The sequence below is a fragment of the Phyllobacterium calauticae genome (genome assembly GCF_019991125.1).
GTDB lineage: Bacteria > Pseudomonadota > Alphaproteobacteria > Rhizobiales > Rhizobiaceae > Phyllobacterium > Phyllobacterium calauticae.
Genome location: NZ_JAGENB010000003.1, coordinates 446,919 through 560,333, shown reverse-complemented (window position 1 = coordinate 560,333; position 113,415 = coordinate 446,919). Strand labels below are relative to the sequence as shown.

General features: G+C 58.1%; 115 protein-coding genes and 1 tRNA gene (2 of these 116 running past the window's edge). 58 read left to right on the top strand and 58 right to left on the bottom strand.

Annotated elements, in window-relative coordinates; all coding sequences use genetic code 11:
- The 10 genes from J1W56_RS14630 to J1W56_RS14585 all read left to right on the top strand — a co-directional run.
- Window positions 1–168 carry the 3' end of an alpha/beta hydrolase gene (locus tag J1W56_RS14630; protein ID WP_223613987.1) on the top strand. It extends 624 nt beyond the left edge of the window, so only the last 168 of its 792 coding nucleotides appear in the window; the start codon falls outside the window, past its left edge; the stop codon is at window positions 166–168.
- Window positions 169–191: 23 nt separating this feature from the next.
- Complete coding sequence (locus tag J1W56_RS14625; protein ID WP_223613986.1) at window positions 192–1,337, top strand: benzoate/H(+) symporter BenE family transporter; 1,146 nt, start codon at window positions 192–194, stop codon at window positions 1,335–1,337.
- Between the two features lie 216 nt (window positions 1,338–1,553).
- Window positions 1,554–1,994: a DUF2852 domain-containing protein gene (locus J1W56_RS14620; protein ID WP_223613985.1), complete on the top strand. Its 441-nt coding sequence runs from the start codon at window positions 1,554–1,556 to the stop codon at window positions 1,992–1,994.
- Window positions 1,995–2,119: 125 nt separating this feature from the next.
- Window positions 2,120–2,878 carry a M48 family metallopeptidase gene (locus tag J1W56_RS14615; RefSeq protein ID WP_223613984.1) on the top strand — a complete coding sequence of 253 codons (759 nt, stop codon included), beginning with the start codon at window positions 2,120–2,122 and terminating at the stop codon, window positions 2,876–2,878.
- The gene (locus tag J1W56_RS14610; RefSeq protein ID WP_223613983.1) at window positions 2,878–3,519 is read left to right on the top strand and encodes a YdcF family protein; all 642 of its coding nucleotides are present in this window, start codon (window positions 2,878–2,880) and stop codon (window positions 3,517–3,519) included. The genes J1W56_RS14615 and J1W56_RS14610 overlap by 1 nt, the downstream gene beginning before the upstream one ends.
- Window positions 3,520–3,583: 64 nt before the next feature.
- Window positions 3,584–4,243 (top strand): phosphoribosylanthranilate isomerase, encoded by a 660-nt coding sequence (locus J1W56_RS14605; protein WP_223613982.1) that lies wholly within the window; start codon window positions 3,584–3,586, stop codon window positions 4,241–4,243.
- A 71-nt stretch (window positions 4,244–4,314) separates the two neighbouring features.
- Complete coding sequence (trpB, locus tag J1W56_RS14600) at window positions 4,315–5,511, top strand: tryptophan synthase subunit beta (RefSeq protein ID WP_226904695.1); 1,197 nt, start codon at window positions 4,315–4,317, stop codon at window positions 5,509–5,511.
- 2 nt (window positions 5,512–5,513) lie between these two features.
- Complete coding sequence (trpA, locus tag J1W56_RS14595) at window positions 5,514–6,353, top strand: tryptophan synthase subunit alpha (RefSeq protein ID WP_223613980.1); 840 nt, start codon at window positions 5,514–5,516, stop codon at window positions 6,351–6,353.
- Between the two features lie 41 nt (window positions 6,354–6,394).
- Window positions 6,395–7,312 (top strand): acetyl-CoA carboxylase, carboxyltransferase subunit beta, encoded by a 918-nt coding sequence (gene accD / locus J1W56_RS14590; RefSeq protein ID WP_223613979.1) that lies wholly within the window; start codon window positions 6,395–6,397, stop codon window positions 7,310–7,312.
- 42 nt (window positions 7,313–7,354) lie between these two features.
- Window positions 7,355–8,683, top strand: coding sequence for a bifunctional folylpolyglutamate synthase/dihydrofolate synthase (locus J1W56_RS14585; RefSeq protein WP_223614144.1), 1,329 nt, complete (start codon window positions 7,355–7,357; stop codon window positions 8,681–8,683).
- A gap of 47 nt (window positions 8,684–8,730) precedes the next feature.
- Here the strand turns inward: J1W56_RS14585 and trxA (J1W56_RS14580) are convergent, their stop codons facing one another.
- The 13 genes from trxA (J1W56_RS14580) to J1W56_RS14520 all read right to left on the bottom strand — a co-directional run bounded on the left by trxA (J1W56_RS14580) (window position 8,731) and on the right by J1W56_RS14520 (window position 27,124).
- Window positions 8,731–9,054 carry a thioredoxin gene (gene trxA / locus J1W56_RS14580; protein ID WP_105734109.1) on the bottom strand — a complete coding sequence of 108 codons (324 nt, stop codon included), beginning with the start codon at window positions 9,052–9,054 and terminating at the stop codon, window positions 8,731–8,733.
- Window positions 9,055–9,129: 75 nt separating this feature from the next.
- The gene (gene addA, locus J1W56_RS14575) at window positions 9,130–12,633 is read right to left on the bottom strand and encodes a double-strand break repair helicase AddA (RefSeq protein ID WP_223613978.1); all 3,504 of its coding nucleotides are present in this window, start codon (window positions 12,631–12,633) and stop codon (window positions 9,130–9,132) included.
- Window positions 12,630–15,773 carry a double-strand break repair protein AddB gene (gene addB, locus J1W56_RS14570; protein WP_223613977.1) on the bottom strand — a complete coding sequence of 1,048 codons (3,144 nt, stop codon included), beginning with the start codon at window positions 15,771–15,773 and terminating at the stop codon, window positions 12,630–12,632. Before addB ends, addA begins: the two co-directional genes overlap by 4 nt.
- Entirely contained in the window at window positions 15,766–16,497 is a 732-nt protein-coding gene (locus J1W56_RS14565) for a nucleotidyltransferase family protein (RefSeq protein ID WP_223613976.1), read from the bottom strand. Before J1W56_RS14565 ends, addB begins: the two co-directional genes overlap by 8 nt.
- A complete protein-coding gene (gene tsaE, locus J1W56_RS14560) occupies window positions 16,498–18,009 on the bottom strand; it encodes a tRNA (adenosine(37)-N6)-threonylcarbamoyltransferase complex ATPase subunit type 1 TsaE (protein ID WP_223613975.1) in 1,512 nt (503 codons plus the stop codon).
- A gap of 7 nt (window positions 18,010–18,016) precedes the next feature.
- Complete coding sequence (locus J1W56_RS14555) at window positions 18,017–20,548, bottom strand: sensor histidine kinase (RefSeq protein WP_404928137.1); 2,532 nt, start codon at window positions 20,546–20,548, stop codon at window positions 18,017–18,019.
- A 207-nt stretch (window positions 20,549–20,755) separates the two neighbouring features.
- A complete protein-coding gene (gene ahcY, locus J1W56_RS14550; RefSeq protein ID WP_223613974.1) occupies window positions 20,756–22,156 on the bottom strand; it encodes an adenosylhomocysteinase in 1,401 nt (466 codons plus the stop codon).
- A 142-nt stretch (window positions 22,157–22,298) separates the two neighbouring features.
- Window positions 22,299–23,126: a glutamate racemase gene (locus J1W56_RS14545; RefSeq protein ID WP_223613973.1), complete on the bottom strand. Its 828-nt coding sequence runs from the start codon at window positions 23,124–23,126 to the stop codon at window positions 22,299–22,301.
- Complete coding sequence (locus J1W56_RS14540; RefSeq protein ID WP_223613972.1) at window positions 23,098–23,412, bottom strand: HPr family phosphocarrier protein; 315 nt, start codon at window positions 23,410–23,412, stop codon at window positions 23,098–23,100. Before J1W56_RS14540 ends, J1W56_RS14545 begins: the two co-directional genes overlap by 29 nt.
- A 13-nt stretch (window positions 23,413–23,425) precedes the next feature.
- Complete coding sequence (locus J1W56_RS14535) at window positions 23,426–23,827, bottom strand: PTS sugar transporter subunit IIA (RefSeq protein ID WP_091879322.1); 402 nt, start codon at window positions 23,825–23,827, stop codon at window positions 23,426–23,428.
- A 184-nt stretch (window positions 23,828–24,011) separates the two neighbouring features.
- Window positions 24,012–24,470: an HPr kinase/phosphorylase gene (locus tag J1W56_RS14530; RefSeq protein ID WP_223613971.1), complete on the bottom strand. Its 459-nt coding sequence runs from the start codon at window positions 24,468–24,470 to the stop codon at window positions 24,012–24,014.
- The gene (locus tag J1W56_RS14525; RefSeq protein WP_319025546.1) at window positions 24,470–26,257 is read right to left on the bottom strand and encodes a sensor histidine kinase; all 1,788 of its coding nucleotides are present in this window, start codon (window positions 26,255–26,257) and stop codon (window positions 24,470–24,472) included. The genes J1W56_RS14530 and J1W56_RS14525 overlap by 1 nt, the downstream gene beginning before the upstream one ends.
- Window positions 26,258–26,404: 147 nt before the next feature.
- The gene (locus tag J1W56_RS14520) at window positions 26,405–27,124 is read right to left on the bottom strand and encodes a response regulator transcription factor (RefSeq protein ID WP_223613970.1); all 720 of its coding nucleotides are present in this window, start codon (window positions 27,122–27,124) and stop codon (window positions 26,405–26,407) included.
- A gap of 330 nt (window positions 27,125–27,454) precedes the next feature.
- Between J1W56_RS14520 and J1W56_RS14515 the strand changes: the two genes are divergently transcribed.
- From J1W56_RS14515 to J1W56_RS14495, 5 genes are all read left to right on the top strand, one after another.
- Window positions 27,455–27,847: a GFA family protein gene (locus J1W56_RS14515; RefSeq protein ID WP_223613969.1), complete on the top strand. Its 393-nt coding sequence runs from the start codon at window positions 27,455–27,457 to the stop codon at window positions 27,845–27,847.
- A gap of 222 nt (window positions 27,848–28,069) precedes the next feature.
- Window positions 28,070–29,683: a phosphoenolpyruvate carboxykinase gene (locus J1W56_RS14510; RefSeq protein ID WP_223613968.1), complete on the top strand. Its 1,614-nt coding sequence runs from the start codon at window positions 28,070–28,072 to the stop codon at window positions 29,681–29,683.
- 111 nt (window positions 29,684–29,794) lie between these two features.
- Window positions 29,795–30,232 carry an alternative ribosome rescue aminoacyl-tRNA hydrolase ArfB gene (gene arfB / locus J1W56_RS14505; RefSeq protein ID WP_223613967.1) on the top strand — a complete coding sequence of 146 codons (438 nt, stop codon included), beginning with the start codon at window positions 29,795–29,797 and terminating at the stop codon, window positions 30,230–30,232.
- A 109-nt stretch (window positions 30,233–30,341) separates the two neighbouring features.
- Window positions 30,342–30,800, top strand: coding sequence for a peptidoglycan-binding protein LysM (gene lysM, locus J1W56_RS14500; protein WP_223613966.1), 459 nt, complete (start codon window positions 30,342–30,344; stop codon window positions 30,798–30,800).
- Window positions 30,801–30,874: 74 nt separating this feature from the next.
- The gene (locus J1W56_RS14495) at window positions 30,875–31,489 is read left to right on the top strand and encodes an alpha-ketoglutarate-dependent dioxygenase AlkB family protein (RefSeq protein WP_223613965.1); all 615 of its coding nucleotides are present in this window, start codon (window positions 30,875–30,877) and stop codon (window positions 31,487–31,489) included.
- Here J1W56_RS14495 and coaA read toward each other — a convergent pair.
- The 7 genes from coaA to hisB are packed head-to-tail and all read right to left on the bottom strand — an operon-like array spanning window position 31,476 to window position 36,121.
- Entirely contained in the window at window positions 31,476–32,432 is a 957-nt protein-coding gene (gene coaA / locus J1W56_RS14490) for a type I pantothenate kinase (RefSeq protein ID WP_105734125.1), read from the bottom strand. The genes J1W56_RS14495 and coaA overlap by 14 nt on opposite strands.
- A gap of 53 nt (window positions 32,433–32,485) precedes the next feature.
- Window positions 32,486–32,809, bottom strand: coding sequence for a phosphoribosyl-ATP diphosphatase (locus J1W56_RS14485; protein WP_223613964.1), 324 nt, complete (start codon window positions 32,807–32,809; stop codon window positions 32,486–32,488).
- A complete protein-coding gene (hisF, locus tag J1W56_RS14480; RefSeq protein ID WP_223613963.1) occupies window positions 32,809–33,612 on the bottom strand; it encodes an imidazole glycerol phosphate synthase subunit HisF in 804 nt (267 codons plus the stop codon). The genes J1W56_RS14485 and hisF overlap by 1 nt, the downstream gene beginning before the upstream one ends.
- On the bottom strand, window positions 33,609–34,352 hold the full coding sequence (gene hisA / locus J1W56_RS14475; RefSeq protein ID WP_223613962.1) for a 1-(5-phosphoribosyl)-5-[(5-phosphoribosylamino)methylideneamino]imidazole-4-carboxamide isomerase: 744 nt from the start codon (window positions 34,350–34,352) through the stop codon (window positions 33,609–33,611). Before hisA ends, hisF begins: the two co-directional genes overlap by 4 nt.
- Window positions 34,349–34,999 (bottom strand): imidazole glycerol phosphate synthase subunit HisH, encoded by a 651-nt coding sequence (gene hisH / locus J1W56_RS14470; protein ID WP_223613961.1) that lies wholly within the window; start codon window positions 34,997–34,999, stop codon window positions 34,349–34,351. Before hisH ends, hisA begins: the two co-directional genes overlap by 4 nt.
- Window positions 35,000–35,001: 2 nt before the next feature.
- A complete protein-coding gene (locus tag J1W56_RS14465; protein ID WP_223613960.1) occupies window positions 35,002–35,496 on the bottom strand; it encodes a DUF2628 domain-containing protein in 495 nt (164 codons plus the stop codon).
- A 16-nt stretch (window positions 35,497–35,512) separates the two neighbouring features.
- A complete protein-coding gene (hisB, locus tag J1W56_RS14460) occupies window positions 35,513–36,121 on the bottom strand; it encodes an imidazoleglycerol-phosphate dehydratase HisB (RefSeq protein WP_223613959.1) in 609 nt (202 codons plus the stop codon).
- 204 nt (window positions 36,122–36,325) lie between these two features.
- Here hisB and hslV point away from each other — a divergent pair, with 204 nt between their 5' ends.
- From hslV to J1W56_RS14440, 4 genes are all read left to right on the top strand, one after another.
- Complete coding sequence (gene hslV, locus J1W56_RS14455) at window positions 36,326–36,880, top strand: ATP-dependent protease subunit HslV (RefSeq protein ID WP_105734132.1); 555 nt, start codon at window positions 36,326–36,328, stop codon at window positions 36,878–36,880.
- Complete coding sequence (locus tag J1W56_RS14450; RefSeq protein WP_223613958.1) at window positions 36,870–37,385, top strand: GNAT family N-acetyltransferase; 516 nt, start codon at window positions 36,870–36,872, stop codon at window positions 37,383–37,385. The genes hslV and J1W56_RS14450 overlap by 11 nt, the downstream gene beginning before the upstream one ends.
- The gene (gene hslU, locus J1W56_RS14445) at window positions 37,385–38,692 is read left to right on the top strand and encodes an ATP-dependent protease ATPase subunit HslU (RefSeq protein WP_223613957.1); all 1,308 of its coding nucleotides are present in this window, start codon (window positions 37,385–37,387) and stop codon (window positions 38,690–38,692) included. The genes J1W56_RS14450 and hslU overlap by 1 nt, the downstream gene beginning before the upstream one ends.
- 175 nt (window positions 38,693–38,867) lie before the next feature.
- The gene (locus tag J1W56_RS14440; RefSeq protein ID WP_223613956.1) at window positions 38,868–39,836 is read left to right on the top strand and encodes a DUF1402 family protein; all 969 of its coding nucleotides are present in this window, start codon (window positions 38,868–38,870) and stop codon (window positions 39,834–39,836) included.
- A gap of 3 nt (window positions 39,837–39,839) precedes the next feature.
- On the opposite strand, the gene J1W56_RS14435 is transcribed toward J1W56_RS14440, so the two are convergent.
- The 4 genes from J1W56_RS14435 to J1W56_RS14420 are packed head-to-tail and all read right to left on the bottom strand — an operon-like array spanning window position 39,840 to window position 42,588.
- Window positions 39,840–40,211, bottom strand: a complete 372-nt coding sequence (locus J1W56_RS14435; RefSeq protein ID WP_223613955.1) for a helix-turn-helix domain-containing protein — start codon at window positions 40,209–40,211, stop codon at window positions 39,840–39,842.
- Window positions 40,208–40,765, bottom strand: coding sequence for a Smr/MutS family protein (locus tag J1W56_RS14430; RefSeq protein ID WP_223613954.1), 558 nt, complete (start codon window positions 40,763–40,765; stop codon window positions 40,208–40,210). Before J1W56_RS14430 ends, J1W56_RS14435 begins: the two co-directional genes overlap by 4 nt.
- Window positions 40,762–41,862, bottom strand: a complete 1,101-nt coding sequence (mltA, locus tag J1W56_RS14425) for a murein transglycosylase A (RefSeq protein WP_223613953.1) — start codon at window positions 41,860–41,862, stop codon at window positions 40,762–40,764. The genes J1W56_RS14430 and mltA overlap by 4 nt, the downstream gene beginning before the upstream one ends.
- A 24-nt stretch (window positions 41,863–41,886) precedes the next feature.
- The gene (locus tag J1W56_RS14420; protein ID WP_223614141.1) at window positions 41,887–42,588 is read right to left on the bottom strand and encodes a Tim44/TimA family putative adaptor protein; all 702 of its coding nucleotides are present in this window, start codon (window positions 42,586–42,588) and stop codon (window positions 41,887–41,889) included.
- Between the two features lie 188 nt (window positions 42,589–42,776).
- On the opposite strand from J1W56_RS14420, the gene J1W56_RS14415 reads away from it, so the two are divergent.
- Window positions 42,777–43,256, top strand: coding sequence for an FxsA family protein (locus J1W56_RS14415; RefSeq protein ID WP_223613952.1), 480 nt, complete (start codon window positions 42,777–42,779; stop codon window positions 43,254–43,256).
- 116 nt (window positions 43,257–43,372) lie between these two features.
- A complete protein-coding gene (gene secB, locus J1W56_RS14410; RefSeq protein ID WP_223613951.1) occupies window positions 43,373–43,879 on the top strand; it encodes a protein-export chaperone SecB in 507 nt (168 codons plus the stop codon).
- A gap of 63 nt (window positions 43,880–43,942) precedes the next feature.
- Here secB and dnaQ read toward each other — a convergent pair whose 3' ends face one another.
- The 5 genes from dnaQ to J1W56_RS14385 form a co-directional block, all read right to left on the bottom strand.
- Complete coding sequence (gene dnaQ, locus J1W56_RS14405) at window positions 43,943–44,650, bottom strand: DNA polymerase III subunit epsilon (protein WP_223613950.1); 708 nt, start codon at window positions 44,648–44,650, stop codon at window positions 43,943–43,945.
- An 80-nt stretch (window positions 44,651–44,730) separates the two neighbouring features.
- Window positions 44,731–45,315: a dephospho-CoA kinase gene (gene coaE, locus J1W56_RS14400; protein WP_223613949.1), complete on the bottom strand. Its 585-nt coding sequence runs from the start codon at window positions 45,313–45,315 to the stop codon at window positions 44,731–44,733.
- Complete coding sequence (locus J1W56_RS14395) at window positions 45,312–46,157, bottom strand: shikimate dehydrogenase (RefSeq protein WP_223613948.1); 846 nt, start codon at window positions 46,155–46,157, stop codon at window positions 45,312–45,314. Before J1W56_RS14395 ends, coaE begins: the two co-directional genes overlap by 4 nt.
- Window positions 46,150–46,743 carry a Maf-like protein gene (locus J1W56_RS14390; RefSeq protein WP_223613947.1) on the bottom strand — a complete coding sequence of 198 codons (594 nt, stop codon included), beginning with the start codon at window positions 46,741–46,743 and terminating at the stop codon, window positions 46,150–46,152. The genes J1W56_RS14395 and J1W56_RS14390 overlap by 8 nt, the downstream gene beginning before the upstream one ends.
- 28 nt (window positions 46,744–46,771) lie before the next feature.
- On the bottom strand, window positions 46,772–47,593 hold the full coding sequence (locus J1W56_RS14385; RefSeq protein WP_223613946.1) for a pyruvate, water dikinase regulatory protein: 822 nt from the start codon (window positions 47,591–47,593) through the stop codon (window positions 46,772–46,774).
- A gap of 413 nt (window positions 47,594–48,006) precedes the next feature.
- On the opposite strand from J1W56_RS14385, the gene hemE reads away from it, so the two are divergent.
- The 3 genes from hemE to rho all read left to right on the top strand — a co-directional run bounded on the left by hemE (window position 48,007) and on the right by rho (window position 51,065).
- Window positions 48,007–49,038, top strand: coding sequence for a uroporphyrinogen decarboxylase (hemE, locus tag J1W56_RS14380; protein ID WP_223613945.1), 1,032 nt, complete (start codon window positions 48,007–48,009; stop codon window positions 49,036–49,038).
- Between the two features lie 24 nt (window positions 49,039–49,062).
- Entirely contained in the window at window positions 49,063–49,602 is a 540-nt protein-coding gene (gene hemJ, locus J1W56_RS14375) for a protoporphyrinogen oxidase HemJ (RefSeq protein ID WP_223613944.1), read from the top strand.
- Window positions 49,603–49,799: 197 nt separating this feature from the next.
- On the top strand, window positions 49,800–51,065 hold the full coding sequence (gene rho, locus J1W56_RS14370) for a transcription termination factor Rho (RefSeq protein WP_091879370.1): 1,266 nt from the start codon (window positions 49,800–49,802) through the stop codon (window positions 51,063–51,065).
- Between the two features lie 5 nt (window positions 51,066–51,070).
- Here the strand turns inward: rho and J1W56_RS14365 are convergent, their stop codons facing one another.
- Window positions 51,071–53,080: a thioredoxin domain-containing protein gene (locus J1W56_RS14365; RefSeq protein WP_223613943.1), complete on the bottom strand. Its 2,010-nt coding sequence runs from the start codon at window positions 53,078–53,080 to the stop codon at window positions 51,071–51,073.
- Window positions 53,081–53,154: 74 nt separating this feature from the next.
- Here J1W56_RS14365 and mnmE point away from each other — a divergent pair, with 74 nt between their 5' ends.
- From mnmE to J1W56_RS14340, 5 genes are all read left to right on the top strand, one after another.
- Window positions 53,155–54,489, top strand: a complete 1,335-nt coding sequence (mnmE, locus tag J1W56_RS14360) for a tRNA uridine-5-carboxymethylaminomethyl(34) synthesis GTPase MnmE (RefSeq protein WP_223613942.1) — start codon at window positions 53,155–53,157, stop codon at window positions 54,487–54,489.
- Between the two features lie 142 nt (window positions 54,490–54,631).
- A complete protein-coding gene (mnmG, locus tag J1W56_RS14355) occupies window positions 54,632–56,500 on the top strand; it encodes a tRNA uridine-5-carboxymethylaminomethyl(34) synthesis enzyme MnmG (protein WP_223613941.1) in 1,869 nt (622 codons plus the stop codon).
- Window positions 56,497–57,141 (top strand): 16S rRNA (guanine(527)-N(7))-methyltransferase RsmG, encoded by a 645-nt coding sequence (rsmG, locus tag J1W56_RS14350; RefSeq protein WP_223613940.1) that lies wholly within the window; start codon window positions 56,497–56,499, stop codon window positions 57,139–57,141. The genes mnmG and rsmG overlap by 4 nt, the downstream gene beginning before the upstream one ends.
- A gap of 51 nt (window positions 57,142–57,192) precedes the next feature.
- On the top strand, window positions 57,193–57,987 hold the full coding sequence (locus tag J1W56_RS14345; RefSeq protein WP_223614140.1) for a ParA family protein: 795 nt from the start codon (window positions 57,193–57,195) through the stop codon (window positions 57,985–57,987).
- Window positions 57,988–58,025: 38 nt separating this feature from the next.
- A complete protein-coding gene (locus tag J1W56_RS14340) occupies window positions 58,026–58,910 on the top strand; it encodes a ParB/RepB/Spo0J family partition protein (protein WP_223614139.1) in 885 nt (294 codons plus the stop codon).
- Between the two features lie 78 nt (window positions 58,911–58,988).
- On the opposite strand, the gene holA is transcribed toward J1W56_RS14340, so the two are convergent.
- Complete coding sequence (holA, locus tag J1W56_RS14335; RefSeq protein WP_223613939.1) at window positions 58,989–60,038, bottom strand: DNA polymerase III subunit delta; 1,050 nt, start codon at window positions 60,036–60,038, stop codon at window positions 58,989–58,991.
- Window positions 60,039–60,236: 198 nt separating this feature from the next.
- A tRNA-Gly gene (locus J1W56_RS14330) sits at window positions 60,237–60,311 on the bottom strand.
- A 235-nt stretch (window positions 60,312–60,546) separates the two neighbouring features.
- On the opposite strand from J1W56_RS14330, the gene J1W56_RS14325 reads away from it, so the two are divergent.
- The 6 genes from J1W56_RS14325 to J1W56_RS14300 all read left to right on the top strand — a co-directional run bounded on the left by J1W56_RS14325 (window position 60,547) and on the right by J1W56_RS14300 (window position 64,181).
- Window positions 60,547–61,056, top strand: a complete 510-nt coding sequence (locus J1W56_RS14325; RefSeq protein ID WP_223613938.1) for a prolyl-tRNA synthetase associated domain-containing protein — start codon at window positions 60,547–60,549, stop codon at window positions 61,054–61,056.
- Between the two features lie 67 nt (window positions 61,057–61,123).
- Window positions 61,124–62,104: a thioredoxin gene (gene trxA / locus J1W56_RS14320; RefSeq protein ID WP_223613937.1), complete on the top strand. Its 981-nt coding sequence runs from the start codon at window positions 61,124–61,126 to the stop codon at window positions 62,102–62,104.
- A gap of 61 nt (window positions 62,105–62,165) precedes the next feature.
- Window positions 62,166–62,828, top strand: a complete 663-nt coding sequence (locus J1W56_RS14315; RefSeq protein WP_223613936.1) for an LON peptidase substrate-binding domain-containing protein — start codon at window positions 62,166–62,168, stop codon at window positions 62,826–62,828.
- Window positions 62,829–62,846: 18 nt separating this feature from the next.
- Window positions 62,847–63,041, top strand: a complete 195-nt coding sequence (locus J1W56_RS14310; protein WP_223613935.1) for a Trm112 family protein — start codon at window positions 62,847–62,849, stop codon at window positions 63,039–63,041.
- Window positions 63,042–63,117: 76 nt separating this feature from the next.
- Complete coding sequence (locus J1W56_RS14305; protein ID WP_223613934.1) at window positions 63,118–63,690, top strand: TetR/AcrR family transcriptional regulator; 573 nt, start codon at window positions 63,118–63,120, stop codon at window positions 63,688–63,690.
- A 68-nt stretch (window positions 63,691–63,758) separates the two neighbouring features.
- Window positions 63,759–64,181 (top strand): metallopeptidase family protein, encoded by a 423-nt coding sequence (locus tag J1W56_RS14300; protein WP_223614138.1) that lies wholly within the window; start codon window positions 63,759–63,761, stop codon window positions 64,179–64,181.
- A 149-nt stretch (window positions 64,182–64,330) separates the two neighbouring features.
- On the opposite strand, the gene J1W56_RS14295 is transcribed toward J1W56_RS14300, so the two are convergent.
- Together J1W56_RS14295 and J1W56_RS14290 are read right to left on the bottom strand one after the other, a co-directional pair.
- On the bottom strand, window positions 64,331–64,537 hold the full coding sequence (locus tag J1W56_RS14295; RefSeq protein WP_105734156.1) for a DUF1737 domain-containing protein: 207 nt from the start codon (window positions 64,535–64,537) through the stop codon (window positions 64,331–64,333).
- Window positions 64,534–65,418 carry an HpcH/HpaI aldolase/citrate lyase family protein gene (locus J1W56_RS14290; protein ID WP_223613933.1) on the bottom strand — a complete coding sequence of 295 codons (885 nt, stop codon included), beginning with the start codon at window positions 65,416–65,418 and terminating at the stop codon, window positions 64,534–64,536. Before J1W56_RS14290 ends, J1W56_RS14295 begins: the two co-directional genes overlap by 4 nt.
- 151 nt (window positions 65,419–65,569) lie before the next feature.
- Here J1W56_RS14290 and leuD point away from each other — a divergent pair, with 151 nt between their 5' ends.
- Window positions 65,570–66,175, top strand: a complete 606-nt coding sequence (leuD, locus tag J1W56_RS14285; protein WP_105734158.1) for a 3-isopropylmalate dehydratase small subunit — start codon at window positions 65,570–65,572, stop codon at window positions 66,173–66,175.
- A gap of 75 nt (window positions 66,176–66,250) precedes the next feature.
- On the opposite strand, the gene J1W56_RS14280 is transcribed toward leuD, so the two are convergent.
- Window positions 66,251–67,285, bottom strand: coding sequence for an aspartate-semialdehyde dehydrogenase (locus J1W56_RS14280; RefSeq protein WP_223613932.1), 1,035 nt, complete (start codon window positions 67,283–67,285; stop codon window positions 66,251–66,253).
- A 562-nt stretch (window positions 67,286–67,847) separates the two neighbouring features.
- On the opposite strand from J1W56_RS14280, the gene J1W56_RS14275 reads away from it, so the two are divergent.
- A complete protein-coding gene (locus J1W56_RS14275; protein WP_223613931.1) occupies window positions 67,848–69,731 on the top strand; it encodes an MFS transporter in 1,884 nt (627 codons plus the stop codon).
- 68 nt (window positions 69,732–69,799) lie between these two features.
- Here J1W56_RS14275 and leuB read toward each other — a convergent pair whose 3' ends face one another.
- A complete protein-coding gene (gene leuB, locus J1W56_RS14270; protein WP_223613930.1) occupies window positions 69,800–70,912 on the bottom strand; it encodes a 3-isopropylmalate dehydrogenase in 1,113 nt (370 codons plus the stop codon).
- 215 nt (window positions 70,913–71,127) lie between these two features.
- Here leuB and J1W56_RS14265 point away from each other — a divergent pair, with 215 nt between their 5' ends.
- From J1W56_RS14265 to J1W56_RS14255, 3 genes are all read left to right on the top strand, one after another.
- A complete protein-coding gene (locus tag J1W56_RS14265; RefSeq protein WP_223613929.1) occupies window positions 71,128–71,520 on the top strand; it encodes a hypothetical protein in 393 nt (130 codons plus the stop codon).
- Window positions 71,521–71,637: 117 nt separating this feature from the next.
- The gene (locus J1W56_RS14260) at window positions 71,638–72,312 is read left to right on the top strand and encodes a response regulator (protein WP_223613928.1); all 675 of its coding nucleotides are present in this window, start codon (window positions 71,638–71,640) and stop codon (window positions 72,310–72,312) included.
- Entirely contained in the window at window positions 72,309–73,745 is a 1,437-nt protein-coding gene (locus J1W56_RS14255; RefSeq protein WP_223613927.1) for a sensor histidine kinase, read from the top strand. The genes J1W56_RS14260 and J1W56_RS14255 overlap by 4 nt, the downstream gene beginning before the upstream one ends.
- Window positions 73,746–73,761: 16 nt before the next feature.
- On the opposite strand, the gene J1W56_RS14250 is transcribed toward J1W56_RS14255, so the two are convergent.
- Window positions 73,762–74,232 (bottom strand): MarR family winged helix-turn-helix transcriptional regulator, encoded by a 471-nt coding sequence (locus J1W56_RS14250; protein ID WP_374042660.1) that lies wholly within the window; start codon window positions 74,230–74,232, stop codon window positions 73,762–73,764.
- A 161-nt stretch (window positions 74,233–74,393) separates the two neighbouring features.
- Here J1W56_RS14250 and J1W56_RS14245 point away from each other — a divergent pair, with 161 nt between their 5' ends.
- A complete protein-coding gene (locus tag J1W56_RS14245) occupies window positions 74,394–74,816 on the top strand; it encodes an organic hydroperoxide resistance protein (protein ID WP_223613926.1) in 423 nt (140 codons plus the stop codon).
- Window positions 74,817–74,840: 24 nt separating this feature from the next.
- Entirely contained in the window at window positions 74,841–75,821 is a 981-nt protein-coding gene (locus J1W56_RS14240) for an alpha/beta fold hydrolase (RefSeq protein WP_404928136.1), read from the top strand.
- A 54-nt stretch (window positions 75,822–75,875) separates the two neighbouring features.
- Here the strand turns inward: J1W56_RS14240 and J1W56_RS14235 are convergent, their stop codons facing one another.
- From J1W56_RS14235 to tam, 5 genes are all read right to left on the bottom strand, one after another.
- Window positions 75,876–77,927, bottom strand: coding sequence for a M3 family metallopeptidase (locus tag J1W56_RS14235; RefSeq protein ID WP_223613925.1), 2,052 nt, complete (start codon window positions 77,925–77,927; stop codon window positions 75,876–75,878).
- Between the two features lie 163 nt (window positions 77,928–78,090).
- The gene (locus tag J1W56_RS14230; RefSeq protein WP_223613924.1) at window positions 78,091–79,314 is read right to left on the bottom strand and encodes an argininosuccinate synthase; all 1,224 of its coding nucleotides are present in this window, start codon (window positions 79,312–79,314) and stop codon (window positions 78,091–78,093) included.
- Between the two features lie 118 nt (window positions 79,315–79,432).
- Complete coding sequence (locus tag J1W56_RS14225; RefSeq protein ID WP_223613923.1) at window positions 79,433–81,133, bottom strand: ArnT family glycosyltransferase; 1,701 nt, start codon at window positions 81,131–81,133, stop codon at window positions 79,433–79,435.
- Between the two features lie 112 nt (window positions 81,134–81,245).
- Window positions 81,246–82,037, bottom strand: a complete 792-nt coding sequence (locus tag J1W56_RS14220; protein ID WP_223613922.1) for a phosphatase PAP2 family protein — start codon at window positions 82,035–82,037, stop codon at window positions 81,246–81,248.
- A gap of 206 nt (window positions 82,038–82,243) precedes the next feature.
- Window positions 82,244–83,077, bottom strand: a complete 834-nt coding sequence (tam, locus tag J1W56_RS14215; protein WP_223613921.1) for a trans-aconitate 2-methyltransferase — start codon at window positions 83,075–83,077, stop codon at window positions 82,244–82,246.
- Between the two features lie 97 nt (window positions 83,078–83,174).
- Here tam and J1W56_RS14210 point away from each other — a divergent pair, with 97 nt between their 5' ends.
- Entirely contained in the window at window positions 83,175–84,125 is a 951-nt protein-coding gene (locus tag J1W56_RS14210) for a LysR family transcriptional regulator (protein ID WP_223613920.1), read from the top strand.
- A gap of 71 nt (window positions 84,126–84,196) precedes the next feature.
- On the top strand, window positions 84,197–84,838 hold the full coding sequence (locus tag J1W56_RS14205; RefSeq protein ID WP_223613919.1) for a LysE family translocator: 642 nt from the start codon (window positions 84,197–84,199) through the stop codon (window positions 84,836–84,838).
- 6 nt (window positions 84,839–84,844) lie between these two features.
- On the opposite strand, the gene J1W56_RS14200 is transcribed toward J1W56_RS14205, so the two are convergent.
- The 5 genes from J1W56_RS14200 to J1W56_RS14180 form a co-directional block, all read right to left on the bottom strand.
- A complete protein-coding gene (locus J1W56_RS14200; protein ID WP_223613918.1) occupies window positions 84,845–85,282 on the bottom strand; it encodes a hypothetical protein in 438 nt (145 codons plus the stop codon).
- A complete protein-coding gene (rlmN, locus tag J1W56_RS14195) occupies window positions 85,279–86,460 on the bottom strand; it encodes a 23S rRNA (adenine(2503)-C(2))-methyltransferase RlmN (protein WP_223614135.1) in 1,182 nt (393 codons plus the stop codon). The genes J1W56_RS14200 and rlmN overlap by 4 nt, the downstream gene beginning before the upstream one ends.
- Before the next feature lie 179 nt (window positions 86,461–86,639).
- A complete protein-coding gene (locus J1W56_RS14190; protein ID WP_223613917.1) occupies window positions 86,640–87,143 on the bottom strand; it encodes an invasion associated locus B family protein in 504 nt (167 codons plus the stop codon).
- Between the two features lie 296 nt (window positions 87,144–87,439).
- Window positions 87,440–87,820, bottom strand: a complete 381-nt coding sequence (locus J1W56_RS14185) for a YkvA family protein (protein WP_223613916.1) — start codon at window positions 87,818–87,820, stop codon at window positions 87,440–87,442.
- 78 nt (window positions 87,821–87,898) lie between these two features.
- Window positions 87,899–88,195: a 4a-hydroxytetrahydrobiopterin dehydratase gene (locus J1W56_RS14180; protein WP_223613915.1), complete on the bottom strand. Its 297-nt coding sequence runs from the start codon at window positions 88,193–88,195 to the stop codon at window positions 87,899–87,901.
- A 56-nt stretch (window positions 88,196–88,251) separates the two neighbouring features.
- On the opposite strand from J1W56_RS14180, the gene J1W56_RS14175 reads away from it, so the two are divergent.
- Window positions 88,252–88,722, top strand: coding sequence for a low molecular weight protein-tyrosine-phosphatase (locus tag J1W56_RS14175; protein WP_223613914.1), 471 nt, complete (start codon window positions 88,252–88,254; stop codon window positions 88,720–88,722).
- Here the strand turns inward: J1W56_RS14175 and thpR are convergent.
- Window positions 88,674–89,267 (bottom strand): RNA 2',3'-cyclic phosphodiesterase, encoded by a 594-nt coding sequence (gene thpR / locus J1W56_RS14170; protein WP_105734179.1) that lies wholly within the window; start codon window positions 89,265–89,267, stop codon window positions 88,674–88,676. The genes J1W56_RS14175 and thpR overlap by 49 nt on opposite strands.
- A 220-nt stretch (window positions 89,268–89,487) precedes the next feature.
- Window positions 89,488–90,168, bottom strand: a complete 681-nt coding sequence (locus tag J1W56_RS14165) for an arylesterase (RefSeq protein WP_223613913.1) — start codon at window positions 90,166–90,168, stop codon at window positions 89,488–89,490.
- A gap of 70 nt (window positions 90,169–90,238) precedes the next feature.
- Between J1W56_RS14165 and J1W56_RS14160 the strand changes: the two genes are divergently transcribed.
- The 4 genes from J1W56_RS14160 to J1W56_RS14145 all read left to right on the top strand — a co-directional run bounded on the left by J1W56_RS14160 (window position 90,239) and on the right by J1W56_RS14145 (window position 95,120).
- A complete protein-coding gene (locus J1W56_RS14160; protein ID WP_223613912.1) occupies window positions 90,239–90,943 on the top strand; it encodes an ABC transporter ATP-binding protein in 705 nt (234 codons plus the stop codon).
- Window positions 90,940–93,504, top strand: a complete 2,565-nt coding sequence (locus J1W56_RS14155; RefSeq protein ID WP_223613911.1) for an ABC transporter permease — start codon at window positions 90,940–90,942, stop codon at window positions 93,502–93,504. The genes J1W56_RS14160 and J1W56_RS14155 overlap by 4 nt, the downstream gene beginning before the upstream one ends.
- Before the next feature lie 191 nt (window positions 93,505–93,695).
- Window positions 93,696–94,472 (top strand): Bax inhibitor-1/YccA family protein, encoded by a 777-nt coding sequence (locus J1W56_RS14150; protein WP_223613910.1) that lies wholly within the window; start codon window positions 93,696–93,698, stop codon window positions 94,470–94,472.
- A gap of 99 nt (window positions 94,473–94,571) precedes the next feature.
- Window positions 94,572–95,120: a GNAT family N-acetyltransferase gene (locus tag J1W56_RS14145; RefSeq protein WP_223613909.1), complete on the top strand. Its 549-nt coding sequence runs from the start codon at window positions 94,572–94,574 to the stop codon at window positions 95,118–95,120.
- Window positions 95,121–95,126: 6 nt separating this feature from the next.
- On the opposite strand, the gene J1W56_RS14140 is transcribed toward J1W56_RS14145, so the two are convergent.
- The 3 genes from J1W56_RS14140 to acnA all read right to left on the bottom strand — a co-directional run bounded on the left by J1W56_RS14140 (window position 95,127) and on the right by acnA (window position 99,559).
- Entirely contained in the window at window positions 95,127–95,498 is a 372-nt protein-coding gene (locus tag J1W56_RS14140) for a DUF2794 domain-containing protein (RefSeq protein ID WP_223613908.1), read from the bottom strand.
- Window positions 95,499–95,893: 395 nt separating this feature from the next.
- Window positions 95,894–96,664: a DUF1223 domain-containing protein gene (locus tag J1W56_RS14135; protein WP_223613907.1), complete on the bottom strand. Its 771-nt coding sequence runs from the start codon at window positions 96,662–96,664 to the stop codon at window positions 95,894–95,896.
- Window positions 96,665–96,871: 207 nt separating this feature from the next.
- A complete protein-coding gene (acnA, locus tag J1W56_RS14130) occupies window positions 96,872–99,559 on the bottom strand; it encodes an aconitate hydratase AcnA (protein ID WP_223613906.1) in 2,688 nt (895 codons plus the stop codon).
- A gap of 300 nt (window positions 99,560–99,859) precedes the next feature.
- Here acnA and ccmA point away from each other — a divergent pair, with 300 nt between their 5' ends.
- The 5 genes from ccmA to J1W56_RS14105 all read left to right on the top strand — a co-directional run bounded on the left by ccmA (window position 99,860) and on the right by J1W56_RS14105 (window position 102,758).
- Window positions 99,860–100,471 (top strand): heme ABC exporter ATP-binding protein CcmA, encoded by a 612-nt coding sequence (ccmA, locus tag J1W56_RS14125; protein WP_223613905.1) that lies wholly within the window; start codon window positions 99,860–99,862, stop codon window positions 100,469–100,471.
- Window positions 100,471–101,136 carry a heme exporter protein CcmB gene (gene ccmB / locus J1W56_RS14120; protein ID WP_223613904.1) on the top strand — a complete coding sequence of 222 codons (666 nt, stop codon included), beginning with the start codon at window positions 100,471–100,473 and terminating at the stop codon, window positions 101,134–101,136. Before ccmA ends, ccmB begins: the two co-directional genes overlap by 1 nt.
- 91 nt (window positions 101,137–101,227) lie before the next feature.
- On the top strand, window positions 101,228–101,992 hold the full coding sequence (locus tag J1W56_RS14115; protein WP_223613903.1) for a heme ABC transporter permease: 765 nt from the start codon (window positions 101,228–101,230) through the stop codon (window positions 101,990–101,992).
- A gap of 2 nt (window positions 101,993–101,994) precedes the next feature.
- Window positions 101,995–102,165: a heme exporter protein CcmD gene (ccmD, locus tag J1W56_RS14110; RefSeq protein ID WP_130271284.1), complete on the top strand. Its 171-nt coding sequence runs from the start codon at window positions 101,995–101,997 to the stop codon at window positions 102,163–102,165.
- Complete coding sequence (locus J1W56_RS14105) at window positions 102,162–102,758, top strand: DsbE family thiol:disulfide interchange protein (protein WP_223613902.1); 597 nt, start codon at window positions 102,162–102,164, stop codon at window positions 102,756–102,758. The genes ccmD and J1W56_RS14105 overlap by 4 nt, the downstream gene beginning before the upstream one ends.
- A 5-nt stretch (window positions 102,759–102,763) precedes the next feature.
- Here the strand turns inward: J1W56_RS14105 and J1W56_RS14100 are convergent, their stop codons facing one another.
- From J1W56_RS14100 to J1W56_RS14075, 6 genes are all read right to left on the bottom strand, one after another.
- Window positions 102,764–103,432, bottom strand: coding sequence for a septation protein A (locus tag J1W56_RS14100; protein ID WP_223613901.1), 669 nt, complete (start codon window positions 103,430–103,432; stop codon window positions 102,764–102,766).
- Complete coding sequence (gene ftsY / locus J1W56_RS14095) at window positions 103,432–104,880, bottom strand: signal recognition particle-docking protein FtsY (protein ID WP_223613900.1); 1,449 nt, start codon at window positions 104,878–104,880, stop codon at window positions 103,432–103,434. The genes J1W56_RS14100 and ftsY overlap by 1 nt, the downstream gene beginning before the upstream one ends.
- Before the next feature lie 23 nt (window positions 104,881–104,903).
- Window positions 104,904–106,187 carry a tRNA (N(6)-L-threonylcarbamoyladenosine(37)-C(2))-methylthiotransferase MtaB gene (mtaB, locus tag J1W56_RS14090; RefSeq protein WP_223613899.1) on the bottom strand — a complete coding sequence of 428 codons (1,284 nt, stop codon included), beginning with the start codon at window positions 106,185–106,187 and terminating at the stop codon, window positions 104,904–104,906.
- The gene (gene dapF / locus J1W56_RS14085; protein ID WP_223614134.1) at window positions 106,187–107,080 is read right to left on the bottom strand and encodes a diaminopimelate epimerase; all 894 of its coding nucleotides are present in this window, start codon (window positions 107,078–107,080) and stop codon (window positions 106,187–106,189) included. Before dapF ends, mtaB begins: the two co-directional genes overlap by 1 nt.
- A gap of 122 nt (window positions 107,081–107,202) precedes the next feature.
- Window positions 107,203–108,219, bottom strand: a complete 1,017-nt coding sequence (locus tag J1W56_RS14080) for an NADP-dependent oxidoreductase (RefSeq protein WP_223613898.1) — start codon at window positions 108,217–108,219, stop codon at window positions 107,203–107,205.
- Between the two features lie 70 nt (window positions 108,220–108,289).
- Complete coding sequence (locus tag J1W56_RS14075) at window positions 108,290–109,096, bottom strand: siderophore-interacting protein (RefSeq protein WP_223613897.1); 807 nt, start codon at window positions 109,094–109,096, stop codon at window positions 108,290–108,292.
- A gap of 336 nt (window positions 109,097–109,432) precedes the next feature.
- Between J1W56_RS14075 and J1W56_RS14070 the strand changes: the two genes are divergently transcribed.
- From J1W56_RS14070 to sucC, 4 genes are all read left to right on the top strand, one after another.
- Window positions 109,433–109,984, top strand: a complete 552-nt coding sequence (locus J1W56_RS14070) for a protease inhibitor Inh/omp19 family protein (protein ID WP_223614133.1) — start codon at window positions 109,433–109,435, stop codon at window positions 109,982–109,984.
- A 63-nt stretch (window positions 109,985–110,047) separates the two neighbouring features.
- Entirely contained in the window at window positions 110,048–111,229 is a 1,182-nt protein-coding gene (gene zapE / locus J1W56_RS14065; protein WP_223613896.1) for a cell division protein ZapE, read from the top strand.
- 292 nt (window positions 111,230–111,521) lie between these two features.
- Window positions 111,522–112,484 carry a malate dehydrogenase gene (gene mdh, locus J1W56_RS14060; RefSeq protein ID WP_130271272.1) on the top strand — a complete coding sequence of 321 codons (963 nt, stop codon included), beginning with the start codon at window positions 111,522–111,524 and terminating at the stop codon, window positions 112,482–112,484.
- Window positions 112,485–112,549: 65 nt separating this feature from the next.
- On the top strand, window positions 112,550–113,415 hold the 5' portion of the coding sequence (gene sucC, locus J1W56_RS14055) for an ADP-forming succinate--CoA ligase subunit beta (RefSeq protein WP_223613895.1). Its footprint extends 328 nt past the window's final position; the window shows 866 of its 1,194 coding nt (coding positions 1–866); its start codon is at window positions 112,550–112,552; its stop codon lies beyond the right edge, outside the window.

The window sequence follows — 113,415 nt, the reverse complement described above, 5'->3', positions numbered from 1 at the left end:
TACACCCATGCCCTGCGGCTGGTTGATCACTTGCCGGTTGACGACGTGACGATTACGCTGGTGCGCGATGGCGATCATCGCCTGTCACGCCCGCAGGATCTGGAGCTTCTCACCCGCACCGTGGCTTCGATGGTTGACCGCTCGAAAATCCGCCCGCCCATTCTGTAAATCCTCCCAACAGGTTTCGTCCCATGCGCTCCTCCGTGATTGCTTCTGCCGTCGTTGCCGCCATTGTCGGGTTTGGCGGCACGCTCGCGCTGATCATCGCGGCGGCACAGGCGCTTGGCGCGACACAGGCGCAGACGGCAAGCTGGGTGACGGCGCTTTGCCTTGCCATGTTCATTGCCACGGGTTTTCTCAGCTGGCGTTACAAAATGCCAATCATCACGGCATGGTCGACGCCGGGACTGGCCCTGATCGGGGCCAGCACGGGCTTTACCATGCAGCAGGGCGTCGGCGCCTTCATCGTCACGGCCATCGCCATCATCATCACAGGCCTGGTCAAGCCGGTTTCCGGCCTGGTTTCCAAAATCCCGGCATCGATAGCCTCCGGCATGCTGGCGGGCGTCCTGTTCGCCTTCCTCATCGGCGCGGCGCGAACAATCCCCGTCGATCCGCTCTTCGTCCTGCCATTGGTGCTTCTCTTCTTCGTCATCCGCCTGTTCAATCCGGCCATGGCAGTCCTCGCCGTGCTGTTCGGCGGCATTCTCTTCGCCTTCCTCAGCGGCCGTGTTGCCAGTGTACCGGATATCAGCCTCTCCACACTCACCCTCATCATGCCGGTCTTCGACACACGGGCGATCATCGGTATTGCGCTGCCGCTTTACCTCGTCACCATGGCGTCGCAGAATCTGCCCGGTTTTGCCGTGCTTCGTGCCGCCGGTTACGAGCCGCCGACGGCGGCGGCATTGCAGGTAACAGGGCTCCTTTCGCTGCTGACAGCCCCCTTCGGCGCACATACGAGCAACATGGCCGCCATCTCAGCGGCGATCTGCACCGGGCCGGATGCCCATCCGGATCCGGCGCAGCGCTGGCTGACCGGGCCGTTCTATGCGCTGTCCTACCTGATACTGGCCATCTTCGGGGCTTCGCTGGTCGCGCTGTTTGCCGTTCTGCCGGCACCCCTGATCGCTCTGGTCGCCGGTCTCGCCCTGATCGGCGCCTTTGCCAATGCGTTGACGATTGCGTTGAAGAATGAGACCGAGCGGCTTGCCGCCGTCGTCACCTTTGCCGTGACCGCATCGGGCATTTCCATTGCCGGAATCGGCGCTGCCTTCTGGGCGCTGGTGGCGGGCCTGCTTGTCGTTGCCTTCGATCACGCAAAGAAACATATCTGATTCCAAACCCTTACCGCATTCGAGCCCGGCATTTCTTGAAAAGCCGCAATCCGTCTCCCATGTCGTAATCAATCGACCAATACTGCGCCGTGCACCCTTCAGGGCGCACAAAGGACGCAGTATAACTTTTGGATTGGCAGATGATCCTTGTCCAAAAACCATTCCGGTTTTTGGGGTCATGTGCGGGTCGGGCTTTCGTGAGAAGGAAGAGCTTTTATGAACAATGCTGCTTTGATCCGGCCGGGCTGGACCCCAGCAACCATCGCCCTGATGGTTATTGGTTTCATGCTGTTCTGGCCGCTTGGTTTCGCCATGCTCGCTTACATCCTTTGGGGTAACCGGCTGGATGGTTTCAAGCGCGACGTCAGCCGCGCTACCGATGGCTTCTGCGGCGCATTCCGTCGCGGCAAGGGTCCGTCCTTCGGACGCGGTTCGTTCGGCACAGGCAATGTCGCCTTCGACGAATGGCGCGAAAAGGAACTGGAGCGCCTGGCCGAGGAACGCCGCAAGCTCGAAGAGATGCGCGCCGCGTTCGAGGACTACGCGCATGAACTGCGCCGTGCCAAGGACCGGGAAGAGTTTGACCGCTTCATGGCTGAACGCAATGCCGCGGCAAAGAAGCCGTCTTCAGGCGTCAACGACGCCGAAGAGGAATAACACCATCCTGCGGACGGTTCCCTCCAGTCCTGTCCGCATTTCCACAGCGAAGCGGCGCCGGAGCGATCCGGCGCCGCCTCTGTTTTGTCTCACGGCTTTCACCCGAATCAATTAAAGTCCCGCTCATGATCCTTTCGCTGTTCCGAAGCCCGCCGAAAAAATCCGCGACGCTGAAAGCCGAGCGGAGCTACGAGGTCGCAGGCCGTGTCCTGCCGTTGCGCGTAATGGAAAATCCGCGTGCGACGCGTCTCACCCTGCGCATCGATGCGGGCGGCAAGGGCTTGCGGATCACCGTGCCGCCGGGGATGCCAGCGCGCGAAGTCGACAAATTCCTGGCGCGTCACGAGGGCTGGATCGAGACCCGCATTGCCAAGATGCCGGACCAGCCCAAAGTGCGGCCCGGGGTCAAGATTCCGATCCGCGGCGTCCCGCATCTCATCGTGCATGAACCCGACAAGCGCGGAACCGTGCGGCAGGAAAACGGCGCGGAGGGTCCGCGACTGATCGTCCATGGCGACCTGCCGCATCTGGCGCGCCGGGTCGGTGACTTCCTCAAGCGGGAGGCACGGCACGATCTGGACATGCTGGTGGCGCGGCACACCGCAACGGTCGGACGGCGGGCCAAGATTGTCCGCCTCAAGGATACCAAAAGCCGCTGGGGCTCCTGCACCTCGGACGGCACCCTCGCCTTTTCCTGGCGCATCATGATGGCGCCGCCACCGATCATCGACTATCTCGTGGCGCATGAAGTTGCCCATCTGAAAGAGATGAACCACGGACCAAAATTCTGGAAACTTTGCGGCGAGCTCTGCCCCGACACGGAACGCTGCAAAGCCTGGTTGAAACGCAACGGCAGCGCCCTTCAGGCGATTGATTTCAGCTGATGCCGGAACCAGTCACGCCTGCCATAGAAGCGGCAGCTCGAATCCTCTGGAATTTCCATCTCGTCTATGACCCGCTGAGCCCGGCCGATCTGATCATCGGCCTCGGCAGCTACGACCTGCGCGTGGCCGACCGTTGCGCCGACCTGTGGCATCAGGGGCTGGCCGCCAAAATGCTGTTTACCGGCAAGGCCGGCAACTGGACCAACCATCTCTACACAACAAGCGAGGCGGAAGCATTTGCCGCGCGCGCCATCCGCGCTGGCGTCCCGGCCGACGCGATTCTGATTGAACCGAACGCGACTAATATCGGCGAGAATATCCGGTTTGCGCGGGAAATGGCTGGTGATACGGTCAAGCGCGTCATCATCGTCACCAAACCGCAGACGCAGCGCCGGGCCTTCGCGACGGTGCGCGCGCAATGGCCGGAGATAAACGCCGCGGTGACGGCACCATTGCACGGCTTTCAGGATCAACCGCTCACAACCTATCCGCTCGACCGGCTGATCCATGAGATGGTTGGCGACGTCAAGCGCATCGTCGACTATCCGGCCAAAGGCTTTCAGATTGCGCAATCGGTCCCTCCGGCTGTCGCAGATGCGTTCGATTTCCTTGTCAAAGCGGGCTATGACCACCACCTTTAGTATCGAAGGATAAACCGCGCAAAATCCTCGACTCTTGCGCGTTTTCGTGGCACTGGCACCGGTTATGAGCCTTGATATCAAAATATGCGGATTAAAGACCGACGAAGCCGTTGCGGCAGCGCTGGATGAAGGCGCGTCGCATATCGGTTTTATCTTTTTCCCCAAAAGCCCGCGCAATGTCGATGCGCAGACCGCCGGCCGCCTGCGCCGCGCCGCAGTCGGTCGGGCGAAGGCCGTTGCTGTCACTGTAAATGCAGACGACGCAACGCTTGATGCGATTGTTGCCGAGATGCAGCCCGACACGCTGCAGCTGCATGGCGACGAAAGTCCGGCCCGTGTCAGCGCCGTGAAGCAGCGCTACGGATTGCCTGTCATCAAAGCCCTGGCGCTGCGCGAACGCCGCGATCTTGACGCGATTGCCCCCTATATCGGCATTGCCGACGGCTTTCTCTTCGATGCCAAACCACCCAAGGGATCGGACCTTCCGGGAGGAAATGGCGTGTCTTTCGACTGGCAAATCCTCGGCGGCCTTGACGCCTCGGTCAATTACATGCTTTCCGGGGGCCTCAACGCCGGTAATATTGCCGAGGCGCTGGAAGCGACGAATGCGCGCGGTATCGATATTTCGTCCGGCGTCGAGTCCGCGCCGGGTGTAAAAGATGTTAGCCTGATCAGAGAATTTTTCCGGGTTGCGCGCGCCGCCAAAAGCGCTGACGTGGCCTGAACAAACGGAGCGGAACGGTGGACAAGGCGGTTGAACCCAATTCATTCAAGACAGGTCCTGACGAAGAGGGCATGTTCGGTATTTTCGGCGGGCGTTTCGTTGCTGAAACCCTGATGCCGCTGATCCTTGAATTGCAGCAGGCCTATGACGACGCCAAGAATGATCCGGCCTTCAAGGCCGAGCTGCGTGAATTGTCCACCAACTACGCCGGGCGCCCGTCAAAACTCTACTATGCCGAAGGTTTGACCAGGCATGTCCGCCAGCTGGCCAAGGACAAGGGTCTTGATGGCGGCGCGAAAATCTACTTCAAGCGCGAAGACCTCAACCATACCGGCAGTCACAAGATCAACAATTGCCTTGGCCAGATCCTGCTTGCCAAGCGCATGGGCAAGACCCGCATCATCGCGGAAACCGGTGCCGGCCAGCACGGCGTTGCCTCAGCGACGGTGTCTGCCCGGTTTGGCTTTCCCTGCGTCGTCTATATGGGCGCCACCGACGTCGAACGGCAGGCACCCAATGTTTTCCGCATGAAGTTGCTGGGCGCTGAAGTGAAACCCGTCGCCTCCGGCCACGGCACGTTGAAGGATGCGATGAACGAGGCGCTGCGCGACTGGGTCTCGAATGTCGATGACACCTACTACCTCATCGGCACCGCTGCAGGCCCGCATCCCTATCCGGAACTGGTGCGCGATTTCCAGTCGGTGATCGGCGAGGAAGCACGCGCGCAGATCCTCGAGCGTGAAGGCCGCCTGCCCGACACGATCATTGCGGCCGTCGGCGGCGGTTCCAACGCCATCGGCCTGTTCCACCCCTTCCTTGACGACAAGAGCGTCGAAATCATCGGCGTTGAAGCCGGCGGCCGCGGCCTCGACGGCGAGGAGCATTGCGCCTCCATGAGTGCCGGCAGCCCGGGCGTGCTGCACGGCAACCGCACCTATCTGCTGCAGAACAAGGACGGCCAGATTCTCGATGGCCACTCGGTTTCCGCCGGTCTCGATTATCCGGGCGTTGGACCGGAGCATTCCTGGCTGCGCGATACCGGCCGGGTTTCCTATGTGCCGATCCTCGATGACGAGGCTCTCGATGCATTCCAGCTGACAACACGCGTCGAAGGCATCATTCCCGCGCTTGAATCGGCCCACGCCATTGCCCAGGCGGTGAAAATCGCACCTGAAATGGCACAGGACAAGATCATGATCGTCAACCTGTCGGGTCGCGGCGACAAGGATGTGCATACGGTCGGCAAACTCATGGGTATGGAGATTTAAGCATGGCGACCCGTATCGACAGAAAATTTGCCGCGTTGAAGGCGGAGGGGCGTCCGGCACTCGTGACCTATTTCATGGGCGGCGATCCGGATTATGAGACCTCGCTGAAGATCATGAAGGCACTGCCCGGTTCCGGTTCGGATATCATCGAGCTCGGCGTTCCCTTTTCCGATCCGATGGCCGACGGCCCGGCAATTCAGGCAGCTGGCCTGCGTGCCCTGAAAAAGGGCATGTCGCTGACAAAGACGCTCGCACTTGCCGCGAGCTTCCGCGAGAGCGACAACACCACCCCGATCGTGCTGATGGGGTACTACAATCCGATCTATATCTATGGTGTCGACCGCTTCCTCAGGGATGCCGTGGCCTCCGGTATTGACGGCCTGATCATCGTCGACCTGCCGCCGGAGATGGATGCGGAACTGTGCATTCCCGCCATCAAGGCCGGCATCAACTTCATCCGGCTGGCCACACCGACGACGGATGAGAAGCGTCTTCCCAAGGTGCTGCAGAACACATCCGGCTTTGTCTACTACGTCTCGATGAACGGCATCACCGGTTCTGCCCTGCCCGATACGAGCAGGGTGGCGGATGCGGTCAAGCGCATCAAGCAGCATACGGACCTGCCGGTTGTGGTCGGTTTCGGCGTCAAGACCGCCGAGCAGGCCAAGGTGATCGGCACCGCGGCGGATGGCGTTGTCGTCGGCACCGCAATCGTCAATGCCGTTGCCAATACAATCCGTCCGGATGGCTCACTCGTGGCCGATCCGGCCGAAGCCGTCGCCACGATGGTGCAGGGACTTTCCAGCGGCGTGCGCGCCGTGCGCCTTGCAGCGGCGGAATAGAAGCCCTAAATCACAATACCGACGAGAGAACAGGACCGATCATGAACTGGATCACAAATTACGTCCGGCCGAAGATCAATTCGATGCTTGGTCGCCGCGAAATGCCCGAAAACCTTTGGATCAAGGATCCGGTTTCGGGCGAGATGGTCTTCCATACGGATCTGGAAAAGAACCAGTGGGTCGTGCCGTCGTCCGGCCACCACATGCGCATTCGTGCCAAGGACCGCCTGCGCTACTTTTTTGATGATGGCGCCTACGAATTGCTGGAACAGCCGAAAGTGGTCACCGATCCGCTGAAGTTCCGTGACGAAAAGCGCTATATCGACCGCCTGAAGGAACATCGCGCCAAGTCCGGCGTCGAAGACACGATCATCAACGCGCTGGGTACCATCGAAGGCCTGCCGATTGTGGCAACGGTTCAGGATTTCAGCTTCATCGGCGGATCGCTGGGCATGGCGGCAGGCGAAGCCATCATCAAGGCGTTTGAAACGGCAATCGCCCAGAAGCGGCCGCTCGTTCTGTTCGCTGCCTCCGGCGGCGCCCGCATGCAGGAAGGCATTCTTTCGCTGATGCAGCTGCCGCGCACCACCGTTGCGGTGGAAATGCTGAAGGAAGCAGGCCTGCCCTATATCGTGGTCCTCACCAACCCGACCACGGGCGGCGTCACCGCCTCCTACGCCATGCTCGGCGACATCCATATTGCCGAGCCGGGCGCGCTGATCGGCTTTGCCGGACAACGCGTCATCGAGCAGACCATCCGGGAAAAGTTGCCGGAAGGCTTTCAGACCGCCGAATACCTGAAAGCCCATGGCATGGTCGACATGGTCGTGCCGCGCACCGAACTCAAAGCCACCATTGCGCGTCTTTTGAAGATGCTCATGGGCGAAAAGGCAACCGAGGTTCCCGTTGCCAAACCGAATGGCGCGGCGCTGCCGGCAACGATTGAAGCCGAAGCTTGATTCACGTGATGGTTCTGGAGGCCTTTGCCGTTGGCTTTGTCTGTGTCGTCGAAGGCTGAGGCGATTATCGAGCGCTTGCTCGGGCTTCATCCGAAGGGTTTTGATCTGTCGCTGGGGCGTGTCACGCGTCTTCTCGATGCCTTGGGCAATCCGCACCTGAAGATGCCTCCCGTCATCCATGTGGCGGGCACCAACGGCAAGGGGTCATGCGTTGCTTTCTCCAGGGCGCTTTTGGAAGCTGCCGGTTATACGGTGCACGTGCACACCTCGCCGCATCTCGTTCACTGGTATGAACGCTACAGACTGGGTGCACCGGGCGGCGGCAAGCTGGTCGACGATGAAACCTTTGCCGACGTCCTCACCCGGGTCGAGGAAGCCAATGCCGGTCAGGCCATCACCGTTTTCGAGATACTGACCGCCGTCACCTTCGTCCTGTTTTCCGAACATCCGGCCGATGCCGTGATCCTTGAAGTCGGGCTTGGCGGCCGTTTCGATGCCACGAACGTCATTCCGGAGCCTGCGGTCAGCGTCATCATGCCGATCTCACTCGATCACCAGCCCTATCTCGGCGACCGGGTCGAGCTGATCGCGGCGGAGAAAGCCGGGATCATCAAGCCGGGCTGTCCGGTTGTCATCGGTGCGCAGGAAGAAGAAGCGGCACGCATGGTGCTGATCGAAACGGCCGAGCGGCGGGATTGCCCCTTTGCCGTCTACGGCCAGGATTTTCTTGCCTTCGAAGAACGCGGCCGGATGATCTACCAGGACAATACGGGCCTCCTCGACCTGCCCTTGCCGGCCTTGCTCGGCCGGCATCAATTGTCCAATGCCGCAGCCGCCATCCAGGCGGTGAAGACGGCGGGTTTCACGCTGCCGGATTATGCCATCGAAACGGCCATGACAACCGTCGAATGGCCCGCCCGCATGCAGCGCCTGATCAAGGGCAAGCTGGTCGAACTGGCAGTACCCGGTTCGGAAATATGGCTCGATGGCGGCCACAACCCCGGTGCAGGCCTGGTGATCGCCGAGGCGATCGCATCGCTGGAAGACCGCAGCCCGCGGCCGCTTTTCCTGATCACCGGAATGATCAACACGAAAGACCCCATCGGCTATTTCGAAGCCTTCACCGGCATGGCGCGGCATGTCTATACGGTGCCGATCCGCTCCAGCGATTCCGGTATTCCGCATGAACAGCTGGCGATTGCCGCCGGCGATGCCGGCCTTTCCGCAGAGCCGGTGCATTCCGTCGAGAATGCGCTGAAAATATTGCGGGACAGCTGGGACAAGTCCGAACCGGCTCCACGCATTCTCATCGGCGGCTCGCTGTATCTCGCCGGCGACGTTCTGGCCGAAAACGGCACCCCGCCGCAATAAAAAACCCGGCACGAATGCCGGGTTTGATGAATGTCTATGACTTCGGCTTATGCGGCTGAATTACGGATCCAGTCGCTGAGCTTGCTCTTGGGAGCAGCGCCAACCAGATTGGCAGCCAGTTCGCCATCCTTGAACATCAGCAATGTCGGAATGGAACGCACGCCGAACTGGGCTGCAAGTTCCGGATTCTCGTCGATGTTGACTTTGGCAATCGTGACCTTACCAGCCATTTCCGAAGCGATTTCTTCAAGGGCAGGGGCGATCATCTTGCAGGGGCCGCACCACTCGGCCCAGAAATCAACAACAACAGGCTGACCTGCCTGAAGTACATCGGACTGGAAATTGCTGGTGTCGATCTTGACGGTAGCCATCGGCTTTTCCTTATCGGTTATTGAATGTTGCCCATCATGTGGTGAGTCTACCCACCCGCGTCAAGCTCGGTCATCTCACGATGCGGTGAGACGGGCAAGGGCGGCCTGCATCTCATTCACCGGAATATCGATGAGATGCGGGCCTTCGGTGAACAGCAGGGCAGCCTCCACGCTCTTTCCAGGATAAAGCGGCTCCAGCAATTGCCGGTAGAGTGCCAGCTGCGCCACATAGGCGTCGGGCACCTCTTTCAGGCTGCGCGGCGCCGGACGGTTGGTCTTGTAATCGACGATCAGCACGCGGCTTTCGCTCACCGCAAGCCGGTCAATGACACCGGATACGGCATGATCCTTGCCGCGCAGATGCAACGTGCCCATGACTGCGATTTCCGCGAGGGAACCGGGCGCGAAGACCGGCGCGAAACGCTGATCGTCCATGACGGCGAATGCCGATTGCAGGGCGCTTTCGATTTCGTCCGGCTTCCAGTCAAAGGCAGCGCGGGAGAGATACCGCTCGGCGGCAGCGCGGCGGTGAGCGGCGGGCAGATTGGGTAATGTCTGTAGCAGCGCATGGATGACCGTACCGCGCCGAATCGCAAAGGCGGGATCGGTGCTCTCCGCGCCGAGAACCGGCGAGCCGGTGACCAGCGGCTCTTCCTCTTCGGGCTCGATCAGAAGAGACACGCCGGACGGCGCCAGCGGGCGCGGCAGCCCGGCCTCCCTTGCCATGGGCACACGATACCGGGACGGGAAAGGCATAACCGATGCCGCCGGCACCAATTCCGGCTCCTGCACCGGACCACCGGTCCGCGCAGTCTCGCGGTAACGTTTCGCCACGATGCCCTCAACCGGATGATCGAACGGTTCGCTCACATCCGCGAGCGCCGCATCGACAAGACCGTGCCAGGTATCCGGCGACTGGCGGGCGCCGCGATAGCCGCAAACGATCAAACGGTCTTCCGCGCGGGTCATGCCGACATAGAGCAGACGGCGATACTCCTCTTCCGACCGTACTTTCAGGCTGTCGACGATGGAGCCGGTAAAGGCGGTTGCATAGGATTTGGACGGCACGAAAAGGAAGCCCTTGCCCTGCCATCCCTCTTCTTCCTTCATCGGGAACGACAGAAGATTGGGCGTGCGCCCGCCCGACGAAGCGGAACTGCCGGAATCAACCAGGAATACCACCGCAGCTTCAAGCCCCTTGGCCGCATGCACGGTCATGATGCGCACTTCATCCCGGCTCTGGTCGAGTTCGCGCTTGATCTCGGGCGTGGCGGCCTCGAGCGTTTCCAGAAAGGCCTGCAGTCCGGGAAGACCGGTCTTCTCCGTGGCGATGGCATAGTTCTGGAATTCGTCGATCACGTCGCCAGCCTCGTGCCCAAGCCGCGCCAGAAGCTCGCGCCGTGCACCGCCACTGCCGAGAATATCCGCGTAGAATTCGAACACCGGCACCGTATCGGCACGGTTGCGCCACTCCTGCAGTCGCTTGGCGACGGTCGCCAGCGCAGGATCGCTCTTGGCCCGGATCGTCAGGCGCTGATGCAGGGTTTCGTTTTCCGCCCGCCCGTGCGCCAGATGGAAAAGCTGGTCATCGTCCCATTTGAAGATCGGGCTCTTGAGCAGTGCCGCCAGCGACAGATCATCGGAGGGCAAGAGCATGAAACGACCAAGCGCCATCAAATCCTTGACGGCGATATGGTCCGTCAGTTTGAGCCGGTCGGCACCGGCCACCGGCACATGGCGCTTCTTCAACTCACGCGACAGGGCGGGCATGAACTGATCGCGCTTGCGCACCAGGACCATGATATCGCGCGCCTGCAGACGCCGGTTCTTGCCTTCGATGACCTCGCCGTTTTTCAACCAGAGATCGATGGTCCTGGCGATCTGTTCGGCAAGGCGAACCGGCGGCGCGGGAAGGCTGTCGACCGGTGTGCGCCAATCCTCCTCCTGTTCCGTGGTTTCGGGCGTCAGCATATCCCAGATCTGCACTTCGCCGGGATCGCCGGACCGGATCGCCGTGTGGACAGTCGCCCCGTGATCGGCACCAAAGCCGCGATTGGCTTCAGGCCGCTTGAACACGGCATCCACTGCGGACAGCACGTCGGGTACGGAGCGGAAGGAGAAGTTCAGATTGACCCTGGAGAAACTCAGCTCGGCATTTTCGGCGTTTTTCTGGGTTGCCTTGCCATGGCGGGCGAAATCTTCCGGGATGGCGCCCTGGAAGGAATAGATGGACTGCTTTTCATCGCCCACGGCGAACAGGGTACGCCGAACGGTGCGCGCGGTACTGCCGGAAAAAAACTCCTCGCTGAGCAGGCGGATGACCCGCCACTGGTTGGGGCTGGTATCCTGCGCCTCATCGACCAGAATGTGATCAATGCCCTTGTCGAGCTTGTACTGCACCCACGGCCCGGCGTCCTGCCGCGCCAGCAGTGCCACCGTGCGCACGATCAGATCATCGAAGTCGAGAAGGCCCCGCGCCCTTTTCATCTGCTGGTAACGGCCGATCAGATCGTCGATCAGCACCAGTGCCGACAGGGTCAGCCGGATCTGCCGCAGCTGCTTCAGGCGGTCCAGGCCGTTGAAAACCCTGTCCGCTGCCCGGTCATAGCGTTCGATGAAATCGGGAATGCGGTCGGTCACGCCCTTCGAGGCGACATAGCTGCCGCTCTTGGGATCGCCTGTCGCTTTGAGAAAGGCGGTACGCAGCACCTCTTCGCGCTGATCGATTTGATCATTCACCTTGGCAAACCGCAGCAGGAGCGCAAATTCCTGGGCCCGCGAAGCGCCTTTCGGCACCGCCATGATATCGTCCAGCACGCCCTGCGGGAATTCCGGAACCGGCCAGAGGGTGGACAGGATATCGTCTTCCGTCTCCTCGCCGGTAAAGCCGAACTGGGCAAAGAAGAGGGGACGCCGCAGCGCATCATGACCCACGTCGCGAATGAACTGGGTCAGGTCATGGCGCTTGTTGACGGCTTCATCGAGCAGTTCCTGCAACCCGAATTCTCCGGCCGCGTCCAGGACATCGTTGAAGGCAGCCGCAAGCTCGACATTGCCGTCAAGCCGCGCTGTCTGGAGCAGCTGGCGGCGTGCTTCCCCCACCAGCGCCACCTGCATCATGTCATCCATCAGTTCAAAATGACCGGCGATGTTCGCTTCCAATGGAAACTGATGCAGAATGGCCTCGCAGAAGGCATGGATCGTCTGGATCTTCAGCCCCCCCGGCGTTTCCAATGCCCGGGCAAACAGGCGGCGCGCCTGCGCCAGCCGCGCGGGTCCGGGGCGCTTGCCGTCGATTTTCTCAATCGTTTGCGCCAGTGCCTCCTCATCCATGGTTGCCCAATCGGAAAGCCGGGCAAAGACGCGGTTCTGCATGACGGCTGCTGCGGCCTTGGTATAGGTCAGACACAGTATTTTCGACGGATCGGTGCCGTCGAGCAGAAGGCGGATGACACGCTCGGTCAGAACGTGTGTCTTGCCTGACCCTGCGTTGGCGGACACCCAGACGGAATCCACCGGATTGGCGGCACTGTTCTGGTCGGCAATGGTTTCCCTGGGGATGTTGAGCGGCTTTTTCATTCCCCGCCCTCCCCGCCATCGTCAGCGCCGCCCGCCGACCATTCCAGCACCCGCGCGAGATGATCATAATCCCCCGTCAGATCGCTTTCCTTGAACGGCAGGGCGCGCGACAGATACCCTTTTTGCGGATCATGATAGGCAACAAGCAGTTCATTCAAGCGGAGCCACGCAAGCACACCGAGCTCAGGCGCAGTCTTTTCGCTCTTGCTGGCCGCTGTTCCCACCTTGAGGATCGATTCAGGATCAACCCGGCCGTTTGGCCGCAAGCGCACATAGAGCAGATCCGAGGCCTGACGCGCGCCGACTTCGTGAAAGGCACCGCGGGCGAGAAGCGCCGCTTCCAGTGCCAGCTGCGGCGAGAGCAGCACATGGGCCTGCTTGCGCGAGGGGGTGGAACCGGTCTTGTAATCGATGATTTCAACCGTGCCGTCCCGCATCAGATCGACACGGTCGGCGCGGCCGGAAAGCGTGACGCCCGACGCTTCGACCAGGATTTTCTTCGAAGCGATTTCCGGATGGCGCTCGGCCAGCAGCGGCGCCCGTTCGCGCTCCCATTGCAGGAACTCGGGCACGAGGTTCAGGAAACGTGGCCACCACACCGCGTCGATTTCCTCCGGCAAGGCGATGTCATCGAAATAGCGCCGGCCAATCTCCGAAAGCCGGGCAGCCGCATCGGCACGAACCGGATCGATACCCTGTTCGGTAAAATGCGCCAGAATGTCGTGAAACAGCGAGCCGCGCTCCGCCGCATCGGGATCGCGGATCAGCGGCTCGATGGGACGCAGGCGCAGGATGCGCCGGGCGAAGATCGCGTAGGGATCGCGCCGCAGGGTTTCGATTTCCGTGACGGAAAAATGCTTTGGCCGCGCCTCGAGCGGCGGCTTTGGCTCCGGCCGTTTGACAAAGTCCTCATCCGGCGCATCGTCGATATCCCGGGCCCAATGCAGATATTGCGCACCGCGTGCGCGCAATTCATCACCGGCCTTCTTGCCAAGCACCGTTTCCAGCCGCTGCAACCAGCGCGATGCAACGGTTGGCGCATTGGCCGAGCGCTGCGCCCGGCTGAGAATGACCCGCTCCATGCCGAGCGCCATCTGGAAATCATGCGCCGCAAGGCCGGTGCGCCGTTCCGGCGGTTCCAGGTTGATGACGGCTTTCATCGGCCGGGACATGAAGGGGTCGTTGCGGGTCTTGCCAGGCCAGGACCCCTCATTCAGGCCGCCGATGATGACGGTATCGACGGTCTGCAGGCGCGCTTCCAGCGCACCCCAGATGAACAGGCGCGGATGGGCACCGGCCTTGGGTTTCACCACCTCACCTGCCATCAGGGCTTCGATCATTGCCGGCCATTCAACCGGCATGAAATCGAGACCGGAATCGGCGGACACGAGATTGCGCAGAAAGGCGGCGAACTGTTCTCCGGCAGCGCCGGTATAAAGCCCCGATATATCGCCCCTGTCATCGCGGACCAGATTTTCGAGGCTGGCAATCGTTGCCCGGACGATATCCGATATTTCCACGGATTCGCCGACCTGCGTGAAGGCACTGAGCTCAAGCATGCATTGCCCGAGCGCCGCGCAGACGATCCGCGCGGCCTCAATCCGCTGCGCGGAAATCTGGCGCAGCCAGGCAGGCTCGAACGGTGACGCACTGCCTTCGGCGAGACGCCGCTCAAAGAATTCAGCCAGTCCTGCCAGGGTCGCGCGTCCGGTGCCGCCGCGCAGGGCAATGAGTTCAATGGTTTCCGCCGCCTGCCGCACGGCGTTGCGGTCCATGCCGAGCCGCGTCAGCGGATGCTTGAGCAGGGCCAGCAGCACGACAGGGTCACCGGGATTGAACACCGTTTCCAGTGTGAGGCGCAACAGCGTTGCCGGCTGGGTTTCGCGCAGGGCATGACCGCCGGAATCATCGGCGGCAATGTTGAAACGCGCAAGTTCACTGGCCACACGCCGGGCGAGATCACGATCCGCCGTAATGAGCGCCGCCGTCTTATCGGGTGTCTCAATGGCATCGCGCAGGGCGATCGCCACTGCCAGTGCTTCCTCGCGCTCATTGGCCGCCTCGATCAGGGCGACGGGCGCGACCGCCGCGGAAAACGCGTTGCTTTCCCGGTTGATCGCACTCCACGCCTCGCTTGTTTCGGCAGGGCGCATGGCTTCCGCCAGCAGATGCTCGCGCGCGCGCTTCTGCGGGCTGACCGCGCCAAGACGGACAACGTCCTGGTGCAGGACGCCAAGCTCGGCCAGAAGCTTCCTCAGGCCGAATTGCGGATGACCAAAGATGGACGGATTGTCCTGCGTGTTGGCCAGCACCTGCCAGCTCGACTCATCCATGTCGCGATCAAGCCCGGGCAGGACCACCGCACCTTGCGGCAGGGCGGCGATTGCACTGAGAAGATGTGCCGTGGCCGGGATCGAGCCGGTGGAACCCGCGGCGATAACAGGGCCATCGGGAGGGTTGCGCAGAAGCCGCTCTGCTTCCAGTTCAATCAGCTGATTGCGGTGGGCGGCGGGATTGGACCGGTGCCGCTCATTGAGAATATCCGGCCAGAGACTGGTGACGATGTTGAGGAAATCCAATGTCACCTGCCACCACTCCGGCAGTTCCTCCGAAACGATGTTCGACAGCGTGCTCCAGCCGCTTGCCTCAGTCTCTACCTGATCCATGAGCCCGGCCAGATCGCGCGCCAGCCAGATGGCATCCGCCGTGGTTGCTGGAATGGCAATATCCTCATTGCCGAACAGGGCACGGACATGCTCCGGCAGGCGCTCCCGCCACGGCCGCACCAGCCGTGCCAGCAGAAGCAGCCGTTCCGTCGAACTGACCGGCGGCAGCAGATCGAAAAACGCGTCCGACCCCATATCGAACATCGCTGCATCTTCATCCACGTCACCGAGCGGCCGGATGACGGGAAGGATCGCGGATTTCACCGGACTCTTTTCAACAAGCAGCGAGCGCAGGGTCCGCGCCGCGCGGCGGGTCGGCACATAAATCGTCGCCCCGGCAAGCGCCAGCGGATCGGTGGGATTGGCCGGAAAACCGGGAATGAGATTGCCGGACAGAATCGCGTCGACCAGAGCGGGAAGAAAGGGGTCGCCGGGAGCTATCGAGAAAATGCGTGGGCTGTGGCGCTCAACCATGGGTCTCCTGCCCGAGACCGGCAATCACAGCTTCCGCCTCTCCGATCGCCTCGGGCGTGCCGACGGTCAGCCAATGGCCCTGCATCGGCATCCCGAAGAGACGCCCGGCACTGATGGCTTCATCAAAATAGCGATTGAGCGACGCACGCGCCACCGGCTTTCCTTCAAAGAGACGCGGATGCGTGATCGCAGCCCCGGCATAGATATAGGGCGATGCGTCACCTTCGCGGAAGCGCTGCAGCCTTCCCTCGGCATCCACCGTGAAATCGCCGCGGCCTTCATAGCCGGTCGCCTGATCCCTGCGTGCCACCATCACAAGAATGTCCATCTTCGAAGCATCCCATGCTTCAGCGAGGCGGACAAGATTGGGACGGGGCCCGTCGATCCAGAATGTATCGGCGTTGAGAATGTAAAAGGCATCCTGACCGATCAGGGGCAGGGCCTTGACGATGCCGCCAGCCGAATCGAGCAGTTCAGTCCGCTCGTCCGATATGGCGATTGCCGGCGAACGCCGCGATCCGAGATGCTGTTCCATCTGGTCGGCGAGATAGTGAACATTGACCACCGCGCGGGCAATCCCTGCCGCATTGAGAGCATCAAGCCCCCAATCGATCAATGATTTGCCGGCTACCTTTACCAGTGGTTTTGGCATCGTATCGGTAATGGGACGCAAGCGCTTTCCGAGGCCCGCAGCCAGAAGCATCGCCGTATCGGGTGTCGTCATTCACTGCTGCTCCAGGGAAAGAAGGTCCATCTTTTCGCACCATTCACGGACTGGCGCCAATGACGGATGGTCGAGAGCGCCGGCCAGATAAGCCTGGATGCGCGGAAGGTGCTTGAGATAATAGGGTTTGCCGTCGCGTTCATCCAGCCGCACGAAGATTCCCAGAATCTTGGCATTGCGCTGCGCCGCCATGATGGAAAATGCCTCCAGAAAGGCGCTTTCGTTGAAAGAACCGTCGCGGGACTGCCGTTCCTCGATATAAGCGGCCAGCAGGTATTGCTGAAGTTCAGGCTCGACCGTTACGCGCGCATCGAGCACCAGAGATGCCACGTCATAGGCGGATGGGCCAATCATCGCATCCTGAAAATCGAGAAGCCCGACGCGGTCGATGCCGCTGGCCTCGCCGCGCCAGAGAATGTTGGGGGAATGGAAATCGCGCTGAACCAGGCTTTTCTCCGAAGAATGAAGCCGACTAAATACACGATCCCAAGCGGCAACGTAGGCCGCCTTCTGTTCCGGCGCCAGCCGGAAACCCGCCATCCGCGGAACATACCAATCCGACAGAAGTTCCACTTCGATCATCATGGCGTCGCGGTCGAAATCATGGATATGATGGGTATAGCCCTTGGCAATCTCGACGTCGCGCGCCCAGGTGCACTCATGCATGCGCGCCAGCAGCCGCACGGACGCCTCGTACCGTTCGACGATGGGGGCGCCATCCGCATCGAGTATGCCTTCATTTCCAAGATTCTCGAGCAACAGGAAGCCGTTGTCGAGATCGTCGGACATGATCTGCGGAACATAGAAGCCATTGGACCGTAAGAGATGGTTGACCGCTACGAACGCCGTCACCGACTGGGAAAGATGGGCGATCTGCATATAGGTCTTGCCATCGCGCAGGATCGGTCCGCCGGGATTATAGGGCGAGTTCATGAGGATCAGCGGGCGTTCACAGCCGGTATCGATCGTCTCGTAGCCGCGTGCAGAGGCATCGCCAAGCAGATAGCGGCGGTCTGCATCGGCATATCCTGCCCGGCCGAGGAATGTGCGTATGGCGAGCGAGCGCTGCAGCCTTGCAAGGGCGGCGTCTTTCCCGTCAATCTCGACCGTGCGGCCGTTGCCATCATGGAGCAGATTGACGCGGATTGCCGGCTTGGCCAGCGCCTCATCGGCCCGCTCCGGCCATTCCACCAGAACTGCACCATCCTCCAGTGCTTCGTCCAGCCCAAGCTCGTCGATTTCTTCGCTGGAAGACAGCCGGTATAAATCCACGTGACTGATCGGCAAACGCAGTTCCGGATAGGATTGCACGATCGTGAAGGTGGGGCTTGGAACCTCATAGGCACTGTCGTTGGCTATGGTGCGGATCAGCCCGCGGGCCAGCGTCGATTTTCCGGCCCCCAGATCGCCGGACAGCGTGACAAGATCGCCCTTGACCAGCGCCAGCCCGATGTCCTGACCAAGCCGTTCCGTGTCTTCTGCCGTTGCAAGCTGGAGTGTCAGGGACGTCATGGGCGCCTTATTCAGCAGCGATGCTGAAGGTACGTGCTTCCAGCGGGAACCGGCAGGTCACCAGCGTGCCCCTGCCCGCGGCACTGCTGATATCGACCTTGCCGCCATGCAGCTCCACAAAGCCTTTGACGATGGAAAGGCCAAGACCGGCACCGCGCTTGCGGCCGCCGTTCGGATAGGGCTGGAACCGCTTGAAAATACTGTCGAGCACATAGTCCGGCATGCCGGGTCCGTTGTCCTGAACGCTGAAAACCATCTCATTCTGTTCCCGCCCGCAGGTCAGTGTGATCGTGCTGCCTTCGGGTGCATAATTGGCGGCATTGCTGAGCAGATTGGCAAGCACCTGCTTGACGCGGCTGGCATCGGCACGGAAAGAACCCGCGCCGGATGCAATGCGGGTGTCGAGCAGGATGTTATGCTCCTTGAGGCGTTCGGCTACTTTTTCAGAGGCAGTGGCGACGGCATCGGCAACCGAGACGTCACTGATATCCAGCTCCATGATACCGGCATCGACCGTGGCGAGATCGAGAATATCGTTGACGATGGTCAGCAGCACCGAAGACGACGTGCCAATATGGTCGAGATAATCGCGCTGACGCTCGTTGAGCGGGCCGGTCATCGGCGTCTGCAGCAGTTCGGTAAAGCCCATGATGTTGGTCAGCGGCGAGCGCAACTCGTAGGAGACATGCTGGACGAAATCGTTCTTCAGTTCATCCGTGCGCTCCAGCGCCTCGTTCTTTTCCTTCAGCGCCCGTTCGACCCGCACGGAATCCGTTACATCGACGAAGGTCAGCATGGTCTGGCCGCTCGGCAGGGGCGCAGAGGCAAAATAGAGGATTTTTCCGGTCGTCAGCTCGACATGACCTGACAGCGACTCCCGTTTGTCGTCAAAGCCTGTGACGGTCGTCACAAAGCTTTCCCATTGGGTCGCATCGGAAACCGGCTCGCACAGGCGGCGGATCGCCGAGATATGCATGCCTTCGGCGACCTGTTCGGCTTTCAGTGACCAGAGCGATGCAAAGGCGGGATTGGACAGGCGAATCTTGCCATCGGAACCGAACACCGCCACACCTTCGGCCAGATGGTCCAGCGTCTGCCCCTGCACCTTGATCAGCGTGTTGTAGCGGCTTTCAAGCTGCAGCTTTTCCGTCAGGTTCTCGAAAACCCAGGTGACGCCGCCCTTGGGCTGCGGATTGACGATGACGCGCAAGGTGCGGCCGTCGGTCAGATGCCACAAATGCTCCTGCGATTCGACCGAATGATAGGCCGAAAGCATGGAATCCTTCCAGCGGCGCCAATCCGGCTGTTCCGGCAATGTGCCGTCGCTGCGGAAGCGGTCGAGCAGCATGGCATTGTCGGGTCGGCTTTCCAGCAGCGAGGTTTCCAGCCCCCACAGCTTGGCAAATGCCTGATTGAAGAATTGCAGCTTCCTGTTCGCATCGAACATGGCGACTGCCGAATTCAACTGGTCCAGCGTGTCCGAGTGATTGAGGACGGTGCGCTTGAATTCCTCGCGCACCAGTTCAATGTCGCTGACATCATTGGCCAGACCGGCGGAACCGGCGCTGCTCGCGACATCCGTGACCCGGAACACGTGACGATCGCCGCCGACCACAGTCGACAGTTCATCGTGGAAAGGCCGGCTTGCCGCCTTCTCGCGCTCGATACGCTCGCGTGCCTGCACCCCGAACAATTCGCGTGTCTCCGCCACGGCAACATGCACGTCACTGACATCAACCGCCTTGGCATAGGCCATGTTGACCCAATTGAGCTTGCCGCTCCTGTCGCGGCTCCAGGCCGGCATTTCCAGTTGTTCCAACAGTCCCCGCAATGTGGTCAGGGCTTCGTTGAGCTGATAGTTTTCCGTCTTCAGCAGCGCCTGGGTGGCGCGCGCCTCGCCCAAGCTGATGAAACGAACAATGGCATAGCCGCCGGACGTGCGGCCCTGGACCTCCAGTGGCGTTCCCTTCGACGTCTCGACGACGATATCGAAGGCACGCGCCTTGCCGCGCAGGGCCTCGACCGAGCGATCCAGCAACGTTGCGGAATCAATGCGCAACCAGCGGCCAAAAGCCAGAAACAGCGAGCGGTCTTCGGGAACACCGATTTCCTGCGGCAGGCTGCCGACGAGATTGGGCGCCGTGGAGTTGCCTTCCCACACAACCACCCGTTGATCCTTCAGATTGAGCAGCGCTTCGCCGCGCTGAACCGCGACATTGAGATCGGCGACCTTGTCGCGCAACTGGCGATTCTCGCTGGCAATGCGGCTGCGCTCGCGGATCAGCCAGCCCGCCGACAACAGGGCCGCGCCCATCGCGCCGAGGAACATGGCAAACTGGATGACTTCGAACGTGCCGAATGCAACCCCGAATGGGGTGTTGATCTTGCCAAGCGGATCATCGGCATGGGCGGCAGAAGACATGGCGCCAAGGATAGAAACAGTCGAGCCGGCTCCCGCCAGCACAGTCCGCAGTTTCTTCAGCACCCGCTTTCCGCGTGTTGCCTCTTTCCCGCGAACATCCCCATCACCAATCTTCATATCAACCGTCGTCGCCCCATCCTGACAGATATCTCATGTTCCAACCCATCTGATTGATCCAACCATTTGGCCCATCTGGAAGAAAGCTATCCCGAATCACTACAATAAACCCTTGACGAATCGACGGGAAGAACTCCGCGCAAAAAAGAAAGCCGAAGAATTTGTCAATCCTTCGGCTTCCATATATTGTGTGTACTGGTTAACAGATTAATATCTGTAGTGGTCCGACTTGAAAGGACCATTCGGTGTGACACCGATATAGGCAGCCTGTTCGTCCGAAAGGGTCGTCAATTTCGCACCAAGCTTATCGAGATGCAGGCGCGCGACCTTTTCATCGAGATGCTTCGGCAGGACGTAGACCTCATTCTTGTACTGCTCACCGCGGCTGTAGAGCTCGATCTGAGCCAGAACCTGGTTGGTGAACGATGCGGACATGACGAAGCTCGGATGTCCCGTTGCGTTGCCCAGATTGAGCAGACGGCCTTCGGAGAGAAGCAGCATGCGCTTGCCGTCCGGGAACGAGATCATGTCGACCTGCGGCTTGATGTTGTTCCACTTGAGGTTGCGCAGTGCCGAGACCTGGATCTCGTTGTCGAAGTGACCGATGTTACCGACGATCACCATGTCCTTCATCTTGCGCATGTCATCGAGCTTGATGACATCCTTGTTGCCGGTCGTGGTGATGATGATGTCGGCGGTCGGTGCGGCATCTTCAAGCGTGACCACTTCGAAACCGTCCATCGCAGCCTGCAGCGCGCAGATCGGATCAACTTCCGTGACCTTGACGCGTGCCCCGGCACCGAGGAGCGACTGGGCCGAACCCTTGCCCACGTCACCGTAACCGCAAACCACGGCAACCTTGCCGGCCATCATGACGTCGGTGGCGCGGCGGATGCCGTCCACCAGCGATTCCTTGCAGCCATACTTGTTGTCGAACTTCGACTTGGTAACGCTGTCGTTGACGTTGATTGCCGGGAAAGGCAGGAGGCCCTTCTTCTGCAACTGGTACAGACGGTTCACACCGGTTGTCGTTTCTTCCGTGACGCCCTTGATCGCATCGCGCTGCTTGGTGAAGAAGCCCGGCGTTTCCTTCATGCGCTTCTTGATCTGCGCAAAGAGGATTTCTTCCTCTTCGCTGCCCGGATTGGACAGAACGTCCTCACCGGCTTCAGCGCGCGCGCCGATCAGAATGTACATGGTGGCATCGCCGCCATCATCGAGGATCATGTTGGAAGGCTGGCCATCCGGCCACTGGAAAATCTTGTCGGTATAGGTCCAGTATTCTTCCAGTGTTTCGCCCTTGACGGCGAAAACCGGCGTTCCGGTGGCTGCGATTGCCGCTGCCGCATGATCCTGGGTCGAGAAGATATTGCACGATGCCCAGCGCACGGTTGCGCCCAGGGCCTGCAGCGTTTCGATCAGGACCGCAGTCTGGATCGTCATATGAAGCGAACCGGTGATGCGCGCGCCCTTGAGCGGCTTGGACGTGCCAAACTCTTCGCGGCTGGCCATCAGGCCCGGCATTTCGGTTTCGGCGATTTCAATTTCCTTGCGGCCCCATGCGGCCAGCTCAAGGTCCTTGACTATAAAATCCTGCTTATCGGCCATCTGTTGTCAGCTCCGTCTTTGTTTTTCGGTCCAGCCGCCATTCCGAGGCGACCGGAGGTTGCTGTTGACTATCAGATTAGGGCGGGGCGCACAATGGGATATAAAGAAATCCTTATGCGTGCATATCCGGAGGACGGTTATTTTATTGCAATGGCAGCGAAACAGGACTGACAGGCAGGGCGATCCCCAGTTTTGCCAGCATCGCCCGGAATGCATCCAGCGTATATTCGGCGCTTTCGGTGGCAATGGCGATGGTGGTGCCGCTGCCCTGCGTCCCCGCGCCGATGGTCTGCACGATCGCCTCGGCCGGATCCAGGAACCGGCAGGACGGACGGCTGGCCTCAAAATAGGAACGGAGCCACGGCAGGTGCGTGCTCGACAGGGTAAGCACGTCGATATCCGGATGGCTGCGAAAAACCGTGCCGAGGAAATCATCGACCTTTTGCCGGGTCGCGGCGGCATTGAACAGAAAGTCGCCATTCTCGACAAGGTCGACCATGGGCGAGGCATCGATCAGGGCGACGGCATCGGGATCACCGGTATGCCTGCCGACGAACTGCCGCAACTGCGGGCTTCCGGTCATCGACTGCACGCCCATGATGCCGACCTTGCCGGTTTGCGTCGTCGCCAGGGCTTCCGCCAGCGGCGGCACAACCCCAAAGAGCGGCACGTTCACCATGGATTTCAGGTCATCCATCACGGTTATCGACGGCACGTTCGAAGCGACGATGATGGCCGAGGGGTCATGCGCCATCAAGAACCGCATCGTCCGGTCCATGACGGACAGCAACTCGCTGCGCGGTTTTCTCCCATAGGGAAAGCTGGCGCGATCGGCGAAATAGAGGATATCCTGCCTGGGAAGCCGCCGCCGGAGCAGATCGACAATGGCATAGCTGCCGATCCCCGCATCAAAGACAGCAATCGGGCTGACGAGCGTCACATCAGGCTTCTTCGCCGAACTTATCTGCAATGAGTGCCCCGAGCGCCATCATCACATCGGTGGCCTGCCGACCTGAAGCGCTGACCTTGATGCAGCAGCCCGGCGAGGCGGCAAGCATCATCAACCCCATGATGGAGGTTCCACCCACGGTCATGCCGTCTTTCTCGACGCGCACATGGGCGTCGTAACCATCGACGAGCTGGACGAATTTGGCGGAAGCGCGCGCATGCAGCCCGCGCCGGTTGATGATCTCGAAAGATGCAACCAGCGCATTGTCCGGATCAAACGTGCCGGTCGTTTCTCCTGTCAGGCGCATGCGTGTTCAACCTCTATTTGGCTGTCAGCACCTGACTGGCCACATTGATGTATTTGCGTCCGGCATCCTGCCCCTCGCGCAGCGACGCCGCCATGTCATTGGTGACGCGTACACTCGACAGCTTGATCAGCATGGGCAGATTGACGCCGGCGATAACCTCGATCCGTCCTGATTCCATCACTGAAATGGCCAGATTGGAAGGAGTACCGCCAAACATATCTGTCAAAATGATGACGCCATTGCCGCTATCGGCACGCGCCACCGCATCGACAATGTCGCGCCTGCGTTGCTCCATATCATCATCGGCACCGATTGAGACGGTTTCCAAATATTCCTGCTGACCGACCACATGCTCAACAGCATGATGAAATTCCTCGGCCAGTCTTCCGTGCGTCACAAGCACGAGTCCGATCATTCTGAAACTGCTCCTGTTGCGCCAGCCCATTGGGTTTAGGCTTTTTTCTGCGCATTGAATGCCCCACTTGGCAGGTGTCGCATTTTGGCAGGACGAATCGCGAAGGCAAGCGGAAAAATGACTTGTGCGTGACTGTCAGTCATTTTATCGCAGGTCGTCGGTGCAACTTATTGAGTTACAACAATTATTTTTTCCATACCTGCCGAAACAGCCTGGCTTCGATAGCCCGGCAGGCGGCATCTATCTCGCATTTTGGCAGAATTAGATGCCCGATTGCGACGCCTTGCAGATGCGTTGCTGCATCTTCGCCGAACCGAACCGATTGGTTCGGTTCGACAAGATCAACCAGGAGATGGAGAATGGCACTTTCCTCGAAATCCGCCAGATGCAATCCGGAGCCGCGCACTTCCAATCCACCCCGCAAAATGCCGGGAGCCGTGCAGAGCAGACGCCCCGACGTTTCCCGCACGGCGCATTGATCATCGCTGACCAGGGCGGCAAACATACCTCCATAAGACGCGCGGTCCATCAGCGCCCGCACGACGGAGGATTTCCCCGAACCGGAGGCGCCACGGATGAGGACGCCGTGTTCGCCCACAAGCACGGCACTGCCATGGATCAATTCGCCTTCGTCGTCCCGCATCAGATCTCGACCGGGAGAATCGCGGTGAAGCGGGCACCGAGATAGTTGTCGGGATCATTGGGATCGATAATGTTCTCCGCATTCAACGTGCCGCCATGCGCCTCGATGATCTGGCGGCTGATGGAGAGTCCAAGGCCGGAGTTCTGACCGAAAGCTTCGCCTGACGGGCGATCCGTGTAGAAACGCTCGAAAATGCGGTCGATCTGTTCGACGCGAATGCCCGGACCATTGTCTTCAACCAGAATGCGCACCCGGTCGCCCATATGCTGCAGCGAGACCGTGATAATGCCATGCTCTTCCGGCACGAACGAACGTGCATTCTCGATGAGATTGGAAACGACCTGGCCGAGACGCAGATCATGGCCAACCACGAAGAAGCCCTTCTTGTTGGTCGGCAGCTTGCCGACGACAAATTCGATCTGCGTATCCTTCTTGTTGCGCCGCACTTCGCGCGCAGCGGTCACGAGATTGCCCAGCAGGAACTTGAGATCGACATGTTCGGAATCTTCGCGTGCCAGCTCCGCATCGAGACGTGACGCATCGGAAATATCCGTGATCAAGCGATCCAGCCGGCGCACATCGTGCTGGATCACATCCATCAGGCGCTTGCGCGAATCATCATTCCTGGCCAGCGGCAGCGTCTCCACGGCGCTTCGCAATGATGTCAGCGGGTTTTTCAATTCGTGGCTGACATCGGCGGCAAAGCTCTCGATCGATTCGATGCGGGCATAGAGCGCATTGGTCATGTCGCGGATGGAGGTGGAGAGATGGCCGATTTCGTCCTGGCGCTCGGAAAAATCCGGAATTTCCTCACGATTCTTCACGCCGTGACGCACGCGGTCCGCCGCCGCCGCAAGACGGCGCAGCGGATTGGCAATGGTCGATGCCAGAAACAATGAGAGAATGGCCATAACCAGCGCCGCGACAGTAAACACCCGGATAATGGCATAACGTTCGCCCTGCACGATCTTGTCGATATCGCCGCCTTCCGTGGAAAGCAGCAGCACCCCAAGAACAGCGCGGAAGCGCTGGATCGGGACCGCAACCGAAACAATCTGCTCGCCCTTTTCCGTCATGCGCACGAAGGTGGCGGGCTGTCCCGTCAAGGCTTTCACAATTTCAGGAAAGGAAGCGCCATTGCCGCCGGGTTGTTCCTGATAGATCGGCAAATCGCTCCGGCGCAGCAGCCGGGTCATCCGGTTGGTCAACCGCTCGAGAAAACTGGGCTCATCGCCATCGATCGGCGGCAACTCGTACCGTAACACCTGCCCGCGGGAGTAGAGATGGCGTGAATCCAGCAAAAGATTCGAATCGCGGTCATAAATGCGTGCACGGGTGCGGGTCGGCTGGATCAGTTGGCGCAGGACAGGGGCCACGCGCTCCGGATTGATGGGAAAATCGAGATTATCCAGCACATCGGGCGACGGCGTTATGCTCTGTCCAGCCTGCAATTCCAGCAATTTTTCAGGGTCGACGGTGATGGAATTCGTATCGACCGTCGCTTCCGACGCGATGGCGGCCGCGATGATCTCGCCCTGCGTCATTAGGCTTTCAACACGGGCATCGATCAGCCCGTCACGGAACTGATTGAGATACATGATGCCCGACAAAAGCACCGCAAGACCGGCGAGGTTGAGAAAGAGAATGCGGCGGGTGAGGCTGGAAAACAGGTAGTTGCCGAAGAGCCGATTGAGCGGCTGCAGCAACCGCCTCAAGGCGAGCGAACGCTTCCGGCGCATGACGGCGCTCTTGCGCGTAACATTGCTGCCTTGGAGTCCGGCTACCATTTCTGCCTCAGAGTATCGTAAATTGGGCTGCCTCATCGCACTCAAAATGCGCTGAGACAATCTTATTGTACTGCGGATCACGCATGGTTGACATTCCTACGCGTGATCGCCCGCCCATTTACACGCAAACAACAGGAACAATCAGAATCAAGTTTCGCGGAAGCGATACCCGACACCATAGAGTGTTTCGATCATATCGAAGTCGTCGTCGACAACCTTGAACTTCTTGCGCAGGCGCTTGATGTGGCTGTCAATGGTCCGATCATCCACATAGACCTGTTCGTCATAGGCTGCATCCATCAGCGCATCACGGCTTTTGACGACGCCCGGACGCTGCGCCAGGGAATGCAGGATGAGGAACTCGGTGACCGTCAGGGTCACCGGCTCACCCATCCAGGTGCAGGTATGCCGTTCCTGGTCCATGACAAGCTGACCGCGCTCCAGCGACTTGGCCTGAGGGCTGCCAGGCTTTGCCACACCTTCGCGCGCAGCGACCCGGCGCAGCACCGCCTTGACGCGCTCGACCAGAAGCCGCTGCGAGAACGGCTTTGTAATGAAGTCATCGGCGCCCATCTTGAGGCCGAAGAGCTCATCGATCTCGTCATCCTTGGACGTCAGGAAGATCACCGGCAAATCGGATTTCTGGCGCAGGCGACGCAGGAGTTCCATACCGTCCATCCGTGGCATCTTGATATCGAAAATGGCCAGATTGGGCGGACGTGCCATCAACCCATCGAGTGCAGACGCGCCATCGGTGTAGGTCTCGACGCGGTAACCTTCCGATTCAAGCGCAATCGATACGGACGTCAGAATGTTGCGATCGTCATCAACGAGCGCAATGGTCTGCATTGCGGGTATTTCCCTCATGCCCTGCTTTTCCTTGTTTAAAAGGTTAAATCCGACCGTGCTTGTGCCGGACAAATTGGGTACAAAATGTGGCACAGATCAAAACTCGTGTCACCCTTTGTGATTTCCGCATGACGGCCGCAGGCAATTGCCCGCGTCATCTGCAGTGATTTCTTCCCGGTGTATGACGACAAAAGCGCACGGCATTGCCGGGTAACAAGCCGATTGTATAAACCTATTCGGGGATACGCGCTTTGGATGTATTTGGTTTCTGGCCCTTGGCGGTCAATTGCCATGACAGCGCTGTTCGTCGTAAACATTCCACCCGCTCGACTTCAGAGGAGGTGCAGCATGGACCGATTCACCGGTGGTTGCCTGTGCGGCAACGTTCGGTTTGTAGCGTCAGGGCTCCCGTACCGGGTCGGCCTGTGTCACTGTCTCGACTGCCGCAAGCATCATGGAGCCCTTTTCCATGCGTCGGCGATATTCCCCCGGGATGCGGTGACGATCGACGGTGAAACGCGCGACTACGCCGGGCGGTTTTTCTGTCCCCGCTGCGGCTCGTCCATTTTTGCGTGCACCGCGGACGAAATCGAAGTGAACCTCGGCTCGCTGGATGCCCCCGACCAACTGAAGCCCACCTATGAACTCTGGACCGTCCGTCGCGAGTCCTGGTTGCCGCCGTTTCCGCTCGCGAAACGATACGACCGCGATCGTGACACAGCGAGCCGTTTCGAAGAATAGGTCGCACGTCCTGTGCGCGGATGAAACCAGTGGCAGCGCTGCCCTGTGGATTTTGCCGATTTAAAACGATTTAAAAGAAATTTAAATTCTTTAAATCGATTAAACATTTGATACTGCTCATTTTTTCTGCTTTTGACCAGATGTAACCGCATTCATGCTGGAAGATGCATGAGGCGGCACATCCGAATTCGACCCTGAACCTTCTTAAACAACGGCGGACACATGACTAGAGAGACCGGTATCCATAACGCGGCGATCGCGCTCGGCACCTCAGGCTTGAAGGAGCTTTCGGCGGTCTATTATAATTTCGGGGCCGCTGAGCTCTATGAGGAGACATTGCGGCGCGGCGAAGCGCAGCTGACAGCACAGGGAGCGCTGGTCGCAAGAACAGGCCAGCACACTGGTCGCTCGCCGAAAGACAAGTTTGTCGTGCGCGATGCATCGACGGAAAATCACGTCTGGTGGGACAACAATGCCCCGATGACCCCGGAAGCTTTCGCCCTGCTTTATGCGGATTTTGCCGAGCATGCCAAAGGCAAGGAAGTGTTCGTCCAGGACCTCATCGGCGGTGCGGACACTGATTACAGCCTGAACACCCGCGTTATCACCGAATTCGCCTGGCATTCGCTGTTCATCCGCAATCTTCTGATCCGGCCGGATCGCGATGCGCTGGCAAGTTTCGTGCCCAAGATGACGATTATCGACCTGCCGTCGTTCCGCGCCGACCCCAAGCGGCATGGAACACGCACGGAAACGGTCATTGCCGTCGACTTGACGCGGATGATCGTTCTCATCGGCGGTTCGGCCTATGCCGGCGAAATGAAGAAATCGGTTTTCACCGCGCTGAACTATCTCCTGCCTGCAAAGGGCGTCATGCCCATGCACTGCTCGGCCAATGAAGGTCCGGCTGGCGATACAGCCGTCTTTTTCGGCCTTTCCGGCACCGGCAAAACAACACTTTCGGCTGATCCGTCGCGGACATTGATCGGCGATGACGAACACGGCTGGGGCGAGCACGGCGTTTTCAACTTCGAGGGCGGCTGCTATGCCAAGACAATCCGTCTCTCGGCCGAAGCCGAACCGGAAATCTACGCAACGACGCAGCGTTTCGGTACGATGCTCGAAAATGTCGTGCTTGATGAAAACCGCGTTCCGGATTTCAACGATGGCTCCCTGACTGAAAACACCCGCTGCGCCTATCCCCTGGATTTCATTCCGAATGCATCCAAGACCGGCAAGGCAAGCCATCCGAAGAACATCATCATGCTGACGGCGGATGCTTTCGGCGTCATGCCGCCCATTGCCAAGCTGACACCGGCGCAGGCCATGTACCACTTCCTGTCCGGATACACCGCAAAGGTCGCCGGTACTGAACGCGGTGTGACGGAACCGGAAGCCACCTTCTCGACCTGTTTCGGCGCACCGTTCATGCCGCGCCACCCCTCCGAATATGGCAATCTGCTGCGTCAGCTCATCGCCGAACACGGCGTTGACTGCTGGCTGGTAAACACCGGATGGACCGGCGGCGCCTATGGAACAGGCAAGCGCATGCCCATCAAGGCAACCCGCGCGCTTCTGACCGCAGCGCTCGACGGTTCGCTCAAAGGCGCCGAGTTCCGCACCGATCCGAACTTCGGTTTTGCCGTGCCTGTGGCTGTTCCAGGCGTGGACGAAGCCATTCTCGATCCGCGCTCGACCTGGGCAGACAAGCAGGCCTATGACTTGCAGGCCAAGAAACTGGTTGACATGTTCGTCGTCAATTTCGGCAAATTTGAAAGCCACGTCGATAGCGATATCCGCGCTGCCGCGCCGCACACGCCGGTTGCTGCCGAATAATCCAATGCCCATTGCGCAATCGAGGCCCCGCTGTTTACCAGCGGGGCCTTTTGCTTTTCCATGCCTGGAAAGAACCTTTCCGCCCGGAAAAGATTAGGGTACCAATCCCCTATGGACGAGAACCGCAACCAAATCAAAATCACCAACCGGATCTTCATTCATGAGGATGATCTGGAGGAGAGTTTTATTCGTTCGGCAGGTCCCGGCGGCCAGAACGTCAACAAGGTCTCAACCGCCGTGCAGCTGCGTTTTTTTGCGGCACGGGCTGGTTTGCCCGAGGATGTACTGGCGCGGCTCCTGAAACTGGCCGGGCAGAGAGGCACCAAGGACGGCGATGTGCTTATCGAGGCCAGCCGCTTTCGCACGCAGGAGCGCAACCGGGAAGATGCGCGCGAGCGCATGGTTGCATTGATCGCCGAAGCGGCAGAACCGCCACCGCCGCCGCGCAAGAAAACCAGGCCGACAAAGGGATCCGTCGAGCGCCGTCTCAAAGTAAAAGCAGGACGATCCGATGTGAAAAAGATGCGTGGACGGGTCAAAGGAGATTAGGGTCAGGAACAGAACGTGAGCGACTGTCGTTATTCTTTGCTTTTCAAGATCGATGGGGAATGTAACAACGCTATTCGTCGGTTTGAACAATCAACAAGGAGAGCCAGACATGGGACTATTCGATTTTGTTAAATCAGTCGGCAAGAAAGTCGGCATCGGCAATGACGAGCCACAGGCGGGCGATTTGAAGAAAGAGCTCGATTCGCACAATCTCGGAACGGACAAAGTTGACGTCGTCATCGAAGGTGACAAGGCTATCCTCAAGGGCAGCGTTACCGACCAGGAAATTCTGGAGAAGGCCATCATTGCCGTTGGCAATTCGCTGGGCATTTCCAAAGTCGACACGGGTGCATTGACCGTTGACAACACAACCACCGGTTCTGTGGCCAAGGATCCCGTCTTCTACACGGTCAAGAGCGGCGACAATTTGTGGAAGATCGCGGAAGCGGTCTATGGCAAAGGCAAGGGCGTGAAGAACACTGCGATCTTCGAAGCCAACAAACCCATGCTGACCAGCCCGGACAAGATTTATCCCGGCCAGGTTCTGCGTATTCCGTCCATCGACTGATAGCGCCGGTTTCATGCAAAGACCCGGCTTGTCCACAAGTCCGGGTCTTTGCCTCCCTCCCGTCAGGTTATGTCATGCTCCAGCTTGCGCCCGGCATTCGCTACTTCCCGGACTATCTCGACCTGACCGAACAGGCGGCCCTTGTGGACGAAATCAGGTCCATCGTTGCCGAGGCCCCGCTTTATATTCCCGCCATGCCGAAAACTGGCAAGGAAATGAGCGTGCGGATGACCAATTGCGGCGCGCTCGGCTGGGTAACGGACAAGGAACGGGGTTACCGCTATCAGGCCGTTCACCCTGTCACGCAAAAACCCTGGCCCGCCATTCCGTCACGCCTGCTGACCCTCTGGGAGAGGGTCGGAAACTACCCGCTGGCTCCGGAAGCCTGCCTCGTGAATTTTTACGCCGAAACGGCGAAGATGGGATTGCATCAGGACCGCGATGAGCAGAATTTCTCCGCCCCCGTTGTCTCCATATCCCTTGGAGACAGCTGCCTCTTCCGCTTCGGCGGCGTGCAACGCAGCGAGAAGACCCAATCCATCCGCTTGAAAAGCGGCGATGTCATCGTGCTGGGAGACGAAGGCCGGCTGGCTTTCCACGGTGTTGACCGGATCTATCCCGGCACGTCGACGCTGCTGAAAGCCCCGGGCCGGATCAACCTGACGTTGAGGCGGGTCACAGCTTCCTGAGCGCCACTTCCTCGATGAGGTGATTGCCGCCCTTGCGCAAGATCAGGTCAGCGCGCGGCCGGGTCGGCAGGATGTTTTCCTTCAGGTTCTTCAGATTGATGCTGGTCCAAAGGTTTTCGGCAATGGCGAGAGCCGAATCATCCGAGATCGTGGAATAGCGATGGAAGAAGGAGCTGGGATCCTTGAACGCGGTTTCGCGCAACCGCATGAAACGGTTGATGTACCATTTATGGATCTGGTTTTCGTCCGCGTCGATATAGATCGAGAAGTCGAAGAAATCCGAAACGAACGGCACCATCTTGCCGTCTTCCGGCAGGTCGCGGACCTGCAGCACATTGATACCCTCGAAAATCAGGATGTCGGGTGCATCAACGGTCTGGTATTTGCCCTGCAGCACATCATAGGTCAGATGCGAGTAGAGCGGCGCATTGACATTGCGCTGCCCGGCCTTGATCTGCGACAGGAAGCGCAAAAGCATGCCGACATCATAGCTCTCGGGAAAACCCTTGCGCTCCATCAGGCCCTTTGAGCGCAAAACCTCGTTCGGGTAGAGAAACCCGTCCGTTGTCACCAGATCGACCTTGGGGCTCGATGGCCAGCGGGCAAGCAGTTCCTTCAGAATGCGGGCCGTCGTCGATTTTCCCACGGCCACCGAGCCGGCAATGCCGATGATGAACGGCGTCTTGAAAGCATCGCCGGTGTTGAGGAACTGCCGCCGCTGATAGAACAGCAGCTGGCTTGCCTCCACATGGGCCGACAAAAGCCGCGACAGCGAGAGGTAAATCCGGTTCACCTCATCAAGATCGATGGGGTCGCCGAGCGACCGCAAGCGCTTGACCTCGTCATAGGTCAGCGTCATCGGTGTGTCGGCACGAAACTCCGCCCAGCGCTCCGCGCTGAAAAACCGGTAGGGTGAAAATTCGCTGGGTGCCAACTGATCCATGACGTCCCCATCCCTTTGCCGTTCAAACGCCTGTGATTTAAACATGGATGCGCTCAACCATGTCCACGGGCGGCTTTTTCTTCAAGTCCGGTCTGTGCCGTACGCCGTTCGAGCTCCGCCAGGACGTCATCAAGCCTGACGCCGGAAAGTCCAAGAACAACAAGAAGATGATAGAGCAAATCGGCGCTTTCCGAAACAACACCTTGCGTGTCGCCGGATACGGCAGCGATAACGGTTTCAACCGCCTCTTCGCCCAGCTTCTGACTCGCCTTCCCGATGCCCTTGGCATAGAGGCTGGCGGTATAGGATTTGGTATCCGATGACGCCGCGCGTTGCGCGACGATCCGTTCCAGATCCGCAAGAGTGAAGCTTGTCATCACGCAACTCCAGTGAATGGGCGAATGGGGTCGAGCCGCATCGGGATGCCGGCCGCGGCCATATGGGCTTTCGCCTCGCCAATCGTATAGGTGCCAAAATGGAAGATGGATGCGGCGAGCACGGCGGTGGCATGACCTTCAAGAATGCCTTGGACCATGTGGTCGAGATTGCCGACACCCCCAGACGCGATCACGGGCACACGCACCGCATCGGCGACGGCCCGGGTCACCGGAATGTCATAGCCGATCCTGGATCCGTCGCGATCCATCGATGTCAGAAGGATTTCGCCGGCACCGAGATCGACCACCTTGCGGGCAAATTCAATCGCGTCGATGCCGGTTGCCTGCCGGCCGCCATGGGTAAAAATCTCCCAGCGATCGGTCTCACCGGGCTTCGATACTTTTTTGGCGTCAATTGCCACGACAATGCACTGGTTGCCGAACTTGTCCGCAGCCTCGGCGATGAATTCAGGATTCTTCACCGCTGCGGTATTGATCGAGACCTTGTCCGCGCCGGCAAGCAGCAGCTTGCGGATGTCGGCAACGGTGCGCACACCGCCGCCGACGGTCAGCGGCATGAAGCACTGTTCGGCCGTGCGCGCGACAACGTCAAAGATGGTTTCGCGGTTGTCGGACGAGGCCGTGATGTCGAGGAAGCAAAGTTCGTCGGCACCGGCGGCGTCATAGGCTCTGGCCGCTTCGACGGGATCGCCGGCATCGATGAGATCGACAAAGTTCACGCCTTTGACGACACGTCCGTCCTTCACGTCGAGACAGGGAATAACACGGGCTTTGAGGGTCATGCAGCGCGCTCCCTGGCTTCCCGCAACACCGCCAGGGCCTCATGCGGATCGATGCGCCCATCATAAAGCGCCCGGCCGGAAATGGCCCCCTCCAGCTTGCGGGCATCCGGCATGGTCATCCGGACGATATCGGCAATGGAAGCAAGACCGCCTGACGCAATCACCGGTATCGACACCGCTTCGGCCAGTTGCAGCGTCGATTCCCAGTTTATTCCAGCCAGGACACCATCCCGGTCAATATCGGTGTAGATGATTGCCGCGACCCCTGCCCCTTCGAATTTCCGTGCCAACTCGACAACACCCAGGGTGGAGGCTTCGGCCCAGCCCTCAACAGCCACTTTGCCGCCCTTGGCATCGATACCAACGGCCACCTTTCCGGGAAACCTCTTGCACGCTTCGATCACGAGCGCCGGGTCGCGCACCGCGACCGTCCCGAGAATGACGCGGGAAAGCCCCTTGGCCAGCCAGTTTTCGATGTGGTCCAGGGTGCGGATGCCGCCGCCGAGCTGAACGGGATTTTTCGTTGCCTTGAGAATGGATTCAACTGCCGCACCATTGACGGACTGGCCGGCAAAAGCGCCATCCAGATCGACCACATGCAGCCATTCAAACCCTTGATCTTCAAAGGATTTTGCCTGTGCGGCCGGATCTTCGTTGTAAACGGTCGCCTGCTCCATATCACCGAGCTTCAGCCGCACGCACTGGCCATCTTTCAGATCAATCGCGGGAAACAAAATCATGGCTGCCACCTCAGAAAATTGGCGATGAGAGCAAGCCCAAGAGCCTGGCTCTTTTCCGGATGAAACTGCGTGCCGGCCATATTGTCATTGGCAACGGCGGCCGTTACCGGCCCGCCGTAATCGGTCACTGCCAGTACATCATTCTCGATTTCAGCGTCGAGAAAATAGGAATGCACGAAATAGGCATGCAACCCATCCGGGCCGGTCCTGATTCCGTCAAACAGCGGGTGCGGCCTGGTGAGCCGAAGAGTGTTCCAGCCGATCTGCGGAATTTTCAGCGTGGGATCGGACGGGACCATTTCGCGGACATCGCCCTTGATCCAGTCGAAACCGGCAGAGACGGTCTTTTCCAGCCCGCGCGATGACATGAGCTGCATGCCGACGCAGATGCCGAGAAACGGTCGTGCCTTCTCCACCGCAACCTCATGGATCGCTTCAGGCATGCCCGGCACCGCATGCAGCCCACGGCGGCAATCCGCATAGGCGCCAACCCCCGGTAAAACAATGCGATCGGCGGTACGGACCCGTTCGGCGTCGGCGGTCAAATCGATGGTGGCGGCGATGCCGCTCTCCCGCGCCGCCCGTTCGAACGCTTTCGTGGCAGAGCGGAGATTGCCTGACCCGTAATCTATGATGGCAACACGCATGGTCAACGCTCTCCCCGGTAACCGACAAGCCCAAGCATGCCGCCGGCGACCGGCTTTCCCGGCGCGGGGACGGGTGAAGGCACAGCCAGATCGATTGCCGGCAGAACCGGCTCAGGGTCTGCCGCGAACGCCTCACTATGGAAATAGGCCGTCTCGGCATCGGCAGCAGAGCGCGCATCGATGATCGCAGCCTGATCAAAACCGCGCCGTTCAAGGGCCCTTATCCGCCAATTGTTGGCTTCGAATGCCACCAGCAGGGCAAGCAGCGCTGCGACGATTTCCGCCAGGCTGCCGTGCCCCGTATAGGAACCGACAATGGAGATGGCTGCAACAGCCGCAAACACCAGAGCCGCTTCGAACCACAGGCGATTGAACAACAGCCAGGGGACCGGCAGGAAAAACGCGATGAGTGCAAAACCGTCGCGGATGAAGACGGTCTTGTCATCTTGCCGCTGGTTGTCCTGCAACGGCGGTACCAAAACAATATAACTGGTCATATCCCAGCCCTTCTTCTCAGCCGTTCAACGAACCCTTGGTTGAAGGGATGACGCCCTTCTGGCGCGGGTCCGCCTCGATAGCCGTGCGCAGGGTGCGCGCGACCGCCTTGAAACAGGTTTCAGCGATATGGTGGTTGTTGGCACCATAGAGATTGGACACATGCAATGTGATACCCGCATTCTGCGCCAGCGCCTGGAAAAATTCGCGCACCAGCTCCGTATCGAATGTGCCGATCTTCGGAGCGGAAAACTGCACCTGCCAGACCAGGAAAGGGCGGCCGGAGACGTCCAATGCCGCGCGCGTCAGTGTTTCGTCCATGGCAAGGTCGAGCGAAGCATAGCGGTTGATACCGCGCCGCTCGCCAAGCGCCCTGGCAATTGCCTGGCCGATGGCAATGCCGGTATCTTCGACCGTGTGGTGATCATCGATATGCAGATCGCCTTTGGCCTTGATGTCCATATCGATCAGCGAATGGCGGGACAGCTGTTCCAGCATATGATCAAAAAAACCCACTCCGGTGGAAATGTCAAACGAGCCCGTTCCATCCAGATCGACCGAAACGGCAATGCTGGTTTCCTTGGTGGTCCGCTCTACTTTCGCAGTCCGCATGCTGGCACTGGTCATCCCTGTTTCCCGTCGTCTGGGTTTCGCAAAAACGGCATTAATGCTGGCCTTCTAGATCAGGATTGACGAATCTCCAAATGCTTTGATGGCGCAGGTTCAACTCCAGATTTGCAATTCCAGAGCGGCATCATACATAAGTTGCACAGAAGGGGTTCGATCTGCTGCCATTTGGGGCATAGTCGGACCTGCTTGAAGGAGAATCGAATGCAAGAACACAACCCCTCCACCATGTATGGCACCACGATCGTCACGGTCCGCAAGGGCGGCAAAGTGGTTATCGCAGGCGACGGCCAGGTCAGCCTTGGCAATACGGTCATGAAAGGCAATGCGCGCAAAGTGCGCCGTATCGGCAAAGGCAATGTCATTGCCGGATTTGCCGGTGCGACCGCCGATGCCTTCACCCTGCTCGAACGGCTTGAAAGCAAGCTGGAACAGTATCCCGACCAGCTGATGCGCGCCTGTGTCGAGCTTGCCAAGGACTGGCGTACCGATCGTTATCTGCGCCGCCTCGAAGCGATGATGCTCGTGGCCGACAAATCCATCACGCTTGCGCTGACCGGCAATGGCGACGTGCTTGAACCGGAACACGGTATCATGGCCATCGGCTCGGGCGGCAACTATGCCCTGGCAGCCGCGCGTGCGCTTGTCGACACCGACAAGACCGCCGAAGAGATTGCCCGCAAAGCCATGGAGATAGCTGCCGATATCTGCATCTTCACCAATACGAGTGTAACGCTCGAGACGATCGATGCCGAGTGAGCCATCCTACCGCTTCAGGCCGCTGGAGCCGGCCGATCTGGATCTGATTTCAGGTTGGCTGGCTGAGCCGCACGTGGCGCAATGGTGGGGCAATGATCCCAAGGAAGAGTTCAACGCCATTGCGGCGCATATGGACAGCATATCCGTCGAGCCATTCATCATCATGCTGGATGAACGGCCCATCGGCTACCTGCAAACCTATGATCCGCATTTGGAAGATGATCATCCCTATCAGGATCAGCCAACAGGCACGCTGGGCCTTGATCAGTTCATTGGCGAACCGGATCTGCTCAATGCAGGACATGGGTCACGCCTGATCGACGAGTTTGTTTCCCTGCTCTTCGACGAAGGTGTGCCGCGCGTGATCCTCGATCCGGACCCGGCCAATGCGCGCGCGATCAAAGCCTATACCAAGGCGGGTTTTATCCCTTTCGATACCCGCACATCCATTTACGGCCCTGCCATGATGATGGCACGGGACAATCCAGATGAAATGAGACCATGATGACAACCTTTTCTCCCCGCGAAATCGTCTCTGAACTCGACCGGTTCATTATCGGCCAGAAGGACGCAAAACGTGCCGTCGCCATTGCCCTGCGCAACCGCTGGCGCCGCCAGCAGCTCGAAGGCCAGATGCGCGAAGAAGTCATGCCCAAGAACATCCTGATGATCGGACCCACCGGCGTCGGCAAGACGGAAATCTCCCGCCGCCTGGCCCGTCTGGCCGGCGCGCCGTTCATCAAGGTGGAAGCCACCAAATTCACCGAGGTCGGTTATGTCGGCCGCGACGTTGAACAGATCATCCGCGATCTGGTTGAGGTTGCCATTGGCCTCGTTCGCGAAAAGAAGCGCGAAGATGTCAAGGCGAAAGCCCACCTCAATGCGGAAGAACGCGTTCTCGATGCCCTTGTCGGCAAGACCGCCAGCCCGGCAACCCGGGATTCGTTCCGCAAGAAACTGCGCGATGGTCTGATCGATGACAAGGAAATCGAAGTCGAAGTGGCTGACACCGGTTCGGGCATGCCCAATTTCGAACTGCCGGGCATGCCGGGCGCCAATATCGGAGTGCTCAATTTGAGCGACATGCTGGGCAAGGCCATGGGCGGACGCACCAAGACCATCAAGACGACGGTCAAGGAATCCTACGGCGTTCTGATCAATGACGAGTCCGACAAGCTGCTCGATCAGGACCAGATCACGCAGGAAGCACTGCGCTCTGCGGAAAATGACGGCATCGTCTTCCTCGACGAGATCGACAAGATCGCCGCCCGTGACGGCGGCATGGGTGCCGGCGTGTCGCGCGAAGGCGTGCAGCGCGATCTGCTGCCGCTTGTCGAAGGCACAACCGTTGCAACGAAATACGGTCCGATCAAAACCGACCATATCCTGTTCATCGCATCCGGTGCCTTCCACGTGTCCAAGCCATCCGACCTTCTGCCGGAATTGCAGGGCCGTCTGCCGATCCGCGTGGAACTGAGCGCCCTGACACGCGATGACATGCGCCGGATCCTCACCGAGCCGGAAGCCAGTCTGCTCAAGCAGTACATCGCTCTTCTGGCAACGGAAGAGGTGAAGCTTGAAATCACCGACGATGCGATCGATGCTCTGGCCGATATTGCCGTTGATCTCAATTCAACGGTCGAGAATATCGGCGCACGCCGCCTGCAGACGGTCATGGAGCGTGTGCTCGACGACATCTCGTTCAACGCCCCTGATAAGGCCGGCGCCGAATATACCATCGACGCCAAGTATGTGCGTGAAACGGTCGGCGATCTCGCCAAGAACAGCGACCTGTCGCGGTTCATCCTCTAACCGTGTGACAGATAAGCATCGCTCCGGGCTTATTTACTGATGCCCCCTCGACTTCCGAGGGGGCATTTTTTATTTTCGCGCACCTCCGGCTGGAACCTGTTAAGGGAGGTTGTGCTTAAGCATCTCCCCGGGCGGGCCACCGTTCATCTGACTTGATCGAAATTCTGGGCTGACAATGAAACGACATCTGATCCTTTTCGCGACCACCTGCCTTCTTTCACTGTCCGCCGCCCTTCACCCAGCCTCGGCCGTGACCGTTGTGCCGGAAGGCAATCGCAATGCGACCCAGCCCAATATTCCCGTCGCTTCGATCAAGCGGACGGGCGAACTGAACACAACGCATGAAGCGAAGTATCAGAAAATCTACAACCTGCTGAAATCGGACCCGAAACTGCGTTCGAAGATATCGAGCGTTGCCAGGACCTATGGCATCGATCCGGTTCATATCGTTGGCGCGCTCGTTGGCGAACACACCTATAATGTCGATGCTTATGACCGTCTCCAGACCTACTACGTCAAGGCTATATCCTATGTGAAGCAAGGGCTTAGCTTTGATTATCAGGGTGAAAGCATTGGCGACTTCATCAAGCGCCCGCAATTTTCCTCCTGCGCGCAGTACAAGGACAGCCTGCGTCTGTGGACCTGCCGCGAAGGTGTGTGGGAATCGGACTTTCGCGGCAAGACAGCCGGCGGCAAGCGCTTTCCCGACAACCGGTTCGCTGCGGTGTTCTTCCAACCCTTCTATGCCGGCCAGACCTTTGGGCTTGGCCAGCTTAGCCCACTGACGGCACTGCAGATGACGGACATGGTCAATCGCTATTCGGGTTTGCCGAAACTGGATGCAGACCACGCCACGGATGTCTACAAGACAATCATGGACCCGGACTTCACCCTTCCATACATGGCGGCAACCATCAGGGAATCCATCGATGTCTACCGGCGGGTGGCGGATTTCGATATTTCAAAAAATCCGGGAATCACAGCGACGCTCTACAATACGGGCGGCGCTGATGCACGCGCGCGAGCTCTCGCCAAGACCAACGCTGGCCGTGCCGCGACCGGACAGCCGCCGCAACTTCCCGAAGAAAACTACTATGGCTGGCTCGTCAACAACAAGCTCGATCAGTTGAAAGCCCTGTTTTAAGGCTCAACGCCGCCGCTTGCCGGCGGATCGCTTTATCTCGCCAATCAGGGATTGAACGACATCCGCCTCGAGGTCGCGAATATGCGCCGCAACCAGGTTGGCCAATTCCGTCGATGCTGGCGGCAGGCCGGCGGTGTCAATCGTGATGCGCGGATGCGAGATCATGGCCAGCCGCTGCAATTCCTCGGCCTCGTCCCAGATGATGTTGAAATACTGGATGATGCGCTGCAGCTTGTCCCATGTCGGCTGTCCGCGCCTTCCGTGCTCCAGCGCCGAGAGATAGGCGGCCGAAACCCCGATGGCCTTTGCCATTTCTTTCTGGGAGATGCCGCGCTCGTCCCTGAGCTGGCGCAGCTTTTCACCAAACGGCGTCATGGCGCCTCCGGCAGCCGGCGCATGCGGACATAGATGGCGCCCGTCCCGCCATGATTGCGGGCCGCATCTTCATAGCCATTGACCAGCACGCGGAACGGCGGCGTGGTGAACCAGAGCGGAACCGCCTGACGCAGGACCCCATCGCTTCCCATGGACGATCCCTTGCCGGTGATGACAAGCACGTGGCGCAGCTCGCGCTGGTGCGCGCGGCGAAGGAAGCCGAGAAGCAGGCCATAGGCCTCGCTTTGCGTCAGTCCGTGCAAATCGATTCGGCCCTCGATGACCACCCGTCCGCGCGATATCTTCTTATGGGTCGGACGGTCGATCGGATGCAGCCGATGCGCAGGTATCGCCGGTTTTGCCGGAGCCGGCACCGGCATTGCCTTCGACTTGATCTTTTCGGGTGCCGATGGCGTGACTGCCGGCTGATCCTGCACCGCGTCGAGCAGAAATTCCATCTTGTCCTTCCCCTTCAGGGGCCGGGTGGATTTTGCGACTTTCTCCCAGAGAATCCGGTCTTCAATGTTGGTGAACTCGTCCCTGGACCGCTTCATGCCCGATCCGCCAACAATGACCGGGGTACAAGCGCATAAAAAACGGCGTCATGACGAATGCCGCCGGCGATGTCACCTGCCGCGTCGCCGGAGCCGGCAAAAAGGTCGCCGCGTGCCGGCCCTACGATGGCGGACCCGGTATCCTGCGCAATCATCAACCGCGCAAACCCCTCTCCGCCGAAAGCCTGCAAGGCAGGTGCCGAGATATAGAAGGGCGTACCGAAGGTATGCAGCAGCCGGTCGACAGCAAGGGAGCGTCCGCCCGTCAGCGGCACCTTGGCAGCCGCAATCGGCCCCAGCGCGGCATCATCGACCGCGGCTTCACGAAAGAAAATATAGGATTGGTTGTTCCACAACAGGCTTTGAACCTGATCAGGATTGTCAGCAAGCCATGCGCGGATAGCCTGCATCGACATTTTATCCAGCGGGATTTCACCGCGATCCAAGAGGATTTTTCCGATGCCGGTAAATCGGTGGCCGGTCTTCGCCGCGTAGGTGATGCGGCGCAGGCGACCGTCGGTCATCTTCAACCTGGCGGCGCCCTGAACGTGAATGAAGAAGGCATCGACCGGACTTTCGACAAAGGCTATTTCCAGATTTTGCCCGTCGAGTGCACCGCTCTCAATGGCAGCGCGGTCAAAATACTCGGCAATCCCTGTCGGGGTTTGCCGGGCAAAAGCGAAATAGGGATCAAAACCCACAGGCCGATTGCTGTCATCCACATCCACCAGATCATTCGGGCGGCTGAGAAAGGGAACCGTATAGCGTTCCGTTCGAACCGGAGAAGCAACCACCTCGGGTTCATAGAAACCCGTGACAAAACCGTGTCCCGTCTCGGGATTTTCCAGGCGTGCCGGACGGAACCATTTTTCAAAAAACCGCCGTGCCTGTTCGTTACTTTCGACCAATGTTTCACGTGAATCAGCGAAAATGGGTGCTAAAGCCGCAAAGGAGATGCCCAGTGATCCGCTTTTATAGGGCTTTTCCAGAACCCTGCTGGCAGAACGCACAAAAGCTTGAAACGCTTCAAGCTGGTTGTCATTCTCCCAACCGGGGCAATCGGTGAAAGCCACCGGTTTGAAGAGAGGGGAAAGCATGGTCTGGCGCTCGCGACAGGAGAATCAATCTTCGGCTTCGGTCGCGACGAGTTTCCAGTTCGGATCCTTCGAGCGGGTATCCCGCGCATAGGTCCAGACATCCTTGACTTCAGCCACCGCTTCCTTGTCGCCGTCGATCACGTTGCCGTCCTTGTCCAGCGTTGCCGAAATCAGCTCGCTGACGACGCGCACTGTCACGTGCGCTTCCGTGCCCTTCATTTCAGCGCCGGTAATGTCGGCCTTGTTGATGCCGACGAACGAGGATTGCACCTTTTCGCCGCGCGATTCACGATCGGCGATGGCTGAAACGAAACCATCAAATACTTCGCGGGACAGGAGCGATTTGAGCGTCTTGCGATCACCATCGGCAAAGGACATGACGATCATCTCATAGGCCATCTTTGAGCCTTCAAGAAACTTCGCCGGATCGAATGCCGGATCGGCGTTCTGGATGGCGCGAAGGCCTTCGTTCAGCGGCGTACCGGGTTTTGCCAGCGCATCCACCTTTTCAAACTGGTTTTCCTTCGGCTCGCCGCGCCGCGGCAGCGACACGACATTATCGCCAGGTTTGGCCTTGTCTTCGACCTCGGCTGTACGCGATGATGCATACGGATTGAATGGCGGACGCTCGTTGCCGGTGCGGCGACCAAGGACCTTGCGCAGCTGCAAAAAGATCACCACTGCTGCCACGAAGAAGAAAATCGTTCCGAAGTCCAGATATTCCATGTCGCCTGCCATTCATCCCTAAATTCAGTCGGCCGTTCTTTGTACGACCATTGCGCTTTTGTCGAATTACCAAAACATATAGATTGCTGAAGGCAATCATACAAATGCTCATGTTCATACCTATATAGGCATGAAATTGACGCCGGGTATGGATTATAACCGGATATGTCCTTCGAAAGGTAAATTAGTTGCGATCCTCTCTTGTGCCCCTGTTCCTGCTTGCACTGCCATTTCTTGAAATTGCCGGCTTCATTGTGGTTGGCAGCAAGATCGGTGTTCTGGCAACGCTCGGCTTGATCATCCTGTCGATGTTCCTCGGTGTTTTTCTGTTGCGCCTGCAGGGATTTGGCATCCTGCAGAAAATCCGCTCGGAAACCGCCGCCGGCCGGACGCCGAGCCGCGAACTCGTGCACGGCGTTATGCTGTTCTTTGCGGCGTTCCTGTTGATCGTTCCTGGCTTCATCACGGACATTATCGGCCTGCTTTTGTTCATACCCGCCATTCGCGATATTGGCTGGCGTTTTGTCCGGAGCCGCGTGGTCGTGGTCAATCCTGCAGCAACGGGTCATTCCCGACCGGATCGCTCCGCTGATCGTGTCATTGAACTTGACCCGGAGGATTATTCCAGAAAATCCGACCCCAACTCGCCATGGAGCCCGAAAGAATAGCGTGCGTGCATCAGGATGGTTCCTCCCGGCTTGCCTCGCTGGGGCTCTCATGCTAGCCAGCCATCATTCATTCGATAACCGCCGAAGCGGACGCAACGAGAGAAGGTTTCCAGACAATGGCTCAAAAGCCTGATGAAAATGCCGAAAACGGCAATGAAGCGACCAATGGCAATGGGAGCGTCCAGCAGCAGACACTGAACATTCTTGCTCAGTACGTGAAGGATCTTTCCTTCGAAAGCCCAGGCGCGCCTCTGTCGCTGCGCCCGCGGGACAAGGCTCCCGGCATCAGCATCAACGTGAATGTCAACGCCAATCCGATTGCCGAGAACGATTTCGATGTCGTTCTGACCCTCACAGCCCGTGCCGGTGAAGGCAAGGAAGTCCTGTTCAACGCGGAACTCGTCTATGGCGGCGTTTTCCGTCTGGAAGGCTTCCCGCAGGAACATCTCCTGCCGCTGCTTTTCATCGAATGCCCGCGCCTGCTCTTCCCGTTCGCACGTCAGATCATTGCGGAAGCAACCCGCAATGGCGGCTTCCCGCCGCTGATGATAGACCCGATCGACTTTGCGCAGATGTTCCAGCAGCGCATGGCTGAAGAACAAGCCAAGTCGATGGTCAGCTAAGCCAACGGTTCTACTGGATAGCAAAAACCCGGGTTCGACCCGGGTTTTTTGTTGCCGCGATTTTTACCGTGCTGCTATCCGTTCGTTCCAGATCGCTTTCTCGCCAATCTTTTCGACCAGCTTGTCGTGCGCCTGCTTTTCCGAATCGGTGAGGCGGGATGGCAGCGGTACCGCGCGGCGCGCAATGACAACAACCGTTTCCGTATTGGCGGATTGCTTGTTGTCAGACTGTTCGGCAACGGTCAGGCCGAGGGCCGCCTGTTTTCCACCGATCAGCTCGATATAAACTTCCGCCAGCAACTGCGAATCGAGCAACGCGCCGTGCATCGTGCGGTGACTGTTGTCGATGCCGTAACGACGGCACAGGGCATCCAGGGAATTTGGGCCCATGGGATGTTTGCGGCGCGCGAGTGCCAGCGTATCGATAACCCGGTCATTGCTGATGGGGGGGTGCCCCAGGCGGTTCAGCTCGGCATTGATGAAGCCCATATCGAATGTGGCGTTGTGGGCGATCAACTTTGCCCCGTCGATGAATTCGAGAAAGCGGTCGACGACGCCGGCAAAGACCGGCTCATCCTTCAGGCGGTCATTGCTGATGCCGTGAACGGCCAGAGCATCCGGGTGGACCTGTTTGCCATCCGGATTGATGAAAACATGAAATGTGTTGCCGGTCGGGAAACGATTGACCAGTTCCACACCGCCAATTTCGATGATGCGATCATCCAGCCGGTCGAGCCCTGTTGTTTCCGTATCGAATATGATCTCGCGCATGGAATCTTCCTTTGACCCAAATTTCATGAATTGACCGGCCAGCGCAAGGCCGGAGCAGCGGTTTCCCCGCTTTCCGCCTGTCAGGAATCCGTGAGTATCCGGATTATCTCGTTGATCTCGGCCCGCGTCGCATCAAATGTCTGGTCCGTATTGACAACAAAATCGGCACGGGCGCGTTTCTCGACGTCGGGAGTCTGGCGCTCGAGAATTGCTTCGAGTTTTTGGGGGGTCATGTCGACCCTGGCCAATACCCGCCTTTTCTGCACCTCTGCCGGTGCGCTGACAACAAGGATCTTGTCCACCCGCTTATCCCCACCAGTCTCGAACAGCAGCGGAATATCGATCACGGCAAGCTTCGCACCTTGGGATTGAGCGCTATCGCGGAAAGCGTTCTCTTCGGAACGAACCATGGGGTGGACAATCGATTCAAGCTTCCGAAGCGCCTTGGGATTGCCAATGACCGCTGCCGAGAGCCTGGCGCGATCCACCACGCCGTTTTCCGTCGTTCCGGGAAAAGCTGCTTCAATCAAAGGAGCCGCCGCGCCGGAATATAGCCGGTGAACCGTTTCATCGGCGGAATAGACCGGAACGCCCGCATCCATGAACATTTGTGCGGCTGTCGATTTACCCATGCCGATCGATCCGGTGAGACCCAGCACGATCATTTTGCTTTCCCCGCCGCCATATCGGCCAGAATGAGGTTTCGCAGCTCTGCCGTTACATCCGGCCGTTTGCCGAACCAGTGTTCAAAGCCCGGTACGGCCTGGTGCAGCAACATGCCCAGTCCGTCGGCGGTTTCGAGACCGCGGAAGCGCGCTGCGCGCAAAAGCGGCGTTTCCAACGGCACATAGACAATGTCGGTCACCAGCGCGTCCGAATCAGCCTCGGTCAGGTCAATCACCAGCTCGTCTTTACCCGACATGCCGAGCGACGTGGTGTTTACAATCAGCGACGCGCCCTTCAGCAATTCCGGCACCGCGTCCCACCCGTGGGCACCCCCGGAAATTCCAAACCGGTCTGCCAGTTCCTGGGCCCGCTCCACGGTCCGATTGACGATCCTGATGTCGGTGAAACCGCGCTGCTTCAACGCAAAGATCACCGCCCGGCTTGCCCCGCCCGCACCCAGCACCAAAGCGCTCTTGCGCTCACTCCAGCCGGGGCTTAGCGAGTCCAGATTTGCCAAGAACCCGTAAGCATCCGTATTGCCGCCATGCAGAATGTCATTCTCGAACCAGAGCGTGTTCACCGCGCCGATTTCTTCCGCGGCAGAATCGCGCTTCCCGCACAGGGAAAAAGCCACTTCCTTATGTGGGATGGTGACGTTGCCGCCGACAAACCCATTGTCATTCAACGTGTGGATAAAGGCCGCAAATGCGTCCGGTGCAACCTCGACCGCCCGATAGGAGCCGTCCAATCCGAATTGCCTGAGCCAGTAACCGTGGATGAGCGGCGAGCGTGAATGACGGATTGGAAAACCCGTTACGAAAGCGCTGGGATGATCAGCCATCGATCGCACCCTCCCGGCGCAGTTCATTCAGCAACGGCAATAGTGGGAGGCCGACAATGGTGAAATAATCTCCATCCACCTTCTCGAACAGCTGCACGCCTTCGCCTTCATATTGGTAGGCGCCTACACTTTGGAGCGCGACGGCACCAACCCGTGCCAGGTGCCGTCCAATGAAAGCCGGATCGAGATCACGCAATGTCATGCGCGCCACCGAAACGTGCCGCCACACCGTCTGCCCGCTCTTGACCAGAACAATCGCGCTGTTCAGGTGATGAGTCCTGCCGGAAAGCCTGAGCAGTTGCCGGCGCGCGGCCTCCATATCGGCAGGCTTGTGCAAAACCTCGTCGCCCAAGGACAGGGTTTGATCCGAACCGATCACCAATGCGTCCGGGTTACGCTCACTGACATCGAGCGCCTTTGCTTCGGCCAGAACAAGCGCGACGTCCTCCGGCGTTGCTCCGCTCTTATAGAGAGGCGCTTCCACCGCCCGCTCATCGATATTGGCCGACTGTGCGGTAAAAGCGACGCCGGCGTTTTTCAGGAGCGTCGCGCGGAACGGACTTTTGGAAGCAAGAATAATCTGCATTTGCCTTCTTCTCTGATTAACAATGCGGCTATCGCCCTTGGGAACGCAGGGCGAGAACCGCCGCCGCGGTTTCTTCAATTGAACGGCGTGAAACGTCTATCATAGGCCAATTATAGCGATGGCAAATCTGCCGCGCATAGGAAAGCTCTTCAATAATGTTGGCCCGGTCAAGATAGTGATCCGTATCGAAGCCCGGGGTCGCCCCGAGAATGCGATGCTGGCGCACCTGTGAGATCCGCTCTGCCGAGGCAATCAGGCCAACAATCAGCGGCCGCTCCGCATTGATAATCACATCGGCAATGGGCACACCGGGAACGATGGGTACGTTGGCGGTCTTGATGCCGCGATTGGCGAGATAAATGCTTGTCGGGGTTTTCGACGTCCGTGAAATGCCGATCAGAATGACATCGGCTTCTTCGATATCGAGCGGCAGCTGGCCGTCATCATGCTCCATGGTAAAATTCAGCGCATCGATGCGGCGAAAATATTCCGCATTGAGCACGTGTTGCGCCCCAACCCGCCGTCCCGCCGGCGCACCGAGATAGGACTGGAATATGCTGAGGACCGGTTCAAGAACCGACACGCAGGGAACGCCAATCGTCGCGCAGCTTTCATCGATCATTGCCGCCAGCCGTTTGTCCACGATGGTATAAAGGACAATGCCAGGTTCCGCATCGATACCTTCAAGCACCTTTTTGATCTGCTTTTCCGTGCGAATGAGCGGATAGACATGTTCAATGGCGCGCGCATGCACATATTGCGCCGCGGCTGCGCGACCCGCCGCCAGGAGAGTCTCTCCGGTCGCATCAGAGATCATGTGAAGATGGAAGTAGTTGACTGGCTTTGTCACAGAAAACTCGACTCCCTGTTGATGACTGGGGAGAATTCTCCCGGTTTTGAACAAGCAATGGCAGCCATGTGAATCATTGGCAAGTCATCCACAGCGAGCCCACTTGTGGATGACTCTTCCGGGCATAGCTGCGATCTGGGGATTGTTGCGACTCTTCGTCCGTTGTTCCCTGTATTCCCACATGGATATCCACAGATTGATGTTATTCAACAGACTGATAATGAACGGTATTTTACTTTATTACCGCTTTTCCTGAATTTTGCTTTATGGTTTTCCCTGTTTCGCATTACTCCAGTTGCCTGTGGGAAAAAGTTGGCAATCTGGTAATTCCCGATACAAACAGACTCTAAGAATCAGAAAATCAGAAAATATCCAATTTTCTTTTTTGTAAGACAAAGCTGGAGAGAGACGGAATGGTCCGCAAAGTGATGAAAGTCCTTAGAGGCGAGACAGTTTTTCCGCCTCCCATCTGGATGATGCGCCAAGCTGGACGCTACCTCCCCGAATACCGGGAAGTCAGGAAGAACGCCGGAAGTTTTCTGGATCTCTGCTATTCGCCGGATCTGGCCGTCGAAGTGACGCTGCAGCCGATCCGCCGTTTCGGATTTGATGCGGCAATCCTGTTTTCCGATATTCTTGTCGTGCCGCATGCGCTTGGCCGTGATCTGCGCTTTGAAGAGGGCAGAGGCCCTTTGATGACGCCGATTGATGCGGATGGCATTTTCTGGCTTGAACCCAATGGGGCTGTGGAACGCCTGGAGCCTGTCTACGAGACTGTTCGGCTGCTTCGACATCAACTGCCACAGGAAACCACTCTGCTTGGCTTCTGTGGCGCTCCATGGACCGTGGCGACCTATATGATAGCCGGTCATGGAACACCGGACCAGGCTCCGGCCCGCCTCTTCGCCTATCGCTATCCGGATGCCTTCCAGAAACTGCTGGACGAGCTCGCCGATGTTTCAGCGGAGTATCTGATCCGCCAGATCGATGCCGGTGCTGACGCGGTGCAGATTTTTGATTCCTGGTCTGGTGTTCTCGACGAAGCCTGCTTCGAGCGGTTCTGTATCGCTCCCGTGGCCAGGATCGTCAAAAAGGTGCGTGCGTCCCACCCGGATGTCCCGATCATCGGCTTTCCCAAAGGTGCTGGCGCGCTTTATGTGAATTATCGCGAACGCACCGGGGTGACAGCCTTGGGCCTCGACTGGACGGTGCCGCTGTCGCTGGCGTCTTCACTTCAAGGTGGAGGGGCAATTCAGGGCAATCTTGATCCCTTGCGTGTTGTTGCTGGCGGCCGAGCGCTGGATGAAGGCGTCGATGCCATTCTTGACGGGCTGGGTCACGGCCCGCTGGTCTTCAATCTTGGCCATGGCATCACCCCCGATGCTCCGGTCTCCCATGTGGAACAGATGGTTGCGCGCGTGCGGCAGGCGACAGCCAGGAACTGATACGTTGAATACCGGGAAATGATTATGAGCAACAACGAGATGCCGGTTCAAAATTCAAGCAAGACAGCATCGATGGCAAAGGCGACCGGTATCGTTCTTGCATTGGTTGTTGTGACGCTGGTTTATCTCTATCCCGACAACGCCTATCTCTGGGTGAAGGCATTGCATGTGATTGCCGTCATCTCCTGGATGGCAGGGATGCTCTATCTGCCGCGCCTGTTCATCTATCATTGTGCCGCCGAAAAAGGCTCCGTCCAATCGGAAACGTTCAAGGTGATGGAGCGCCGGTTGCTCAAGGCCATCATCAATCCGGCCATGATGGTGACATGGGCCGCCGGACTTTGGCTTGCGTGGCGAACGGTTGCCTATATGGACGGCTGGTTTCATGTGAAATTCCTGGCCGTCCTGATCCTTTCCGGCATTCACGGCTACTTTTCCAAGGCTGTCCGCATGTTCGCCGAGGATAGAAACGCAAAGCCTGCCCGTTTCTGGCGGATGATGAATGAAGTGCCGACGGTTCTGATGATCATTATCGTGATCATGGTCATCATAAAGCCATTTTGACTCATCATTATATTTTCTGCCTGATATCAATACCACTCATGAAACCCCTTGCCCTTGCAGTCATGATTGGCTAGATAGGGGCTCTTCTCTGGAAATACCGCCATAGCGATCTTCAGCCATTCATACATGGCACTGCATTCCGGCATCGTCATTTCCCTTCCCCATTTCAAACCTATAAGATTAAGAGTTCCGCACACATGCAGGAAATGAAACTACAAGAACTCAAGAACAAGACGCCGGTTGATCTTCTGGCGTTTGCTGAAACACTGGAAGTCGAAAACGCCAGTGTCATGCGCAAACAGGAACTGATGTTTGCGATCTTGAAGAAACTGGCCTCCCAGGATGTCGAAATTATCGGCGAAGGCGTGGTCGAGATATTGCAGGATGGCTTCGGCTTCATGCGTTCTGCCAATGCAAACTATCTCCCAGGCCCCGACGACATCTATATCTCCCCATCGCAGATCCGGCGGTTTTCGCTGAAAACCGGTGATACCGTCGAAGGTCCGATCCGTGGGCCCAAGGAAGGTGAGCGCTATTTCGCCCTTCTCAAGGTCAACACCATCAACTTCGAAGACCCGGAAAAAATCCGCCACAAGATCCACTTCGACAATCTGACACCGCTCTACCCGAATGAGCGTTTCAAGATGGAGCTGGAAAATCCGACCACCAAGGATTTGTCAGCCCGCGTCATCGATCTGGTGGCACCCCTCGGTAAAGGCCAGCGCGGTCTCATCGTCGCTCCGCCCCGTACCGGTAAAACCGTTCTCCTCCAGAACATTGCCCATTCCATCACCGCCAATCATCCCGAATGCTATCTGATCGTTCTTCTGATCGATGAACGTCCGGAAGAAGTCACGGATATGCAGCGTTCCGTGAAGGGCGAAGTGGTCTCCTCCACATTCGACGAGCCGGCGTCCCGCCACGTTCAGGTGGCTGAAATGGTCATCGAGAAGGCGAAGCGCCTGGTTGAACATGGCCGCGATGTGGTCATCCTGCTCGATTCCATTACGCGCCTTGGCCGCGCCTACAACACCGTGGTGCCATCATCCGGCAAGGTTCTGACCGGTGGTGTCGACGCCAACGCGCTTCAGCGCCCCAAGCGTTTCTTCGGTGCGGCACGTAACATCGAGGAAGGCGGATCGCTGACGATCATTGCGACGGCCCTTATCGATACGGGCAGCCGCATGGACGAAGTGATCTTTGAAGAATTCAAGGGTACGGGCAATTCGGAAATCGTGCTCGACCGCAAGGTTGCCGACAAGCGCATTTTCCCGTCCATGGATATTCTGAAATCCGGCACGCGCAAGGAAGACCTGCTCGTACCGCGTCAGGATCTGCAGAAGATCTTTGTCCTGCGCCGTATTCTGGCCCCGATGGGCACGACGGATGCGATCGAGTTCCTCATCGACAAGTTGAAGCAGACCAAGACGAACGGCGAATTCTTCGATTCGATGAATACGTAACAGTCCTAGGATTGCGGTTTGAGCAGCGCTGCCAGCGCCTCGGCCGTTTCCACAGGCGCCAGACACACGAACCCGCGGCAGAGATAGGCCGCGGGTTTTTTTATGGTGATTGCTCCGCTGCCGGGCACCAGCTCGATTGTGGTGTTTTCTCTAAACTCCATCCAGATATCGGTACGGCGCGGATCCGGATAATCGTTTGCAAGCTGCAGGAGCGGATGGCCTTTGTCCGGAGTGACCAGGACAAGCTTCATCGGTTCCAACAGCAGGCTTGCGCTGTTGAAAACACCGGCCTGGCCATAGCGCTGTTCAAGCACACGGCCGAGCGCGTTTTCAGCGAGTTCGTCGGCTCGCTGTTGCAATGCGTAGTCCGATGTTGCTGTCGCCAGACGCGAGATGGCTTCGATGATCTGCCCGGTGGCACTCGGTATGGCCTCATCCTGATCACCGCGCACGCGGATGATGACATCGGTGCTGTCAATGGCGCTGAGGGCATGATTGCCATCTTCCGTAAGATGCCAGCGGTTAAGAGACTGGAGCCAAAGAGCCGCGTCGTCGAGAAACGTTTTGTCCTGCGTCGCTTCATTGAGGGAGATGGCGGCATTGATCATCGATGCATAATCCGATGACAAGCCGGGAAAGAGGCGGGACTGTTCCAGAACGGAATGCGGCAGACGCCCATCAACCATCGATTCGGATATGGAACGATAAGCGCCCAATGCCAGATCCAGCCAATCCTTGCGCTGGAATAACCGCGCCGCTTCCGCGAGCGCACGGATCATCAGCCCGTTCCAGTCAGTGAGCGACTTGTCGTCCCGATGGGGGTGCACCCGGCTCTCGCGGCGGTTGAAAAGTATCTGCCTGGCCTTTGCCAAATGTGCCTCGGTGTCCGCATCTGATGAGCCGGGCGAGGTCAGGCGATTGAGAATGGTTTTGCCTTCCCAGTTTCCCTCTGGGCGGACATCGTAAACGGTGCGAAAGATATCGAAATCCGGCGTCGCCGGAATTTCATCCGCAGACCAAACGTAGAACCGGCCCTCTTCACCCTCGCTGTCGGCATCCAAGCTCGAGGCAAAGCGCTGGCCGTTCGCCAGCATTTCGCGCTCTAGCCAACCGACAGTTTCTTCGATTCGCAGGCGGAACAATTCATCTTTGGTTTCGGCATAGGCATACGTTGCGTGACGGATGAACTGGGCATTGTCGTAAAGCATCTTTTCAAAGTGCGGAACAAGCCAGCGATCATCGACGGAATACCGGGACAGTCCGCCACCAAGATGATCGTAGATGCCGCCTTGCAGCATCATTTGCAGGCTCCTGAGAAAGGCATCCCGATGCTGGGCATTGCCGGTGCGCAGCCATGAAAGCCAGAGTGTATCCATGAAAGGCGCATTCGGGAATTTGGGAGCGCCGGTCAAGCCGCCTTTCTGCATGTCGATCATGCCGGATATATTGGCGGAAAACTGATCAAAGATATGTTTGTCCAGCGCTGCCGGACCCGCCTGGGCGTCAAGACGGGCGCTGACGTGGCTGGTCAAGGCATCGACGTTCTGGACGACGCGCGCGCGGTCTTCGCGCCATACCCTGTCGATAGACTGCAACACGTCGACAAAACCAGGCCGGCCATAGCGTGAGTTCTTGGGAAAATAGGTTCCTCCCCAAAACGGCTTTGCCTCCGGTGTGAGAAACATCGTCAGCGGCCAGCCCCCCTGCTCTCCCATCGCGCCAAGAGCTGCCATGTAGATCTGATCGATATCCGGCCGTTCTTCCCTGTCCACCTTGATATTGACGTAGTGGGCATTCATCAGGTCAGCAACGTCGCCATCTTCAAAGCATTCGTGCGCCATGACATGGCACCAGTGACAGGCAGCGTAACCAACGGACAACAGAATGGGCTTGCCCGTCTCCTGTGCCTCAGCCAGCGCAAGCTTTCCCCATGGCCGCCAATGCACCGGGTTGCCGGCATGCTGACGAAGATACGGGCTGGACTCGTTCCCGAGCAGATTGGCTTGCTGATACATTGCATTACTCCGCTCTTCCCGAATGCCGGCTTGAGGGTTATCAAGACATCCAGTGTAGCCGTGGATAAATGCAAATGAAACAGAACCAGAATTTCAGCGAGACTATTTTTGCCCTGTCCAGTGGGCGGCTTCCGTCTGGTGTCGCCGTGATCCGCATGTCTGGATCGAAGACTCGATTCGTTATCGAAACAATTTGTGGCAACCTTCCGTCGCCGCGGCGGGCTGAGCTACGTACGTTCCGCGATGCACTTGGTAGTCCCGTTGATCGGGGACTCGTGTTGTTTTTCTCCAATCCCCATAGCTTTACCGGTGAAGATTGCGGCGAGTTTCACCTGCACGGCGGTCGTGCGGTTGTTGATGCAATGATTTCGCTTCTCTATACCTTTGACAATTGCCGCTTGGCCGAACCCGGTGAGTTCACAAGGCGCGCCTTTGCCAATGGAAAATTCGATCTGACGGTGGCTGAAGGTCTCGCGGATCTGATCGCCGCTGAGACCGATGGTCAGCGCCGCCTGGCACTGCAGATCGCATCGGGTTCGCAAGTTCAGCTCTATTCATCCTGGCGCACCGAGATGATCCGCGCGCGCGCTCTGATTGAAGCGGAACTCGATTTTGCTGACGAATCCGACGTACCCGGTTCCGTATCGGATCAAGTCTGGATATCGATGCGTGATCTTGCGGAAAAGATTGAACAACACGTAGCGGAGGGAAAACGTGGCGCAATCGTGCGCGACGGCTTCCGTGTGGTGATTGTTGGTGCGCCGAACGCCGGCAAATCGAGCCTGCTGAATGCCCTGGCGGGAACCGATGTGGCGATTGTCTCCGACGAACCGGGAACGACACGCGACCTGATTGAAATCAAACTTGATCTGGGGGGCTTGCCCGTCCTTATCACCGATACGGCGGGTCTCAGGGAAACCGAGGGTAAGGTGGAACAGATCGGCGTTGAACGGGCGCTTGACCGCGCGCACGCCGCGGATCTGGTACTATTGCTGACGGATATGGCGAGCCCGCTTCCAGCGCCATTTGTCGAACTGGATGCGATCGATACGCTGCGAATTGGAACGAAACTGGATGTTGTCGAGAGAACGACATCCGATAGCTATGATCTGAAAGTTTCAATCCGTTCGGGTGAGGGCTTGAATGATCTGATAGCGGCTTTGCAATCCAGGGCCGAATCTGCAGCTGGGAATCTCTCTGATCCGCTTCCCACCCGCCGCCGTCATATGGAATTACTCACGGAAACGAGCCGGGAAATCAATCACGCTGTGGCGGACGTAGCCGCACCGCTGGAAGTTCGCGCTGAGTATCTACGCCGGGCCTCGCATGCATTGGGCCGGATTACCGGAGACGTGGATGTCGAGGATATTCTCGATGTGGTATTCTCACAGTTCTGTATAGGCAAATGATTCACGTGAAACATTGAAACTATAACGGCGATCTGCGCGTAGGAATTGTTTCACGTGAAACATTGTTCTTTGACTCACACTTGACTCAGGGCGTTGATTTGCTCATCAAGACACTGAATTCGAATCTCGGAAAGTTTGGCTCGTGGAAGACAATTTTGACGTCATCGTCATTGGTGGTGGGCACGCCGGCTGTGAAGCCGCAGCGGCCTCAGCACGCTATGGCGCACGCACGGCGCTTGTGACGCACAAAGCGGATACGATCGGTGTCATGTCCTGCAATCCCGCCATCGGCGGTCTTGGCAAGGGGCATTTGGTCCGGGAGATCGATGCGCTCGATGGTCTGATGGGCCGCGTTGCCGATGCCGCTGGTATTCAGTTCCGACTTCTCAACCGGCGCAACGGCCCTGCTGTGCGCGGCCCGCGCACCCAGGCGGACCGCAAGCTCTATAGGCTGGCGATGCAAGCGGCGATTGCAGAACAGCAGAATCTGACTGTCGTTGAAGGTGGCGCCAACGATCTGGTCATTCACGACGGAAAGGTTGCAGGCGTCCAATTGATGGATGGCCGCGTTTTCTCCTGTGGTGCTGTTGTCCTGACGACGGGAACATTTCTTCGCGGCTTGATCCATATCGGTGAAAAGAAGATACCAGCAGGCCGAATGGGCGAGGCCCCTGCCCTCGGTTTGTCGGATACCCTGACGAGACATGCATTCGCTTTGGGCCGATTGAAGACAGGCACGCCGCCGCGGCTGGATGGCCGCACGATCGATTGGTCAGGGCTTGACGTTCAATCCGCTGATGAAGATCCGCTGCCGTTTTCGCTGATGACGGATGTCATCACCAACCCGCAGATCGACTGCGGGATCACGCGCACGACGCCGGAATCGCACGCCATTATCCGCGCGAATCTGCATCGCTCGGCGATGTATTCCGGATCGATTGAAGGCATTGGCCCGCGCTATTGTCCGTCTGTGGAAGACAAGATCGTCAAATTTGGCGATCGGGATGGCCATCAAATATTCCTGGAGCCCGAGGGTTTGGATGATCATACGGTCTATCCCAATGGGATATCAACATCCCTGCCCGAGGATGTGCAGTTGGAAATTCTCAAGACGATACCTGGTCTTGAGCGCGCGACCATGCTGCAGCCGGGGTACGCCATTGAGTATGACTACATTGATCCGCGCGAGTTGGATCGAAGCCTGCAGGCGCGGCGCATCGGCGGCCTGTTTCTCGCCGGGCAGATCAATGGAACAACGGGATATGAGGAAGCGGCGGCACAGGGTTTGCTGGCGGGACTGAACGCGGCGCGGCTATCCGGCGGTGGCGAGCCTGTGATCATTCATCGTACCGAAGCCTATATCGGGGTGATGATCGATGATTTGACATCGCGCGGCGTGAGCGAACCCTATCGCATGTTCACGTCGCGTGCGGAATTCCGGCTTTCCCTGCGGGCGGACAATGCCGACGAACGTCTGACACCGATGGCGGACCGATTGGGAATATTGGGCTCGGATCGCCGGGATCGCTTCGGGGCACGGACGGATCAATTGGATGCGGCGCGTCATTTGGCAAAGCGCTTGACCATCACACCGAATGCGGCAGCGGCCGTAAATCTGCATCTCAACCAGGATGGCGTTCGCCGTTCGGCCTATGAATTGCTTGCCTTTCCTGAGATAGACCTGGCGCGTTTGCAGCTGATCTGGCCGGAACTGGCTGACATTAACGGTCGTGTGGCGGAGGCTTTGGAGATCGAAGCGCAGTATGCGGTTTATCTCGAACGCCAGAAGGCCGACGTTGCCGCGATGGAACGCGAAGAAGCGCTGCTCATACCGCAGGGCATTGATTTTTCGGTGGTTTCCGGCCTGTCCAATGAGTTGAAGCAGAAGCTGAAGCAGCGCCAGCCGCGTTCGATTGCGGAAGCCCAGCGCATCGATGGCATGACGCCGGCTGCGCTTGCCCTTATTATCACGCAGATTCGTCGCAACACTGTCGCAAGAGACGTGGCGTGAGCGATTGGCGGGAGAAGAAGCTGTGTGGGGTTATCCCCAATGTTTCACGTGAAACAGTCAAGGACCTTATTGACTTCGAAGATCTGTTTCGAAAGTGGTCAAAGGCGATCAATCTCGCCTCCCCCGCCACGCTGGATGAGCTGTGGGAACGGCATATTATCGACAGCGTACAGCTCCGCCCGCTTATGCCTGAGGCCAAGCGCTGGCTTGATCTCGGTTCAGGCGGCGGTTTTCCAGGCGTTGTTCTTGCTATTCTCCTGAAGGAAACGGCGGGTGCGGCGATTGATCTTGTCGAGAGCAATGGCAAGAAGGCTGCGTTTTTGCGGACCGCTCTGGGCCAGTTTCACACTCCTGGAACGGTGCATCCAGTTCGGATTGATGCGGTTTGGTCGAAAATCGACACACCTGATGTTGTTACGGCCCGTGCACTTGCGCCGTTGAAGGAACTTTTTGCGCTGACAGAGCCCTGGCTGACGAACGGCGCAACGGCACTTTTTCAAAAAGGCCGGGATTATCGTCGCGAGATCGAGGAAAGCCGTGACGGCTGGTCATTTGATCTGGTACAACATGCCAGTGTGGTCGATGTTGAGTCGGTGGTGTTGCAGATCAGCAATGTGCGGCGCAACCTGGCGGCGAAATAGGTCATTTTTCGTTTTATCGCCGATAGTAATGGTTTGCTCGGGAAAACAGTGATGAACAGTCAGACTCGTATCATTACCATAGCCAATCAGAAGGGCGGCGTGGGCAAGACCACAACTGCCATCAACCTGGCTACGGCGCTTGCAGCCATTGGCGAGAACGTCCTGATTGTCGATCTCGATCCCCAGGGCAATGCCAGTACCGGCTTGGGCATCGATCGCAAGAACCGTGATCTGTCGTCCTATGATGTCCTGATGCAGACTGCATCCGTCGGCGAGGCAGCCATTGCGACCGCTGTTCCCAACCTGTCGCTCATTCCGTCTACGCTCGACCTTCTGGGGGTTGAGATGGAGATTGCTGGTTCTGCCGACCGTGCCACGCGTTTGCGCAAGGCATTTCGTGGTGATAATGCGGCCTCGCCCTTTACCTATATTCTGATCGATTGCCCGCCATCGCTCAATCTCCTCACCATGAATGCCATGGCAGCGGCCGATTCCGTGCTTGTGCCGTTACAATGTGAGTTTTTCGCATTGGAAGGATTGAGTCAGTTGCTCGAAACCGTCAACCAGGTACGGACGGCGCTCAATCCGGCCCTGAATATTCAGGGTATTGTACTGACCATGTTTGACGGCCGAAACAATCTGGCGACACAGGTTGTTGACGATGTCCGTTCGTTTATGGGCGACAAAGTCTATCGCACGGTCATTCCGCGCAACGTGCGTGTCTCGGAAGCGCCCTCCTACGGGACTCCCGCCATTCTGTATGACCTGAAGTGTGCGGGTAGCCAGGCATATTTGCAGCTGGCGTCGGAAGTTATTCAAAGGGAGCGGCATTTGCGTGCTGCTTGATCGATTCGAATACGAAACATTTATGAGAGCCTATGACAATGAATGAAGATCCGTCAAAAAAGCGCCTCGGTCGAGGTCTTGCTGCGCTCATTGGAGAGATGGACCGTCTGCCGGAAGAAAATGTTCCTCCGCGCATCGCCACTTTGGATCGTCAGGTTCCCATTGAATTTGTAACGCGCAATCCGCGCAATCCCCGGCGTTTGTTCACGGAAGCCGATCTGGAGGATTTGACCCAGTCGATCCGCGAACATGGCATTGTTCAGCCCGTCGTGGTTCGACCCGTAAAGGATTCCGTGGATCGCTATGAGCTGATCGCCGGCGAGCGGCGTTGGCGCGCGGCGCAGCGTGCTGGTCTGACCACTGTTCCCGTGATCATTCGCGAAGTCGATGACCGGGTCGCGCTTGAACTGGCTATCATCGAGAACGTTCAGCGCGCCGACCTCAATCCAATTGAAGAAGGCATGGGCTATCAGCAATTGATTGACGATCATGACTATACGCAGGCGGACTTGGCCCAGGTTATCGGCAAGAGCCGAAGCCACGTGGCCAATACATTGCGATTGCTGAAACTGCCGGAAACGGTTCGCGACCACATTACGAATGGCGCTCTGTCGGCTGGACATGCACGTACGCTGATCACCGCGGAACATCCGGATGTCCTGGCCGAGCGGATCATTCGCGACGGCCTGTCTGTTCGTCAAGCGGAAGCACTGGCCCAAGGCGGCGGCAAACCGGCCGCTCCGAAAGTCAAGGCGGACAATGATGAAAACAAGGACGCGGATACGCGGGCACTGGAAAAACTGCTGTCGGACGTGACTGGCATGCGTGTAACGGTCAATCATCAGGCCAAGGGTGGAGACGTGCGTATTCATTACGCAACGCTGGAGCAGCTGGATGAGATCTGCCGCCGCCTGCAAAGCTGAGCGGTGACGAAGTAAGTTCTTTTAATTCAAATAGTTAGCCAGATTTTTGTGCGCATGGGAGATGCGCGCGGACGTTACCTAACGGCCGCTCCGCCCTGCCCGGGCGGCTTCAGCAGCCAGAGCGATCAGTGACTGACGAATGATTGGTATGGAAAGTGTCGCGTTGCGGCGGCTTTCCAGTACGGTTTTCTGCAACCGTTCTATGGCGCGGGCGCAACTTTGTGTTGTCCAGCGCTGCAGTGCGGTTTCCACCAGCCGCCGCCGCGAGAAAAACACCGGCGGACGCGCGGATGCCACAGCCGATCCGGCATTCTTGCCCTCCGTTTCCATGCCGTAACGCAGGCTTTGCAATGTCTGGAACTGGCGTATGGCGGAACTCAGGATCAGAAAGCTCGAAGATCCGGAACCGATAACCCGATCGAACGCATGGGTAAAATCCGTCAGATTGCCCGTCATCATGGCATCGACAATCGTCTCGTAGGAAGTGGCGCTGACATCGCCGATGATATCGCGGACATCCTCAATGGTTATCCGTTCGCGGCCGTGGGCATAAAGACAGATTTTCTCAAGCTCGGCGCGCGTGGCCAGCCGGTCTCCCCCAAGGCTTTCTTTCAGCAGATTGCGGGCATCCAGCGTGATCTGCAGCTTGTTGCGGGCAAGCATGTCATCAATGGTTGCGTCCACGCCCTTCGCATCATCGCTGTAGCAAGGCAAAGCCATGGCGCTTGCGCTCTGCTCGACAATGCCGCGCAGACCTGCACCCTTCTTGAGGTCGCCCGCCTCGATCAGGATGAATGTGTCGACGGGTGGTGTTTTCGTCAGATGCGTTACGGCATCGGCCAATCCCTTCTGTCCGCCTGCGTTACGGACCCAGATCAGGCGCTCGCCGCCAAACATGGAAATGGTGTTGGCCTCGTCGGACAGCCGCCCGGGTTCCGCCTGAACATCATCGGCATCGAGGCGTATGACGGCAAAGGGATCGTCCTGGGCGAGTCCGGTCAGCTTGATGAAGACGCCGGCCCGTTCGCTCACAAGGCCCTTGTCGGGGCCGTAGAGCAGTACGATCGGATAAGCCCTGTCGAGCCTCTTCAGGAAGGAATCAACCTCGTGTGCTTTCTTCTGTGCCATGTCGAAGGGTTTAGCGCATTGAACGCGGATTGCAATTGCGGGCCCTTTACCGGGTGAGACAAACAGCCATCAAGGAGACGGCATCGTTGCCAGCCGCAGTGAATATCGGGCAATCAAAGGGTTTTGACGACAATGGCGCAGCCAGGCCGAAAAGCAAAAAGGCCCGGTAAAAACCGGGCCTTTTGAACTTCGAACAACTGGAGCGGGAGAAGGGATTCGAACCCTCGACCCCAACCTTGGCAAGGTTGTGCTCTACCCCTGAGCTACTCCCGCATGCGCCAGTTTGTCTTGCGAAGCGGGGCCTATATGACCCAAGGACAGACCAATTGCAACAGTGAATTTTTGACTTTGTGACGATATTCGAAAAAAAATTCAACGGGTGGATCGGCCCGGCAATGAAATGTCCGATTAAACCAAGGTGCGGCTGGGTTTTCGCTTGAGAGCGTGCGGTGAAGCGATTAGGACAACAAAAGCATATTTTCCGATTGCCGGTGCCGCGAGAGCCAGAATGCCCAAGACATACGCAGAACTGATGCAGAAATTCGACGATCTCGGAATCAAAGTGTCAACGATTCGGCATGCTCCGGTGTTCACGGTTGCCGAAGCGCAGGATTTGCGCGGGCAGGTTCCAGGTGCCCACACCAAAAACCTGTTCCTGAAGGATAAGAAGGACAAGTTTTTTCTCGTCACTGTGGATGAAGAGGCGCAGGTCGATCTCAAAACAATCCATACCAAGATTGGTGCATCAAGCCGTGTTTCATTCGGCAAACCGGAAAAGCTGATGGAGTATCTTGGGCTTGTTCCGGGTTCGGTCAGTGTGCTTGGCATTATCAACGACGAGGAGCATCAGGTGAAGGTCGTGCTTGATGAGGCTCTCATGCACAATGAGATCATCAATGCGCACCCGCTGAGCAACGATGCCACGACATCCATTCGACGAGACGATCTCTTACGGTTTCTCGCATCCACCGATCACGAACCCCTGATCTTGAAAATTGATGAATCCAACCCAACCTGAGTGCAGGCTGTAAACCGGTCCAAGCGGACCCGGGAAACATGTAACCAGCGGATACGGGAGAATTTTGATGAGCAATACTGATAACCCGTTCGGCGGCGGCTACGGCAGTGCAGCTGCAACAACGACGGTATCCTATGGCGGCGCGGCTCCCGCGGCCGCCTCAACCGCGGCTGGCGCCTTGATCATGGATACCACCACGGCGGGATTTGCCGCAGATGTGATCGCCGAATCGAAGAGCCAACCGGTTCTGGTCGATTTCTGGGCCCCCTGGTGCGGGCCCTGCAAGCAATTGACACCGATCATTGAAAAGGTGGTCAATGCCGCCGGCGGGCGGGTAAAGCTGGTTAAAATGAATATTGACGAGCACCCTGCCATTGCAGGGCAGCTCGGTATTCAATCAATTCCGGCGGTGATTGCCTTTGCTGATGGCAAGCCGGTCGATGGTTTCATGGGCGCATTGCCGGAATCAAAGGTCAAGGAATTCATTGATCGCATTGCGTCACCGGATGGCGGCAGGGATGCGGCCATTCAATCGGCGCTGGATGCGGCTACCCAGGCTGCAGCAGCGGGAGATATGGAGCAGGCGGCCCAGATCTATTCGGCCGTTCTGGCGGAAGTGCCCGATCATGTGGCGGCGCTTGCCGGACTTGCCAATTGCCTGATCGATCTGGGTGATCTTGACCAGGCCAAGGCCGTTCTGGAGCAGGTTCCCGCGAACAAGAAAGACGATGCAAGTGTGCGTGCGGCGGAAGCAAAGGTTGCCCTGGCTGATCAAGCGGCCAAGCTGGGTGACCCTGTTGCGCTGGCAGTAAAACTTGCGGCGAATCCCGGGGATCATCAGGCGCGGTTCGACCTTGCCATGTTCCTGAATGCCACCGGACAGCGGGATGAGGCGGCCGATCATCTTCTCGCCATCATGAAGGCCGATCGTACCTGGAATGATGACGGAGCCCGCAAACAGCTGCTGCAGTTTTTCGACGCTTGGGGTCCGGCTGATCAGGCTTCCCTGACCGCGCGCCGGAAACTGTCTTCCCTGCTGTTTTCCTGAGTGAAATAGGGCACAATAGCGATCGATCCCTGATGCTGCGGATCAATCACTGGAGCTGGTGATGCAAGCAGGCAATGTTCGTTATCGGACGCTGGACAATATTCCGGAAAGCGTGCCGATTTTCCCCCTTTCGGGAGCCCTGTTGCTTCCGGGTGGTCAGTTGCCGTTGAATATATTCGAACTGCGTTATCTGGCCATGGTGGACGCGGCTTTGAGTGGAAAGCGCGTCATCGGCATGATTCAGCCACGCTTCGACGAGGGCGATACGGACGCGGACGAACTGTGTGAAGTGGGATGCCTTGGCCGCATCACATCGTTCGCCGAGACCGGTGACGGGCGCCTTCTCATCACATTGCAGGGCATTTGCCGCTTTCGAATTGTCAAGGAACTTTCCACACGGACACCGTTCCGTCAGTGCAAGATTGCGCCGCTTCTGGCGGATCTGGACGAGGCAGACGACTCGGAAGTCGACCGGCCGGCGCTGCTGCGCGTCTTCCGGGATTATCTCGATGCCAACAACCTCGAAGCGGATTGGGACGGTATTTCCCGCGCGGGTAACGAAACGCTGGTCAATGCCCTCGCCATGATGTCGCCTTTCGGCGCCGCGGAAAAGCAGGCTTTGCTGGAGGCTGCAGATCTGAAGACGCGCGCCGAGACTTTGATCGCGATCACCGAAATCATGCTGGCGAAAGACCAGGATGGTTACGAGTCGAACCTGCAGTAATCCCCGAGGAAGCGAGCCATGATCGAACCAAAACGCGACCCTGCCATTGATCGCAAGCTGCTTGAGCTTCTGGTTTGCCCGCTGACCAAGGGGCCGCTTGTCTACGATCAGGAGAGATCCGAGCTGATCTCGAAGTCGGCTCGTCTCGCCTATCCGATCCGGGACGGGATACCGATCATGCTGCCATCGGAAGCGCGAACCATCGAAGATTAGTTTATTTTTACTGCAATCATTGCCGAACCTGCCAAAATACGAGTCAGTTGAACAACTGATATTCGAAGGCAGTGCGATGGCCAGGCGGAACGACAAACGTGATATCCTTGTTGCCACGGCTGCCGGCTTGTTCTGGCGACGGGGCTTTACCGTGACAAGCCTTGCCCACATCGCGGCGGAATCGGGAATTCCGCTTGGAAACATCTATTACTATTTCAAGACAAAGGCCGACCTGGCGCGCGGCGTTGCCGATATTTTCGTTGCTGAAACCGAGGATATGCTGATGGCCATTGTCGAAGCGGATCAGGACCCGCGCAAGCGTCTGCTGCTGCTGATTGAAAGGCTGTCGCATTCCCTCAAAAGCCGTGTCGAGAATGGCTGCCCGATCGCCTTGGGAATACGGGATTTTCGCCATGAATCGCCGGAAGCCGCCGAACGGGCGGCCGAAGTTTTCAGCCTCCTGATCGGATTCATTGGGAGGAAGCTGGGGCGAACCGGCGTGCGCCCCTCTACGGCACTTGGAACCGCCCGCAATGCCCTGGCCGAATGGCAGGGCGGCATCATGCTCGCGCATGGTCTCAAAGACGCGACAGTGCTTGCTGAAAGCTTCCGGCGTATGGAGCGGCTTCTGGTGCCAATGCGGGGTTAGTCTGCATGCCACTCGCATCCTTGCTGCAAAGGCACTATATGAGGCCGGAAAGTGCTCCAGGAGTTTTAATGGCCAGAAGTAATCAAACCGCCGATTGGGGCAATCGCTTGTCACCAGCCTTGAGTGAGATCGAATCACTCGCGATAGAGGCCTATGCGCATCTGCCCGACGATTTTCGCAGTTTGTGCGGTGACATCACCATTCAGGTATCGGAGTTCCCCGATGATCAGATTGTCGAGGACATGGGGCTGGAATCGCCGTTTGATTTGCTTGGATTGTTTGAAGGCCGGGGTATCGGAGAACGGTTCTCGCTTCAAACCGGGGAAAGACCCAATATCATCACGATTTATCGCCGCGCCGTGTTGGATTACTGGGCGGAGTATGAGGAGGCCTTGGGGGATATCGTTACCCATGTCCTCATCCATGAAATCGGCCATCACTTCGGCCTCTCGGACGAGGATATGGAGCGCATTGAGGCAAGTGTCGAATAATCGGCCGACGGGACCCTGCCATCAGCCGGTTTGACCGGCCTATTCCTTTTGAGGACAGGCCGGTCTCGCGCGAAGACGCCATGGCGCGTACGTCAGAGCAGCAATATCAAGCGCTCAAACGGCATCCTGTGTGGAACGCCCGCTACCGGTCAGTAGTCGCCGAGCTTGATACCCGGCTCATAATCGACGCCATCGACATCCTTTACAACAGCTTGGCCGCACTGCATCACCCCGGTAACGGTGTTGAATGCATAGGTGGGGGAACCATAGATATGCCAGCCCTTGTTGATGGCCGCCGTCACCTTGTGGCAGAAGCTGGCATCATCCGGTCCGGTCAAAAAGCGATAAAGTTTCATGCTTTGTCTCCTGTCATTTGCGCTTTGGCCATCATCTTCTCCGCATTGGCAAGATGCAGGCGTTCTATCATTTTTCCGTTCAGGGCAATTGCGCCCTTGTCAGCATTTTCTGGAAGGGAAAATGCCTCGATGATCGATCGTGCAGCGGCAAGGGCTGCCTTATCCGGTGAAAAGGCGTGATTTGCAGCACCGATCTGTGCGGGATGAATGAGCGTTTTGCCGTCAAAACCCATCCTTGAGCCCTGGTCGCATTCAAGCGTGAAACCCGCTGCATCGGCAAAGTCATTATAGACGCCATCGATCACGTCCAGCTTTCCGGCTTTGGCACAAAGCACGATCTGCATCAGCCACGGGACGAGATAGGCGCGATTGCCATCCGTGCTCACACCGGTTTCCTTGGCGATATCGTTTGTCCCGACGACAAAGCAATCCAGACGCCCGGTGGATCGCAGACCCAGCTCGGCGATCTCGTCCGCATTGAGGATACCACGCGGTGTCTCGATCATCGCCCACAGCCGAATGTTTTCGGATGCATCGGTTTCCTCGAGTATTTCAGTCACGCCAGTCACGTCCTGCGGTGTTTCCACCTTGGGGAGGAGGATGGCGTCAGGCTTGCAGGCGCGCGCGGCGAGAAGATCCTCGGCGCCCCATTCGCTTGCAAGTGCATTGATGCGGATGATCCGTTCGGCCTTGCTTGCCGGATTGGCGCGAAAATAATTGCGCAATGCTTCGCGGGCATCGTCCTTGGCCTGCGGAGCGACGGCGTCCTCCAAATCAAAAATGACCGCATCTGCGTCAAGGCTCGCAATCTTGGCAAGAGCCTTGGCGTTCGAGGCGGGAACATAGAGAACCGAGCGGCGAGGGCGAAATGTTTTGCGCATGGCACTTTTTTGCATTGATCGACGGGCCAAGACAAGCGCAATCATGCGGCGTGGCCTGCCCCAATCTGCCACAGGGGGAAAGTCTTTGATTCGCCGTCAAGCTGGTGTAAAGCGAAGATACTCATGTTACCGAACACTACAGGCAGAGATCATGGACAAGTTTACCAAGCTCACCGGCGTTGCCGCACCGTTGCCGATCATCAATATCGACACGGATATGATCATTCCGAAGGACTACCTGAAGACGATCAAGCGCACCGGTCTTGGTACAGGGCTCTTTGCCGAAATGCGTTACAATGAAGACGGTTCGGAAAATCCGGATTTCGTCCTCAACAAGCCGGCCTATCGCAAGGCTCAGATTCTGGTGGCCGGTGATAATTTCGGATGCGGCTCCAGCCGGGAGCATGCGCCGTGGGCATTGCTCGATTTCGGTATCCGTTGCGTCATCTCGACCAGCTTCGCCGATATTTTCTACAACAACTGCTTCAAGAACGGCATTCTGCCTATCCGCGTCAGCCATGAGGACCTGGACAAGTTGATGGATGATGCGCAGCGCGGCGCCAATGCAACGCTGACGATCGATCTGGAAGAGAAGACGATCAAGGGCCCGGATGGCGGCCAGATCAGTTTCGATCTTGATGAATTCCGCCGCTACTGCATGTTGAACGGTCTTGATGACATTGGCCTGACCATGGAAAAGGCGGCCAAGATCGACAGCTTCGAGGCGGCCAACGCCCAAAGGCATCCCTGGGCCTGAGTTCGGGCGGCAATTGCTTCAACGAAAAAGGGCGCAGAAACTGCGCCCATTTCTATTTTAGCGGCATGCCAGATTTCAGGCTGCGAGCTGCTTCGGCTGAATCAGCCCGCGCGCGACGAGAAGCTCGGCGATCTGGATGGTGTTGAGGGCCGCACCCTTGCGCAGATTGTCCGAAACTATCCAAAGCGACAGGCCATTCTCGACAGTGATGTCTTCGCGGATACGCGAAATATACGTTGCGTCTTCGCCCGCTGCTTCATAGGGGGTGATGTAGCCGCCATCCTCGTGCCGGTCGATAACCAGGCAGCCCGGTGCATCCGATAGGATCTCGCGGGCTTCTTCAGCGCTCATCGGGCTTTCGAATTCGATATTCACGGCTTCGGAATGGCCAATGAAGACGGGAACGCGGACACACGTCGCCGTGAGCTTGATCTTGGGATCGAGCATCTTCTTGGTCTCGGCGACCATCTTCCACTCTTCCTTGGTGTAGCCGTCTTCCATGAAGACGTCGATGTGCGGGATGACGTTGAACGCGATGCGCTTGGTGAACTTCTTGGCTTCCACCGGATCGGCAACGAACACCGCCCGTGACTGCTGGAACAGCTCATCCATGCCATCCTTGCCGGCGCCGGAAACCGACTGATAGGTGGCGATCACAAGACGCTTGATCCTGGCCTTGTCATGCAGCGGCTTCAACGCCACCACAAGCTGTGCCGTGGAGCAGTTCGGGTTGGCAATGATGTTCTTCTTGGAGAAACCGACAATCGCGTCCGGATTTACTTCCGGCACGATCAGCGGAACGTTGGAATCGTAGCGCCAGGCGGAGGAATTGTCGATGACGACACAGCCCTGCGCCCCGATCTTCGGCGACCACTCCTTGGATATATTGCCGCCAGCCGACATCAGGCAGATATCGGTATCGGAAAAATCATAGGTATCGAGGGCTTTGACCTTCAGCGTGCGGTCGCCAAAGGAGACTTCGGTGCCCTGGGACCGGCGTGAGGCGAGCGCCACGACTTCACTGACCGGAAAGCCGCGCTCTTCCAGTATTGTCAACATTTCGCGGCCCACATTGCCTGTGGCGCCTACAACCGCAACCTTGAAACTCATCTGTGTTATCTCCTGTCCCTCACCGCTCTTTGCGAAAAACCCGCTGGCCATTGCGGGTCTTTTCCCCCGGGCCGGACCCGGGAGGGGGCGAGCAGGCCAAGGGAAATCAGACCGTTTTGGTGGTCGTTTTGGCCGGCATTTTGGTGGAAAGAACAGACGCGCCTGCGCATCCGGCACGAATGCCGGAACCGCTTGTCAAAAAGTGTGCAGTTGATTCGCTGCTCACGGGGCGTCTCCTTAACCTGACATGCTTGTATCCGCTTTCCAAAAAGAGTCAATTGTCCATTCAAAAGAGAAGAATATGTCGCGTTACGCACAATTTTGAACTTTTGCCGTAAAATGCGGTCTTTGCTTTCGCGAATATTTGTTCAACACTTGAGCGGTGCATGGGGTGCATGACCTTTGGGGGGAGAGTTCCGGAGGACATTCACCGGCGTAAGGTCAGTCGAAGTCCCGCAGGACTTTGCCGTTGATTCATACGCAGTGACAAATCCGAGGGACGTGAGCGGTTGCTGAGCCGATCGAGTCCCGGCGTAAATGCTGTTTTCTGGGAGGAATGCAAATGGCGACCACTTCTGTGGCTGGTACTGCCAGCCGGGGTATGACGAGAGAGGAGAAGAAAGTTATCTTCGCTTCCTCACTCGGAACTGTTTTCGAATGGTATGATTTCTACTTGTACGGCTCATTGGCTGCCTTCATTGGTGCAGCGTTTTTCAGTGAATACCCTGAAGCGACGCGCAACATATTTGCGCTTCTGGCGTTTGCCGCGGGCTTTCTCGTCCGCCCCTTCGGCGCCCTGGTCTTCGGACGGATCGGCGATCTCGTCGGCCGCAAATATACCTTCCTGGTGACCATTCTGATCATGGGTCTGTCGACGTTTCTGGTCGGTATTCTTCCAGGATCAGGCAGCTGGGGCATTGCCGCACCGATCATCCTGATTGCGCTGCGCATGTTGCAGGGACTGGCTCTCGGCGGCGAATATGGCGGTGCTGCAACCTATGTGGCGGAACACGCGCCGAACAATCGTCGCGGTTATTACACGTCATGGATCCAGACGACCGCAACGCTCGGTCTGTTTCTGTCTCTGGTGGTTATCCTCATCGTCCAGAATTGGCTTGGCAAGGACGCATTTGCTGCCTGGGGCTGGCGCGTGCCTTTCATTCTCTCATTTGTTCTTCTGGGAATATCGGTGTGGATTCGGCTCTCGTTAAGTGAATCACCGGCTTTCAAGAAGATGAAAGAAGAAGGCAAGGGCTCCAAGGCACCGCTGTCAGAAGCTTTCGGTCAGTGGAAAAATGCCCGGATTGCGCTGCTCGCCTTGTTCGGTCTTACCGCCGGTCAGGCTGTTGTCTGGTATTCAGGCCAGTTCTATGCCCTGTTCTTCCTGCAGAATGTGCTGAAGGTGGATGGGCAGTCCGTCAATATCATGATTGCAATCGCGCTCCTGCTTGGCACGGGATTTTTTGTCTTCTTTGGCTGGCTCTCCGACAAGATCGGCCGCAAGCCGATCATCATGGCAGGTCTTGCCCTGGCAATCCTGACCTACTTCCCGCTGTTCAAGGCACTCACGCACGCTGCAAATCCGGCATTGGCCCAGGCGGAGGCAACAGTCCGCGCTACGGTGACCGCGGCACCGGGCGACTGTACCTTCCAGTTCAACCCGGTTGGTACAGCCAAGTTCAACAATTCATGTGACATTGCGACAGCGTTCCTGTCCCGCAGTTCGGTGCCCTATGAAGTGGTTGCCGGTCCCGCCGGTCAGCCAGCCACTGTCAAAATAGGCGACACGGTCATTCCATCCTATGATGCCGTGGCCGCTGGTCCCGATGCTGCTGCCAAAAACGCCGTGCTCTCCCATGACCTGAACCTGGCGTTGCAGAAGGCCGGTTTCCCGCTAGTGCGGGCGCCTGCCAAGGTTGCCGATGTCAAACTTGACGGCTTCATCAAGGCCAATTCCGAATTGAACCTTGACGCTGCCGCGGTTCGTGCCGGCGAAAAGGCGGTCACCCCGGTCGCTGATCTCGTCAAAGCAAAGCTGATCACCACGGAGCAGGCAGCCGGCGCCACGGAGATGGCGGTTTATACCATTCCCAATGGCGGTCTCTTCACCATGGTCGCTGACCCCAAGGCCGTTAACTGGCCGATGACCATCGCCATCCTGTTCGTTCTGGTGCTCTATGTGACGATGGTTTATGGCCCGATTGCCGCGATTCTGGTCGAGATGTTCCCGACCCGCATCCGGTATACCGGCATGTCGTTGCCTTATCACATTGGCAATGGCTGGTTCGGTGGCCTGCTTCCGGCAACGGTCTTTGCGATGAGCGCCGCCAAGGGCGATATCTATTATGGCCTTTGGTACCCGATCGTCATTGCAGCCATGACGCTGGTGATCGGCCTGATCTTCGTTCGTGAAACCAAAAACGAGGATCTGCACGACATCAAGTAGTCGACGGCTCAATAAAAAGCCCGGCGCGATTCCTCGCGCCGGGCTTTTCTTTGTCCGTATCAGTGTGATCAGGCAGCGAGCGCCTTGAATTTGGCAAGGATCGCATCACCCATCTGGGTGGTACCAACCTTGGTGCTGCCTTCCGACATGATGTCGGCGGTGCGGATGCCGTCGCCAAGCACACCGGCAATCGCAGCTTCCAGCCGGTCCGCTTCTTCCACCATGTTGAATGAGTAGCGCAGGCACATGGCAAAGGAGGCGATCATTGCAATCGGATTGGCGGCGCCGGTTCCGGCGATATCGGGGGCCGACCCATGCACGGGTTCGTAGAGCGCCTTGCGGCTGCCTGTTTTGCCATCTGGCGCACCGAGTGAGGCTGAGGGCAGCATGCCGAGAGAACCGGTCAGCATGGCGGCAATATCGGAAAGCATGTCACCGAAGAGATTGTCCGTGACAATCACGTCGAACTGCTTGGGCCAGCGCACGAGCTGCATGCCGCCGGCATCGGCCAGCATGTGCTCGAGCTGAACATCGGAATAACGGGCTTTATGGGTCGCTGTAACGACCTCGTTCCACAGCACACCCGATTTCATGACGTTGCGCTTTTCCATCGATGTAACCTTGTTCCGGCGCGTGCGGGCCAATTCAAAGGCGACGCCCGAAATACGCTCGATCTCATAGGTATCGTAGACCTGGGTATCGATGCCGCGCTTCTGGCCGTTGCCGAGGTCAATGATTTCCTTCGGTTCACCGAAATAGACACCGCCGGTCAATTCCCGCACGATCAGGATATCGAGACCCTCAACCACATCTTTTTTGAGGGACGAGGAATCGGCCAGCGCGGGATAGCAAATGGCAGGGCGCAGATTTGCAAACAGTTCCATGTCCTTGCGCAGACGCAGAAGACCGGCTTCCGGGCGAACGTCATAGGGAACGCTGTCCCACTTCGGTCCGCCAACGGCACCGAAGAGAACCGCGTCGGCGGCCATGGCCTTGGCCATGTCGGCATCTGAGATCGCCTTGCCATGGGCATCGTAAGCAGAACCGCCGACAAGGCCTTCTTCAAGTTCAAAGCCACTTTTCAGTTCAGCATTCATATAGGCGATGATCTTGCGAACTTCGGCCATTGCCTCAGGTCCGATGCCGTCGCCGGGAAGAAGAAGGAGCTTTTTCGATGCCATTTCGGGGAAACCTCTAGGAGTGTTTGAAAGGGATGGCGGTTCCTTAGCGCAAGTTCAGCAAAGATGGAAAGCTTTCTGCGAAATTTTCCGATAGCCGATACGCCCTGCAATGAATTGTGAAGCAGCGGTCAGTCCCCCGCAACCCTCCGGTAATGTCGGTGCAATCTTCGCAGCCTAGTTGCCGCTCATGAATATTTTTGATGGGAATCTTCCACATGTCGACACGCAATGCTCGTAATTGCAAGCGGGCAATCGGAGCCGGTTTCGTACTGGCTGCAGCGGTTCTGGCCGGGTGTGCGTCCGATATCATGAAGAATTATATCGGGCAGCCGCTGGAATCCGTGGTTATCGACTACGGGCCGCCGACCGAAGTCCTCGATCTGGGGCCAGGCGAACGCGCGTACCAGTGGCGCAAGATATCGACCAATGCCGTATCCGGCACATCCACTGGTGAAGTTCGCGATACAAGGCATGGCAGGCGATATATCGAAACGGAAACGCCAAGCTATGTCGAACTGAAGGAGTGCTTCTATACGTTCTATGCGCGGTCGTCGGGCGGCCGCTGGTACATCACCAACTTCCGTAAACCAAAACTGGAGTGTGAGTAAGCATCCTCGCCGGCGGCCGTGCCGAGTGAGTGACACTGCTTTTGCTTGCGAGGCATGGTAGAGATTTGACCGCCACAATCGGTATTGCTGCCGACTTTCTACGAACGGAGAATTCAAATGCGCATCTTGCTGCTTGAGGACGAGCCGGAAATGGCTTCGGTCCTGAAGGCCGCGCTGGAGCGTCGCGATGTGGTCGTCGATCATGTATCGACATTGGCCGACGCCGAGGCCATGGCAAAATTTGGCCCTTATGATGCTGTCGTGCTGGACCGGCGATTGCCTGATGGCGAAGGCCTCAGTCTGATCCCAAGACTGCGGGCGCTGCATGTCGATGCCCCGGTCATCGTGCTGACCGCCATGAGCAGCCTGAGTGATCGTGTTGCCGGGCTCGATGCGGGGGCCGACGATTACATGGTAAAGCCCTTCGCGACGGAAGAGCTGATGGCCCGGTTGCGGGCATTGCATCGGCGTCCGTTCACGCTGCGCGCGGAACAAACGGTTATCGGGCGCCTTACCTATGATTTTCGCCACCGGGAGGCGCTGATAGAAGATCAGCCGCTGGAGTTGCCGCGGCGCGAGCGATTGGTGCTTGAGACGCTGATCCGCCGCCCCGGCCGGACAGTTCTGCGCGCGACACTTGAGGAATCCGTCTATGCCATGGACGATGAAATCGGATCCAACGCGCTTGACGCGCATGTATCGCGGCTGAGACGCAAGCTGGAGGATGTGTCGGCAGGTGTCGAGATACGGGCTATACGCAATCTCGGCTATCTGTTACGGGCAATTGTATGAAGAAAATCCGCCCGCGCTCATTGCAATGGGTTCTGGTACGCAGGCTCATTTTGCTGCAGGCGGCGACATTGCTCATCTTTATCGGCCTGTTCACATTGGTGTTGTGGGTGGCCAATCCGCGGCTGCTCATCGACAATGAGGCGGCGGTTGCCATTCTGAAGAGCGCAATCGACAGGGATGCCGATGGCAAACTGATCGTCCATGAGACGGAAGAGCTAAAAACCTTTCTGCAGGAATTTCCGAAACTTTGGTACATAGCACGCGACACGAATGGTCAGGCTGTCCAACGTGGTGACGTTCCCGTCGGTTATGGCAATGATACCAGTGATCTCCTGAAAGCCGTGGATCATGCGACGCTCGGTTTTCGAGAGGGCGATCTGCGACCCGAGGCGGTGGTTTCGAAGATTGATACCAAGGCGGGACCGATACAGGTCATTACGTCAACCCGTGCATCGCGGGATGAGAACGAAGGGCTGGAAGTCAATATCGACATGCAGGTCGATATGGCGCGCAATCCGGATGGAACCACAGCCTGGATCAGGGTTATTCCTGTTCTGATCATCGTCATCGTCGCACTGCTTCTGCCCATCATCATTGTCATGGGCGTAACAACGCTGGTGACAACGCCGGCGGTGGTGCGCCGCTCTCTGGCCGGTCTGGTTGCCATCGCCAGCCAGGCCGGACGTATCGACATCAACAACCGCGCCATGCAACTGCCGATCGAACAGGTGCCGTCGGAAATCACACCGCTGGTCCAAGCCTTCAACCACGCGCTTGCACGCCTTGGCCAAGGATATGATCAGCACAATCGCTTCCTGACGGACGCAGCGCATGAGTTGCGAACTCCTATCGCGATTCTGCGTACACGCGCCGAGCTTCTGACAGAGGATCCGCAAAGCGCCCGTTTGCTGCAGGACATTGAGCGTCTCTCTCATCTGGCGCAGCAATTGCTCGACCGGCAATTGCTCGACCAGCCGGTGGGGCCGGGTGAAGTTGTCGATCTGGTCGAACTGACGGGGCAGATCGTGGCGGACTTCGCGCCATTGGCGATTGCCGCCGGTTACGATCTTTCATTCGAACCGGCACCCAAAAGCGTCCGCGCACAGGTCAATGCCCTGCAAATCGAACAAGCCGTGGCCAACCTTATCCGCAATGCCATCGAACATTGCGACGGGACGGGAACAATCACCGTGCTGGTGGACAAAGCGGGTGGCATTGAGGTTCGCGATGAAGGACCGGGTATTCCCGAGGAAGAGCATGAACACGTGTTCGAGCCGTTTTATCGCTTGCGGCCGCGTTCCAGCGGTGCCGGTCTTGGTCTTAACCTGACGCGGCAGATTGCGCGGCTGCACGGCGGTCGCGTTGACATATTGACCGGGCCATGGCGCGGCGCCCGAATCCGCCTGCAATTGCCCCTTTACAAGTCGGCCTGAGACAATAGCCGGGCGGCTACTTCACCTCTTCAATGCTTTCAATCAGATTGTCCCGCATGACGATCAGTTCCGATCGCAGGGACTTTGCTTCGTCCATGGTGCAGCCGAAAGCCTTGCCCATGGCGACAGGTACTGCCTCAGCGCGTGCGCGCATTGCACGCCCGTCTGCGGTCAAGCCAATCAAGACCTGTCTTTCGTCCACCGTGTCACGGCGGCGTGTGATCAGACCAGCCGTTTCCAGGCGCTTAAGCAACGGCGTGAGCGTGCCCGAGTCCAGGCTGAGCTTCTCGCCGATTGCCTTGACGGTCTGGTTTTCCTCTTCCCAGAGGACAACCATGACAAGATATTGCGGATAAGTCAGGCCCAGCGCCGCGAGGCGGGGCTGATAGGCCCGCGTCACCGCATTGGCCGTGGAATAGATGGCAAAGCACAGGAAGTTCTCCAGGCTAAGGAGGGATTCCTGATCGTTTAAACCTGTCTTCTCCATCGTCATCACTCCATTTGTATTCCCGCTTACAATACACAAAGCAATTAAATTGCGCATCATTTAATTTTTCATAACTTATGCATAATTTCATATTGCGTACAATTTAATTGTGTGCAACTTAATATGCATCGAACAACCCAACTCAACCAAAGGAGCCTACGATGAGCATTCTCTACACAACCAAAGCGACAGCAACGGGCGGACGTGACGGCACTGCATCGAGTGAAGATGGCCGCCTGAAGGTGACGCTATCGACACCGAAGGAACTGGGCGGTAACGGCGCCGAAGGCACCAATCCGGAGCAGCTCTTTGCTGCGGGCTATTCCGCCTGCTTTATCGGCGCAATGAAGTTTGTTGCCGCGCAGAAGAAGATCAAGCTCGCCGATGACACATCGGTCACGGCAACCGTGGGTATCGGCCCGCGCGACGATGGCAAGGGCTTTGGCCTTGATGTGGCTCTGGCCGTATCGCTGCCGGGGATCGAGGCAGCCACCGCCCGTGAGATCGTTGATGGTGCCCACATCGTTTGTCCCTATTCCGAAGCGACCCGAAGCAATCTGAAGGTCCGTATCTCGCTCAATTAAGACGCCGCAGGCGTTGGCAGAGGAATGAAGACCATGAGCAAGACCGGACTGACATCACGCCGTTCCTTCCTGACAGCGACGGCGGCTCTTGTCGCGGCTGTCAGCCTCAAGGTCGGCGACGCAGACGCAGCAGACAAGATCAGCAAAACCAAATCCAAGGAAGCCGCGAAAGGGCACAAGACCATGAGCACGTTTATCACCAAGGATGGAACCGAGATTTATTTCAAGGACTGGGGTATGGGACAGCCCGTCGTATTCAGTCATGGCTGGCCGCTCAATGCCGATGCCTGGGAAGACCAGATGGTCTTCCTCGCCTCCAATGGCTACCGCGCCATTGCCCATGACCGGCGCGGCCACGGCCGTTCCAGTCAGCCTTGGAACGGCAATGACATGGACACTTATGCGGATGATCTGGCTGAACTCTTCGAGAAGCTTGATCTGAAAGACGCCATCATGGTCGGTCATTCCACGGGCGGTGGTGAGGTCGCCCGCTATATCGGCCGCCACGGCACCAAGCGTGTTGCCAAGGCCGTACTGGTTGGGGCCGTTCCGCCGTTGATGCTGAAGACCGCCACCAATCCCGGCGGCCTGCCAATGGAAGTGTTCGATGGCATTCGCGCCGGTGTGACTGCGGACCGCTCGCAGTTCTTCAAGGATCTGACAGCGCCGTTTTACGGAGCCAATCGTCCCGGCGCCAAGGTCTCGCAGGGTGTACGCGATGCCTTCTGGGCTCAGGGTATGCAGGGTGGTTTGAAGAACGAGCTCGATTGCATCAAGGCATTTTCGGAGACTGATTTCACCGAAGATCTGAAGAAGTTCGACGTGCCGACCCTGTTCGTCCACGGCGACGATGATCAGATTGTGCCGATTGATGACTCGGCCAAAATCGCCACGACACTGGTCAAGGGCTCGAAGCTTACGATTTATCCGGGCGCTCCGCATGGTCTGGCAACCACCCACAAGGATCAGCTTAACAAGGACCTGTTGGCTTTCGCCAAGGCATGATCCGCTGACATGAAAAACCCGCCGTGTTTTCAGCGCGGCGGGTTTTTACTTGGGTCAGGCAAGACCGCGCTTCTCGATCATCGCATCGGGTGTTGGCATCTTGCCGCGGAAAGCCTTGTAGAGCTCTTCCGGGTCGCGGCTACCGCCAGCCGAATAGATATATTGCTTGAGCTTCTTGGCGAGGTCGGTATTGAACACGTCGCCGGTTTCCTCGAATGCCTTGAACGCATCGGCATCCAGCACTTCCGACCACATGTAGGAATAATACCCGGCGGAATAGCCGTCGCCGGAGAAGACGTGCGTAAAGTGCGGCGTGCGATGACGCATGATGATCGCGTCGGGCATGGACAGACTTTTCAGCGTGTCAGCCTCGAACTGGATCGGGTCGGTTGGCGGTGTGCCGTCCGCATGGAAAGCCATGTCGACCAGCGCTGACGAGGTGAATTCTACCGTGTTGAACCCGGCATTGAAGGTGTTGGCCGCCAGTACCTTGTCGAGGAGCGCCTTGGGCATCGCCTCGCCAGTGCGGTAGTGGACCGCATATTTTTCCAGAACTGCGGGTACCGTCAGCCAATGTTCGTAGAGCTGCGAAGGCAGTTCGACAAAGTCGCGCGAAACCGATGTGCCCGACACGGCCGGCCACGTCACGTCGGACAATAGGCCGTGCAAAGCATGGCCGAACTCGTGGAAGAGGGTGCGTGCACCATCCAACGAAAGAAGCGCGGGCTCACCCTTCGGCGGTTTGGCGAAATTCATGACGTTGTAGATGATCGGCGTCTGGCCGCCGTCGAGCTTGTGCTGCGATTGCAATGCGCTCATCCAGGCGCCTGAACGCTTGGATTGGCGGTTGAAATAATCGCCCAGAAAAACACCGCGGCTGCTGCCATCCGGATTCTGGACCTCCCACACCCGCACATCGGGATGCCAGGTCGCAATGCCGGTCTTCTCTTCAAAGCGGATGCCAAAGAGCCGGGTTGCCACGTCGAAACAAGCTTCGATGATCTTTTCCAGCTGCAGGTATGGTTTCAGTTCCGCCTCGTCGAATGCAAAGCGCTCATTGCGCAGTTTCTCTGCGTAGAACCGCCAATCCCATGGAGCAACCTTGTGGTTGCGCCCCTCGGCGGCGATCAGGCGTTCCAGATCAATCTCTTCTTCGGCAGCGCGGTTGCGCGCCTTGTCCCACACCGGTTCGAGCAGGTCCATAACGGCCTTCGGTGTCTTGGCCATGGTGTCGTCAAGTTTGTAGGCGGCAAAACTGTGATAACCGAGCAGCTTGGCCTTTTCTGCACGCAGCGCCACCATCTCGGCAACAATTGCACGGTTGTCGCTTGCTCCGCCGTTCTCGCCGCGCGCGGCCCAGGCACGAAACGCCTTTTCCCGCAGGCCGCGGTCTTCAGAGAAGGACAGGAAAGGTTCAATGATCGAACGCGAAAGGGTAACCGCCCAGGCGTCCGGCCGATCCCGTTCCTCGGCAGCACCGCGCATGGCAGCACGCACGAAGTCCGGCAGGCCTTTCATCTGCGCTTCATCGGTGATGAAAAGCGCCCAGTCGGCTTCATCCTTCAGGACATTCTGACCAAACTGTGCGCCAAATCCCGCAAGCTTCTCATTGATGTCTGCAAGACGTGCTTTGCCTTGCTCATCCAGCCGCGCGCCGCTGCGTACGAAGCCCTTCCATGTCTTCTCAAGAACGCGATCCGTTTCGGCGTCAAGGCCGAGGAAATCGCGTTGTTCGTAGAGCGAGTCAATACGGGCAAACAGCTGCGGGTTCATCATGATGGACGAATAGTGACGGGACATCTTGGGCGCGATGACGCGCTCCAACGCCTGTATGGTGTCGTTGGTATTGGCCCCGGCCCGCATCCAGAAAATGGAAGAGACGCGGTTGAGACCTTCGCCGGATAGCTCCAAGGCCTTCAGCGTATTGTCGATGGTCGGTGCCTCGTGATGGTTGATGATCGCGTCAACATCGGCAAGATCGGCCGCAAGTGCCGCATCGAAGGCCGGGGCAAAATCGTCGTCGGTGAAGGCAGTGAAGTCGGGAAGTCCGAGCGGTCCGGTCCAGTCCGTCAGTGCAGGATTGATGGCTGGTTTCTGTGAGGACATGGGAAGGCTCCGTCATGGCTGATGAACTCTGGCTTTAACATCTAAGCTCGCAATCGAGTGATCACAAGTCGGCAGGCACAGAAAGCGCGGCACGAAAGTATATCCAATGGTCAGCCAACAAAAAACGGGGCTTGCGCCCCGTTCTCAGTCGATATTTGCAGGATCAGCTGTTGCGCTTGCGGGCAGCCAGCGTGCGCAGGCGCAGGGCGTTGAGGCGGATAAAGCCCGCCGCGTCCTTCTGATCATAGGCGCCGCGATCATCCTCGAAAGTCACGAGCGCATCGGAATAAAGTGACTTCTTCGACTTGCGGCCGGATATCATGACATTGCCTTTGTACAGCTTCAGGCGCACGACGCCCTCCACATCTTCCTGGCTCTTGTCAATCATGGCCTGCAGCATTTCGCGTTCCGGCGAATACCAGAAGCCATTGTAGATCAGTTCCGCATAGCGTGGCATGAACTCATCCTTGAGGTGCGCTGCACCGCGATCCAATGTGATCGACTCCATGGCGCGATGGGCAGCGAGAAGGATCGTGCCGCCGGGGGTTTCGTAAACGCCGCGCGATTTCATGCCAACGAAACGGTTCTCGACCAGATCAAGGCGACCGATACCGTTGTCGCGGCCGAGATCGTTGAGCGTTTTCAGCAATGTTGCCGGCGAAAGCGGTTTGCCATCGATAGCGACGGCGTCGCCCTTCTCGAAGGCAATTTCGATTTCCGTGGCCTTGTCGGGCGCTTCCATCGGCGAAATCGTGCGCTGATGCACGTATTCCGGCGCTTCCTGCCACGGATCTTCCAGAACCTTGCCTTCGGATGAGGAGTGTAGCAGGTTTGCATCGACGGAGAAGGGGGCTTCGCCGAGCTTGTCCTTGGCGATCGGAATCTGGTGTTCGCGGGCAAATTCCAAAAGATCGGTGCGTGACTTGAATGTCCAGTCGCGCCACGGGGCGATAACCTTGATATCAGGATTCAGCGCATAGGCGGAAAGCTCGAAACGAACCTGGTCATTGCCCTTGCCGGTCGCCCCATGGGCGATGGCATCGGCTCCGGTGCGGGCGGCAATCTCAACGAGATGCTTCGAAATCAGCGGCCGTGCAATGGACGTGCCGAGCAAATAGACGCCTTCATAGACGGCATTGGCACGGAACATCGGGAACACGAAGTCGCGCACGAATTCTTCACGCACATCTTCGATATAGATTTCCTTGATGCCGAGCATTTCGGCTTTCTTGCGCGCTGGTTCCAGCTCTTCGCCCTGGCCGAGATCGGCAGTGAAGGTAACGACTTCCGCACCCAGTTCCGTTTGCAACCATTTGAGGATAATCGATGTATCGAGACCGCCGGAATAGGCCAGCACGACTTTCTTGACGTCTTTCCACTTGTTCATTCTGTTTCCCTGACCGCTGTGCAGTCTCGCTGTCGTTTGGTGAAGATGGAGGTTCTTTTATCAGGTGAGGGGATGTTGGCAAGATCGGCTTTGGCTGCAGCGGACCTGCACGGGGAAATCAGCTGCGGATAGCCACGTAACCGTGCTCACCATATCGCTCACGGGCCTCCTGCAACGTGCCCGTTTTCAGCGCGGAAATGAAATCCTGCATGTGAATGCGCCGCCAGCCGGCTGTAACCTCCTCCACGGCAAAACCTCGTTGTGCCAATGCATCTGCAATGTGCTTGTCGGTCGAAAGAACAACTTTCACGCCGGGATCAATCTCTGCAGGCGGAAACACGGTCGTTTGCCTGAATTGTGCATCAAAATTGGCGTGAAGCCGGATTTTCGCAGCGTCCAGCACGGGTCCGACGAAGAGGACTTGGTTCTCCTGGAGATGCAATGTGTTGATCCTCGCCGCGAGAGGCTTGCCGATGTCCGGTACAAGCAGAGCCTTTGCAACGGGGGTAACGGCTAATGTGCTGGCCATGGCAAGCACGGCGGCGGAGGCTGCCAGACCATGCATTTTCAGGCCGGCGTTAACGACCCACAGCGTCGTCATGACGCCTGCGATCCCGGCTGCCAATCCTGCCACATATAGTGGCGACAGCAATTGCATCCCGACCAAGAATACGCCGGCGATAGGGATGGCTGCAAACAGGATGATGATGCGCAATACCCGCCGAACCAATTTTTCGAAGCGGGGATCTGTCACTTCCTGAAACCCGCAGGCGAGAAGCACGCAAAGCAGCGGTATAACGGGAATGACGTAACGGTGAGAGGGAAGGCTATTGAGGGAAAAAATAATCGAAACGGCAATGATCCAGCCGAGGAAGAAGGGGGCTATGCCGTTGAGTGAATCCCTCTCCAGTCTCAGTCCCGCTTTCCGCGCGCCATAGAAAAGCAACCCCAGCCAGACAAATGTCGGACCGATGAGGCCAGCGAAGCTGTGGATCAATCCCATGGCGATGATATCCGGATTGACATTGATCTTGTCTGAAATCTGGTCGGCAACGAAATCGGCCGAAAGCATACTTGGTGTGTGCAGAGACTGATAGATGAACCAGACGCCGACGATGCCGAGGCACACGGCGATTGTCAGGGGCTGCCACAGGCGATGGCTGCGCTGCCGCAGCGCCGGCACGGCCATGCAATAGACCAGGATGTAGCCGAGCATTGCCACGGGAAGGAGGCCCTTGGCCAGGATCGCCAATCCCGTACCCGCATAGGCAAGAATGCCGTAGACGTGGTGATGGTCATCACGGAAGAGAAGGCCGACAAAGCCGAGCATGCCGATGAGCATGAACATGGTCAGGGGCATGTCAGGAATGGCGTTGACACAGGCGCGCAGGAAGACGGCATTCGTTGCCAGAAGCGAAGCTGCAAGCAATGCCGTCCGGTCATTGCGCGTGATAGTGCGGGCCAGGCAGAACGTGATCAGCAGCGTGGCCGCCCCGGCTATCAGCCACAGGAAGCGCGATCCGAGCACGGAGATCCCGAAGATTTTCATACCGGCTGCGCTCATCCAGTATGTGAGGGGCGGCTTTTTCAGCCGGACATCGCCCTCCGCCGTATGCGGTGTCAGGTAATCGCCCGTGTGCAGCATGATGACAGCACCATTGGAGTAATGGCGTTCGTCGGGAAAATGTGTGATGAGGTTGCTGGCAAGCGGGAGAAGGCTCACGATCAGGGCCAAGGCCAACATGAGAACAAAGCGCCGGCTTGCAGCCGAATCCACCGCATCGTCCGAAATGCTCAGGCTTGGATTCTTCTGAAGCATCGTCTGATTGTCGCGCTTGTTGTTGTCCCCTCAGTTTTAATAAACCGAACGAACAGTAGCGCCAATAAAAATTTATGTCTTCAACAGGGGACGTACTATGCGGTTTCAGCGGTTACTTGATTCTCTGTTTGGATGTGCCACGCCAATGCCCCGTCCATGACTCGCAAATCGTGGTCAGCACGCAGAAGACAATCACGGTTGAAAGAGACCCAAGGACGACGTCGGAGAGATAGTGCCGGCCAAAAGCAACGCGAAGGAAATCGGTGGTTATGATGATAGCAGCGATGGGCCACATGAGCTTTTTCCTTGTCTGATGGGGCCACAAGGGCAAAAGGCAGACAAGCCAAGCTATCCCGGCAGCTTCCCCGGAAATAAAGGAGCAATTGTGCTGGCAGACGTGCGACCATTCAGCCGCCGCCACGAAGGGCTGCTCCCCGCCGAAAAGCCATGTGTTCGCGGGCCGCGGACGTCCGATGAATTCCTTCATGAATGCGTTGACCAACAGACCGGGGCCAATGGCCAGCGTAAGAAGCGATACGATTGATATGCGAATGCGCTCGTGATTCCAGCGGAGACCGGAGGCAACATCGCGCAGCGCGATGGTGACGACCACCGAAGCGGCCACGATGGGCAGGGCATAGAAGACACGCCGCAGTGTCTTGAAAAGCGGCACCGATGCGGCAGGAAAATCCCCGCAAATTTTTGCGGTCGCAGTGGCGATGCAGTCAGAGCTCAGGAAGAAAAACGACGAAACGGCCTTGTCGATCTCAGGCGCGCGGTTAAACAGGATGGCCAGGGCCGCCCACACGAGGATAAGGCTGATCGCAAGGGCTGGCTGGCTCCAAACGCCGAAGCCATAGAGCGCTTTACCGCATGAAGCAGATGTTGTTCGGTAATAGACCATGCGGCTCTCAAAGGCTGAAAAACTTGCCTGTTCTGGCTTGCGATGATTGCAGTGTCATTACAGAGCATATTTTTCCAGTGACTGCAGAAAAGTATTTAATTAAGGCCGCGCAATGTCAGTATTTTGATGTCTTAAATGCAAATAGCGGCCATTGGGCCGCCATGGGTATGGAAAATCCGTGCCTCAGATAGGGCGTGAATGCCGCCTTAGCGGGTAGCTACCATGAAAAGCCGCGGGAAAGGCAGCAAAACCGTGCCGTCAGGCAGAGCCGGATAAGCTTCCGCAACTGCGTCCGTATACCGTTTGAGATAGGACGCCCGTTCGGTTTCATTGAGCGGGTCCAGATATGGCCGCAGGCCCGTTCCTTTAAACCATTCGACCACGGCTGCAGCTCCTCCGGCAAGCGGGTGGTGGTAAGTGGTTTGCCAGATATCAACCCTGGACGCTATCGGCCGCAGGATTCGGTAATACCACTCCGCGCTCTGCCGCGGCGACCTTTGCCCTGCCGATTCTGCCAGTTTGGCCGCCCATGGGCCGTCAGCGGCTATTTCCCGTATCAGACGGTGTGTGGGTTCATCCAGATTGTTCGGAATCTGGATTGCGAGGCTGCCGTCCACGGCCAGTTTGCTGACAAGGGCTGGCAACAGGGTGGCGTGGTCCGGAAGCCATTGCAGCACCGCATTGGCAAGAATGACATCATAGGGTCCCTGTGCATCCCATCGTGCGATATCAGCGACGTCGAAGCGGATTTCAGGAAGCCGTTTGCGGGCTGCTTTGACCATATCCTCGGAGCTGTCCATTCCCGTTGCAACTGCCCTGGGAAAACGGGCAATGAGGACTTCCGTGGAATTGCCGGGACCGCAACCGATATCAATCACGGATCGGGCGTATACGCCGGGTACTGCCGTCAGGAGATCGCGGACTGGACGTGTCCGCTCATCTTCAAATTTCACATATTGTTCGGCTGACCAGCTCACAACGGGTTTCCTTTTTGTTGCCCGCCGGATAGGCGGGGACGATAGGGGCAAGTCATGGCGCATCGCTTGGCCCCAAAGCAGTGCATTGGCAGAATAGGCTTTCTGCCTTATGATTTCCAATGCATACTTTTTACGATTTCAATACTTTTAAGGTATGGTAATGATTGATCTGCGGCGTCTTCGCGCTTTTGTTGTCTTGGCAGAGGAAGGCCATGTGACGCGGGCTGCCGAGCGGTTGGGTATACAGCAACCGCCGCTGACGCGGCTCCTGCAGGGGCTGGAGGCGGAACTGGGTGTACTCCTGATGCACCGCATGCCGCGCGGCGTTCGTCCCACCGAGGCCGGAAAAGTGCTGCTTGATGAAGCCAAGATCATTCTGGAGCGCGCCAATGGTGTTGCCGATATGGTTCACCGGGCGGCACGCGGCGAACAGGGCCGTCTGGCCATCGGCTTCACCAGCTCTGCTGCCCTGCATCCTTTCGTGCCGAAAGCGTTGCGGGCTTTTCATGAAAGCCTGCCGAAACTTTCCGTCGTGCTGGAAGAAGCCGGTACGGCTGAGTTGGTGGATGCGCTCATGCATGAACGGCTCGACGCAGCCTTCATTCGCTCTCCCGTAGGACGCACGCCGGGCCTGCGGATCGATGCCGTGCTGGAGGAACCGATGCTCGTCGCGCTGCCGATGGGGCATAGGCTGGCGCGGGATACTGCCTCGCGGCTGCTGCTGACAGAATTGGCCACCGAACCCTTCATTCTCTATCGCCGCACCGCAGGGCCAGGCCTCTATGACACCATTCTGACCGCATGCCGGGAGGCGGGGTTCAGCCCGGCTGTCGCGCAGGAGGCACCGCGCTTGACCGCAACGCTGAGCCTGGTGGCTGCAGGATTCGGTATTTCCCTCGTGCCTGCATCGATGCGGCGCCTTGGCGGCGACGATATCGCCTACCGGGCGGTTGCGGGCAGTTCCAAACTGATAGCCCCGTTGCTTCTGGCCATGCGGCAGACGCATCCGGCACCGGCCCTCGCGCAATTTCGCGGTCTCGTGCAGCGCATGACAGCAGAAATGCGCGCAGCGAATCTGGCTGATGCCGCGGCGGATCGGGGAAATCGCTAGACCCCTCAGAATCGGGTGGCCAAAAGGACGGTTCCGCGTTAGCTTCCCCCAGTTTTTCGACGGAGCCTCCCATGACCTTCATTCCCGAATGGCCGATTATCCTGCAGTTCGCGATTGCAACCTTTGTTCTTTCGATTACTCCGGGTCCCGATATGACGCTTTTCGTGGGGCGGGCTCTTTCCGAGGGAAAAGCGGCCGGGTTTGCGTGTCTGTCCGGTGCCAATTGCGGAATTGTGGTGCATACAACAATGGTCGCACTCGGCCTTTCCGCGTTGATTATCGCATCGCCATCCGCATTCCTTGCGCTGAAAGTCGTTGGTGCGGGTTATCTCGTGTGGCTCGCCTTTCAGGCTATCCGCAAGGGATCAGCCTTTTCTCCGGAGAAGAAGAGCGGCCCGTCGCACACATTGTTCCAGAATTGGCTGACGGGGATCGGCATCAATCTGCTCAACCCCAAGATCATCCTGTTCTTCATGACGTTTCTGCCGCAGTTCGTGTCGGCAAGCGATCCGCATGCGCCGGGCAAGCTTTTCTTCCTTGGCCTGCTGTTCATCCCGCTGTCTTTGCCGGTGGTAACGCCGATGATTCTTGCGGCTGACCGGTTTGCCGGTCTTCTCAAGAAGAACCCGACGGTTACGCGGGTGACCGATTGGCTGTTTGCCGGGGTGTTTTCGGCCTTTGCGACAAAAATCCTGATGGCTCAGGCGAAGTAGGCGCCTCTATGCGGTGGGGCCGCCGGAGCGCGGGGGCATCACCAGCCCGGCGCTTCGCCCGGAAACAAGCCAATAGACAAAGCCCCCGACAACGCCGGTGGCGAGGATGGCCGCGAATGTGTCGATGTCTTCGGTCTGTGGCCGCCACTTCCAGACGATGATGACAACGGCGGTCGCTGCACCGCCAAGGGCGTAGAACAACAAGTCCCGCCACGCGGTCAGTTCAGCAAACAAGATGAGGATACAGGCGGGAATGAAGACGCTGTAGCCAATCATCGTGGCAAAGATCGGAACCGTGGAATACAGGAATGGGCCTTCGCTTCCGATGGCTTCCGTGCTGCCGAGCCAGAGAAGGTTGAGAAACAACGATGCGGCGAAGGTCGCGCAAACGAAACCGAAAACGATCAGGGCAAAGCGGAAGATATAGAAGGCGATCTGGCTCAATCTTCACCGTGCCCTGCGATCATGGCAGCCTCAAATGCCAAACGCTCTGTCTTCTTCATTCGTTCCGATTCCGACTTCAGCTGACCGCATGCCGCCAGAATATCGCGGCCTCGGGGGGTGCGGATGGGTGAAGCATAACCGGCATTGTTGACGTAGTCAGCGAATTTCTCGATCTGCTCCCATTCCGAGCACTGGTAATTGACGCCAGGCCAGGGGTTGAAGGGAATGAGATTGATCTTGGCGGGAATGCCTTTCAGCATGCGCACCAGTTCCTTGGCATCAGCCAGCGAGTCGTTCACCCCCCTGAGCATCACATATTCGAAAGTAATGCGCTTGGAGTTGGACAGGCTTGGATAGGCCCGGCAGGCATCCAGCAGTTCCTTGAGCGGATATTTCTTGTTGATCGGCACCAGCATATCGCGCAGGTCATCGTTTACCGCATGCAGGGAAATGGCAAGCATGACGCCGATTTCCTCACCGGTGCGATAAATCTCCGGCACGACGCCCGATGTCGACAGCGTGATACGCCGCTTCGACAGAGATAGGCCGTCACCGTCGGAGGCAATCAGCAGTGCTTTCTTGACGTTCTCGAAATTGTAGAGCGGTTCGCCCATGCCCATCATGACGATATTGGAGACCTTGCGGCCTTCGGCGGGAACAATGGCACCGTCCGGTGTGTTCCGGTCCGGAAAATCGCCGAGCCGGTCACGGGCAATCAGCAACTGCGAGAGAATTTCTTCCGCCGTCAGGTTGCGCACCAGTTTCTGGGTGCCCGTATGGCAGAAGGAGCATGTGAGCGTGCAGCCGACCTGGCTGGAAATGCACAGCGTGCCGCGGCCTTCCTCGGGAATATAAACGGTTTCGATCTCCACCGGCCGGCCGGCACCGCGCGGCGGAAAGCGAAAAAGCCATTTGCGCGTGCCGTCAGTGGAAATCTGTTCCTCGACGATTTCTGGCCGGGCAATGGTGAAATGCCGGTCGAGGAGCTCGCGCATATCGCGGGAAATGTTGAGCATATCGGCAAAATCCGATACACCGCGGACATAGAGCCAGTGCCAGAGCTGGGCGACGCGCATCTTGACCTGACGCTCGGCTACGCCGATTTCGGCCAAAGCCTCGCCCATCTCCGCACGGGACAGGCCGATCAGTGTCGGCTTGCCATTCATGGCGGCAAGCATGGCATCACGGGATTTCTCCCGGGCGAAGGACTGTGTCTCAGGCAAAACGGACATTGGGTTTTCTAACGTTCTCTAGTGAAGCGCGGCTCATATCATGTTCTGGCCGTTCCGTCACCTCCACAAGCAAAAAGGCCGGACACGTGCTGTCCGGCCTCTGCAAAAAAGAAGATTCAGGCGGTTTACTTGCAGGTGGCGATGGCTTTGAGCGCCGCCGATACGCCCTTGAGCGAATAGGTGTAGCTGGTCTTTGTCCCGCGCTTGGAAACCGCGGCGATGGACATGGTATGGCCGGTACGCAGCGCCGCCACAAGCTGGGGTTCTTCCGCTGCGTTTTCCATCCAGCCATGGCTGCCATTGGTGAACATGGAGAAGCTGCGTGAATCGATGGTGACCGTCACTTTCGAATTGACCTGAAGGTCGTACCCGGCCTTGAATTGCGGTTCGAAGCTGACGTTCTGGCCGGGCTTCTGGCTGACCATGAAGAAGTTGTCACCGTGATCAATCTTTGCTGGCTGCTTGTCGACCGGTACGGACAGGACATAGCAAACCTTGCCCTTGCCCTGCTGGTAGCTATAGGCGCCCCATGCGTTGAACTGGCTGATCTGACTTGGGGTCTGGGCAAGAGCCGTCCCTGTCAGCCCAAGCATGAGCACAGAGGTCGCTGCGATTGATTTTCCAAACATGTTACCTACCAGTTTTTATCGTTCATTTCATAACTGACGAACCGGCAAGAGCCGCCAGGCCCCACTGTCCAGTTCGCTTTCTCTTAATTTGACTTAATCTGGGTTACCAAACGGTGAAGACGGGGTCAAAAAAGCGATTTTGTCAGCGAGAAGATCACGTTGTCCGTGCAAAATCCCACGGTGGCACTCCAGCGGAATAAAAGCGGCGACACTTTGACAATTCATCCCATCACGCGGATGTGATGCAAAAACGGCTGGTAATGGTTCCGGATTCTCCGGACTTACCGCCCGATATCCTAGTTGTCCTTGTCGAGGTTCTCGATTGCTTTCTTTGCCGCCTCACGATGCGCTGGTGTCACATGGTTGCGAATGGCATTCAGTGCAGCCATCAGCACCGCAGCGTCGTCGGTAAAGCCAAGGCCCACAATGAAATCGGGAATGATGTCGAACGGCATGACAAAGTAGGCAAGCGCGGCAAAAAGCGTACCGCGAACCCATGTCGGAGTTGCAGGGTCCAAGGCACAGTAATACCCGGCAATCACTTCGTCGAGAAAGGGGATGGACTTGGCGGCCTTGCGCGCAGTTTTCCAGAACCGGGCGCGCACGGTTTCTTCGCGGGCACGCTGTTCATACGTGCTGCCCGGCCGCAGAATTTCACCAATCTTGACGTCGTCCATTCCTCTTCCTTCTGGTCTGTTCAGGAGACAACATGGGAAGACACGCCTGTTGCTGCAAGAGTTTTGTCGATATTATCGTCAAAGGGCGGCGAAACGGTCCATCGCCCGGGCCATTGTGACATCAAGTTCAGTGATGCCATCGGCGTCGTGGGTGGCAAGGGTGACGTCAACGCGATCGTAGACATTGAACCATTCGGGATGATGGTCCATCTTTTCGGCGATAAGGGCCACACGGGCCATAAAGCCGAATGCCGCGTTGAAATCCTTGAATTTGAATGATTTGTTGATTGCCTCGCGGTCACCAGTCCTGGACCAGCCGGTCAGCTCCTGCAATGCCTTGTCGAGTTCGCTGGGATTTAACCGGTTGCGCGCCATGCTGTGTTTCCTCATATACGGTCATTGCTTTGCTTCCAACCATAGTGCAACGGCCCATGAAAACCCATCCACTTCGCTCTGTCCTTTTTGTCTGTCTGGGCAATATCTGCCGGTCGCCGCTGGCGGAAGGTGTGTTCCGGTCGGTCCTTGCAGCAGAAGGAAAAGACCGGGGCATCCATATCGATTCCGCCGGAACCAATGGCTATCACACGGGCGAGGCGCCCGATGAGCGCTCCATCCTGGCGGCCAGGCAACACGGGATCGATATCTCAGACCAGCGTTGCCGGCAGCTCAAGGCGGAGGATTTCGTGAGTTTTGATCTGATCCTTGGCATGGACCGCGCCAACGTCGCAGCCATTCAGGCCCGGCGACCGGCCAATGCGACCGCCGAGACCGGGCTCTTCAGTGAAATCGCACTTGGCGAAGCCAGTCAGATACCCGACCCCTATTACGGCACCCAGGCCGATTTCGAACGGGTTTATCGGATGGTTCTCAAGGCCTCCAAAGGCCTCTCGAAGCGTTTCTGATAGGTGCGTGCCGATTCCAGCGGCCATGCTTCCTCGACGATGTAGGGGCCGCCGCCGACGGAATCGCGTGATGACATCAGGACAAAGCGCCCGATGGTGAAGGGCATGGTGGAAAAGTTGCCGCGCGAGGCGAGATAATGCGCCACTTCTTCGTTGCGGGCATTGCGCAAGCGCGCCAGCGTGACATGCGGCGTGAATTTCCGCGGATCGGCCGGCAGCATCAACCGCTGGCAAATGCGCTCGATTTCCGCATGCAATGCCTGAATATCAGGGGAGGGCGAAACGGCGGCAAATACGCTGTGGGGTTTCTTGGACCCGAATGCGTTGACGCCCGAAAGCTGCAGGGTGAATTCCGGCCGCCTTATCCGATCAAGCGCGTTGGCGACCTCGTCGGCCACATGGCCTTCGACATCACCGATGAAGCGCAGCGTGATGTGATAGTTTTCAACATCGATCCATCGGGCACCTGGCAAACCACCGCGCAAGAGCGACAGTGAGAGAGCGGCGTCCCTCGGGATCTCGAGGGCAGTAAAGAGACGCGGCATAAGGCATCCTCCCCGAATCGAGTTGTAACCTCAGGGAATCATTGAATGAGTCCAAGAGCAAGGCACAATTTCACATTCTTTTGCGCCGCGACAAATAAGACACGCAAGATGTGGTGTGAAGATGACAACAATGTGGATAGCTTGCCCTTGAAGTTAAGGGCATCGGGATGATCAAATAGGCCCTGGGCCTGTCTTGCCCAAGGGCTCTACAGAGAAAGCCTCACTGCTCGGTGTCGGATGTGTCCGAGGTAACCGTTGGCTGTTTGATGGTCTTCTGCATGATGGGAAGGAACCCCTTCACCATAACCGCAACGCCTTGGGTGGTCGGGTGCATTCCATCCGCCTGCAGCAGCGAGGCCTGTGTCGCAATACCCTCCATGAAGAACGGATAAAGCGGAACATCGTATTTCTTGGCGAGATCCGGGAAGATCGCGTTGAATTTCTCTTCGTAGTCGCCGCCCATGTTCGGCGGAGCAAGCATCCCGGCGAGTATCACCTGAATTTTGCGCTTCTGCAGCTTTTCGATCATCTCGGCCAGATTCTTTTCGCTGATCTCCGGCGAGATGCCGCGCAATGCGTCATTGGCACCCAGCTCGAGGATGACGAGATCGGTGCCATCCGGGACGGACCAATCAAGGCGTGCAAGGCCCCCGGTCGTAGTATCTCCGGCGACACCGGCATTGGCGATCGAAATCTCGACGCCCTTGTCTTTCAAGGACTTTTCCAGCTGCGCGGTGAAGGAATCCTGCACGGGAAGCTCGAAACCGGACATCAGGCTGTCGCCGAACCCGACAACGGAGAGAGCGTGGACGGACACGGGATTTTGATTGGCCAAGGTCAGAGAGGGCAGGGCAACAAGGCCGAGCGACACAACGATCTTTATCAATGGTTTGAATATCATGTTCGGGTACCCATATCTGACCGGATGCGACTTAAGTCAGTGTCGACCATAGCGTAAAGGATCTGCATTCGTGACTAAATCTGTCATCACACTCGATCACATTGAGTTGACTCTCGGGACGGGTGCTTCCTCGGTGCATGTGCTCAAGGGCATATCCCTTGCCATCGTCGGCGGGCAATCGGTGGGCATCGTCGGGCCTTCGGGCTCGGGAAAGTCGACCTTGCTGATGGTGCTGGCCGGACTTGAGCGGATCGATTCCGGCTCAGTCGAGATTGCCGGGCAAAAACTGGAGACGATGAGCGAGGATGCAACGGCAGCCTTTCGCGGCAAGAACATCGGGATCGTTTTTCAGTCCTTCCACCTCATTCCCAACATGACCGCGCTGGAAAATGTCGCTGTTCCGTTGGAGCTGGCGGGGCATCCCGACGCTTTTGAGATCGCTCGGCGTGAGCTGGCCGCGGTCGGCCTGGCAGACCGTGTCACCCACTATCCCGGCGAACTGTCCGGCGGCGAACAGCAGCGCGTGGCCATCGCCCGCGCCCTTGCGCCATCACCGAAAATCCTGATTGCCGATGAGCCAACCGGCAATCTTGATACGACGACCGGCCGGCAGATCGCCGATCTGCTCTTCCAGAAACAGAAGGATCTCGGTCTCACCCTGGTGCTGGTCACCCATGATCCGGCGCTTTCGGCCCGCTGCGATCGCGAGATCAAAGTCCGTTCAGGACTGATCGAGGCGGATGAAGACGCCCCGCAACTGAAGAAAACCGCATGAGTGTCAACGGTTCCGCTGCATCGCCGTCGCTCAAGCTGGCCCTGCGTTTCGCATTGCGCGAAATGCGCAATGGCCTGTCGGGGTTCTATATTTTTCTTGCCTGCATTGCACTTGGCGTAGCCGCGATTGGCGGCGTCAATTCGGTGGCCAATTCGGTCACATCGGGCATTTCCACGCAAGGGCAGGGCATACTTGGCGGAGATATCCGCTTTCAGCTCAATCAGCGCGAGGTCAATGCGGAAGAACGTGCCTTTGTTGAAAGCAAAGGACGTGTCGCGGTCGCTGCCAACATGCGTTCCATGGCCCGGCTGGCCGATGGTTCCGATCAGTCTCTGGTGGAGGTGAAAGCCGTCGACAATGCCTATCCGCTTTACGGATCGCTAGATACCGCGCCGAAGCTGGATAAGGGCGCTCTCTTTGGCGAAAAGGATGGTGCATTTGGCGCTGCCGTTGCCCAGATTTTTCTCGACCGGCTCAATCTGAAGCTCGGTGATCGGGTCTTGCTTGGCTCAGCGACATTTGAATTGCGGGCGGTGATCGACAACGAGCCGGATGTATTGTCGGACGGTTTTGGGTTTGCGCCGCGTTTTCTTGTCTCGCTTGACGGATTGCGCGCCGCGGGCCTGGTTCAACCGGGCAGTCTGGTCGAACACAGCTACAAGATTGCCCTGCCGGCAGGTGCCAGCGAGGCAGATATTGCAAGCATTCGCAATGAAGCGCAGGAAAAATTCCCGCAGGCCGGCTGGACCATCCGCAGCCGATCCAATGCCGCTCCATCGCTGAGTGCCAATGTCGAGCGGTTCTCGCAGTTCCTGACATTGGTCGGGTTGACGGCACTGATCGTCGGCGGTGTCGGCGTGGCCAATGCGGTCCGGGCTTATCTCGACGCAAAACGCGGTGTCATTGCCACGTTCAAGTCGCTGGGTGCGCCGGGCTGGTTTGTCATCGCCGTCTATCTCATTCAGATCGTGCTGATTGCCCTGCTCGGTATCGCCGCTGGCTTGATCCTGGCTGCAATCATTCCCTACGTCGCAGGCTACGCCCTGCAGAGCGTGCTGCCCATTGCAGCCAAGGGCGGCTTTTATCCGGGCGCACTGGCGTGGGCCGCACTGTTCGGCCTGTTGACCACATTGGCGTTTGCCATCCTGCCCCTGGGCCGGGCACGCGATATTCCGGCGACGGCCTTGTTCCGCGAACAGGGTTTTGATCAGCGCGGCTGGCCAAAACCTGTCTATATCGCGGTGGCGGCTGTTCTTGTCGCCACGCTTTGCGTCCTGGCGGTGGTGTTCGCCTATGACCGGCGTATTGCCGTCACGTTCATCGGTGCGGTCGCTTTTTCGTTCCTTGTGCTACGCGCTGTCTCCAGCCTTGTACAGTGGCTGGCGCGGCGTGCGCCGCGGGTTCGCTCCACGGCGCTTCGCCTTGCCATCGGCAATATTCACCGGCCCGGCGCGTTGACGCCGTCGGTCGTCCTGTCGCTCGGATTGGGACTGACACTGCTGGTGACGCTGGCGTTGATCGATGGCAGCTTGCGCCAGCAGCTCGCCGGCAACTTGCCGGAACGGGCACCGAACTTTTTCTTTGTCGATATCCAGAGTACGCAGGTCGACCAGTTCACCAGCCTTCTGCAGAAGGCTGCGCCGCAAGGCAAGATTGTCAGCGCGCCAATGCTGCGCGGCCGCATCGTTGCCTTCAACGGCACGGATGTCGGCAAGCTGACCATACCGCCGGAAGGGGCATGGGTGTTGCGTGGGGATCGCGGTATTACCTACGCCAAGAAGATACCGGAAAACTCGGTGCTGACAGCGGGTACCTGGTGGCCCGAAGGTTACACCGGCGAGCCGCTGGTATCCTTCTCGGCCGAGGAGGCGCGTAACCTTGGCCTCAAGCTTGGCGATACGGTCACCGTCAATGCGCTCGGCCGCAACATCACGGCGCGCATTGCCAACTTCCGGCAGGTGGAGTGGGAATCGCTTGCGATCAATTTCGTCATGGTGTTCTCGCCCAATGCTTTTGCCGGTGCCCCGCATGCCTGGCTTGCCACGCTCACCGATCCCTCTGCGACAACACAGGAAGAGGCCACGGTCATGCGTGATGTGACCCGGGCTTTTCCCGCCGTCACGTCCGTGCGGGTGAAGGATGCCATTAGCATTGCCAATGAGCTGGTCGGACAGCTGGCGGTTGCGATCCGCGCCGCGGCGTCGGTGGCTCTGATCGCCTCCATCCTTGTGCTCGGCGGCGCGCTTGCGGCCGGCAACCGCGCCCGCGTGCATGACGCGGTGGTGCTGAAAACCCTTGGCGCCACGCGGCGCACTCTGATCAAGGCATTCAGCTACGAATATGTCATCCTGGGGCTGGCGACAGCGACTTTCGCGCTCCTGGCGGGCGGATTGGCGGCCTGGTATGTGGTTGTGCGGGTGATGAAGCTGCCTGCATCATTCCAGCCGGAAGTGGCGGTTTCCACGCTGGTCCTGGCGCTGGTTTTGACCGTCGGATTTGGCCTAGCGGGAACCTGGAGAATCCTTGGTCAAAAGGCGGCTCCAATCCTGCGAAACCTCTGAAATCGTTAAAAAAGCGTAATATGCGAGCGTTTTGCCCGCATTTGCCCGCCAAACACGCGATCTTGAGTAAAACAGGTCTTGTTATCGCCCCGCTGAATCCCCATAATTCACCGCAAGGCATGCTGGGGTCCCGCCAGCGGCGCCTGGGAATAACCCCCGACACCCGACGGGACGAAGCAATGAGGAAAACCATGGCTGACTATCGCAACATCCAGGCCCGTACATCGGCCGGAGTGCGTGTGGACGCGGGGATCGATCAAGGTCTACGCAGCTACATGCTGAAGGTCTACAATCTGATGGGGATCGGTCTCGCAGTGACCGGTCTTGCCGCGCTTGCAATTGTTTATCTCGCAACCACCAATGACGCATCACTTGCCGCGCATCAATTGCCGAATGGCAAGATGCTGACCAGCCTTGGCGTGGCGCTTTACGGCTCGCCCCTGCGTTGGGTTGTTATGCTCGCACCGCTCGCAGCGGTGTTCTTCTTGAGCTTCCGCATTGAGAAAATGAGCGTTTCGGCGGCCCAGACAACCTTCTGGGTTTATGCTGCGCTCGTCGGTGTTTCTCTGTCATCGATCTTCCTTGTCTATACATCGGGAAGCATCGTGCAGACATTCTTCATCACCGCTGCATCCTTTGGTGCGCTGTCGCTCTACGGCTACACGACGAAGCGCGATCTCTCCGGAATGGGTTCGTTCCTGTTCATGGGTCTGATCGGCATTCTCCTTGCCGGTGTGGTCAACATCTTCCTGCAGTCCAGTGCTTTGCAGTTTGCAATCTCTGCGATCGGCGTTCTGGTCTTTGCGGGTCTGACGGCCTATGACACCCAGAGCATCAAGGAAATGTACTATGAAGGTGACAGCTCGGACACCTATGGCCGCAAGGCGATCATGGGTGCGCTGCGCCTCTATCTCGACTTCATCAACATGTTCATGTTCCTGTTGCAGTTCCTCGGCAACCGCAACTGATCCTGGACGTTATGAACGAGTGAAAAAGGGCAGCGGAAACGCTGCCCTTTTTCTTGGCGGCATTGCATTCATCCGGTATTTTTGCGATCGATTGCGGTCATGATCAGCATTCATATCCGCCCGGCACAGCCCGCTGACCTGCCCGCTATCACCGCAATCTATCGCGATGCGGTTCTGCATGGTACGGCCACCTACGAGATCGAGCCGCCCGCGCTGGCGGAGATGACCAAGCGGTTCCATACCATCACCAGTGATGGTTTCCCCTACAGCGTGGCAGAGATGGACGGCATCGTGAGCGGCTACGCCTATGCCAGTTATTTCCGTACCCGCCCGGCCTATTGGTGGAGTGTCGAGGATTCGATCTACATTGCGCCGCAAGCCAAGGGCAAAGGCATGGGCAAAGCCTTGCTTCAACGCTTGATCATCGATTGCACAGCGCTTGGATTTCGCCAGTTCATCGCTGTTATCGGTGATGGTCACGCTGCGTCAGCGTCGGTGCGCCTGCATACCAGTTGTGGTTTCAGGCATTGCGGCACCATTGAAGGATCGGGTTTCAAGCACGGCCGCTGGCTGGATACGGTTCTCATGCAGCTTGATATGAATGGCGGGACCACGACCCTCCCGGGGCCGGCCCCTTTGAGAGGCTGAGCAGCTCTAGCTCCGCACAACCCGCAGCGATTTGTCGAAGATCCTGAGTACCCTGTCGAGCTCCGTGCCGCGCTTAAGAATAAGACCGCTCGCGGCAATCACGCTATAGGCGCCTTGCTTGCGGGCCAGCCGCGGATTTTTCTCGATCCGGAACATCGGCACTTCACTGGTTCGGCGAAACACAGAGAACACAGCCCGGTCATTCAGGTGGTCAATGGCATAATCGCGCCATTCGCCTGCTGAAACCATGAAGCCGTATATTCTGAGGATTTGATCAAGTTCCCGCCGATTGAATGTAACGGGGAGATCACGTGCGCCGGAGAGTGAAATGAGTTTCGCCTGCTGTTGCGATTCGTCGCCACCTGCATTGCTGTCCATCAATCAATCCGCCCTTAGATTTGCCGTATGACAACTGGATGACAGAAGGGTGACCTGTTCCGCCCGCATTTACAAGCCTGTAAGTGTCAGGGCGCGCGCAATTGAACGCAAAAATGTCGCTGCTACTGTGCCTTTCACAAAGGAATACGCCCTGTTTCCATTGGTGATGTCTGGCCACAGTTTCGCCATGTTGCACTCGCATTGCCGCCGGATTTCAGACCCACCTTCAGTCCGTTGTCTGAGACGGTTCGGTCTTGAGCGGTCCGATACCCCAAGCCCCCCGCCCAAACGGGCTGTTCTGGCCGAACCATTCAGTCTCTCAATGGCAACAAGCCCCAAGACTTCAGGCTGGTTTTACCAGCCTTTTTTCTTGCCTACAGAAATGCTCTTTAAAATCAGGGCTTTGTCATGATCGAGGCGCCAATGATAGGCCCCGGTTTGCCTTCACCAAGCATTTCCTGCAACAGGACAGCGCAGCCGGAAGCCTTCTTGCTGGCGATTTCGGTCAGCGGAATTTCGATCTTCTGGGATTTGCCATCCCACATGCCAACGGTTTCCATCGCGCGGACGCTGTTGGCGTAGCTGACATTGCGCCCGCCGTTCTCGCCATCGGGTATGGAAACAATGGTTTCCTTATTGAAATAGGCAAGAAGAACGCGCACAGGATTTTTTGCGGCAGGCCCCTCACCAATATTGATCACCAGGCGATCCGGAGAGGTTTTTTCGATCGATACGGGAATTGTCAGGCCAGAATCACTATTGCGCATCTCATCGATTCGGCGCCGGATTTTACCGCCGTCCTGACCGTTTACATGCTCGCGGCCATTGAGGATTGCCTGCGGTGTGTAAACACCTGTCAGTCCGAGTGCCTTGCGATAGGCATTCTGCCGCGCGGTATTTTCGGGCAGGGCGAGATTGTCCACCCACCCGCGATAATCCCAATAGTCAACATGGAAGGCCAGTGCGACGACTTTCCCTTCCGCGACCAGCTGTTTGAGGACGGCATCGGCAGGTGGGCATGAGCCGCAGCCTTGCGAGGTATAAAGCTCAACCACGCCATCCGGTTTCGTGCCGATGCTCCCGGCATAAACCGGCCACGGGAACCCTGCCGCTACAAGGAGCGGGCAGGCGATCAGAATGGCTTTGAGCAGAGGGCGCAGGGTCAAGGGTACGAGCTTTCTTCCCGAATTTTTCTTTGATCTTGTATGAGAGTGATTGCCAGACAATTGATAGGGATGCGTTTTATCAAGAGGAAGTCACTTTGAGGTGAATTCGATCACGTTTACAGGCAAAACCATATAATTATTGGCGAAATCGCGAAAAAAAGACCGCCGGTTGCCCGGCGGTCTCCGATTTCAGAGCTTTTCGCTGCTTCAGGCGGCGAGATCGCGCAGCACGTACTGCAGGATGCCGCCGTTCTTGAGGTATTCCAGCTCATCGATTGTATCGATACGGCAGATCAGCGGTACCTGCTTGACCGTACCGTCGACGAACGTCACCGTGGCATGGGTTTTCTGGCGCGGCTGGATTGTGGCAAGACCTTCGATCGAAACCGACTCGTCGCCCTTCAGGCCAAGCGACTGCCAGCTCGTGCCCTCTTCCAGCACGAAGGGGACGATGCCCATTCCCACGAGATTCGAACGATGGATACGCTCGAAAGACTGGGAAATCACAGCGCGAACGCCGAGAAGGTTCGTGCCCTTGGCAGCCCAGTCACGCGATGAACCATTGCCGTATTCGATACCGGCAAAGATGACCAGCGGGACATTCTCGCTGCGGTACTGCATGGCGGCATCATAGATCGGCATTTCCTCTTTCGAGGGGTAATGGATCGTGTACCCGCCTTCGCGGCCATTTTCGCCAAGCATGTGGTTGCGGATACGGATGTTGGCGAACGTGCCGCGCATCATCACTTCATGGTTGCCGCGACGCGTGCCGTACTGGTTGAAATCCAGGGGTGCCACACCGTGATCGGTCAGGTACTTGCCGGCAGGCGAGGCTGCCTTGATCGAACCGGCCGGAGAGATGTGGTCGGTGGTGATCTTGTCGCCGAAGAGACCAAGGATACGCGCACCCTTGATATCGTTGACGATGCCGGGTGTCTTGCCCATGCCGACAAAGTAGGGCGGGTTCTGTACATAGGTCGAGTTGTCGTCCCATGCGTATGTCTGGCCAGCCGGCACCTTGACGTCCTGCCAGTTCTGGTCGCCCTTGAACACATCCGCATATTTGGATGCGAATAGCTTGCGGGTGACGTTCTTGGTGATGAACTCCTGAATCTCGTGCGAAGACGGCCAGATATCCTTGAGGAACACCGGGTTGCCGTCCTGGTCTTCGCCAAGCGGCTCGGTTGTCAGGTCCTTGGTGACCGAACCGGCCAGGGCATAGGCAACAACCAGCGGCGGAGAAGCCAGGTAGTTTGCCTGGACGTCCGGCGAAACGCGGCCTTCGAAGTTGCGGTTGCCGGAAAGCACGGCTGCAGCGATCAGACCCTTGTCATTGATGGTCTTGGAGATCGGTGCAGGCAGCGGGCCGGAATTGCCGATGCAGGTGGTGCAGCCGAAACCGACCAGATTGAAGCCGAGCTTGTCGAGCTCAACCTGCAGGCCGGCATTTTCAAGATAGGCGGCTACAACCTGCGAGCCGGGCGCCAGTGACGTCTTCACCCAGGGCTTGGACTTCAAACCCTTGGCAGCTGCATTGCGGGCGAGAAGGCCGGCGGCAATCAGCACGCTCGGGTTCGAGGTGTTGGTGCAGGAGGTGATCGCCGCAATGGCAACGTCGCCATGGCCGAGATCATAGTCTTCGCCTTCAACCGGATAACGGGCATCAAGCTGCGTGGTCTTCTTGTATTCCTTCTGCAGCGATTCATGGAAACCGGAGGCAATGCCCTCGAGGGCGATACGGCCTTCCGGACGCTTCGGGCCGGCCATGGACGGCACCACGGTTCCGAGATCGAGTTCCAGCGTGTCGGTGAAAACAGGATCGGCCGAGCCGGGTTCGCGCCACATGCCCTGCGCCTTCGAATAGGCTTCGACCAGTGCCAGACGCTCTTCGTCGCGGCCGGACATATGCATGTAGTTGATGGTTTCGCGGTCGATCGGGAAGAAGCCGCAGGTGGCGCCGTATTCCGGGCCCATATTGCCGATGGTGGCACGATCAGCCAGCGTCATGCTCTCGAGGCCGGGGCCGAAGAACTCGACGAACTTGCCGACGACGCCCTTCTTGCGCAGCATCTGAACCACGGTGAGCACGAGATCGGTTGCCGTGACGCCTTCCTTGACCTTGCCGGTCAGGCGGAAGCCGATGACTTCAGGCAAGAGCATGGAAACCGGCTGACCCAGCATGGACGCTTCCGCTTCGATGCCGCCAACGCCCCAGCCCAAAACGCCAAGACCATTGACCATGGTCGTGTGCGAATCAGTGCCAACGCAGGTATCGGGGTAGGCGACGGTGACGCCGTCTTCTTCCTTGGTCCAGACTGCCTGGGCCAGATATTCAAGGTTGACCTGATGGCAGATGCCCGTGCCCGGAGGAACAACGCGGAAATTCTTGAATGCCTGCTGGCCCCACTTCAGGAAGCGGTAACGTTCGCCATTGCGCTCGTATTCGAGATCGACATTGCGCTTGAAAGCCTGCGGATTGCCGAACTCGTCAACAATCACCGAGTGATCGATAACCAGATCAACCGGGACGAGCGGATTGATCTTTTCCGGGTCGCCGCCAAGGTTGACCATGGCATCGCGCATTGCTGCAAGGTCCACGACCGCAGGAACGCCAGTAAAGTCCTGCATGAGAACACGGGCCGGGCGATAGGCGATTTCAGCGCCGGCACTGCCGCGATCGACAAGCCATTTGGCGACGTTTTCGATGTCCTTCTTGAAAACCGAACGATTGTCTTCAAAGCGAAGCAGGTTTTCGAGGAGCACTTTCATGGAGAAGGGGAGCTTGGAAATGCCTTCCAGGCCGTTTTTCTCAGCTTCGGTCAAGCTGTAATAGACATATTCCTTATCCCCTACGGATAGGGTTTTACGGCATTTGAAACTGTCGATTTGAGACATGTTGCGTCGTCCTTATGCTACTGGCCTCACCCGGGACGAACGCCTTTGCCGCGTTTCAAGGACGCGCTAAGGTGCGGGTGCAGTCATTTCCGCTGTCCGTCCCGCTACAGGTCCGAAAAGGCGCCCGTATTGAAGATCGGCCAAAAATGGTTTCCATGCCGACCGCTGGCATGGTTGACTGCTATATAGAGATTTTCATCGATCTGTGCCAGACCGACATTCGTCAAAATTTGAGACTGCGTCGAAATGCACACGGGTCATTCCGGGCGGCACGTCGGGGTTAACAAGAGCGGGAACTTCATGCGGTTAGTCGCCGAAAATCTGGCAGGGGAGCGGGGCGGGGAGATTTTGTTTTCCGGGCTGAACTTTGCCGTCGCGGGTGGAGAGGCGCTGATGATTACGGGGCCGAACGGGGCCGGGAAATCAACGCTCCTGCGAATCATCGCCGGACTTCTGGACAAAGCCGAAGGCCGCATCCGGCTTGATGCCGCACCAGCCGGTTTCGACGGGCTTGTTTCGGCCTGCCATTATCTCGGTCACCTCAATGCCATGAAACCCGTCCTGAGCGTCGAAGAGAATCTGCGCTTCTGGCAGTCGTTCTGCGGCATCGGGAACCATACCGTTGGTGAAGCGCTGGACCGCGTGCAGCTCGGCGATATCGGCCATCTGCCGTTCGGCTATCTCTCCACTGGGCAAAAACGGCGTGCCAGTATCGCGCGGCTCCTGATCAGCCATCGCCCGGTCTGGCTTCTGGATGAACCGACGGCGGGCCTCGACAAAGGATCGGAGGATCAGTTTGCCCGCGTCATGCATGCGCATCTTTCCGGCGGCGGTATTGTCGTCGCCGCAACCCATCTGCCGCTGGGATTGGACGGGGCTCAGGAACTCGTGATGGGAAAGGGCGGTTTCTGATGCTTTCGCTGTTTCTCCGCGACACCCGATTGGGTCTGCGTGCCGGTGGAGGCGTGCTGATCGGGATACTGTTCTTTCTCGCCGTTATCGCCGTCGTGCCGTTCGGTGTCGGGCCGGATTTGAAGCTCCTTGCGCGAATCGGACCTGCGATGCTGTGGATCGGCGCCCTTCTGGCGACGCTGCTCGGTCTCGACCGGCTGTTTCAGGCCGACCGCGACGACGGATCTCTCGATCTGCTGATCATGGCTTCGGACCGGCACATATTGGCATTGACCGTGCTGGTGAAATGCCTGGCGCATTGGAGCACGTGTGTGCTGCCTCTGGTCATAGCTTCCCCTTTGCTCGGCCTGTTCATGAACATGGAGCCCGCAGCCATCGGCGCCACAACCCTGACCCTGCTCGTCGGCACACCGGCCATCGCGCTGATCGGCGCCGTCGGCGCCGCGGTTGCCGTCGCACTGCCGCGCGGCGGCCTGCTCGTGTCGGTGATCATCCTGCCTTTGACCATTCCCGTGCTGATCTTCGGCGTGTCGGCAGCCTACGGAGCAGTGGAAGACCCCGCGCCTTTTGTCGCGCCCTTTCTTATTCTCGTTGCAATTACACTGTTCTTTGCGGTCATTGGACCGCTGGCAGCCGCCGCAGCGTTGAAATCGTCGGCTGATTGACATGCGCCGCGCGACGCACGATCCTTTCGGGCTTGGGAGGATCATGTGATGGTGAATTGCGAAATAGAGCCCGGGAAGCTAAGAAATCGCCATGACTGAAGCTGTTTCAAAAGCCGGACGCTGGATCGATCTGGCCAACCCAACCCGGTTCATCAACTTTGCAGGGATCGTGCTGCCATGGCTTGTCGGGATCACATTGCTGGTTCTGGCTGCCGGATTGTGGATGTCCTTCCAGGCGCCCGATGACTATCAGCAGGGTTCGACCGTCAAGATCATGTTCATCCATGTGCCTTTCGCATGGCTGTCGATGATGTGCTACACGGTCATGAGCATTTCAGCCATCGGAACGTTGGTCTGGCGCCACCCGCTGGCGGATGTCTCCGCCAAGGCAGCAGCACCCATAGGCGCTGCTTTCACGGCTCTCGCGCTCATTACCGGCTCGTTGTGGGGCAAACCCATGTGGGGCACCTGGTGGGTGTGGGACGCACGGCTGACTTCGGTTTTCGTGCTGTTCCTGATGTATCTCGGCATCATTGCGCTGACCCGGGCGATGGACGATGCGGCAAAATCCTCCAAGGCGACGGCTATCCTGACGCTGGTCGGTTTCATCAACATTCCGATCATCAAGTTCTCCGTCGACTGGTGGAACACACTGCATCAGCCCGCATCGGTTATCCGCATGGGAGGACCCACCATTCATCCTTCATTGCTCTGGCCGCTTCTGGTGATGGCCGTTGGCTTCACGCTCCTGTTCTTCACCCTGCACATCATGGCCATGCGCAATGAGATCTGGCGCAGGCGGGTTGTCGCCATGCGCCGTATCGCGGCACGCAGTGCGGAACGGAGGGGAGTGTAATCATGACCCATACGGCTTTTGTCCTCGCGTCCTACGGCGTGTCCATAGCTGTCCTCGTGGCGCTCGTCGGCTGGATACTGATCGATCAGCGCACGCAGCGTCTCGCGCTGCAGGAGCTGGAAACCCGTGGCGTACGCCGCCGCTCTGAGGCGCGAACGGATAACGCATCGTGAGCGGACCGGATATCAAAGGACAGGCTCCACACCGGCGCTTCTCGCTGTTTGCGTTCCTGCCCCTGCTGCTCTTTGTGGTTCTGGCCGGTATCTTTGCCTTTCAGCTGGCGCTCGGGCGGGACGAAAGTGTCATCCCCTCGGCATTGATCGGTAAGCCCGCCCCGAACCTGACCCTTCCGCCTCTGGCAGGGTTGACCAAGGGCGGGCAACCGGTTCCGGGTATGGAACCCGCCGCCTTCAAGGGCCAGCTGACACTGGTCAACGTCTTCGGCTCGTGGTGTGTGCCATGCCGTGCGGAACATCCGCTGCTGATGCAGCTCGCCAAGGACAAGCGGTTTCGCATCGCCGGTCTCAACTACAAGGACAAGGACGAAAACGCGCTGAAATTCCTGGGTGAGCTTGGCAATCCGTTCGACATGATCGGTGTTGATGCGAGCGGCAGGGCCGGGATCGAATGGGGCGTCTATGGCGTGCCGGAAACTTTCCTTGTCGGTCGCGACGGCACCATTCTCTACAAGCACGTCGGACCTTTCAGCGAGGCATCGATCCGCGATGATCTGATGCCTGCTGTCGAAAAGGCGCTGAAGCCTTAGAGCGGCTATTTTTCCTTGCCTTGCGTACCTTTGCCGGCCAAGGGTTCAAGCGAGTGTTTCATCACCAGCGGCATTTGCGCGAAGGTGAAAAGCAAGGTGATGGGCATGGTGCCCCAGACCTTGAAAGCAACCCAGAAATCCGTCGAGAAGCTGCGCCAGACCACCTCGTTCAACACGGCCAGGAACAGGAAGAATATGCCCCAGCGCAGCGTGAGCTTGCGCCAGCCTTCGGCATTGAGCTTGAAAGCGCTGTCGAAAACATAGCCGAGAAGCGATTTGCCGAAGTAGAGGCCGCCCAGCAGGATCACCCCGAACAGGGCATTGATGATGGTCGGCTTTATCTTGATGAAATTTTCGTCGTGCAGCCAAAGTGTCAGCGAACCAAACACCAGAACCACGATGCCTGAAACCAGCGGCATGATCGGCAGGCTGCGGATCAATATCCAAGACACGGCCAGCGCCAGTACGGTTGCGACCATGAACAGCGCGGTGGCGATGAAAATCGGCCCGCCGATGTTGGCCAGCACGGGAAAGCGCTCGATCAGCCATTCGCCGCGGGAATTGGCGAAGAAGAAGACCATCAACGGTCCAAGTTCCAGCACCAGCTTCAGAAGCGGTGTAACTTCCTTGCGCTTGGGATCGGATGGATCCCGTTCAAATACGGATTGGTCCATCATGCAACTCCCGCGATGGCTTTGGCAAAATCTTTGGCGGCAAAGGGCTCGAGATCATCGACCTGCTCGCCCACGCCGATGAAATAAACCGGCAATTTGTGCCTGGCTGAAATAGCAACGAGGATGCCGCCGCGTGCCGTGCCGTCGAGCTTGGTCATGACGAGACCGTTGACGCCGGCGACATTCTTGAAAATCTCGACCTGATTGAGGGCATTCTGGCCGGTGGTGGCATCCAGTGTCTGCAGCACGGTATGCGGAGCATCGGGATCGTTCTTGCCGAGGACGCGGACAATCTTGGCAAGCTCGTCCATCAGCTCGGTCCGGTTCTGCAGGCGTCCGGCTGTATCGATGATCAGGACGTCGCTTCCGGCCTCCTTTGCCTGTTTCCAGGCATCATATGCAAGCCCGGCCGCATCGGCACCGAGCTTCGACGAAACCACCGGTGCGCCGGTGCGCTTGCCCCAGATATGCAATTGCTCGATCGCCGCAGCGCGGAATGTATCGCCGGCCGCCAGCATGACGCTGAGACCGCCGGCAGTGAGTTTAGCTGCGAGCTTGCCGATGGTCGTGGTCTTGCCGGTGCCGTTGACGCCGACAACCAGAATGACATGCGGTTTGTGCGAAAGGTCGAGTTCCAGCGGCTTGGCAACCGGCCCGAGCACCTTTTCGATCTCAGTCGCCATAATGGTGCGGACTTCCTCCGAACTGATATCCTTGCCGTAACGCGTGGCGCTCAGGGAACCGGTAATGCGGATGGCGGTTTCCATGCCGAGATCGGCTTGAATCAGCACATCTTCGAGATCCTGCAGCGTGTCTTCGTCGAGCTTGCGACGGGTAAAGATGCCGCCGATGGAATCGCCCAGCTGCTGGGATGAGCGGGCCAGGCCCTTGCGCAGCCGCTCGAACCAGGTAAGGCGTTTCTCCGGCTCGGCGGTAACCTGCTCTTCGGCTTTCTTCTCCTCTACGGTCCTGGTGACTGTTACCTTTGACGAGGCCGGCTTGGGCGCCACAACCGGCTCCACCGGTGCAGGCATGTCGATAATGGGTTCCGGCACATGCACGGGGGGTGTCAGCGCTTCTGTCAGCGTCTGTTCAAACGGTTCTTCCGAGGCATTGAATGGAATGGGCAGCTCTTCCTCGACCGGTAAGATAACTGGTTCGGGCTCGGCCAACGCCGTTTCCCGGATAACTGGGGTTATGACTGGTTCGGGTTCGGGCGCGACCGGTTGCGGCAGCTCTGCAACGGGCACCGGCTCAACCAGCTCGGCCTCGACAGGTTCCGCCTCGGCTGGAACGGGCAGGGCTTCCTGTGCCGTCGTGTCCTCATAAACCTGTTCGGTGGTCGGTTGAACGGGCGCCTCGAGCGCGGGGACAGGTACTTCGGCCGGAACCTCGTCGACTTCCTTCTTGCCGAATGAAAATATCTTTTTGATAAAACCCAGAGCCATGAATGCTGCTTTGCTCGTTGTGATTACGCTGCGTGCCGGTTGCTGTCTGCGGCCAGCAGCCTGTCGCCGTCATGCCCGCTGATCGGCCGTTCAATGATTTCGCCGGGTGCCCCGCCGTTCAGCCCGACGAGGGTAAACCCTTCGGTGCGGCCAAGGCCCTCGCGTTCGACGAGTATGCGCTGGTTCGTGCCGACAAGACGGTCGAGATGGGAGCGGTAAGCCGCGTTACCCGCCGCCCGCAGCCGGGCAGCGCGGGTTTTGACGATCTGCCGGTTCACCTGCGGCATGCGCGCTGCCGGCGTGCCTTCGCGCGGGCTGAACGGGAAGACATGCAGATGGGTCAGCCCGCATTCCTCGACAATCCCGATGGAGTTTTCAAACATCTCATCGGTCTCGGTGGGGAAGCCGGCAATGATATCGGCACCGAACACAATATCGGGGCGGATCTTACGGACGTTTTCGCAGAACTCGATGGAGTTCTCGCGCAGATGGCGGCGTTTCATCCGCTTCAGGATCATGTTGTCGCCCGACTGCAGCGACAGATGCAGGTGCGGCATCAGCCGGCTTTCCGTCGCCAGTGCCTCCATCAGATCATCATCCGCTTCGATGGAATCAATAGAGGAGAGGCGCAGACGCTTCAGATCAGGCACTTGGCCGAGAACGGTCTTGACGAGCTTGCCGAGGCGCAAGGAGCCCGGCAGATCGGGTCCATAGCTGGTCATGTCGACGCCGGTGAGGACCACTTCGTTATAGCCGTTGCCAACGAGCCGTTTGACCTGTTCGATCACGCCGCCCATCGGTACGGAGCGGGAATTGCCGCGGCCATAGGGGATGATGCAGAACGTGCAGCGATGATCGCAGCCGTTCTGTACCTGTACAAAGGCCCGTGCCCGTCCCTCGATGGCATCGACCATGTGGGATGCGGTTTCACGCACCTCCATGATGTCGTTGACGCGCACCTTCTCGAACTGGTTGACACCGAAATCGGGCAGCATGCGGTACGAATTGGATTTCAGTTTTTCCTCGTTGCCGAGAACGAGATCAACCTCATCCATGGCGGCAAATTCGTCAGCCCCGGTCTGGGCGGCGCAGCCGGTGACAATGATGCGGGCCTGCGGATTGTCGCGGCGTGCCTTGCGGATTGCCTGCCGCGCCTGCCGCACGGCCTCGCTGGTCACGGCGCAGGTATTGAAGATGATCGCACCGTTTTCCAGTGTGCCGAGCCCGGCAGCGTCGGCCTCACGCTTCATCACCTCGGATTCGTAAGTGTTGAGGCGGCAGCCAAACGTGACGACATCCACAGCCATCAGGCAGCCCCCTGCGATGGTGTTGTCTCGTCCCGCTGCCATTGACCGGTCTGCGGATCAAACGAGCCGGAAAATTCCCATTCGGCGGGTCCGGTCATCATGACATGATCATTGTCCAGCCATTCAATCACCAGCGGACCACCGGGAACGGTCACCGTCACGGTTCGTTCGGTGCGGCCTGTGCGGGCACCGGACACGGCCGCTGCGCAGGCGGCCGAACCGCAGGCCCGGGTCAGCCCGGCGCCGCGCTCCCAGGTGCGCAGGGTCATGGCATTGCGGCTGGTCACGTGGGCAATCGAAATGTTGGCGCGTTCGGGGAAAATCGGGTGATTTTCGAGCAGCGGGCCAAAGCGCTCGAGATCGTAGGTCCAGACATCCTGCTCGACCCAGAAGATCGCGTGTGGGTTGCCCATGCTCGCGACGGAGGGGGAGTGCAGGACAGGCGCATCAATCGGTCCGATCTGCAATTCGATCTGGCGTGTGTCGTGGAAGGCTTCAGCCAGTGGGATTTCCTGCCAGCCGAAACGGGGCTTGCCCATATCGACGGAAATCATGCCGTCGGCATGTTCATGGGCGGTCAATATTCCGGCGATGGTTTCGAAGGTGAATTCCCGTTTGCCGGTTTCGGCAGCAAGAGCCTGCACGACACAGCGCATGCCGTTGCCGCAGGCCTGTGCCTGAGTGCCGTCGGAGTTGATGATCTCGATATAGGCTTCCGTACCCTGGGTGCGCGGCGTATGGATTGCCATGATCTGATCGAACTTGGTGGCTGGATCGCCATTGAGTGCAATGGCCGCCCCTGGCGCAACATGATCCGCACGGCCGCGCATGTCGGCAACGATTATCTCGTTGCCAAGCCCGTTCATCTTTGCAAATTGCGCGCGCACTGCCATGCTTCTGTCAGCCTGTATAGTCATTCCGATGTCGATAGAGGGCTTATATGGCGGAAAAGGTGAAGAATTGCCAGTGCCAGCCGTATCAAAGCTGTGTCACCGGCATTCAATCCTATCCGGCGTCAGGCGACCCGGATCACCAGCTTGCCGAAATTATGCCCTTTCAGCAGCCCCATGAAAGCTTCCGGAGCGTTGGCGAGCCCATCGACAATATCCTCGCGGTACTTGACTTCGCCGGTACGCAACCAGCCGCTCATGGTTTCAAGGAAGACCGGACGCTGATCGATGAATTCACGCTGGATGAAGCCGCGCACGGTCAGGCTCTTCTTCAGGATGTCGCGCATGAGCGCCGGCAGGCGATCCTTGCCGGAAAGATCGAGACCGTCATATTGTGCGATCAGGCCGCAGACCGGCACACGCGCGAAGGTGTTGAGCAGCGGGAAAACTGCGTCCCAGACCGCGCCGCCGACATTTTCAAAGTAAACATCGATACCGGACGGACAGGCCTGTTGCAGCTGTTCGGCAAAATCGGGTGCGCGGTGGTCAATTGCAACATCGAACCCCAGTTCGTCGCGGACGAATGCACATTTGTCTGCGCCGCCGGCAATACCGACAGCCCGTGCACCCTTGATTCGGGCGATTTGGCCGACCGTCGATCCCACCGGCCCGCTGGCCGCGGCGACAACCACGGTTTCGCCCGGCTTGGGCTGGCCGATAGTCAGGAGTCCCGCATAGGCGGTAAAACCCGGCATGCCGAGAATGCCGACAGCCGTTGACAGCGGCGCGGCATTCGGATCGAGCTTGCGCAGACCGGCACCATCGGAGAGGGCATAGCTCTGCCAGCCGGAATGGGAGAGAACAATATCACCGGATTTGTAGCCGGGATGTTTACTCTCGATCACCTCCGCAACGGTTCCGCCTTCCATGACCGCGTCAACGGCAACCGGGGCAGCATAGGACTCAGCATCGTCCATGCGGCCGCGCATATAGGGATCGAGCGACAGAAACAGAATTTTGAGCAGAACCTCACCGTCGCCAGGTACGGAAACCGGTACGGTTTCGACCCGGAAATTGTCCGGCTTTACCGGTCCTTGCGGTCTGGATGCGAGGACGATACGCGTGTTTTGCGGCTGAGACATGTTCTTGATCCTTATGGGGAGGGCGTAAACCCTACCCCAGCGCCGTCAGCCCGGCAACGCAAAGATGATGTCAATGGGGCTCGTGCGCGTCCGCCACGCCGCGCAACCAGTAACCGGCCGCTTTCACCCATTCGCCGTTGAAGCCGCGCTGCTCGACCAGATGGGTGCGGATGGATTTGGATATGCTGCTTTCGCAGGCGATGAAAGCGTAGCAATCACCCTCGGGCAAGGTCAGGCTTTCAATCGTTCGCAGCAACAGGTCATTGTTGCCGGCTTCCGCACCGTTGCGGTGAACCCAGACAATCCCGGCCTTGGCGCTGGACTTGAGCTCCTGTTCTTCGGCTTTGTCCTCAACCTCGATTACCGCGACGACGCGGGCCGTGGCCGGCAGTTCTTCGAGTCGGCGCCCGATGGCGGGGAGGGCCGTTTCATCGCCAGCCAGAAAATACCAGTCATAGGCATCGGGAATGATCATCGAGCCGCGTGGTCCGCCAATGACAATCTGCTGACCGGGCTTAGCCTGTGCTGCCCATGTGGATGCGGGGCCGTCGCCATGCAGCACGAAATCGACATCAAGGGTGTTGGACGCTGCATGATAGTTGCGCGGTGTGTAGTCCCGCATTTCCGGACGCGGCGTGTCTTCCGGAAAACTGATGCCATCGGGGCCGAGAACGGGAACAATCGGCCCGCTTCCGGCAGGCGGAAAGAAAATCTTGATGTGATCGCCATAACCGGCGCTGACAAAACCTTCCAGCTGGTCGCCGGCAAGGGTGACGCGCACCATGCGCGGTGTCAGATGTTTGACGTCCTGCACATCGAGGAGGCGCAGGCGGGTTTCGTGGCGAATTCGTTGAGGTGTTTTATTTATGAGTGTCATGCTCAAGAAATATCCTTGCCGTTGACGGACTTCAATGGGGCGCCTCACACATTTCCGTCATTACCGCGTATCGCCATCATAAGACTTTATTCACCTTAAAATGGTTGACTTGCGCAAGGTTATGGCTTCCAGCCAAACGGGAACGGCTCTGGATAGTGTGGCGATATTGCCAGTTCAGGGAGTTTTCGATGCTTCTGCCGCGGCGGCAGGCCGGAAACAGGCTTGTTTTGCCGCCTGGCGGGTTGAAATTTCGCCGCGATATCCTTTGTATCGTGGGTAACAATGCCAAGTCGAATCGCATTTTTTCTGTTGGATGCGTAGATGGAGAGTAAGACTATGGGGACTTTGAACGTCAATTTGCTGGCCGTTGCCGCTGTCGGCATGGTTCTGGCAGGCTGCCAGAGTACGCGCTTTGACAATGATGGTATGGACCGCGTTACGCCCCGGCCTGCGCCCTTGCAGTCTGCGCCGTCCGGATCCGTGACCCAGAGCCAATTGCCGCCACCCGGCGGAGCCAATCAGTTTCCGACCGCACCAACGACCGGTAGCGGTGCTGCACCTGCTTCCCAGGGTACGCAAGTCGCGTCGCTTCCGCCGGCAAACGCTCCTGACGTCACCGCCGGCAGTGTTGCCGGTGTCTGGAACGCCTCATTGGCCGGTCAGTCCTGCAAGATCGCTACGCCGCAGACCAAGTTCGGTCAGGGTTATCGCGCCGGTCCATTGCGTTGCCCGGGTGAACTGGCAAATCTTTCGTCCTGGGCCGTGAGCGGCAAGCAGCTCACCCTTTACGATGCAGCAGGCGGCACGGTTGCCCGGCTTTACTCTTCAGGGTCTTCGCGCTTTGATGGCCAGACCTCCGGTGGGCAGAATCTGAGCCTGTCACGTTAAGCCTGAAATGGGAGTGTGCAGCGCGAATTCAGCTGCTGCACACATCCGGAGACTGCAGCCCGCATGTCGCACGATAATCTGAAAGTGTTTCCCTCCGTGCGCGAGCGCTACGATTCGCTGGTACAGGCGGGGGATATTGCTGTCGATCCGGCACAGGAGCAGCTGGCGGATCGTTTCGACCGGCTGATACGCGAGCTTGCGACAAAGCGGCTTGCCACCAAGTCCAGTGCGCTGGGCTGGCTGTTCAGCCGCCGCTCGCCGCGGCATGAAGTGATCAAAGGTCTCTATATCTTTGGCGAGGTCGGGCGCGGCAAGACCATGTTGATGGACATGTTTCATCAGCTTGTCCCGGCCAAGCGCAAGCGCCGGGCACATTTTCTCGATTTCATGGCCGATGTGCACGAGCGCATCAATGCGCATCGCAAAGCGCACAAGAACGGTGAGACGAAGCAGGACGATCCGATCCCGCCCGTTGCCGATGCCCTGGCGGAGCAGGCTTGGGTTCTGTGTTTCGATGAGTTCACCGTCACAGATATCGCCGATGCGATGATCCTGTCGCGCTTGTTCAGGGCATTGTTCGAGCGCGGTGTCGTTCTCATTGCCACATCCAACGTGGAACCGGACAATCTCTATCGGGATGGTCTCAACCGCCAGCTGTTCCTGCCGTTCATCGACCTGCTCAAGACCCATGTCGATGTGGTCAATCTGGATGCCCGCACGGATTACCGGCTGGAGAAGCTCAACCGCATGCCGGTTTACCTCGCGCCTTTGTCCGGCGATACAAAGCAGAAAATGGATGAAGCCTGGCATACGGCAACCGAAGGTGCCGCCGTTTCAGAAGACCATTTCAAAGTCAAAGGCCACAATGTGGTGGTGCCGCGGGCAGCACGGCATGCCGCGCGTTTCGGCTTTGCCGATCTCTGCTCGAAGCCTTTGGGCGCATTGGACTATGCGGCCATCATTTCGCGCTACCAGACCATCTTCATCGATGAAGTGCCGATTCTCGATTATGCCAGACGCAACGAGGCCAAGCGTTTCATTATCCTGATCGATATTTTGTACGATCACCATGTGCATGTGGTGATTTCCGCGGCGGCTTCACCGGACAAGCTTTATGAAGCCAAGCGGGGTACCGAAGCTTTCGAATTTGACCGCACCGCATCCCGGCTTTTTGAAATGCAGAGCGAGGAGTACCTGGCTGAAGCAGCGCAGGCGCAGGAAATGCCGATATCCTCGGAAGCCTGAATGGCTATCAAATGACTGTGATACGGGTCGCCCTTATTTCATCATTTTGATATGTTGCCTATGTTAGACAATGCCAGAAAAACCTTCCCCAAGCTAAATTCAATTGACGTTTACGTAAATCCCATCAAATCTAAACGATTGAATTTATTGAGGGGAAAATTTTTGGTTGAGTTATTTTTGAAAGAGGAATATTCGAACGTCCCAACGCAAAGGCGCATGATCGCGGGCTCTGCCCGACGTCGTCGATGTCCTTTGGCGTCCGTCCAGACTTCAGATCAGGGAAGTAACCAGCATGGCACGTAACAAAATCGCCCTCATCGGTTCAGGCATGATCGGTGGCACATTGGCACATTTGATCGGGCTCAAGGAGCTCGGTGACATCGTGCTCTTCGACATCGCAGAAGGCATTCCTCAGGGCAAAGGGCTCGATATTGCCCAGTCGTCACCGGTTGACGATTTTGACGCCAAGCTCGTCGGCGCCAATGATTATTCGGCGATCGAGGGTTCGGATGTGGTCATCGTGACCGCCGGCGTACCGCGCAAGCCCGGCATGAGCCGTGACGATCTGCTCGGCATCAACCTCAAGGTCATGGAACAGGTTGGCGCGGGCATCAAGAAGTATGCGCCCAACGCCTTCGTAATCTGCATCACCAACCCGCTCGACGCGATGGTCTGGGCATTGCAGAAATTCTCCGGCCTGCCGAAGAACATGGTCGTCGGCATGGCCGGCGTTCTCGACAGCGCCCGCTTCCGCTATTTCCTCGCTGATGAATTCAAGGTTTCGGTGGAAGATGTCACCGCCTTCGTTCTCGGCGGCCATGGCGATTCGATGGTGCCGCTTGCCCGCTACTCGACCGTTGCCGGCATTCCGCTGCCGGACCTCGTCAAGATGGGCTGGACCAGCCAGGAAAAGCTTGATCAGATCATTCAGCGCACCCGTGACGGCGGCGCGGAAATCGTTGGCCTGCTGAAGACCGGTTCGGCCTTCTATGCCCCGGCTTCTTCGGCGATCCAGATGGCTGAAGCCTTCCTCAAGGACAAGAAGCGCGTCCTGCCTGTCGCAGCGCACCTCTCCGGCCAGTACGGCGTCAAGGACATGTATGTCGGCGTGCCTGTCATCATCGGTGCCGGCGGCGTCGAACGCATCATCGAAATCGATCTCAACAAGACCGAAGAAAAGGCGTTCGAAAACTCGGTGGCCTCTGTCGCCGGTCTTTGCGAAGCCTGCATCGCCATCGCGCCGAACCTCAAGTAATTCGGCCTGAACGTTCTGAAACGATCCCGTGCACGCACCGGATTTTTCGTAGAGGAAGTTAACTGATGAATATTCACGAATATCAGGCCAAGCGCCTGCTCCACTCCTTCGGTGCGCCGATTGCCAATGGCGTTGCCGTCTATTCCGTCGAGCAGGCGGAAGAGTGGGCGAAGACGCTGCCCGGTCCGCTTTATGTGGTGAAAAGCCAGATTCATGCGGGCGGCCGCGGCAAGGGCAAGTTCAAGGAACTCGGCCCCGATGCGAAGGGCGGCGTCCGCCTTTCCAGGTCGGTCGAAGAAGTTGTTGCCAATGCCAAGGAAATGCTCGGCAACACGCTCGTGACCAAGCAGACCGGCCCGGCCGGCAAGCAGGTCAACCGCCTCTACATCGAAGACGGTGCGGACATTGATCGCGAGCTCTATCTGTCGATCCTCGTCGACCGCACCGTCGGCCGTCCGGCTTTCGTGGTATCCACGGAAGGCGGCATGGATATCGAAGCTGTCGCGCACGACACACCGGAAAAGATCATCACCGTGGCGATCGATCCCGAAAAGGGCGTGACCGCAGATGATGTAAAGAAGATCAACGATGCTTACGGCCTGACCGGCGAAGCCAGGACCGACGGTGAATCGCTGTTCCCGATCCTGTACAAGGCTTTCACCGAGAAGGACATGAGCCTGCTCGAGGTCAACCCGCTGATCGTCATGACCAATGGTCGTCTGCGCGTCCTCGACGCCAAGGTTTCCTTCGACGGCAATGCGCTGTTCCGTCATCCTGACGTGGTCGAGCTGCGTGACACCACGGAAGAAGACGCCAAGGAAATCGAGGCTTCCAAGTATGACCTTGCTTATGTTGCTCTCGACGGCAACATCGGCTGCATGGTCAATGGTGCCGGTCTTGCCATGGCAACGATGGACATCATCAAGCTCTA

Coding starts and splice junctions, on each gene's coding strand:
- hisB (WP_223613959.1), bottom strand. CDS start 36,121: ATGACCAGTGCCAGCATGCGGACTGCGAAAGTAGAGCGGACCACCAAG.
- J1W56_RS14115 (WP_223613903.1), top strand. CDS start 101,228: ATGACTGAAGCTGTTTCAAAAGCCGGACGCTGGATCGATCTGGCCAAC.
- coaE (WP_223613949.1), bottom strand. CDS start 45,315: ATGATCGTGCTGGGTCTCACCGGATCGATCGGCATGGGTAAATCGACA.
- J1W56_RS14485 (WP_223613964.1), bottom strand. CDS start 32,809: ATGACAAGCTTCACTCTTGCGGATCTGGAACGGATCGTCGCGCAACGC.
- J1W56_RS14510 (WP_223613968.1), top strand. CDS start 28,070: ATGACTAGAGAGACCGGTATCCATAACGCGGCGATCGCGCTCGGCACC.
- tam (WP_223613921.1), bottom strand. CDS start 83,077: ATGCGCCATGACTTGCCCCTATCGTCCCCGCCTATCCGGCGGGCAACA.
- hisF (WP_223613963.1), bottom strand. CDS start 33,612: ATGACCCTCAAAGCCCGTGTTATTCCCTGTCTCGACGTGAAGGACGGA.
- J1W56_RS14070 (WP_223614133.1), top strand. CDS start 109,433: ATGGGGACTTTGAACGTCAATTTGCTGGCCGTTGCCGCTGTCGGCATG.
- lysM (WP_223613966.1), top strand. CDS start 30,342: ATGGGACTATTCGATTTTGTTAAATCAGTCGGCAAGAAAGTCGGCATC.
- J1W56_RS14295 (WP_105734156.1), bottom strand. CDS start 64,537: ATGAAACTTTATCGCTTTTTGACCGGACCGGATGATGCCAGCTTCTGC.
- J1W56_RS14525 (WP_319025546.1), bottom strand. CDS start 26,257: ATGGTAGCCGGACTCCAAGGCAGCAATGTTACGCGCAAGAGCGCCGTC.
- J1W56_RS14230 (WP_223613924.1), bottom strand. CDS start 79,314: ATGAACAAGTGGAAAGACGTCAAGAAAGTCGTGCTGGCCTATTCCGGC.
- J1W56_RS14345 (WP_223614140.1), top strand. CDS start 57,193: ATGAACAGTCAGACTCGTATCATTACCATAGCCAATCAGAAGGGCGGC.
- J1W56_RS14430 (WP_223613954.1), bottom strand. CDS start 40,765: ATGAAGCGGTCCAGGGACGAGTTCACCAACATTGAAGACCGGATTCTC.
- arfB (WP_223613967.1), top strand. CDS start 29,795: ATGGACGAGAACCGCAACCAAATCAAAATCACCAACCGGATCTTCATT.
- trpA (WP_223613980.1), top strand. CDS start 5,514: ATGGCGACCCGTATCGACAGAAAATTTGCCGCGTTGAAGGCGGAGGGG.
- J1W56_RS14435 (WP_223613955.1), bottom strand. CDS start 40,211: ATGACGCCGTTTGGTGAAAAGCTGCGCCAGCTCAGGGACGAGCGCGGC.
- J1W56_RS14075 (WP_223613897.1), bottom strand. CDS start 109,096: ATGACACTCATAAATAAAACACCTCAACGAATTCGCCACGAAACCCGC.
- J1W56_RS14220 (WP_223613922.1), bottom strand. CDS start 82,037: ATGGTCTATTACCGAACAACATCTGCTTCATGCGGTAAAGCGCTCTAT.
- dapF (WP_223614134.1), bottom strand. CDS start 107,080: ATGGCAGTGCGCGCGCAATTTGCAAAGATGAACGGGCTTGGCAACGAG.
- J1W56_RS14465 (WP_223613960.1), bottom strand. CDS start 35,496: ATGACCAGTTATATTGTTTTGGTACCGCCGTTGCAGGACAACCAGCGG.
- hisA (WP_223613962.1), bottom strand. CDS start 34,352: ATGATTTTGTTTCCCGCGATTGATCTGAAAGATGGCCAGTGCGTGCGG.
- J1W56_RS14620 (WP_223613985.1), top strand. CDS start 1,554: ATGAACAATGCTGCTTTGATCCGGCCGGGCTGGACCCCAGCAACCATC.
- dnaQ (WP_223613950.1), bottom strand. CDS start 44,650: ATGCGCGAGATCATATTCGATACGGAAACAACAGGGCTCGACCGGCTG.
- ccmB (WP_223613904.1), top strand. CDS start 100,471: ATGCTTTCGCTGTTTCTCCGCGACACCCGATTGGGTCTGCGTGCCGGT.
- J1W56_RS14240 (WP_404928136.1), top strand. CDS start 74,841: ATGAAGACCATGAGCAAGACCGGACTGACATCACGCCGTTCCTTCCTG.
- J1W56_RS14340 (WP_223614139.1), top strand. CDS start 58,026: ATGAATGAAGATCCGTCAAAAAAGCGCCTCGGTCGAGGTCTTGCTGCG.
- J1W56_RS14605 (WP_223613982.1), top strand. CDS start 3,584: ATGAGCCTTGATATCAAAATATGCGGATTAAAGACCGACGAAGCCGTT.
- J1W56_RS14540 (WP_223613972.1), bottom strand. CDS start 23,412: ATGCGCCTGACAGGAGAAACGACCGGCACGTTTGATCCGGACAATGCG.
- J1W56_RS14155 (WP_223613911.1), top strand. CDS start 90,940: ATGAGTGTCAACGGTTCCGCTGCATCGCCGTCGCTCAAGCTGGCCCTG.
- J1W56_RS14175 (WP_223613914.1), top strand. CDS start 88,252: ATGAAAACCCATCCACTTCGCTCTGTCCTTTTTGTCTGTCTGGGCAAT.
- J1W56_RS14205 (WP_223613919.1), top strand. CDS start 84,197: ATGACCTTCATTCCCGAATGGCCGATTATCCTGCAGTTCGCGATTGCA.
- J1W56_RS14140 (WP_223613908.1), bottom strand. CDS start 95,498: ATGGACAGCAATGCAGGTGGCGACGAATCGCAACAGCAGGCGAAACTC.
- J1W56_RS14615 (WP_223613984.1), top strand. CDS start 2,120: ATGATCCTTTCGCTGTTCCGAAGCCCGCCGAAAAAATCCGCGACGCTG.
- J1W56_RS14555 (WP_404928137.1), bottom strand. CDS start 20,548: ATGAAGATTGGTGATGGGGATGTTCGCGGGAAAGAGGCAACACGCGGA.
- J1W56_RS14165 (WP_223613913.1), bottom strand. CDS start 90,168: ATGATATTCAAACCATTGATAAAGATCGTTGTGTCGCTCGGCCTTGTT.
- J1W56_RS14390 (WP_223613947.1), bottom strand. CDS start 46,743: ATGCAGATTATTCTTGCTTCCAAAAGTCCGTTCCGCGCGACGCTCCTG.
- tsaE (WP_223613975.1), bottom strand. CDS start 18,009: ATGACGTCCCTGACACTCCAGCTTGCAACGGCAGAAGACACGGAACGG.
- mltA (WP_223613953.1), bottom strand. CDS start 41,862: ATGCTTTCCCCTCTCTTCAAACCGGTGGCTTTCACCGATTGCCCCGGT.
- J1W56_RS14450 (WP_223613958.1), top strand. CDS start 36,870: ATGCCGAGTGAGCCATCCTACCGCTTCAGGCCGCTGGAGCCGGCCGAT.
- ccmD (WP_130271284.1), top strand. CDS start 101,995: ATGACCCATACGGCTTTTGTCCTCGCGTCCTACGGCGTGTCCATAGCT.
- J1W56_RS14100 (WP_223613901.1), bottom strand. CDS start 103,432: ATGGACCAATCCGTATTTGAACGGGATCCATCCGATCCCAAGCGCAAG.
- J1W56_RS14190 (WP_223613917.1), bottom strand. CDS start 87,143: ATGTTTGGAAAATCAATCGCAGCGACCTCTGTGCTCATGCTTGGGCTG.
- J1W56_RS14515 (WP_223613969.1), top strand. CDS start 27,455: ATGGACCGATTCACCGGTGGTTGCCTGTGCGGCAACGTTCGGTTTGTA.
- J1W56_RS14145 (WP_223613909.1), top strand. CDS start 94,572: ATGATCAGCATTCATATCCGCCCGGCACAGCCCGCTGACCTGCCCGCT.
- ftsY (WP_223613900.1), bottom strand. CDS start 104,880: ATGGCTCTGGGTTTTATCAAAAAGATATTTTCATTCGGCAAGAAGGAA.
- J1W56_RS14180 (WP_223613915.1), bottom strand. CDS start 88,195: ATGGCGCGCAACCGGTTAAATCCCAGCGAACTCGACAAGGCATTGCAG.
- J1W56_RS14610 (WP_223613983.1), top strand. CDS start 2,878: ATGCCGGAACCAGTCACGCCTGCCATAGAAGCGGCAGCTCGAATCCTC.
- J1W56_RS14440 (WP_223613956.1), top strand. CDS start 38,868: ATGAAACGACATCTGATCCTTTTCGCGACCACCTGCCTTCTTTCACTG.
- hisH (WP_223613961.1), bottom strand. CDS start 34,999: ATGCGTGTTGCCATCATAGATTACGGGTCAGGCAATCTCCGCTCTGCC.
- J1W56_RS14265 (WP_223613929.1), top strand. CDS start 71,128: ATGTCGACACGCAATGCTCGTAATTGCAAGCGGGCAATCGGAGCCGGT.
- leuD (WP_105734158.1), top strand. CDS start 65,570: ATGGACAAGTTTACCAAGCTCACCGGCGTTGCCGCACCGTTGCCGATC.
- J1W56_RS14565 (WP_223613976.1), bottom strand. CDS start 16,497: ATGACGACACCCGATACGGCGATGCTTCTGGCTGCGGGCCTCGGAAAG.
- rlmN (WP_223614135.1), bottom strand. CDS start 86,460: ATGCTTGCCGCCATGAATGGCAAGCCGACACTGATCGGCCTGTCCCGT.
- J1W56_RS14530 (WP_223613971.1), bottom strand. CDS start 24,470: ATGCGGGACGACGAAGGCGAATTGATCCATGGCAGTGCCGTGCTTGTG.
- J1W56_RS14395 (WP_223613948.1), bottom strand. CDS start 46,157: ATGGCTGATCATCCCAGCGCTTTCGTAACGGGTTTTCCAATCCGTCAT.
- hemJ (WP_223613944.1), top strand. CDS start 49,063: ATGAGCAACAACGAGATGCCGGTTCAAAATTCAAGCAAGACAGCATCG.
- J1W56_RS14150 (WP_223613910.1), top strand. CDS start 93,696: ATGGCTGACTATCGCAACATCCAGGCCCGTACATCGGCCGGAGTGCGT.
- J1W56_RS14280 (WP_223613932.1), bottom strand. CDS start 67,285: ATGAGTTTCAAGGTTGCGGTTGTAGGCGCCACAGGCAATGTGGGCCGC.
- J1W56_RS14300 (WP_223614138.1), top strand. CDS start 63,759: ATGGCCAGAAGTAATCAAACCGCCGATTGGGGCAATCGCTTGTCACCA.
- zapE (WP_223613896.1), top strand. CDS start 110,048: ATGTCGCACGATAATCTGAAAGTGTTTCCCTCCGTGCGCGAGCGCTAC.
- addA (WP_223613978.1), bottom strand. CDS start 12,633: ATGAAAAAGCCGCTCAACATCCCCAGGGAAACCATTGCCGACCAGAAC.
- J1W56_RS14310 (WP_223613935.1), top strand. CDS start 62,847: ATGATCGAACCAAAACGCGACCCTGCCATTGATCGCAAGCTGCTTGAG.
- J1W56_RS14625 (WP_223613986.1), top strand. CDS start 192: ATGCGCTCCTCCGTGATTGCTTCTGCCGTCGTTGCCGCCATTGTCGGG.
- hslV (WP_105734132.1), top strand. CDS start 36,326: ATGCAAGAACACAACCCCTCCACCATGTATGGCACCACGATCGTCACG.
- trpB (WP_226904695.1), top strand. CDS start 4,315: ATGTTCGGTATTTTCGGCGGGCGTTTCGTTGCTGAAACCCTGATGCCG.
- addB (WP_223613977.1), bottom strand. CDS start 15,773: ATGGTTGAGCGCCACAGCCCACGCATTTTCTCGATAGCTCCCGGCGAC.
- rho (WP_091879370.1), top strand. CDS start 49,800: ATGCAGGAAATGAAACTACAAGAACTCAAGAACAAGACGCCGGTTGAT.
- J1W56_RS14245 (WP_223613926.1), top strand. CDS start 74,394: ATGAGCATTCTCTACACAACCAAAGCGACAGCAACGGGCGGACGTGAC.
- J1W56_RS14210 (WP_223613920.1), top strand. CDS start 83,175: ATGATTGATCTGCGGCGTCTTCGCGCTTTTGTTGTCTTGGCAGAGGAA.
- J1W56_RS14520 (WP_223613970.1), bottom strand. CDS start 27,124: ATGAGGGAAATACCCGCAATGCAGACCATTGCGCTCGTTGATGACGAT.
- coaA (WP_105734125.1), bottom strand. CDS start 32,432: ATGGATCAGTTGGCACCCAGCGAATTTTCACCCTACCGGTTTTTCAGC.
- acnA (WP_223613906.1), bottom strand. CDS start 99,559: ATGTCTCAAATCGACAGTTTCAAATGCCGTAAAACCCTATCCGTAGGG.
- J1W56_RS14255 (WP_223613927.1), top strand. CDS start 72,309: ATGAAGAAAATCCGCCCGCGCTCATTGCAATGGGTTCTGGTACGCAGG.
- thpR (WP_105734179.1), bottom strand. CDS start 89,267: ATGCCGCGTCTCTTTACTGCCCTCGAGATCCCGAGGGACGCCGCTCTC.
- leuB (WP_223613930.1), bottom strand. CDS start 70,912: ATGGCATCGAAAAAGCTCCTTCTTCTTCCCGGCGACGGCATCGGACCT.
- J1W56_RS14495 (WP_223613965.1), top strand. CDS start 30,875: ATGCTCCAGCTTGCGCCCGGCATTCGCTACTTCCCGGACTATCTCGAC.
- mdh (WP_130271272.1), top strand. CDS start 111,522: ATGGCACGTAACAAAATCGCCCTCATCGGTTCAGGCATGATCGGTGGC.
- J1W56_RS14325 (WP_223613938.1), top strand. CDS start 60,547: ATGCCCAAGACATACGCAGAACTGATGCAGAAATTCGACGATCTCGGA.
- trxA (WP_223613937.1), top strand. CDS start 61,124: ATGAGCAATACTGATAACCCGTTCGGCGGCGGCTACGGCAGTGCAGCT.
- J1W56_RS14185 (WP_223613916.1), bottom strand. CDS start 87,820: ATGGACGACGTCAAGATTGGTGAAATTCTGCGGCCGGGCAGCACGTAT.
- holA (WP_223613939.1), bottom strand. CDS start 60,038: ATGGCACAGAAGAAAGCACACGAGGTTGATTCCTTCCTGAAGAGGCTC.
- secB (WP_223613951.1), top strand. CDS start 43,373: ATGGCTCAAAAGCCTGATGAAAATGCCGAAAACGGCAATGAAGCGACC.
- J1W56_RS14225 (WP_223613923.1), bottom strand. CDS start 81,133: ATGCTTCAGAAGAATCCAAGCCTGAGCATTTCGGACGATGCGGTGGAT.
- J1W56_RS14315 (WP_223613936.1), top strand. CDS start 62,166: ATGCAAGCAGGCAATGTTCGTTATCGGACGCTGGACAATATTCCGGAA.
- J1W56_RS14235 (WP_223613925.1), bottom strand. CDS start 77,927: ATGTCCTCACAGAAACCAGCCATCAATCCTGCACTGACGGACTGGACC.
- J1W56_RS14535 (WP_091879322.1), bottom strand. CDS start 23,827: ATGATCGGACTCGTGCTTGTGACGCACGGAAGACTGGCCGAGGAATTT.
- mtaB (WP_223613899.1), bottom strand. CDS start 106,187: ATGGCTGTGGATGTCGTCACGTTTGGCTGCCGCCTCAACACTTACGAA.
- J1W56_RS14250 (WP_374042660.1), bottom strand. CDS start 74,232: ATGGAGAAGACAGGTTTAAACGATCAGGAATCCCTCCTTAGCCTGGAG.
- mnmE (WP_223613942.1), top strand. CDS start 53,155: ATGAAACAGAACCAGAATTTCAGCGAGACTATTTTTGCCCTGTCCAGT.
- J1W56_RS14290 (WP_223613933.1), bottom strand. CDS start 65,418: ATGCGCAAAACATTTCGCCCTCGCCGCTCGGTTCTCTATGTTCCCGCC.
- ahcY (WP_223613974.1), bottom strand. CDS start 22,156: ATGGCCGATAAGCAGGATTTTATAGTCAAGGACCTTGAGCTGGCCGCA.
- accD (WP_223613979.1), top strand. CDS start 6,395: ATGAACTGGATCACAAATTACGTCCGGCCGAAGATCAATTCGATGCTT.
- J1W56_RS14365 (WP_223613943.1), bottom strand. CDS start 53,080: ATGTATCAGCAAGCCAATCTGCTCGGGAACGAGTCCAGCCCGTATCTT.
- trxA (WP_105734109.1), bottom strand. CDS start 9,054: ATGGCTACCGTCAAGATCGACACCAGCAATTTCCAGTCCGATGTACTT.
- J1W56_RS14260 (WP_223613928.1), top strand. CDS start 71,638: ATGCGCATCTTGCTGCTTGAGGACGAGCCGGAAATGGCTTCGGTCCTG.
- hslU (WP_223613957.1), top strand. CDS start 37,385: ATGACAACCTTTTCTCCCCGCGAAATCGTCTCTGAACTCGACCGGTTC.
- J1W56_RS14305 (WP_223613934.1), top strand. CDS start 63,118: ATGGCCAGGCGGAACGACAAACGTGATATCCTTGTTGCCACGGCTGCC.
- J1W56_RS14420 (WP_223614141.1), bottom strand. CDS start 42,588: ATGGAATATCTGGACTTCGGAACGATTTTCTTCTTCGTGGCAGCAGTG.
- hemE (WP_223613945.1), top strand. CDS start 48,007: ATGGTCCGCAAAGTGATGAAAGTCCTTAGAGGCGAGACAGTTTTTCCG.
- J1W56_RS14275 (WP_223613931.1), top strand. CDS start 67,848: ATGGCGACCACTTCTGTGGCTGGTACTGCCAGCCGGGGTATGACGAGA.
- ccmA (WP_223613905.1), top strand. CDS start 99,860: ATGCGGTTAGTCGCCGAAAATCTGGCAGGGGAGCGGGGCGGGGAGATT.
- J1W56_RS14080 (WP_223613898.1), bottom strand. CDS start 108,219: ATGTCTCAGCCGCAAAACACGCGTATCGTCCTCGCATCCAGACCGCAA.